The organism is Mycobacterium sp. JS623, from assembly GCF_000328565.1.
GTDB lineage: Bacteria > Actinomycetota > Actinomycetes > Mycobacteriales > Mycobacteriaceae > Mycobacterium.
This window is the reverse complement of the sequence record NC_019966.1, coordinates 516,211-628,496: the sequence shown is the minus strand read 5'-3', so window position 1 is coordinate 628,496 and position 112,286 is coordinate 516,211. Positions and strand designations below refer to the sequence as shown.

At 65.9% G+C, this 112,286-nt stretch carries 120 protein-coding genes and 4 pseudogenes (2 of these 124 only partly in view); 41 read left to right on the top strand and 83 right to left on the bottom strand.

Annotated elements, in window-relative coordinates:
• From MYCSM_RS02930 to MYCSM_RS35135, 5 genes are all read left to right on the top strand, one after another.
• A protein-coding gene (locus tag MYCSM_RS02930; protein WP_015304640.1) for an NAD(P)-dependent oxidoreductase crosses the window boundary here: on the top strand, positions 1-537 show its 3' portion. It extends 378 nt beyond the left edge of the window; only the last 537 of its 915 coding nucleotides appear in the window; its start codon lies beyond the left edge, outside the window; the stop codon is at positions 535-537.
• Positions 534-1,274: a VIT1/CCC1 transporter family protein gene (locus tag MYCSM_RS02925; protein ID WP_015304639.1), complete on the top strand. Its 741-nt coding sequence runs from the start codon at positions 534-536 to the stop codon at positions 1,272-1,274. Before MYCSM_RS02930 ends, MYCSM_RS02925 begins: the two co-directional genes overlap by 4 nt.
• 63 nt (positions 1,275-1,337) lie before the next feature.
• Positions 1,338-2,879 (top strand): GAF domain-containing sensor histidine kinase, encoded by a 1,542-nt coding sequence (locus MYCSM_RS02920; protein ID WP_015304638.1) that lies wholly within the window; start codon positions 1,338-1,340, stop codon positions 2,877-2,879.
• Between the two features lie 165 nt (positions 2,880-3,044).
• A complete protein-coding gene (locus MYCSM_RS02915; protein ID WP_015304637.1) occupies positions 3,045-3,338 on the top strand; it encodes a hypothetical protein in 294 nt (97 codons plus the stop codon).
• A gap of 350 nt (positions 3,339-3,688) precedes the next feature.
• Complete coding sequence (locus MYCSM_RS35135; protein ID WP_015304635.1) at positions 3,689-6,274, top strand: GAF domain-containing protein; 2,586 nt, start codon at positions 3,689-3,691, stop codon at positions 6,272-6,274.
• A gap of 290 nt (positions 6,275-6,564) precedes the next feature.
• Here MYCSM_RS35135 and MYCSM_RS02905 read toward each other — a convergent pair whose 3' ends face one another.
• The 9 genes and pseudogenes from MYCSM_RS02905 to MYCSM_RS02865 all read right to left on the bottom strand — a co-directional run bounded on the left by MYCSM_RS02905 (position 6,565) and on the right by MYCSM_RS02865 (position 12,245).
• Positions 6,565-6,858, bottom strand: a complete 294-nt coding sequence (locus MYCSM_RS02905) for a hypothetical protein (RefSeq protein WP_015304634.1) — start codon at positions 6,856-6,858, stop codon at positions 6,565-6,567.
• 229 nt (positions 6,859-7,087) lie between these two features.
• Positions 7,088-7,294, bottom strand: coding sequence for a hypothetical protein (locus MYCSM_RS02900; protein ID WP_015304633.1), 207 nt, complete (start codon positions 7,292-7,294; stop codon positions 7,088-7,090).
• Positions 7,291-8,028 carry a COG4280 domain-containing protein gene (locus MYCSM_RS02895; RefSeq protein ID WP_015304632.1) on the bottom strand — a complete coding sequence of 246 codons (738 nt, stop codon included), beginning with the start codon at positions 8,026-8,028 and terminating at the stop codon, positions 7,291-7,293. The genes MYCSM_RS02900 and MYCSM_RS02895 overlap by 4 nt, the downstream gene beginning before the upstream one ends.
• Positions 8,029-8,224: 196 nt before the next feature.
• Positions 8,225-8,863 (bottom strand): HD domain-containing protein, encoded by a 639-nt coding sequence (locus MYCSM_RS02890; protein WP_015304631.1) that lies wholly within the window; start codon positions 8,861-8,863, stop codon positions 8,225-8,227.
• Positions 8,864-8,919: 56 nt separating this feature from the next.
• Positions 8,920-9,333: pseudogene (locus tag MYCSM_RS02885) on the bottom strand (catalase); the annotation flags it as partial.
• 172 nt (positions 9,334-9,505) lie between these two features.
• Positions 9,506-10,078, bottom strand: coding sequence for a glycosyltransferase (locus MYCSM_RS02880; RefSeq protein ID WP_083906229.1), 573 nt, complete (start codon positions 10,076-10,078; stop codon positions 9,506-9,508).
• The gene (locus MYCSM_RS02875) at positions 10,075-10,755 is read right to left on the bottom strand and encodes an MIP/aquaporin family protein (RefSeq protein WP_232425710.1); all 681 of its coding nucleotides are present in this window, start codon (positions 10,753-10,755) and stop codon (positions 10,075-10,077) included. Before MYCSM_RS02875 ends, MYCSM_RS02880 begins: the two co-directional genes overlap by 4 nt.
• 132 nt (positions 10,756-10,887) lie before the next feature.
• Positions 10,888-11,922: an aminotransferase class V-fold PLP-dependent enzyme gene (locus MYCSM_RS02870; protein ID WP_015304627.1), complete on the bottom strand. Its 1,035-nt coding sequence runs from the start codon at positions 11,920-11,922 to the stop codon at positions 10,888-10,890.
• Positions 11,919-12,245 carry a DUF4229 domain-containing protein gene (locus MYCSM_RS02865; RefSeq protein ID WP_015304626.1) on the bottom strand — a complete coding sequence of 109 codons (327 nt, stop codon included), beginning with the start codon at positions 12,243-12,245 and terminating at the stop codon, positions 11,919-11,921. Before MYCSM_RS02865 ends, MYCSM_RS02870 begins: the two co-directional genes overlap by 4 nt.
• A 47-nt stretch (positions 12,246-12,292) precedes the next feature.
• Between MYCSM_RS02865 and MYCSM_RS37685 the strand changes: the two genes are divergently transcribed.
• The gene (locus tag MYCSM_RS37685) at positions 12,293-12,457 is read left to right on the top strand and encodes a hypothetical protein (RefSeq protein WP_015304625.1); all 165 of its coding nucleotides are present in this window, start codon (positions 12,293-12,295) and stop codon (positions 12,455-12,457) included.
• A gap of 1 nt (position 12,458) precedes the next feature.
• Here the strand turns inward: MYCSM_RS37685 and MYCSM_RS02860 are convergent, their stop codons facing one another.
• The 8 genes from MYCSM_RS02860 to MYCSM_RS02825 all read right to left on the bottom strand — a co-directional run bounded on the left by MYCSM_RS02860 (position 12,459) and on the right by MYCSM_RS02825 (position 20,074).
• Positions 12,459-13,553: a MinD/ParA family ATP-binding protein gene (locus MYCSM_RS02860; protein WP_015304624.1), complete on the bottom strand. Its 1,095-nt coding sequence runs from the start codon at positions 13,551-13,553 to the stop codon at positions 12,459-12,461.
• 18 nt (positions 13,554-13,571) lie between these two features.
• Positions 13,572-14,549, bottom strand: a complete 978-nt coding sequence (ccsB, locus tag MYCSM_RS02855) for a c-type cytochrome biogenesis protein CcsB (protein WP_015304623.1) — start codon at positions 14,547-14,549, stop codon at positions 13,572-13,574.
• Between the two features lie 209 nt (positions 14,550-14,758).
• Complete coding sequence (gene resB / locus MYCSM_RS02850; protein WP_198345044.1) at positions 14,759-16,309, bottom strand: cytochrome c biogenesis protein ResB; 1,551 nt, start codon at positions 16,307-16,309, stop codon at positions 14,759-14,761.
• A gap of 17 nt (positions 16,310-16,326) precedes the next feature.
• The gene (locus MYCSM_RS02845) at positions 16,327-17,097 is read right to left on the bottom strand and encodes a cytochrome c biogenesis CcdA family protein (protein ID WP_015304621.1); all 771 of its coding nucleotides are present in this window, start codon (positions 17,095-17,097) and stop codon (positions 16,327-16,329) included.
• Positions 17,094-17,690 carry a TlpA disulfide reductase family protein gene (locus tag MYCSM_RS02840; RefSeq protein ID WP_015304620.1) on the bottom strand — a complete coding sequence of 199 codons (597 nt, stop codon included), beginning with the start codon at positions 17,688-17,690 and terminating at the stop codon, positions 17,094-17,096. The genes MYCSM_RS02845 and MYCSM_RS02840 overlap by 4 nt, the downstream gene beginning before the upstream one ends.
• A complete protein-coding gene (locus MYCSM_RS02835; RefSeq protein ID WP_015304619.1) occupies positions 17,687-18,322 on the bottom strand; it encodes a histidine phosphatase family protein in 636 nt (211 codons plus the stop codon). Before MYCSM_RS02835 ends, MYCSM_RS02840 begins: the two co-directional genes overlap by 4 nt.
• Complete coding sequence (gene hemL / locus MYCSM_RS02830; protein WP_015304618.1) at positions 18,319-19,635, bottom strand: glutamate-1-semialdehyde 2,1-aminomutase; 1,317 nt, start codon at positions 19,633-19,635, stop codon at positions 18,319-18,321. Before hemL ends, MYCSM_RS02835 begins: the two co-directional genes overlap by 4 nt.
• Before the next feature lie 52 nt (positions 19,636-19,687).
• Entirely contained in the window at positions 19,688-20,074 is a 387-nt protein-coding gene (locus tag MYCSM_RS02825; RefSeq protein ID WP_015304617.1) for a nitroreductase/quinone reductase family protein, read from the bottom strand.
• A 23-nt stretch (positions 20,075-20,097) separates the two neighbouring features.
• Here MYCSM_RS02825 and MYCSM_RS35130 point away from each other — a divergent pair.
• Positions 20,098-20,211: pseudogene (locus MYCSM_RS35130) on the top strand (nitroreductase family deazaflavin-dependent oxidoreductase); the annotation flags it as partial.
• 89 nt (positions 20,212-20,300) lie between these two features.
• Here the strand turns inward: MYCSM_RS35130 and MYCSM_RS02815 are convergent.
• On the bottom strand, positions 20,301-21,671 hold the full coding sequence (locus MYCSM_RS02815; RefSeq protein ID WP_015304616.1) for a cytochrome P450: 1,371 nt from the start codon (positions 21,669-21,671) through the stop codon (positions 20,301-20,303).
• Positions 21,668-22,174, bottom strand: coding sequence for a pyridoxamine 5'-phosphate oxidase family protein (locus MYCSM_RS02810; protein WP_015304615.1), 507 nt, complete (start codon positions 22,172-22,174; stop codon positions 21,668-21,670). Before MYCSM_RS02810 ends, MYCSM_RS02815 begins: the two co-directional genes overlap by 4 nt.
• On the opposite strand from MYCSM_RS02810, the gene MYCSM_RS02805 reads away from it, so the two are divergent.
• A complete protein-coding gene (locus MYCSM_RS02805) occupies positions 22,173-22,517 on the top strand; it encodes a DUF3024 domain-containing protein (RefSeq protein ID WP_015304614.1) in 345 nt (114 codons plus the stop codon). The genes MYCSM_RS02810 and MYCSM_RS02805 overlap by 2 nt on opposite strands.
• Before the next feature lie 8 nt (positions 22,518-22,525).
• Here MYCSM_RS02805 and MYCSM_RS02800 read toward each other — a convergent pair whose 3' ends face one another.
• The 12 genes from MYCSM_RS02800 to MYCSM_RS02745 all read right to left on the bottom strand — a co-directional run bounded on the left by MYCSM_RS02800 (position 22,526) and on the right by MYCSM_RS02745 (position 31,399).
• Positions 22,526-22,882 (bottom strand): hypothetical protein, encoded by a 357-nt coding sequence (locus MYCSM_RS02800; protein WP_015304613.1) that lies wholly within the window; start codon positions 22,880-22,882, stop codon positions 22,526-22,528.
• Between the two features lie 45 nt (positions 22,883-22,927).
• Positions 22,928-23,524, bottom strand: coding sequence for a TetR/AcrR family transcriptional regulator (locus tag MYCSM_RS02795; RefSeq protein WP_015304612.1), 597 nt, complete (start codon positions 23,522-23,524; stop codon positions 22,928-22,930).
• Positions 23,511-24,371: an oxygenase MpaB family protein gene (locus MYCSM_RS02790; RefSeq protein ID WP_015304611.1), complete on the bottom strand. Its 861-nt coding sequence runs from the start codon at positions 24,369-24,371 to the stop codon at positions 23,511-23,513. Before MYCSM_RS02790 ends, MYCSM_RS02795 begins: the two co-directional genes overlap by 14 nt.
• Positions 24,372-24,516: 145 nt before the next feature.
• Complete coding sequence (locus MYCSM_RS02785; protein ID WP_015304610.1) at positions 24,517-24,741, bottom strand: hypothetical protein; 225 nt, start codon at positions 24,739-24,741, stop codon at positions 24,517-24,519.
• Entirely contained in the window at positions 24,738-25,229 is a 492-nt protein-coding gene (locus MYCSM_RS02780; protein WP_015304609.1) for a hypothetical protein, read from the bottom strand. The genes MYCSM_RS02785 and MYCSM_RS02780 overlap by 4 nt, the downstream gene beginning before the upstream one ends.
• Complete coding sequence (locus MYCSM_RS02775) at positions 25,226-25,600, bottom strand: hypothetical protein (protein ID WP_015304608.1); 375 nt, start codon at positions 25,598-25,600, stop codon at positions 25,226-25,228. Before MYCSM_RS02775 ends, MYCSM_RS02780 begins: the two co-directional genes overlap by 4 nt.
• Positions 25,601-25,620: 20 nt before the next feature.
• The gene (locus MYCSM_RS02770; RefSeq protein ID WP_015304607.1) at positions 25,621-26,040 is read right to left on the bottom strand and encodes a hypothetical protein; all 420 of its coding nucleotides are present in this window, start codon (positions 26,038-26,040) and stop codon (positions 25,621-25,623) included.
• Positions 26,041-26,065: 25 nt separating this feature from the next.
• On the bottom strand, positions 26,066-27,046 hold the full coding sequence (gene hemB / locus MYCSM_RS02765) for a porphobilinogen synthase (protein WP_015304606.1): 981 nt from the start codon (positions 27,044-27,046) through the stop codon (positions 26,066-26,068).
• Positions 27,046-28,743, bottom strand: a complete 1,698-nt coding sequence (locus tag MYCSM_RS02760; RefSeq protein ID WP_015304605.1) for a uroporphyrinogen-III synthase — start codon at positions 28,741-28,743, stop codon at positions 27,046-27,048. Before MYCSM_RS02760 ends, hemB begins: the two co-directional genes overlap by 1 nt.
• Entirely contained in the window at positions 28,740-29,705 is a 966-nt protein-coding gene (gene hemC / locus MYCSM_RS02755) for a hydroxymethylbilane synthase (RefSeq protein WP_041313042.1), read from the bottom strand. Before hemC ends, MYCSM_RS02760 begins: the two co-directional genes overlap by 4 nt.
• Positions 29,706-29,732: 27 nt before the next feature.
• On the bottom strand, positions 29,733-31,076 hold the full coding sequence (locus tag MYCSM_RS02750; protein WP_015304603.1) for a glutamyl-tRNA reductase: 1,344 nt from the start codon (positions 31,074-31,076) through the stop codon (positions 29,733-29,735).
• Between the two features lie 65 nt (positions 31,077-31,141).
• Positions 31,142-31,399: a glutaredoxin family protein gene (locus tag MYCSM_RS02745; protein ID WP_015304602.1), complete on the bottom strand. Its 258-nt coding sequence runs from the start codon at positions 31,397-31,399 to the stop codon at positions 31,142-31,144.
• A 38-nt stretch (positions 31,400-31,437) separates the two neighbouring features.
• Here MYCSM_RS02745 and MYCSM_RS02740 point away from each other — a divergent pair, with 38 nt between their 5' ends.
• Positions 31,438-32,334, top strand: a complete 897-nt coding sequence (locus MYCSM_RS02740; RefSeq protein WP_015304601.1) for an HAD family hydrolase — start codon at positions 31,438-31,440, stop codon at positions 32,332-32,334.
• A gap of 57 nt (positions 32,335-32,391) precedes the next feature.
• Entirely contained in the window at positions 32,392-32,931 is a 540-nt protein-coding gene (locus MYCSM_RS02735; protein ID WP_015304600.1) for an FAS1-like dehydratase domain-containing protein, read from the top strand.
• Positions 32,932-32,948: 17 nt separating this feature from the next.
• Here MYCSM_RS02735 and MYCSM_RS02730 read toward each other — a convergent pair whose 3' ends face one another.
• From MYCSM_RS02730 to MYCSM_RS02695, 9 genes are all read right to left on the bottom strand, one after another.
• Positions 32,949-34,043, bottom strand: a complete 1,095-nt coding sequence (locus MYCSM_RS02730) for a lysophospholipid acyltransferase family protein (RefSeq protein ID WP_232425769.1) — start codon at positions 34,041-34,043, stop codon at positions 32,949-32,951.
• 13 nt (positions 34,044-34,056) lie between these two features.
• Complete coding sequence (locus MYCSM_RS02725; protein ID WP_015304598.1) at positions 34,057-35,145, bottom strand: SDR family oxidoreductase; 1,089 nt, start codon at positions 35,143-35,145, stop codon at positions 34,057-34,059.
• Between the two features lie 29 nt (positions 35,146-35,174).
• Positions 35,175-35,276 carry a 30S ribosomal protein bS22 gene (locus tag MYCSM_RS35675; protein ID WP_003402602.1) on the bottom strand — a complete coding sequence of 34 codons (102 nt, stop codon included), beginning with the start codon at positions 35,274-35,276 and terminating at the stop codon, positions 35,175-35,177.
• Between the two features lie 113 nt (positions 35,277-35,389).
• Positions 35,390-35,653, bottom strand: a complete 264-nt coding sequence (locus tag MYCSM_RS02720; protein WP_015304597.1) for a helix-turn-helix domain-containing protein — start codon at positions 35,651-35,653, stop codon at positions 35,390-35,392.
• A 138-nt stretch (positions 35,654-35,791) separates the two neighbouring features.
• Entirely contained in the window at positions 35,792-36,664 is an 873-nt protein-coding gene (gene proC / locus MYCSM_RS02715; RefSeq protein WP_085976594.1) for a pyrroline-5-carboxylate reductase, read from the bottom strand.
• Between the two features lie 54 nt (positions 36,665-36,718).
• Positions 36,719-37,543, bottom strand: a complete 825-nt coding sequence (locus MYCSM_RS02710) for a thioesterase family protein (protein ID WP_015304595.1) — start codon at positions 37,541-37,543, stop codon at positions 36,719-36,721.
• A 30-nt stretch (positions 37,544-37,573) separates the two neighbouring features.
• Positions 37,574-38,419, bottom strand: coding sequence for a sugar phosphate isomerase/epimerase family protein (locus tag MYCSM_RS02705; RefSeq protein ID WP_015304594.1), 846 nt, complete (start codon positions 38,417-38,419; stop codon positions 37,574-37,576).
• A gap of 15 nt (positions 38,420-38,434) precedes the next feature.
• Positions 38,435-39,448 (bottom strand): hypothetical protein, encoded by a 1,014-nt coding sequence (locus MYCSM_RS02700; RefSeq protein WP_015304593.1) that lies wholly within the window; start codon positions 39,446-39,448, stop codon positions 38,435-38,437.
• Between the two features lie 63 nt (positions 39,449-39,511).
• Complete coding sequence (locus MYCSM_RS02695; protein ID WP_015304592.1) at positions 39,512-40,477, bottom strand: Ppx/GppA phosphatase family protein; 966 nt, start codon at positions 40,475-40,477, stop codon at positions 39,512-39,514.
• A gap of 12 nt (positions 40,478-40,489) precedes the next feature.
• Between MYCSM_RS02695 and MYCSM_RS02690 the strand changes: the two genes are divergently transcribed.
• Together MYCSM_RS02690 and MYCSM_RS02685 are read left to right on the top strand one after the other, a co-directional pair.
• Positions 40,490-41,287: a hypothetical protein gene (locus tag MYCSM_RS02690; protein WP_015304591.1), complete on the top strand. Its 798-nt coding sequence runs from the start codon at positions 40,490-40,492 to the stop codon at positions 41,285-41,287.
• A complete protein-coding gene (locus MYCSM_RS02685; RefSeq protein WP_015304590.1) occupies positions 41,284-41,610 on the top strand; it encodes a YciI family protein in 327 nt (108 codons plus the stop codon). Before MYCSM_RS02690 ends, MYCSM_RS02685 begins: the two co-directional genes overlap by 4 nt.
• On the opposite strand, the gene MYCSM_RS02680 is transcribed toward MYCSM_RS02685, so the two are convergent.
• From MYCSM_RS02680 to MYCSM_RS02650, 7 genes are all read right to left on the bottom strand, one after another.
• On the bottom strand, positions 41,548-42,840 hold the full coding sequence (locus MYCSM_RS02680; RefSeq protein WP_015304589.1) for a glycosyltransferase 87 family protein: 1,293 nt from the start codon (positions 42,838-42,840) through the stop codon (positions 41,548-41,550). The genes MYCSM_RS02685 and MYCSM_RS02680 overlap by 63 nt on opposite strands.
• A 159-nt stretch (positions 42,841-42,999) precedes the next feature.
• On the bottom strand, positions 43,000-43,686 hold the full coding sequence (regX, locus tag MYCSM_RS02675; protein WP_015304588.1) for a two-component sensory transduction protein RegX: 687 nt from the start codon (positions 43,684-43,686) through the stop codon (positions 43,000-43,002).
• Between the two features lie 8 nt (positions 43,687-43,694).
• Positions 43,695-44,873 carry a sensor histidine kinase gene (locus MYCSM_RS02670; protein ID WP_015304587.1) on the bottom strand — a complete coding sequence of 393 codons (1,179 nt, stop codon included), beginning with the start codon at positions 44,871-44,873 and terminating at the stop codon, positions 43,695-43,697.
• Between the two features lie 129 nt (positions 44,874-45,002).
• Positions 45,003-45,746: a phosphoglyceromutase gene (locus tag MYCSM_RS02665; RefSeq protein WP_015304586.1), complete on the bottom strand. Its 744-nt coding sequence runs from the start codon at positions 45,744-45,746 to the stop codon at positions 45,003-45,005.
• Positions 45,747-45,759: 13 nt separating this feature from the next.
• Complete coding sequence (locus MYCSM_RS02660) at positions 45,760-46,278, bottom strand: YbjN domain-containing protein (protein ID WP_015304585.1); 519 nt, start codon at positions 46,276-46,278, stop codon at positions 45,760-45,762.
• The gene (mshA, locus tag MYCSM_RS02655; RefSeq protein ID WP_015304584.1) at positions 46,275-47,609 is read right to left on the bottom strand and encodes a D-inositol-3-phosphate glycosyltransferase; all 1,335 of its coding nucleotides are present in this window, start codon (positions 47,607-47,609) and stop codon (positions 46,275-46,277) included. The genes MYCSM_RS02660 and mshA overlap by 4 nt, the downstream gene beginning before the upstream one ends.
• A 102-nt stretch (positions 47,610-47,711) precedes the next feature.
• Positions 47,712-49,016, bottom strand: coding sequence for an ROK family protein (locus MYCSM_RS02650; protein WP_015304583.1), 1,305 nt, complete (start codon positions 49,014-49,016; stop codon positions 47,712-47,714).
• 159 nt (positions 49,017-49,175) lie between these two features.
• Between MYCSM_RS02650 and MYCSM_RS02645 the strand changes: the two genes are divergently transcribed.
• Positions 49,176-49,934 (top strand): SDR family oxidoreductase, encoded by a 759-nt coding sequence (locus tag MYCSM_RS02645; RefSeq protein WP_015304582.1) that lies wholly within the window; start codon positions 49,176-49,178, stop codon positions 49,932-49,934.
• 59 nt (positions 49,935-49,993) lie between these two features.
• On the opposite strand, the gene MYCSM_RS02640 is transcribed toward MYCSM_RS02645, so the two are convergent.
• Both MYCSM_RS02640 and MYCSM_RS02635 read right to left on the bottom strand, forming a co-directional pair.
• On the bottom strand, positions 49,994-51,283 hold the full coding sequence (locus MYCSM_RS02640) for a L,D-transpeptidase (protein ID WP_015304581.1): 1,290 nt from the start codon (positions 51,281-51,283) through the stop codon (positions 49,994-49,996).
• 15 nt (positions 51,284-51,298) lie between these two features.
• Positions 51,299-52,345, bottom strand: a complete 1,047-nt coding sequence (locus MYCSM_RS02635) for a UDP-N-acetylmuramate dehydrogenase (RefSeq protein WP_015304580.1) — start codon at positions 52,343-52,345, stop codon at positions 51,299-51,301.
• Between the two features lie 26 nt (positions 52,346-52,371).
• On the opposite strand from MYCSM_RS02635, the gene MYCSM_RS02630 reads away from it, so the two are divergent.
• The 5 genes from MYCSM_RS02630 to MYCSM_RS02610 are packed head-to-tail and all read left to right on the top strand — an operon-like array spanning position 52,372 to position 56,007.
• Positions 52,372-52,881 carry a DUF2505 domain-containing protein gene (locus tag MYCSM_RS02630; RefSeq protein WP_015304579.1) on the top strand — a complete coding sequence of 170 codons (510 nt, stop codon included), beginning with the start codon at positions 52,372-52,374 and terminating at the stop codon, positions 52,879-52,881.
• A gap of 22 nt (positions 52,882-52,903) precedes the next feature.
• Positions 52,904-53,419, top strand: coding sequence for a DUF2505 domain-containing protein (locus MYCSM_RS02625; protein WP_051073693.1), 516 nt, complete (start codon positions 52,904-52,906; stop codon positions 53,417-53,419).
• Positions 53,394-54,290 (top strand): SAM-dependent methyltransferase, encoded by an 897-nt coding sequence (locus MYCSM_RS02620; RefSeq protein ID WP_083906226.1) that lies wholly within the window; start codon positions 53,394-53,396, stop codon positions 54,288-54,290. The genes MYCSM_RS02625 and MYCSM_RS02620 overlap by 26 nt, the downstream gene beginning before the upstream one ends.
• Positions 54,291-54,295: 5 nt before the next feature.
• Entirely contained in the window at positions 54,296-55,120 is an 825-nt protein-coding gene (locus tag MYCSM_RS02615; protein ID WP_015304576.1) for a carbon-nitrogen hydrolase family protein, read from the top strand.
• Positions 55,117-56,007, top strand: a complete 891-nt coding sequence (locus MYCSM_RS02610) for an LmeA family phospholipid-binding protein (RefSeq protein ID WP_015304575.1) — start codon at positions 55,117-55,119, stop codon at positions 56,005-56,007. Before MYCSM_RS02615 ends, MYCSM_RS02610 begins: the two co-directional genes overlap by 4 nt.
• Here MYCSM_RS02610 and deoC read toward each other — a convergent pair.
• The 6 genes from deoC to MYCSM_RS02580 all read right to left on the bottom strand — a co-directional run bounded on the left by deoC (position 56,004) and on the right by MYCSM_RS02580 (position 60,005).
• The gene (gene deoC, locus MYCSM_RS02605) at positions 56,004-56,681 is read right to left on the bottom strand and encodes a deoxyribose-phosphate aldolase (RefSeq protein WP_015304574.1); all 678 of its coding nucleotides are present in this window, start codon (positions 56,679-56,681) and stop codon (positions 56,004-56,006) included. The two genes, MYCSM_RS02610 and deoC, sit on opposite strands and share 4 nt — an antisense overlap.
• Entirely contained in the window at positions 56,682-57,119 is a 438-nt protein-coding gene (locus MYCSM_RS02600; protein ID WP_015304573.1) for a DUF2599 domain-containing protein, read from the bottom strand.
• A gap of 2 nt (positions 57,120-57,121) precedes the next feature.
• Positions 57,122-57,403 carry a DUF2516 family protein gene (locus tag MYCSM_RS02595; RefSeq protein ID WP_015304572.1) on the bottom strand — a complete coding sequence of 94 codons (282 nt, stop codon included), beginning with the start codon at positions 57,401-57,403 and terminating at the stop codon, positions 57,122-57,124.
• Between the two features lie 71 nt (positions 57,404-57,474).
• A complete protein-coding gene (locus MYCSM_RS02590; protein WP_015304571.1) occupies positions 57,475-58,092 on the bottom strand; it encodes a hypothetical protein in 618 nt (205 codons plus the stop codon).
• A 13-nt stretch (positions 58,093-58,105) separates the two neighbouring features.
• Positions 58,106-58,564: a helix-turn-helix domain-containing protein gene (locus MYCSM_RS02585; protein WP_015304570.1), complete on the bottom strand. Its 459-nt coding sequence runs from the start codon at positions 58,562-58,564 to the stop codon at positions 58,106-58,108.
• A gap of 109 nt (positions 58,565-58,673) precedes the next feature.
• Complete coding sequence (locus MYCSM_RS02580) at positions 58,674-60,005, bottom strand: DUF445 domain-containing protein (protein WP_015304569.1); 1,332 nt, start codon at positions 60,003-60,005, stop codon at positions 58,674-58,676.
• A 102-nt stretch (positions 60,006-60,107) separates the two neighbouring features.
• Between MYCSM_RS02580 and MYCSM_RS02575 the strand changes: the two genes are divergently transcribed.
• The 3 genes from MYCSM_RS02575 (at position 60,108) to MYCSM_RS02565 (ending at position 62,622) form a co-directional block, all read left to right on the top strand.
• On the top strand, positions 60,108-60,818 hold the full coding sequence (locus tag MYCSM_RS02575; protein ID WP_015304568.1) for a TetR/AcrR family transcriptional regulator: 711 nt from the start codon (positions 60,108-60,110) through the stop codon (positions 60,816-60,818).
• The gene (locus MYCSM_RS02570; RefSeq protein WP_015304567.1) at positions 60,811-61,680 is read left to right on the top strand and encodes a polyphosphate kinase 2 family protein; all 870 of its coding nucleotides are present in this window, start codon (positions 60,811-60,813) and stop codon (positions 61,678-61,680) included. The genes MYCSM_RS02575 and MYCSM_RS02570 overlap by 8 nt, the downstream gene beginning before the upstream one ends.
• 96 nt (positions 61,681-61,776) lie before the next feature.
• Positions 61,777-62,622: an endonuclease domain-containing protein gene (locus MYCSM_RS02565; RefSeq protein WP_015304566.1), complete on the top strand. Its 846-nt coding sequence runs from the start codon at positions 61,777-61,779 to the stop codon at positions 62,620-62,622.
• Here MYCSM_RS02565 and MYCSM_RS02560 read toward each other — a convergent pair.
• From MYCSM_RS02560 to MYCSM_RS02550, 3 genes are all read right to left on the bottom strand, one after another.
• Positions 62,610-63,470 carry a 3-hydroxybutyryl-CoA dehydrogenase gene (locus MYCSM_RS02560; RefSeq protein WP_015304565.1) on the bottom strand — a complete coding sequence of 287 codons (861 nt, stop codon included), beginning with the start codon at positions 63,468-63,470 and terminating at the stop codon, positions 62,610-62,612. The genes MYCSM_RS02565 and MYCSM_RS02560 overlap by 13 nt on opposite strands.
• A gap of 188 nt (positions 63,471-63,658) precedes the next feature.
• Positions 63,659-64,945: an isocitrate lyase gene (aceA, locus tag MYCSM_RS02555; protein WP_015304564.1), complete on the bottom strand. Its 1,287-nt coding sequence runs from the start codon at positions 64,943-64,945 to the stop codon at positions 63,659-63,661.
• Between the two features lie 263 nt (positions 64,946-65,208).
• On the bottom strand, positions 65,209-66,027 hold the full coding sequence (locus MYCSM_RS02550) for an acyl-[acyl-carrier-protein] thioesterase (RefSeq protein WP_015304563.1): 819 nt from the start codon (positions 66,025-66,027) through the stop codon (positions 65,209-65,211).
• Between the two features lie 106 nt (positions 66,028-66,133).
• Between MYCSM_RS02550 and ramB the strand changes: the two genes are divergently transcribed.
• The 3 genes from ramB to MYCSM_RS02535 all read left to right on the top strand — a co-directional run bounded on the left by ramB (position 66,134) and on the right by MYCSM_RS02535 (position 68,511).
• Positions 66,134-67,561 carry an acetate metabolism transcriptional regulator RamB gene (gene ramB, locus MYCSM_RS02545; RefSeq protein ID WP_015304562.1) on the top strand — a complete coding sequence of 476 codons (1,428 nt, stop codon included), beginning with the start codon at positions 66,134-66,136 and terminating at the stop codon, positions 67,559-67,561.
• Positions 67,558-68,139, top strand: coding sequence for a carboxymuconolactone decarboxylase family protein (locus MYCSM_RS02540; protein ID WP_015304561.1), 582 nt, complete (start codon positions 67,558-67,560; stop codon positions 68,137-68,139). The genes ramB and MYCSM_RS02540 overlap by 4 nt, the downstream gene beginning before the upstream one ends.
• Positions 68,140-68,211: 72 nt before the next feature.
• Positions 68,212-68,511, top strand: coding sequence for a DUF4193 domain-containing protein (locus tag MYCSM_RS02535; protein WP_015304560.1), 300 nt, complete (start codon positions 68,212-68,214; stop codon positions 68,509-68,511).
• Between the two features lie 33 nt (positions 68,512-68,544).
• Here the strand turns inward: MYCSM_RS02535 and MYCSM_RS02530 are convergent, their stop codons facing one another.
• From MYCSM_RS02530 to MYCSM_RS02510, 5 genes are all read right to left on the bottom strand, one after another.
• Positions 68,545-68,895 (bottom strand): hypothetical protein, encoded by a 351-nt coding sequence (locus MYCSM_RS02530; RefSeq protein WP_015304559.1) that lies wholly within the window; start codon positions 68,893-68,895, stop codon positions 68,545-68,547.
• Between the two features lie 208 nt (positions 68,896-69,103).
• The gene (locus MYCSM_RS02525) at positions 69,104-69,394 is read right to left on the bottom strand and encodes a hypothetical protein (RefSeq protein ID WP_015304558.1); all 291 of its coding nucleotides are present in this window, start codon (positions 69,392-69,394) and stop codon (positions 69,104-69,106) included.
• A gap of 2 nt (positions 69,395-69,396) precedes the next feature.
• Positions 69,397-70,791: a dihydrolipoyl dehydrogenase gene (lpdA, locus tag MYCSM_RS02520; RefSeq protein WP_015304557.1), complete on the bottom strand. Its 1,395-nt coding sequence runs from the start codon at positions 70,789-70,791 to the stop codon at positions 69,397-69,399.
• A gap of 10 nt (positions 70,792-70,801) precedes the next feature.
• Positions 70,802-71,320, bottom strand: coding sequence for a hypothetical protein (locus MYCSM_RS02515; protein WP_015304556.1), 519 nt, complete (start codon positions 71,318-71,320; stop codon positions 70,802-70,804).
• Positions 71,313-71,591, bottom strand: a complete 279-nt coding sequence (locus MYCSM_RS02510) for a putative holin (protein WP_041313033.1) — start codon at positions 71,589-71,591, stop codon at positions 71,313-71,315. Before MYCSM_RS02510 ends, MYCSM_RS02515 begins: the two co-directional genes overlap by 8 nt.
• Before the next feature lie 102 nt (positions 71,592-71,693).
• Here MYCSM_RS02510 and MYCSM_RS02505 point away from each other — a divergent pair, with 102 nt between their 5' ends.
• The 8 genes from MYCSM_RS02505 to MYCSM_RS02470 all read left to right on the top strand — a co-directional run bounded on the left by MYCSM_RS02505 (position 71,694) and on the right by MYCSM_RS02470 (position 81,371).
• Complete coding sequence (locus tag MYCSM_RS02505) at positions 71,694-72,581, top strand: AAA family ATPase (RefSeq protein WP_041313031.1); 888 nt, start codon at positions 71,694-71,696, stop codon at positions 72,579-72,581.
• A gap of 1 nt (position 72,582) precedes the next feature.
• Positions 72,583-73,674, top strand: coding sequence for a vWA domain-containing protein (locus MYCSM_RS02500; protein ID WP_015304553.1), 1,092 nt, complete (start codon positions 72,583-72,585; stop codon positions 73,672-73,674).
• A gap of 70 nt (positions 73,675-73,744) precedes the next feature.
• Positions 73,745-74,251 (top strand): (2Fe-2S)-binding protein, encoded by a 507-nt coding sequence (locus MYCSM_RS02495; RefSeq protein ID WP_015304552.1) that lies wholly within the window; start codon positions 73,745-73,747, stop codon positions 74,249-74,251.
• A complete protein-coding gene (locus tag MYCSM_RS02490) occupies positions 74,248-76,650 on the top strand; it encodes a xanthine dehydrogenase family protein molybdopterin-binding subunit (protein WP_015304551.1) in 2,403 nt (800 codons plus the stop codon). Before MYCSM_RS02495 ends, MYCSM_RS02490 begins: the two co-directional genes overlap by 4 nt.
• Before the next feature lie 76 nt (positions 76,651-76,726).
• Positions 76,727-77,581, top strand: a complete 855-nt coding sequence (locus MYCSM_RS02485) for an FAD binding domain-containing protein (protein ID WP_015304550.1) — start codon at positions 76,727-76,729, stop codon at positions 77,579-77,581.
• 2 nt (positions 77,582-77,583) lie between these two features.
• On the top strand, positions 77,584-78,234 hold the full coding sequence (locus MYCSM_RS02480) for an SRPBCC family protein (RefSeq protein ID WP_015304549.1): 651 nt from the start codon (positions 77,584-77,586) through the stop codon (positions 78,232-78,234).
• 23 nt (positions 78,235-78,257) lie between these two features.
• Positions 78,258-80,294, top strand: a complete 2,037-nt coding sequence (locus MYCSM_RS02475) for a prolyl oligopeptidase family serine peptidase (protein WP_015304548.1) — start codon at positions 78,258-78,260, stop codon at positions 80,292-80,294.
• 168 nt (positions 80,295-80,462) lie between these two features.
• Complete coding sequence (locus tag MYCSM_RS02470; protein ID WP_015304547.1) at positions 80,463-81,371, top strand: crotonase/enoyl-CoA hydratase family protein; 909 nt, start codon at positions 80,463-80,465, stop codon at positions 81,369-81,371.
• A gap of 3 nt (positions 81,372-81,374) precedes the next feature.
• Here MYCSM_RS02470 and MYCSM_RS02465 read toward each other — a convergent pair whose 3' ends face one another.
• From MYCSM_RS02465 to MYCSM_RS02440, 6 genes and pseudogenes are all read right to left on the bottom strand, one after another.
• Entirely contained in the window at positions 81,375-82,226 is an 852-nt protein-coding gene (locus MYCSM_RS02465) for a hypothetical protein (protein WP_015304546.1), read from the bottom strand.
• A gap of 31 nt (positions 82,227-82,257) precedes the next feature.
• Complete coding sequence (ppk2, locus tag MYCSM_RS02460) at positions 82,258-83,112, bottom strand: polyphosphate kinase 2 (protein WP_015304545.1); 855 nt, start codon at positions 83,110-83,112, stop codon at positions 82,258-82,260.
• 58 nt (positions 83,113-83,170) lie between these two features.
• A complete protein-coding gene (locus tag MYCSM_RS02455; protein ID WP_015304544.1) occupies positions 83,171-84,688 on the bottom strand; it encodes an aldehyde dehydrogenase family protein in 1,518 nt (505 codons plus the stop codon).
• Between the two features lie 53 nt (positions 84,689-84,741).
• Positions 84,742-85,194, bottom strand: a complete 453-nt coding sequence (locus MYCSM_RS02450; protein WP_232425709.1) for a phosphoesterase PA-phosphatase — start codon at positions 85,192-85,194, stop codon at positions 84,742-84,744.
• Between the two features lie 74 nt (positions 85,195-85,268).
• Positions 85,269-85,784, bottom strand: coding sequence for a mycothiol transferase (locus MYCSM_RS02445; protein ID WP_015304542.1), 516 nt, complete (start codon positions 85,782-85,784; stop codon positions 85,269-85,271).
• Positions 85,785-85,805: 21 nt separating this feature from the next.
• A pseudogene (locus tag MYCSM_RS02440) lies at positions 85,806-89,121 on the bottom strand (LuxR C-terminal-related transcriptional regulator).
• Positions 89,122-89,262: 141 nt separating this feature from the next.
• On the opposite strand from MYCSM_RS02440, the gene MYCSM_RS02435 reads away from it, so the two are divergent.
• A complete protein-coding gene (locus MYCSM_RS02435) occupies positions 89,263-90,354 on the top strand; it encodes a methyltransferase (protein WP_015304541.1) in 1,092 nt (363 codons plus the stop codon).
• Here the strand turns inward: MYCSM_RS02435 and MYCSM_RS02430 are convergent, their stop codons facing one another.
• Complete coding sequence (locus MYCSM_RS02430) at positions 90,355-90,744, bottom strand: VOC family protein (protein WP_015304540.1); 390 nt, start codon at positions 90,742-90,744, stop codon at positions 90,355-90,357. It abuts the gene before it with no gap.
• 78 nt (positions 90,745-90,822) lie between these two features.
• On the opposite strand from MYCSM_RS02430, the gene MYCSM_RS02425 reads away from it, so the two are divergent.
• Positions 90,823-92,586, top strand: coding sequence for an N-acyl-D-amino-acid deacylase family protein (locus MYCSM_RS02425; RefSeq protein ID WP_015304539.1), 1,764 nt, complete (start codon positions 90,823-90,825; stop codon positions 92,584-92,586).
• Here MYCSM_RS02425 and MYCSM_RS02420 read toward each other — a convergent pair.
• Positions 92,583-93,383, bottom strand: coding sequence for an alkaline phosphatase family protein (locus MYCSM_RS02420; RefSeq protein WP_041311219.1), 801 nt, complete (start codon positions 93,381-93,383; stop codon positions 92,583-92,585). The genes MYCSM_RS02425 and MYCSM_RS02420 overlap by 4 nt on opposite strands.
• 67 nt (positions 93,384-93,450) lie before the next feature.
• Here MYCSM_RS02420 and MYCSM_RS02415 point away from each other — a divergent pair, with 67 nt between their 5' ends.
• Both MYCSM_RS02415 and MYCSM_RS02410 read left to right on the top strand, forming a co-directional pair.
• Complete coding sequence (locus tag MYCSM_RS02415; RefSeq protein ID WP_015304537.1) at positions 93,451-93,831, top strand: hypothetical protein; 381 nt, start codon at positions 93,451-93,453, stop codon at positions 93,829-93,831.
• Positions 93,832-93,882: 51 nt separating this feature from the next.
• A complete protein-coding gene (locus tag MYCSM_RS02410; protein ID WP_232425708.1) occupies positions 93,883-94,680 on the top strand; it encodes a class I SAM-dependent methyltransferase in 798 nt (265 codons plus the stop codon).
• A gap of 129 nt (positions 94,681-94,809) precedes the next feature.
• On the opposite strand, the gene groL is transcribed toward MYCSM_RS02410, so the two are convergent.
• Together groL and MYCSM_RS02400 are read right to left on the bottom strand one after the other, a co-directional pair.
• On the bottom strand, positions 94,810-96,435 hold the full coding sequence (groL, locus tag MYCSM_RS02405) for a chaperonin GroEL (RefSeq protein WP_015304535.1): 1,626 nt from the start codon (positions 96,433-96,435) through the stop codon (positions 94,810-94,812).
• Between the two features lie 192 nt (positions 96,436-96,627).
• Positions 96,628-97,191, bottom strand: a complete 564-nt coding sequence (locus MYCSM_RS02400) for a TetR/AcrR family transcriptional regulator (RefSeq protein ID WP_015304534.1) — start codon at positions 97,189-97,191, stop codon at positions 96,628-96,630.
• Positions 97,192-97,286: 95 nt separating this feature from the next.
• Between MYCSM_RS02400 and MYCSM_RS02395 the strand changes: the two genes are divergently transcribed.
• Both MYCSM_RS02395 and MYCSM_RS02390 read left to right on the top strand, forming a co-directional pair.
• Positions 97,287-98,198, top strand: a complete 912-nt coding sequence (locus tag MYCSM_RS02395; protein ID WP_015304533.1) for an SDR family NAD(P)-dependent oxidoreductase — start codon at positions 97,287-97,289, stop codon at positions 98,196-98,198.
• A 50-nt stretch (positions 98,199-98,248) separates the two neighbouring features.
• The gene (locus MYCSM_RS02390) at positions 98,249-99,256 is read left to right on the top strand and encodes a VWA domain-containing protein (RefSeq protein WP_015304532.1); all 1,008 of its coding nucleotides are present in this window, start codon (positions 98,249-98,251) and stop codon (positions 99,254-99,256) included.
• On the opposite strand, the gene MYCSM_RS02385 is transcribed toward MYCSM_RS02390, so the two are convergent.
• The 4 genes from MYCSM_RS02385 to MYCSM_RS02370 form a co-directional block, all read right to left on the bottom strand.
• The gene (locus MYCSM_RS02385; RefSeq protein WP_015304531.1) at positions 99,253-100,260 is read right to left on the bottom strand and encodes a VWA domain-containing protein; all 1,008 of its coding nucleotides are present in this window, start codon (positions 100,258-100,260) and stop codon (positions 99,253-99,255) included. The two genes, MYCSM_RS02390 and MYCSM_RS02385, sit on opposite strands and share 4 nt — an antisense overlap.
• Positions 100,257-101,126, bottom strand: coding sequence for a cytochrome c oxidase assembly protein (locus tag MYCSM_RS02380; RefSeq protein ID WP_015304530.1), 870 nt, complete (start codon positions 101,124-101,126; stop codon positions 100,257-100,259). The genes MYCSM_RS02385 and MYCSM_RS02380 overlap by 4 nt, the downstream gene beginning before the upstream one ends.
• A 49-nt stretch (positions 101,127-101,175) precedes the next feature.
• Positions 101,176-102,075, bottom strand: a complete 900-nt coding sequence (locus tag MYCSM_RS02375; RefSeq protein ID WP_015304529.1) for an undecaprenyl-diphosphate phosphatase — start codon at positions 102,073-102,075, stop codon at positions 101,176-101,178.
• A gap of 61 nt (positions 102,076-102,136) precedes the next feature.
• On the bottom strand, positions 102,137-102,925 hold the full coding sequence (locus MYCSM_RS02370; RefSeq protein ID WP_041311215.1) for a polysaccharide deacetylase family protein: 789 nt from the start codon (positions 102,923-102,925) through the stop codon (positions 102,137-102,139).
• Positions 102,926-103,009: 84 nt separating this feature from the next.
• On the opposite strand from MYCSM_RS02370, the gene MYCSM_RS02365 reads away from it, so the two are divergent.
• A complete protein-coding gene (locus MYCSM_RS02365; RefSeq protein ID WP_015304527.1) occupies positions 103,010-103,507 on the top strand; it encodes a cupin domain-containing protein in 498 nt (165 codons plus the stop codon).
• Here MYCSM_RS02365 and MYCSM_RS02360 read toward each other — a convergent pair.
• Entirely contained in the window at positions 103,497-106,043 is a 2,547-nt protein-coding gene (locus MYCSM_RS02360; protein ID WP_041313028.1) for an excinuclease ABC subunit UvrA, read from the bottom strand. The genes MYCSM_RS02365 and MYCSM_RS02360 overlap by 11 nt on opposite strands.
• Positions 106,044-106,272: 229 nt before the next feature.
• Here MYCSM_RS02360 and MYCSM_RS02355 point away from each other — a divergent pair, with 229 nt between their 5' ends.
• A complete protein-coding gene (locus MYCSM_RS02355) occupies positions 106,273-107,964 on the top strand; it encodes a DEAD/DEAH box helicase (RefSeq protein ID WP_015304525.1) in 1,692 nt (563 codons plus the stop codon).
• Between the two features lie 255 nt (positions 107,965-108,219).
• Here the strand turns inward: MYCSM_RS02355 and MYCSM_RS02350 are convergent, their stop codons facing one another.
• On the bottom strand, positions 108,220-108,696 hold the full coding sequence (locus tag MYCSM_RS02350) for an SRPBCC family protein (protein ID WP_015304524.1): 477 nt from the start codon (positions 108,694-108,696) through the stop codon (positions 108,220-108,222).
• A gap of 68 nt (positions 108,697-108,764) precedes the next feature.
• Here MYCSM_RS02350 and MYCSM_RS02345 point away from each other — a divergent pair, with 68 nt between their 5' ends.
• Positions 108,765-109,478: a peptidase E gene (locus MYCSM_RS02345; RefSeq protein WP_015304523.1), complete on the top strand. Its 714-nt coding sequence runs from the start codon at positions 108,765-108,767 to the stop codon at positions 109,476-109,478.
• Between the two features lie 95 nt (positions 109,479-109,573).
• Here MYCSM_RS02345 and MYCSM_RS38005 read toward each other — a convergent pair.
• The 4 genes and pseudogenes from MYCSM_RS38005 to MYCSM_RS02330 all read right to left on the bottom strand — a co-directional run.
• A pseudogene (locus tag MYCSM_RS38005) lies at positions 109,574-109,699 on the bottom strand (hypothetical protein); the annotation flags it as partial.
• 39 nt (positions 109,700-109,738) lie between these two features.
• The gene (locus tag MYCSM_RS02340) at positions 109,739-110,554 is read right to left on the bottom strand and encodes an HAD-IIA family hydrolase (protein ID WP_015304522.1); all 816 of its coding nucleotides are present in this window, start codon (positions 110,552-110,554) and stop codon (positions 109,739-109,741) included.
• Positions 110,555-110,595: 41 nt separating this feature from the next.
• Positions 110,596-111,072, bottom strand: a complete 477-nt coding sequence (locus MYCSM_RS02335) for a VOC family protein (protein WP_015304521.1) — start codon at positions 111,070-111,072, stop codon at positions 110,596-110,598.
• A 169-nt stretch (positions 111,073-111,241) separates the two neighbouring features.
• Positions 111,242-112,286 carry the 3' portion of a PH domain-containing protein gene (locus MYCSM_RS02330; RefSeq protein ID WP_015304520.1) on the bottom strand. Its footprint extends 398 nt past the window's final position, so the window shows 1,045 of its 1,443 coding nt (coding positions 399-1,443); its start codon lies off the right edge, out of view — the gene reads right to left on this strand; it ends in the stop codon at positions 111,242-111,244.

Sequence of the window (112,286 nt, the reverse complement as noted above, 5' to 3'; positions counted from 1 at the left end):
AGCTCCGGCGCCGCGGAAAAGGGCGAGCTGATCATCCTCGCCTCCGGTGCAACAACAGTTCGAGCCCGAGTGCAGCCCCTCTTCGACGTGTTGGGGCGGCAAACGCTGTGGCTCGAGAGCACTGGTGACGGCAGTCGGCTCAAGCTCGCCCTCAACAACTGGTTGGCGGTGCTCGTCGAAGGGATGGTCGAAACCCTCACGCTCGGCGAAGCACTCGGCCTCGATCCGCACCTCGTGCTGGAGGCCATTGGCGACGGGCCGATGGCGTCGGATTACGCCCTTGCAAAGGGCGTCGCGATGGTACATGCCGAGTTCGCGCCCGGCTTCCCGTTGCGACATGCGACCAAGGATGCCGAGCTCGCACTGAGCGCCGCGCACCGGCACGGCGTGGAGCTGCCGCTGACCAGCGCGCTTCTACCACGCTGGCACCAGGCCCTCGCCGGCGATCACGGCGGCGACGACGTCGCCTCCGCCATCACCGCAGCAGCCACCACCGCGTCAACACCCGGCAGCCGCCTGTCGATCGCTGCGTCATGACGCTCTCTCGTGAAACTGAATTACGAAGTGAGACAACGCATCCCGCGACTGATCCGCATGCCTCGCACATCACCAACCGGCTGAACTGGCTACGTGCCGGGGTGCTCGGGGCCAACGACGGAATCGTCTCCACCGCAGGTCTTGTGGTGGGCGTAGCCGCGGCCACGACGAGCAGCTCGGTGATCTTCACTGCAGGATTGGCAGGCTTGGTCGCTGGCGGGGTCTCGATGGCGCTCGGCGAGTATGTCTCGGTGAGCACACAACGCGACACCCAACGGGCCCTTCTGGAAAAGGAACGTCAAGAGCTAGCCGAGATGCCCGAGGCGGAACTTGAAGAATTGGCAGGCCTTTACGCGGCGAAGGGGCTCAATGCGGAGACCGCGCGGATGGTGGCCACGGAGCTGACGGATCACGACGCCTTCGCCGCCCACATCGAGGTGGAACTCGGCATCGATCCTGACGAGCTGTCCAAACCCTGGCAGGCAGCGCTGTCGTCGGCCGTCGCCTTCACCTTGGGCGCCGTCGTCCCACTCATCGCGATTCTGCTCCCACCCGTCGGTGCCCGTGTCCCCGTGGCCTTCCTGTCGGTCTTGATCGCGCTCGTGTTGACGGGGACGGTGAGTGCCATCCTGGGCGGCGCCCGAAAGAGGCAGGCGGTCTTGCGGGTAGTACTTGGCGGAGCGCTCGCGATGTTCGTCACTTACGGCATCGGCCAGATGGTCGGAACGGCGATTTGATCCAAGCGTGTGGTAGAGGTGCGCGTGGTACACAGTTCTGATTTGTCGGCTGGCGAGCCACCGATGAGCCGCTGCCTGGTCGACCTGCTGGTGCGCCCCACGGCCCGACCACTTGCTGTCGGCATCGTGGTCGCCACGACCTTCATCCTTGCGGAGACAGTTCTGGCGTACCTGCTCGAGCGGATCTTTCCGGGGATGCCCTTTGGTGTTGTCTTCTTACTCGGAGTTCTGGTGGTTTCGGCCGGCTGGGGATTCAGGCTGGCGGTGTCGACGACGTTGGCGAGCGCGCTTGTCTACGCGTTCGTCCACCTCGACGCCGACGGGAGCGTCTTTCCCATCACGGCTGCGGACACGATAGCGATCGTCGTCTTCGTGCCCATCGCACTATTGGCCAATGTCCTTGCGGGCCAGGCCCGATTACGCGCGGCCGAAGCAAATCGGCGCCGTCGGGACGCCGAGGAAAGCCGAGACGCCATCCGCATGCTTGCCGATCAACAGGCTGCTTTGCGACGCATCGCGACTCTGGTCGCACGTGCAGTGCCGCCGTACGAGGTGTTCTCCGCGGTGGCTGAGGAGTTGGCCCGGTGCCTTGAAGTTACCCACGCAACTCTGGTCCGCTTTGAGGCCGACGGCGGGGCGGTTCTGCTCGCGAGCCACGACGACCGCGGTGTGCAGAAGAGGATTCCGGTCGGTAAGCGCTTTTCGTTCGACGGCGAAAGCGTTCCAGCGCTGGTATTCCGCACTGGCAGCGCCGCCCGGCGAGACAGCCACGAGCATACGCACTCTGCCGATGTCCAATACATCCACGAGCTCGGTTTGCGCTCAGGCGTCGGCGTACCGATCGTTGTGGACGGCCGGCTGTGGGGCGCGGCCAATGTCGGGTCGTCACGACCCGAGCCGCTACCCGCAGACACCGAGGCACGCGTCGGGGACTTCGCGGATTTGGTCGCGACCGCGATTGCCAACGCCGACGCCCGCACAGAGCTGACCGCTTCACGCGCCAGAATCGTCGCGGCGTCTGACGCCGCCCGGCGCCGATTCGAACGTGACTTGCACGATGGTGCACAACAGCGGCTCGTGTCCTTGGGTCTGCAACTGCGTACGGTTGAGGCGTCGTTGCCGTCCGAATCGCTCACATTGAGGGCGCAGGTCTCTGAGATGGTCCTGGGGCTGAGCGGTGTCTCACAGGATCTCCAAGAGATATCGCGCGGTATTCATCCGGCAATCCTGTCGAGGGGCGGACTGGGCCCAGCGCTCAAGACGCTGGCCCGCCGCTCTGCCGTCCCGGTGGAGCTTGACCTCGGCATCGACCGGCGCTTGCCCGAGTCTGTCGAAGTGGCAGCTTATTACGTTGTCGCCGAAGGGCTTACGAACGCCGCAAAGTATGCACAGGCCTCTGAGGTAACAGTCGACGTCCAGGCCGATGGTGCGAACTTGCGCGTGTCGATTTCCGACGACGGAATCGGTGGTGCCGACTCGCACAAGGGGTCCGGACTCATCGGGTTGATCGACCGAGTCGAGGCGCTTGGGGGACAGCTGCGGATCTCGAGCGTCGTCGGGACCGGCACGTCGCTGCTGGCGACGATCCCGTTCGATGGTTCCTGACCGTCATACGTTGCGACGGTGGCTGATTCCGGGTAGCGGGAGCGCGTCGATGGATGCAAGCGGTGACGACAAAACCCTGCACGAGCGCGACTCTGGAAGTGCAAGAGACAGATTCGCCGGTTTACCGATGACAGCTAGGCCGACCATCACACGAGAGAGTAGATAATGCGAATGAAACTGACCCACATCACACCGGTACTGGCGGCGGGCGCTGCTGCGGTGGCTATCGCCGCGGCACCAACTGCCGCGGCCGCGCCGGCGGCGGCACAGGTGGGCGCCCCGTCCACAGCGGTGACGAGCAGCGAGATAGTCCCCGCCGGCTTCCACGGTGGCGGCTTCCACGGTGGTGGCGGCGGCTTCCACGGCGGCGGCTTCCGTGGCGGTGACGGTGGTTTCCACGGCAATCACTACGGCTGGGGCTGGCACCCGTGGGGATGGCCGTGGGGCCAGCCCCGGTAGCGATCAAAGACGATGGCGGAAGCGGTGTTTGACATCGCTTCCGCCATCGGGTCCGGTGTTCATCTCAAAGATCCTTGTCGCGCATGTACGCCCACAATTCGCACCGGCGCTGAGCCCACTCCACGGTCCAGCCTGTGAGCGCTGCGCAGGTAAGCGCGATCGTCATTGTCATCGTGATCCCTATCACTAGGCGGTTGTTGTCAATAGTCGCGCGGTAGCAAACGAATGTCGTCACAGCTGACCTCCAGATGAGGCCCCTGCCAGCTGGAGTCTGTGCCTTCCAACCAGTGGGAAATGAGGAAGGCTCCCGCTGTCTGCGTAGGCATCACGAAGCGCGCGTCTGCACGGCTATGCTGAGTTTGCGCGACGGGTTGAAGTCCGCCGAAGAGCGATGTGAGTTCCTGGTGACGCCGAAGCAGTCACGGCAACCTGGCCCGGTATGGCCGACGGGCCGCGTTTTTGCGGGCACCGGCTCCGACGCCGGATTTGGCCCGCGCAGCACGCGCCTGCGTGTGCTCGCGCTGTTGACCCGCACCAAAGCTCCGGCCCTTGTGCTGGGCGTCGGGGTGGCCGCGCTGTTCCTCGTGGTCGAGACCCTTGTCGTGTGTTCCCTCAATGTGGTTACTGGTACGACCGGCCGCTTCGGCACGCTCTTCCTGCTGGGCGTTCTGGTGGTTTCGATGGTGTGGGGATTCGGCTTGTCGATGACGATGTCGATCGCCAGCGCCATCGCCTTTGCTTACTTCCGCAATTGGCCGACCACCCAGTTCGCCCCGTTCAATCCCGAAAACTTGGTGGTGGTGGGTGTCTTCCTTGTGCTGGCGTTGGTCGCCAACGCACTCGCGGGGCTGGCTCGGGTGGGCGAGAGGTTCTTCGACCTGTCACCAGACCTGCTGTGCATCATGGACCCGGAAAGGGTCATCCGGGTCAACCCAGCCTTCAAGCAGACACTCGGCTATTCACTCGACGAGTTAGCCGGACGGCCCATCCTCGATTTGGTCGTTGCCGAAGATCGAGATGGCGTGCGTGCGTTGCTCGAACAGCTGCCAGGAAGCGCCGAGCCCGCGCGCTCCGAGAATCGCGTGATCTGCAGGGACGGTACGCAGCGTTGGCTCGAGTGGAGCGTCGTGTGGCATCGGGGCCTCTTCTACGCCGTTGGCCGCGACGTGACCGAACGCCGCCGCCAGCAAGATGAATTGCACGAAGCTCAGTGGGCGGCCGAGTCAAGCCGCGACAGGCTAAAGGAGCTCGCTGAACAGCAGGCCGGGTTGCGGCGGGTGGCAACCCTGGTCGCACGCGGGGCGAGCCCGTCGGACCTATTCGCGGCTGTGGCCGACGAGATGGCGGAGTCCCTGCATGCGCATAACGCATCCATCAACCGCTTCGAAGGCGACGAAGTCGTCGTCCTCGCCCTCTCCCACCTTGAGCCCGAGGTCAAGAAAAGGCTGGTTACCAGCAACCGCCATCTGTTGGAAGGCGACAACATCGCAACGAGGGTGTTGCATACCCGCCGCCCCGCACGATTGGACGACTCCGAGTTACAAAGCGCTCCGGGCTCTATCGCCGCACGCCTTCGTGAGATGGGCCTCCGTTGCACGGTGGCGGTACCGATCGTCGTCGACGGACATGTGTGGGGAATGGCGGCGGTCGGCTCGTCGGCACCGGAACCGTTGCCGGCGGACACCGAGGCGCGCATCAGCGACTTCGCCGACCTTGTCGCAACGTCAATCGCCAACGCCGCAACACGCGTCGATCTGCAGGTGAGCCGCGACGAGCTGGGTGTGCTCGCCGATCAGCAGGCCGCATTGCGACGGGTCGCGACACTGGTAGCGCGTGGGGTCAACCCCTCTGAGGTGTTCTGCACGGTCGCCGAAGAAATGGCGCGATGCGTGCATGTGGGCCACGCGACGGTTTCTCGGTACGACGCGGATGATGCATTCGTCCCTCTCGCCATCTATCACGGGGACAGGTTGCAGCAGCTGCCCGACGGCCTACGCCTTTCGTTGGATGGCGACAACGTCGCAACGAGGGTGTTCCAGACAAGCCACGCGGCCCGAATGGATAGTCACGACAATGCTGCGGGTACGCATGCCGCTCGCATACGTGAGCTCGGCATCCGGTCGGCGGTGGGAGTCCCGATCACTGTCGACGGCCGCGTGTGGGGCGCAGCCATCGTTGGCTCGCAGCGGTCCGAGCCCATGCCGTCGGACACCGAGGCACGCGTTGGCGACTTCGCCGACCTTGTCGCCACCGCGATCGCCAACGCCGCCACCCGCGCCGAACTCATCGCCTCACGTGCCCGCATCGTCGCGGCCGCAGACGACGCCCGCCGCCGCCTGGAACGCGACCTACACGACGGTGCCCAGCAACGGCTGGTCTCGCTCGGACTGCAAACGCGCCGCGCAGAAGCGTCGGTGCCGCCGCAACTCGATGGCCTCAAAAGCCAACTATCGCGCGTTGTTTCGGGTTTGACGGACATCGCAACAGACCTGCAAGAGATCTCACGCGGAATCCATCCCGCGATCCTCTCCAAGGGCGGACTGGGTCCCGCGCTCAAGACATTGGCCCGCCGGTGCCCACTCGCCGTTTCCCTCGACCTCAAGATCGACAGACACTTGCCTGACTCGGTCGAAGTCGGCGCTTACTACATCGTGGCCGAGGCGTTGACCAACACGGCCAAGCATTCCCACGCTTCCCAGGTGGAAGTCTGCGCAGAATCCTCCGATGACACCCTCTACCTGTCGATTCGCGACGACGGAATCGGGGGCGCCGAGTTTGCCAAGGGGTCAGGACTTATCGGGCTCAAAGACCGAGCGGAGGCCCTCGGCGGACGGATGCGGATTGAGAGCCCAGCCGGAAATGGGACGTCGCTTCAAATCACGATGCCCCTCGACAGTTCGTTTGGCGGACGGGACAAGACGTCTCAGAACGGCTGATCCATGCCGCGAAAACAGGGCACCGCGGGATCGGCACCGACATCGGTTGGCACGAGTGGATCCGGTCCAGTCTCGAAGGGCGTCGGGGCGGGCTGCGCAGAAGCGCTCTCGCCGCTGCGAATCGGGCCAATGTTATTGCGGGATAGTGAGTTTCGTCTCGGCCACCACGGAGTACGCGCGTTGGCCGCGGTGTCGATGCGCCCAGCCAATGAGTGAATTGGGCGGCACAGGCTCAAAGCCGGGGAGCCCGCGCCGGCGAGGGGGCACCGGCGCGGGCCCGTCTGTGACCGTTACCGGTGCCCGCCTCCACCGTGGTAGCCGCCGTGATAACCGCCGTAGTAGCCCCCGTAGAACGGGTAGTCGCCGTAGTAGGGATATATCGGACCGAGCGGGGAGTCGTCGATCTGAGCATTGCCGGGCGACTGGCACTGGCTGCCTGAGTTCAACTCGAGGCAGCTCTCCTGAGCCTGCGCAGGATTGGCCGCGGCCGTTGGTGCGGCGAGGGCCGCCGGTGCGGTCGCAATCGCTGCTGTCGCAGCCCCGGCCGCCAACAGCGGTGTGAGGTACTTCAATCTGATTTGCATTCTGAACACTTTCTCGAGGAGTCCTTATCTGGACTTATTCCAGAATTGCTCTGCGGCAACCTTTTGTCGTCACCGGCAACACCCGTCCTCGCTTACCGGCTAGCTGGAAATGGCACCTACCGCTGGCAGGTAGCGGAGCAATCCGGCCCAACAGTGAACGCACAGGTTGTCGGCCGCATAGTCGCGGCGTTGTCAGCAGACCGGTGGTCGCGATGGCCACCTCGTAGCCCTAACCGCGGGAGCGGGCCGCCCTGCGGACGCTGGCGGCGAGCAGCATCACTACCGCGACGGGGGTGACCCACCAAGCGTTCACCCCGGCCAGGCAAAGCGCGTAGGTGGCGGAGAGGGCGAGTATGACGCCGACGGCGACGGTCCAATCGTCGCCAACGAAGAAGGCGTACCAGAATCGGGCGAAGCCCTTCAAACGGGCGATCACGACGATGCCTTCGATCGATCGCGAAGAGCGGCGACCAGCAGCAGGGCGACGCAGCCGTACAGCAGGACGAGCACCAAAATTGCGACGTCGGATCCCGGCCAGCTGACTCCGGCACCTTCGGCGCCCCAAAAGGTGCCGAAGGCGCACAACATGACGCCGACCACGAACTTCATCGTGTTCTCCGGGACACGGGACAGGGGCGCGCGTACGACGATGCCCACCCCTGCCACGACCAGAATGGCGATTAGTGCCGCGACCGCCGCGACGGGTACGTCGTGGGCGTTGGCGCCGAACGTCACAGCGATGAACACGACCTCCAGGCCCTCGAGGACCACACTTTTGAACACGACCGTGAAGCCATACCAGTCCGACACCAGGCCGCGTCCCCCGGCCGATGCGGATTGCGCTGCCGCAAGTTCCTCACGGAAGACGGCGTCTTCGTCGTGCAGCGCCTTGTGACCACTCGCACGCAGCACGGCCTTTCGAAGCCACTGCAGCCCAAAGATCAGCAGGACGCCGCCGACGAACAGACGTATCCCACTTAGCGGCACTGCCGAGACGGCCGGACCCAGCGCGGCGACGAGGCAGGCAAGAAGTAGCAATCCCGCCACGACGCCGGTGAGCGCAGAACGCCACTCCCTGGCCGTACCGATGGCCAGGACAACGGTGGTCGCCTCAACCGCCTCAACCGCACACGCGAGAAACACCGTGAGAAACAGGGCAGCGCTGTTCACGTGCCGACACCCTTTCGGTCCGAGGCATGGACCATCGGACTACATCTTCGTGCCGCCGCACGACCCGATCGCGAAGAGAATCCCGACACCGACGACGCTGGGGTGATCGTGACCGCTCGCAGCACACAATAGGCGATAGTGCTGAATCTTCCTGCGTTGTACGCGCTGTCGGATCAACCCACGTGGTGTTCCGGCGTCATTCTGGCCAGGCCGATTGCGTGATGATGCGGCAGAAGTCCTCTCGCTGGAATTCCGGATCAAAGTGCGCCAGGACGTCGTCGTTCATGGTGCCGAATGTCGTACCCGGCCGATCCCTCATGCCGTCGTAGAACGCGCGCTGAATCCGGTTCTTGAAGTCTGGGCGCGGATGGGCAGCGATGACGGCCGCGAGTTGCTCGTCTGTGATCTCAAAGATTTGCTGGCCGAGTACGTCGGTCTCCACGCCAAGGGTGACGAGGTGGACCTCCGGTTCGAGGTGCTCGGGGATTCCCGGAGTGGTGTGGAGCGCGATCGACAACCAGACTTTCCGGGCCTCGGCCGGGCTGTATCCGTGATCCAGCAGAAACTGCTCGGCGATATCGGCGCCGTCGACTTCGAATCGCTGATGCGCGGTGCGGTATTTCGGCGTCAGGCCAAGGTCATGGAACATGGCACCGACGTAGCTGAGTTCGGGGTCGGGCGAACGCCTGCGGCGGCGTGACTTGAGCATGCCCCACAGGTACACCCGCCGCGAGTGATGGAACAGCAGATCGTCATCAGCATCAAGGACCAGTTCGGTAGCGGCCTTGACGACCACGGTGTCGGGGATGGTAACCCCAGCGATCGATTCCGTCATCGCTGCGCTCCTCCTACGACCGATCCTGCGCGGACACCTTTTTCGACACGCTCGCCGCGCAGGAAGAACACCGGGGTGTCGTTGCCGACGATGTCGTAATTGCCTTCGGTGGTGTAGAACTTCAACGCGAAACCGCGCGGGTCGCGCCAGGTATCTGGGCTGCCACGCTCACCTGCCACGGTGGAAAACCGGATCACCGTCTCGGTGGTCGTGCCGGGCTGGAACACCGCCGCCTTCGTGAACGCGCTGACGTCGTGAGTCACCTCGAACCGGCCGAAGGCACCCGAGCCCTTCGCGTGCGGCTGGCGTTCGGGCACCCGTTCGCGGTTGAACTGCGCCAGCTGCTCGATCAGATAGTGGTCGTGCCGCAGGATCGGCCCGTCGGGTCCGATGGTCAGCGAGTGTTCGTCGCTCTCGATCGGAATGCCTGCGTCGGTCGTCGTCGGCGGCGTGGGTTGCGTGTCGGTCATGATCTTCCTTCGGCAGTAGTGAATTAAGTTGGCAGGTTTGTCAATTGGTGCCGTGTGCCGCGTACTCGTCGTCCAAATCCGGAACGGTGATCAGATTGCGGTCGAGAATTTCAGCGCCCCAGAGGATGAGGCGGGCAATGATGCTATGCATATCGGTTCCTTTCGTCGGCCCCTACACGGCCATCCGCTGCAGGTGATACTTTCGAGCGACTGTCCTTGCCCGACAACCCATTCCATGGCGCAACGACGGAGTCGTCAGCAGACGGAGCAGCGCCGCCGCCATCCCGGACACATCCCCCGGCCGGTAGATCAGTCCCGCACTGGCCGGTACCACCAATCGCACGGTTGTTGGGTCGGCCTGCGCAACCACCGGCCGGCCGGCGCCCAGCACATCCAGCAGGGTGGTGTGCTCCGCAGTGTGGTTCGGTACCACGACATCTGCGGCGGCGATCAGGTACGGCCAACGGTCCTCAGTGAGATCTCTGATCACATGCACACTCGTTCCAACGCCTTGCGCGAGACTTCGTCGCACGACGATGGTGCGGTATTCGCCGGCGCCGAGGAGTACAAGCTGTGCCCGACAACGCGACCGCACGGTGGCGAAGGCGGCCGCCAGTTGCTCGGCGTCCGCTTGGTCGTCGAACGGACCTGTAGCGAGGATGGTCGGAAGGCCCGCGAGGCCCACCAGCGAACGGGCGGCCATGGGGTTGAGCGCCGCGGCCGGTGGGACCATCGAAATGGTCACTTGTCGTCGGGGTTCAGGGCGAGAAATGAGACTCCCGCGGCTATTCCAGCAAGCACCTGGGCCACCAGGTATATCCACAGTGTCGGCCACGCGAACATGCCCATCACTGCCGCCCCGAGCGTGACCGCCGGGTTGAACGCGCCGCCCGAGATCGCCCCGACCGCGATTGCGCCTGCCACGACGGTGAATCCGATCGCAAGGCCGTAGAACGAGTTGTCGCGGTGGTCCTTGCTGGTGGCCACATTGAGCACGACGTAGCACAAGGCGAACGTGAACAACAGCTCCACCACGAATGCGGCCAGCAGGGTGCGGCCTGTCAGCGTCGTCGCCGCTGCGGTCGCCATCCGTGTCGGGTCGACCACCGTGCGCACCAACACCGCTGCAAGCAGCCCGGCACCGAACTGCACGATCCAGTACCCAACCGCGTCACGCAGACCAATCCGGCGCCGAATCAACACCGCCATCGTCACGGCTGGGTTGTAGTGCCCACCGGAGAGGTGCCCGCCGGCGTAGATCATCACCATCAGGACGGCCCCGATTCCCAGCGGCGCCAACGGGCTGCCGCTGCCCACGGCGGCGCCCACAGTGAAGACCAGGAAGAACGTTCCGATCGCCTCGACCGCGTACTTGACGCCGACCCGAGGCCCGCTCACGACGTCCATTTCTGCGCTGCTCATCTGAGCCGGTGTTTGTGCTGTGACCATGGTCCATAGACTCGTGGCCCCATGCTCCGATGTCGTCAACGCTGTCGCCCAACCAGCCCCCTGGGCAGCCTTACCCCCGGCCTACCTGCTAGCTGCTATTGCCCGTCAACCCAGCGCGTCAAGCAGGCGGTCCAGATCGTCCTCGATGTTGTAGAGATGGAAGCCGACGCGGACGGCCCCCGCGCGCACCGACGCGCGAATACCGGCAGCGCGCAGCTTGTCGGCCGCATCGGCGATCGGGATCGACACTATGGCCGAATCCTGTTGGGGCAGATCGAGTTCCATGCGCGCCCGGTTGGCCAAGCCGACGGTGTGCGCCTCAATCGCGGCGCGGTCCAGAGATGCAAGCCACGGCAGCGTCAGACCTGCACCGAGCGCGCTGAACCAGCCGGGCGAGGCATCGAAACGGCGCGCACTGTCGGCCAACCGCAGCGGCAACCCGTAGATCGACTGCCACGGGTCTACCCCCGCGTACCAGTTCGCCGCATGCGGCGTCATGATCTGAGCGATCCTGTCGCTCAACGACATCCACGCGGTTCCGCGCGGCGCCAGCAGCCACTTGTACACCCCGGCCGCCGTCACATCGGCCCAGCCGACATCGACCTGTTTCCAGCCAAGCGCCTGGGTGATGTCGATGACGGTCAGCGTGTCGCTGCCCGCCACCGTCCGCCGCAACGCGTCGGTGTCGAGCACAGCGCCGTCCGCCGACTGCACCAGGCTGGCCGCCACGACGTCGAAACCCGCCGCGTCCGACACCAACTGTTCGGGCGTCAACTCAGTGACAGTCACGCCCCTGTCGGCTTGTGCGGCGAACGGGAACGTGGTGCTGGTGAATTCGCCGGCCACGGTGGCCACCCGGCTGCGGTCGGGAACGGCCGCCGCCACCAGACCGAGCACGGCGGAAACGTTGCCGCCCATGGCCACCAAGTCAACTGGCACACCGGTCAAAGCGGCGTAGGCGGCGCGTCCAGCACGAACCGGTTCGTCGAACGACGACGCCTCCATCGTCCCGGCTTGCCAGGCCGCGATGCATTCCCGCAACGCATCGATGAGGAAACCCGGCGGCAAGCCATAGGTCGGCGAGTTGAGAAACCCGTCGGCACCGGTGAATTCGGCACCGAACGCTTCGCGCGCCGTCATTCGGCGGTCGGCTGGTCGTCGCTTGCGGACTCCTCGCCCCGCAGCCTGGCCTGCAATTGCGCTCGATCTTTGCGGCGCCGTTCGTCGAAAACGGCGATGCTTGCGGTGGCGCGACGCCGCAGCGGGGCGAAGATCCAGATGCCGAGCGGAAGCGCGATTACCAACGCGAACAGCAGCGCGACGACGAGCGGAAAATCGCGCACGCCGAGCAGATGTCCGGCACCGAAGATCACCGCGGTCAAGACGACGACGAGCAGCAGCCGGGCCAGGACGTAGAGCACCACGTCCACCACGAGGCCGGATCGGGACGGTCGGTCAGACACGGCCCGAGCCTACCGACGGCGCGTATATTCACACCAAGGAGGTTTTTGTGGCGTTTTTGCTCCTAATACTCGTCTTGGCCGGTTTGATCTACGCCGGCTGGCGGCTGACGCGGATGACAGCGGCGGCTCGCCCGAAGACGCGCGTGATCGGCCCGGACGACGATCCGGATTTCCTGCGGCGGCTCGGTCACGGGGACAACAACCCCCGCTGACCTAACCCGGTCGGGTGTCCGGGCGCGTTGCGCCCGAGAAGCCCGTGGCGACGACGGCCGCCAATTCGATCAACGCCTCCCGCGTCTGCGGCTTCAACCGGTCGAGGCTGATCTCCGCGCCCTCCTCCAGATGCGGATCGAACGGCACCTGAAGCACGGCACGGCACCGGCGCGAGAAATGATCGACCACCTTCTTGATGTCGACCTTGCCCGAGCGCGGCCGCACCGCGTTGATGACCGCGATCGAGTTGCGCACCATGTCCTGGTGGCCGTGCGCGTCCAGCCAGTCCAGCGTTGCCGACGCGCTGCGGGCGCCGTCGACGGATCCTGAACTGATCACGATGAGCACGTCGGCCTTGTCCAACACCGCCGACATCGCCGAGTGCAGCATGCCGGTGCCGCAGTCGGTGAGCACCAGGCTGTAGAACCGCTCGAGCACCTCGAGCGTGCGGGTGTAGTCGTCGGAGCTGAACGCCTCGGATACCGCGGGATCTTGGTCTGACGCGAGCACCTCCAGCCGGCTCGGACCCTGCGAGGTGTACGCGCGCACGTCGCTGTAGGCCTCGATGCCCTCGGCGTCGCGCAGCAGGTGGCGCACCGTGGCCGGGGTTTCCAGCGGGACCTTCTGGCTCAGCGTGCCGCGGTCGGGATTGGCGTCGACGGCAACGACGCGGTCACCACGGATGGATGCGAACGTCGCACCGAGCGTCGCGGTGATCGTGGTCTTGCCGACCCCGCCCTTCAACGACAGCAGCGCAATCCGGTAGCAGCCACGCAGCGGCCGCTGCACCTGGGCGACCAGGCCGTTGCGGCGGTTGACCTTAGGGCTTTCCCCGACGTTGACCAGCTTGAACGTGCCGAAGTACAGCCATTTGCGCCAGCCCTCCGACGGCGCCCGCTTGGGTTGACCGAGGAGCGCGACGGTCGACAGGTCGAAGTACGGCGTCGGCTCATCCTGCTGTGACACCAGCGGGCGCGAGGCGTATCCCAGCGGCAATCCGTTCGGTGGCGTCGGCGCGCTCCATTCGGCAGGCACTGCCTCCGCCGGATCGCTGAACCGCTGCTGGTCGCGAAAACCCGCCTGCTGGTCAGACAACGCCTCCCCCTCTCGGTATCAACCGACCCCAGCGTACGAATGCAGCCCGACGGTCACCAGGTTGATGAAGAACAGGTTGAACACCATCGCGACGAAGCCGACGACGTTGATCCAGGCCGCCTTCTTGTCGCGCCAGCCCGCCGTCGACCGGGCGTGCAGGTATGCCGCGTAGACGACCCACGCGATGAACGACACCGTCTCCTTGGGATCCCAGCCCCAGTACCGGCCCCAGGCCTCTTCGGCCCAGATCGCGCCGAAGATCACCCCGAACCCGAACACCGGAAACGCGAAAATGGTTGTGCGGTAAGCGATCCGGTCCAGCGTCTGCGCATCGGGCAGCCGCTGCACGAACGCGTTCTCTGGGAAGTACATCTTGAGCAGGAACAGAATGCTGGCCACGCCGGCGACCAGGAACACCCCGGAACCGAGGCTGACCACCGACACGTGGATCGGCAGCCAATACGACTGCAGGGCCGGCATCACGGGTGCGGCGTTGGTGTACAGCCAGCGACCAGACACGGTCAGCAGGATCAGTACCGGCACCAGCACGAACACCCACAGCGCGCGGTACTGCGGCCTGCGCAGCACGATCGCGGCGGCGATCAGACCCGAGAAGCACGTCAGGTTGATGAACTCGTACATGTTGCCCCACGGCACTCGCGCCGTGGCGAGGCCGCGCAGCACGATGCAGACAAACAACAGCCCGATGCCGACATAGACCAGCGCGAGGCCCGACTTGCCGGCGCGTTCGTCGAGCGGGCGCTTCTGCTCATCGGCCACGACACCAGGAATGGCACTGTCTGCGCCGACGGTGGCGCTCACGCCGGATGTCGCCGCCGCGGCTCCGACGAGCTCGCGGGCTTCGGTCTTGCGGCCGCGGCTGTAGGCCAGCTCGACGGCGAGCAGCAGCAGCGCGGCCACCAGCACCACGACCGACGAGGTGAAGGCCCAGTCGGAGTAGCGCGCCAGCCCGATGTCGACGTGTTCGGTGTTCATGCCTCGACTCCCGCTCGCTCCGGTCCTCGCTTCGCTGCGATCCTCACTCGCGCTCGCCTTCGGGTGTTCATGCCTCGACTCCCGCTCGCTCCGGTCCTCGCTTCGCTGCGATCCTCACTCGCGCTCGCCTTCGCGTGTTCATGCCTCGACTCCCGCTCGCTCCGGTCCTCGCTTCGCTGCGATCCTCACTCGCGCTCGCCTTCGGGTGTTCATAAGCGCTGTGCCTCAACTTTCCGCTGGACGTCGCCGTCGAGTAGACGCTGCGTCAACCGCTCGAACTCGTCGCCCCACCCGGAGTTGTCGGTGCGCGCCAAGCCGCCCAGCTCGACGCTTACCGTACCCGGGCCGCACGGTGTGAGCCGAACCCAGACCCGACGGCGCCGTATCACCAGCGACACCAGCAGACCGGCCATCATCGTCAGCGCGAACACCAGCACCCAGATCTGGGCGGGATCGTGGGAGACCTGCACATTGACGAACGGCACCGCACCGTCGAACCGGACGACAGAGCCGTCGTCGAGCCGGGTCTGCTGACCGGCTTTGAGGTTGACTCGGGCCTTCTTCGCCAACCGATTCTGCGCGATGAGCTTCGGGTCGAGCGAAAACAACGACTGCGGCGTGCCCGTGTCCAGTCCGGTGTCGCCCTTGTAGATGTCGATCGCGACGGCGGGGTCGTTCAGCGCAGGGAAGCTCGATGACAGCAGGGTGCCGTCGAGCTGTTCGGTGGGTGCGAACAGGCCCTGGATCGCGATCTGGTTTTTGCGCCGCTGGTCGGGATTGGGATAGCTGCCGCCCGGCGGATCGAAGCGCATCGCCCCCGACGACAGCATCGTGATCTGGCTTTCCGGCCGGAACTGCAGCGTCTGCGTGCGGGTCTGCCCATCGGGGAACGTGACGGTGAATGTCGGGGCATAGCCGTGCCCCTGCAGGTACACCCGGTCCCCGCCAACACGCAGCGGCTCATTGACTTTCAGATGATACGGCCGCCAGGTGTCGGAGTTGAGATCGGCGCCGGCCTGGTAATCGATGTTGGCGGCAAAGCTCACGGCCTGACCGCTCGGCAGATAGTGCGCCTGGAAGTCGTTGACCTTCAAGCAGATTGGGTACAACGAGGTCCCGTCGACAGTGTTGCCCGCGCGGAACGAATCGAATGCCGCGGGCGACGCCGAACAGAAGCCGGGGCCCTTGTCGGCGACGACGATGACGTTGCCCTCGTAGCCGAATAGCTTTCCGGCCGCCACGGCGACGAGCAGGCCGAGCAGTGAGAAGTGGAAGACGATGTTGCCGAACTCACGCAAATAGCCTTTCTCCGCGGAGATTTCGGTTGTTTCGCCTTCCGTGCGTACGGTGCGGCGCCAGCCCTTGAGGTGACCGGCGATGGTCCCGGTCAACTGCTGCGGATCGCCGGCGACCTCCGCGGTGTGGTGCTTGGGGAGCCGGCTCAGGTTGCGGGGCGCGGCGACGGGGGTGGCGCGCAGGCTGCGGGCGTGTTCGACGAGCCGCGGCGTCAGGCAGCCCACCAGCGAGATGAACAGCAGCACATAGATCGCGGTGAACCAGAAGCTGGAGAACACCTGGAAGGCTTGCAGCCGGTCCAGCCACGGCCCGATGGTCGGATGCTCGGCGATGTATTGCTCGACCTTGAACTCGTTGAGGCTGCGCTGTGGCAGCAGGGCGCCTGGGATGGCGCCCAGCGCCAACAGGAAGAGGAGCACCAGCGCGGTGCCCATCGACGTCAGGGTCCGCCAAGTGTTGCGCATCAGCGCGAGCAGCCGTCTCATATCGGCAACGTCACGTCGCTGACGAACGCGTCGCGCACCCAGGACACGAAGTCGTTCCACAGTCCGGTCACCAGCGCCGTGCCGACGAGGATCAGCAGCACGCCGCCAAAGATCTGGATCGCGCGGGTGTGCCGCCGCAGCCAGCCAAGGCCCTGCACGGCACGAGCGGAGCCAAAGGCCAACAACACGAACGGGATTCCCAGTCCGAGGCAGTACGCGATGACCAGTGCGACACCGCGGGCCACGCTCGCGCCGTCTGTCGCCGACGCCACCGCGATCACCCCGGTCAAGGTGGGGCCGAGACACGGCGTCCAGCCAAGCCCGAACACCGCGCCGAGCAGCGGCGCACCACCGAGCGTCGAGACCTGCTTGGGTGTGAACCGGGCGTCGCGCTGCAGCAGCGGGACAAACCCGACAAACACCAGGCCCATGACGATCGTGAGCACGCCGCCGATGCGTTGCAGCAGAAGCTGATTGGTGATCAACGTGGTCGTCATCCCGAGGACGGCAACGGTGCCGAGCAGGAACACGGCGGTGAAACCCGCGACGAACAACAGGGCCGCGCCTGTGACCCGCAGCCGCGCGGTCCGGACCGTCCCACTCCCCGGTTCCTCCTCCACCCCGACGACGGCCGCCAGGTAGGACAGATAGCCCGGTACCAGCGGCACCACACACGGCGAGGCGAACGAAACGAACCCGGCGAGGACGCTGATGCCCGCCGCGAGCAGCACCGGTCCTGCGGCGGCGATCTCGGTGAACCCGGTCATGTCTTCGACTCCGGTTCGGCCGCAAGCCTTTCCACCACAGGTTGGAGGTCCTCTGCGAGCAACTCGCGAAGGAAGACCGCAGCGACCCGGTGCTCACGGTCGAGCACGACAGTCGACGGGATGACGGTGGCCGGGTATTTACCGCCGAATGCGATCATGGTGCGCATCGGCGGGTCGTAGATCGACGGGAACGTGACCTTGCGGTCGACGATGAAATCCTTTGCCGCGTCGCGATTGTTGTCGCGGACGTCGATGCCGAGGAATGCGACGCCCTTGGCATGAGTGGCGTCGTACACCTTCTGCAGCTGCGTGATCTCAGTGCGGCAGGGCCCACACCACTGGCCCCATACATTGACTACGACGACCTTGCCCGCGAAGTCGTCAAGCGAAACCGTCTTGGCGGGATCCATCAGCTCGGATCCGGCCAACTTGCCTGGGCGGCCACGGCTTTCGGGTGGGTCGTAGAGGATGTCGGTCTTGCCGCCGGGTGCAACAAACTCGAACGTGCCGCCCTGCGCCACCGCGTCGTCACCGGTCGAGCAGCCAGCGAGCGCGACGATCGCCGCGCTTGCCAGGACCGCCAGCCACTTCACCGCCCGGCCAGCTCCGAATATCCCCAGCCGACGTAGGAGTCGCCGTGGAAGTAGAAGGAGGTCACCGACGCGAGGTTGCATAGGCGCCGAGTCGGGAAGTGATGCAACGCCTTCCCCGTCATCGCCCGGCGCAGTGTTTCGACGGGCAGCTGATGGCTGACGCATAGGGCCTCATGGCCCGCCGCTTTCGTCCGGGCTCGGTGCAGTGCTGCCGTCATCCGAGCCGCGATCTCAGCGTAGGGCTCACCCCAGGACGGGGTGCGCGGGTCGCGCAGGTGCCGCCAATTGAGAGGGTTGCGAAGGGCGCCATCTCCGGGGGACACCTTCTTGCCCTGGAAGACGTTCGCCGACTCGATCAGATCCTCGTCGGTGTTGATCGGCAGACCGAGTCGGGTTGCCAACGGCTCGGCCGTCTCCTGTGCACGCTCTAGCGGCGAGGCGACGACGTAGACGATGTCGCGCTGCGCCAGCCAGTCGGCGACCGCCTGCGCCTGCGCCCGCCCGCGCTCCGACAGGTGGTAGTCGGGCAGGCGGCCGTAGAGGATCTTGTCGGGGTTGTACACCTCGCCGTGCCGCATCACGTGCACGACAGTCTTCACGGCCTCACTGGCCTCGGGAGCCTTCTCTGTCATGCGGGTTTCGTCGCTTCCGCGGCAGCGCGAGCGGCGCCCGGCAGGGCTTCGGCGATGTGTTCAAACGCCTTGTCATCCAGAACGGTTGACACGAACCAGGTTTCGAACGCGCTCGGGGGCGGGTAAACGCCTGCGTCGAGCAGCGCGTGGAAGAACGCCGGGAAGCGCCAGGTTTCAGTGGCGCGCGCGGCCGCGAAGTCGTGGACGGGCGCGTCGCCGAAGAAGACGCTGAGCATGTTCCCCGCCCGCTGAATCTGATGTGCGACACCGGCTTCGGTCAGCGCATCACCCATCAGTGCGGCCAGCCGATCGGCATTGGTGTTCAACGCGCCGTAGGCAGCATCGTCGGCAGCGCGCAAAGTGGCGAGTCCCGCGGCCATCGCGACGGGATTACCGGACAGCGTGCCTGCCTGGTATACGGGCCCCAGTGGTGCGAGACGCTCCATCACCTCGGCGCGGCCACCGAACGCGGCGGCGGGCAGCCCGCCGCTCATCACCTTGCCGAACGTGAACAGGTCGGCGTCGACGGGATCGACGCCGTACCAACCGGATCGGCTGACGCGAAAGCCCGTCATCACTTCGTCGGAGATCAGCAGCGCACCATGCTCGGCGGTGATGCGGCGCAGCTCTGCGTTGAACCCCGGCAGTGGCGGAACCGTGCCCATGTTGCCGGGGCTGGCCTCGGTGATGATGCAGGCGATCTCGTCACCGAACCGGCCGAACGCGTCCTCCACTGCGGGAATGTTGTTGTAGGGCAACACAATCGTGTCAGCGGTGGCGGCGCCGGTCACTCCCGGTGATGACGGCAGGCCGAGCGTTGCGACACCCGATCCGGCGTCGGCAAGCAGCGCGTCGCTGTGGCCGTGATAGCACCCGGAGAACTTGATGATCTTGGCGCGGCCGGTGTAGCCGCGAGCCAGCCGGATCGCGCTCATGGTGGCCTCGGTACCGGAGTTGACCATGCGCAGCCGCTGCACTGGCGCGACGCGACCGATGATCTCGCCTGCGAGTTCGGTCTCCGATGGCGTGGGCGCCCCGAAGGATAGGCCATCGGCTGCGACGCGCTGGACCGCCTCGACGACGGCGGGGTGGGCGTGGCCGAGAATCATCGGGCCCCATGAGCACACCAGGTCGACATAGCGGTTGTCGTCGGCGTCGGTCAGCCAGTACCCGGAAGCAGACGTGATGAACCGCGGGGTGCCGCCGACCGAAGAAAAGGCTCTGACCGGCGAGTTCACCCCGCCGGGGATGACGGCACACGCGTCGGCGAAAAGCGCAGCAGAGGCCGCCGTCGACAACGAAGTGCGGTGCATGACCACTAGTGTTCCAGCCCGGCCAAGCTGGTCAACTACAGGGTGTAGTGGCTCAGCCCTTCGGGGTGACGACGAACACAGGGTGGTCGGCCTCGCGCGGCAACTGCTTGAAGTAGCCGTCGACTGCGCGGCCGGCCTTGTGACGGTAGGCCGCGAGGATCGGTTGGCGGTCCTGTTCGGGAATCTCCCGCGCGACGTATGCGGTCGGGCCGATCGTCACGTTCGGGTCGGCGCGGACGTTCTTGACCCACTCGGATTCGCCGCGAGTGGAGACCAGATACTTGGCGCCCGCGACATCGACCGTGATCACGGGAACCTCTTGCCGTTGCTTGCTACGGCGCCGGGTCACGGTCAGCTTCTCGGTATTGCTCACCCCGGTGGCGATCGCGATCTTGTTGAACACCGCGCGGGTGAACCATCCAGGCTTGAGGTAGGCCATGACTTACGAGTGTGATGGTCGGCGTGCAACTACCGCAATGGCCGGCGCGGTTCAACCGGTACGTCACCAACCCGATCCAGCGGGTGTGGGCGGGATGGGCGCCGACCATGGGCATCCTCGAACACATCGGCCGAACGTAGGGCAAGCCCTACCGAACGCCGTTGACCGTCTTCCCCACTCTGTTCGGCCTGCTGCCGTTCCAGCAGGCGGTGCTGGTCAAGCGCGTCTAGACCCGCGGGCTGACGCGCGCCCAGATCGGTCCGTCGGCGACGGTGGTGAACGGCACCTCGCAGCGGAATTCCTTGTCCACAGAGCGGATCTCCAACGCGCGGACAATCGTCGCCATCGCAAGCGTGGTCTCCAGCCTCGCGAAGTGCTCGCCGATGCACGGCCGTCCCCCGCCGAGGAACGGCAGAAACTCCCACCGGTTGCGGGCCTTCACGTTCTCCGGGCTGAACCGGTCGGGGTCGAAGGCCATCGGGTCGGGCCAGATAGCCGGATCATGGTGCAGGCCATAGATTCCGACCGCAATCAGGCTGCCTGCCTCCACCCGATAACCATCCACCGCGATGTCGCGCGTCGCCAACCTGCCGACGCCTGCGGCGGGCGGGCACAGTCGTAACGACTCGTTCAGCACTTGCGCGGTATATCCGAGCCGGGGCACATCGTCAGGTGTCAGCTCCCTATCGCCGACCTCGGCGGCCTCGGCTGCGACACGCGCCTGGATCTCAGGGTGGTGCCCGAGAATCCACAGCGAGTAGGTCAGCGCCGTAGCAGTGGTGTCGTGGCCGGCCAGCATGAAGATCAGCAGGTCGTTGGAGATGTCCTCATCGGAAAGGTGCTGACCGGTCTCCGGATCGGTGGCCGCGATCAGCGCTTGCACGAGCGGCGCGTCACGCATGGGATCCTCGCGGCATGCGTGCACCATCTCGTCGGTGATTGCGCGCATCGCCCTGACGGCAGCGCGGGCCTTGCGGCGCGCGGGCGTCGGCAGCCACCGCGGTGCGTGTACAGGTCGCAACGCGCGGTCGGCCGTGTAGGAGGACGCGACATGCATGCACCGGGCGATCGTCTCCGCCCGCTCGTTGAGATCGATGCCGAGAACCGAACGCCCCAGTGATTGCATGGCGACCTTGCGGCATTCGATGTCGAGGTCCACCTCGCCACCGTCGGGCCAGCGGTCGACGAATTGCTGTGCAGCCCTTGACATGTGGCCGCCGAAGTTTCGGACATTGTGTTTGGTGAATACTGGCTGTAATGCGCGCTTGCGCGGACGCCACTGCAGGTTGGGAAGGACGAACAGGCTGTCGCCGGCCATGTTCTGGACTTCCTCGTGAATGATGCACCGCTCGGAAGACGCGTCGGTGCGGCTTAATACGTCGCGCATCGCGTTTGGCGACATCACCGCGACGATTGGCGGAAACAGCCATTTCGGTCCAAACGCGATGCGGGTGATGGGACCACCTGCGTCGCGAATTACTTCCTGCCCGGTGTCGAGCCTTCGCACCAGCTTTACCAACTTCCGCAGCGGCAGCGGGTTCCTCGGCGTCAACGGCAAGGAGCTGACGTCGATCGCTTCGCTGGTTGTCGGATTCACTTCGCGGTCCAGGTGAGGGTTTCGCCTTCACCGCTAATCATCGCCGTGCCGGGCATGACCCGCAGCCGATACGGGCTCAATCGCAGCACTGCGAATTGATCGGATGTCGGGCCGTCCGCCCACATCGGGATGATGGAGGGGTCATAGCCGACGGGCGAGGGGCCCTTCGCGAATCTGTTCCAGACTGCCGCACGGGTCTCGTCGTCGTGATACCACTCCACCAGGCAATCGGCGCTGCAGGTGTCATGGTTCGTGGTCCAGTAACTGACCGCCATTTCCGGGTGAGCGGCGAGATGCGCCTTCTTCACCGGGCTGGGCACCGTGGCGATCCAGCCGAACAAATCGGTGCCGTCCCACTCCCAAAACGGATGCAGAATGCGAGTGCGGGGCCGACTGTTTTCGTCGACGGTCGCGACCGACGCCCACACGATCGAATGCGCCATCTCGATGAACGCCGGGGCAATTCGCTCAAGCGGTGTCACAAGCCAATAGCCTAGGCACATGCCGCTGCCTGCTGAGGATGTTCGCCTCGCGGAGCAGTTTGTCAGCGATCTGAACTCCGGTATGCCACCGCACGCTGCACGCCAGTTGCGCTATCGCTTGGATACCGAGCGCAATGCGTTGACCGTGGTCGAGTCTCGCGCCGTCGACCCCGAGCAACCAGGCGGGCCGTGGTTCGACGTATTCGTTGCGCGTCTGCGGTTCACCCGGTCGCGTGGCTGGGAGCTGTATTGGCCCGACCGCGACTCAAACTTTCACGTGTACGAAGCAGTCGAGCCGACGCAGGACGTCACGCTGCTCCTAGCAGAAATCCACAACGATCCGACTGGAATCTTCTTCGGCTGATCGCAGCCTCACGACTCCTGGAGCTTGCGGAATTCCTCGGTCTTGCGGTACTCCACATTGCCCTCTTCGGCGGTGGTTTCGACCTTGCCCTTGTCCTCGTCGTCGACCCAGTCGGTGACGGCGGTTCCGGAGACCGTGCCGCCGCTGCCGGGCAGGGTGGTGGTCTGAAGGTCGTCGTTGTAGGCCTTGGCGATCTTCTTGGCCTCTTCCTTGTGCTCGTCGGTGACCTCGGGCTTCTCCGTCATCTTCGGTTCTTCGGAGTTTTCGGTTGACTCAGCCTGTCGCCGTTGTTCGCGGACGTCGGGCGCCCCACTCTGTTGCTGCTGTTCGGACTCGCCGGTGCGTTGCTGTTGTTCGGTACCCATGCTGTAGGGGCTGCCCGATGGTCCGAGTTACGAAACGCAGAACAGCTAACCAGCCGGGACAGCCCGCAACGCAACGGGCAAGCTCGGCAAGAAGTGCTGCGTGGCGAAGGCGCGGACGTCGTCGGCCGTCTCCAGTGGTTGCGCGCTGGGCAGCAGCAGCACCATCGCGGCGTATCGCAGGATGGTGTCCGCCAGCTCGAGCACTGCCTGCTCTCCGATCCGCTCGGCGAAGCCGGTCGGAAAGATCACCCGCAACGCCTCGGCCATCCGTTCGATTGCCGCGCCGTAATGCTGACCGGCCATCTCGAGAACCAGGCCGGGCTCATCAGTCATCATCCGATCGAGCACCCGGTGCCTGCGAAATTTCAGTATCGATAGAGTGAAGGCTTCGACGTAGTAGTTCGACTGCGGCCCAGCCTGTTTCAATTCGGCGGCGATGTCGGCGAACAACCGGACGTTCTCACGTTCGATGACCGCCGCGACGAGCTCGTCCTTATTGGCGAACCGCCGGTAGATGGTGGTCCGGCTGATCCGCGCCCGCCGCGCGACGTCATCGAGGGCGACCTTGCGAAAGCCATGCCGTTCGAACTCGACGACGGCGGCGTCGAGGATGGCTTCTAGCGTCGGGTCAGCCCCTGGCATAGCCCTTTAACGCATAACCGTTGTAGCGCAGCCGCATTGGCAGATGGTCCCACACCCAATTCACAGGGTGAGAGCGCCATAGCGCGGCGAAGCGTTGATAGCGACGCTCCTGGCGTTCGCTCCACGGCAGGCCGAGAAGATCGCGTGCCCGGGGCGGCAGGCCGCCCGTCGTCAGGAACGCGGCCATCGGGTCGAACACGACCGCGATGACGCGCCACACGACTGGCGACACTCCCTTCGGGCACGGGAAACCCTTCGTCACGTAGCCGACGCCGTATTTCGCCGTCGGATGCGCAACCATGACCTCATTAATCATCCGGTCCCAATACTGTTGGAAATCAGCGTAATTGGCCGGCATGGGCCGATCGCTGACGCCGTAGCGGCGATACCACGTCTTGGATTCGAGGTAGATCTGTTCCTTCTCGGCTTGCGTCAGTCGTTTGACAAACGTGTCGGCGAAGTAGAGCACCTGTTCGACGAAGGTGGCGTGCGCCCAAAAGTAGGTGTCGGGGTCGAGCGCGTGGTAGCGAACGCCGTCCGTGCCAGGCATATCGCCCTTCACGTGGTGGTGGAAGTCGCGGACTTGCGTGCCTGCGTTGTCGTCGTCAGAGCCGTAGACGGTGTTGAAGATCGGCGGAATGGTGCGCTTGAGGCGCTCCGCGGTGTCGGCGAAGAACATCGAATGGTCGAGCACGCCTTGGCCCAGTTCGGCGAGCATGTTTTGCAGTACTGCAGGCCGCGGCCCGATGAGATACATCCGGTTGTCGCCGAAGTAGCGCCAGACCAGTGATTTCGGCCCCAGCGGTAGCGCGTCTGTGGCTGTGGGCTGCTCCGCAAGCTCCGTCATGTAGAACAGTGTTACAGATTTCGAACTTTGTACCAACCACCTGTGGCGAGGCCCACAGTTGGAGTTACGCCACGGCGAGCGACCCCATCTGTACGTCGATGTACGGCGTGTCGGTGTGCAGACACGGTCGCTCGCGGGAGATGGGTCAGCGGCGACGCAGGCCGGCGATGCCCAGCACGGCCAGCACGCCGGCAACCGTGGCCAGCAGCAACGACAACCCCAGCAGCGGCGGGCTGTAGACCACCGACGTCGTATGGGGTTCGCCCTCGAGCACCGGCCCCACCACGACCGTCGAACTCGCGGCCAACCAGCTCACCACGCATCCGATGGCAGCGGCGACCGCCACCAGCAGTTCGATTCGGGCCCTCATGACGCCGGTTCCGGCGGGATGCGCTCCTCGACGAGATGCGTCAGCGCCGAACGCAGCATCTGGTGCTTACGCGCCCAGGCTTGGGCAGTGCGATCGTTGGTCAGCCGCAGCCCGATGCCCGTGCGGCCGCGTGGCACACCAGTGAGCTCGCCAAGCGCCCGCGACGACATCCATTTCGGCTCGTCAGGCCCCGTCGGTTCCGGATAGATCCGCACGATGTCGTCGATGCGGAGGCGTTCGGTGCCCTGGCGCAGGTAATCGGGCGTCAACTCCACCGACGTGTGGATACGCGCGGCCTTCACCTGAATCCAGAGAAACCCAGACACCAGCGCGAAGAAGACGCTGGGCACCAGCAGCTGAATACCGTAGCCGGCCGAAAGTTGAATCAGCGCCATGGCGATACCCGCGCCGGGACCTGCCGATAACCACCACCAGCTGGCGCCCTGTTCGTAAAACAGCACCTCGGGGCCGGCGCCGCTTTCCGTCACTGCGGCTCCTGTTCCGGCACCGTTGCGCTCGGTCGGGTGATCAGCACGGTTCCCGCGACCAACGGGAACACTGCGAGCAGCGTGATGCCGTTGGCTAGCTGGAACAGCGCCGCGAGCGCGATCAGCACGACGACGGCTAGCGCCAGCGCAAGGGCGGCCCGACGAAAACGTGTGTCGCCCCCGCGGCTGCGGCCCGCCAGAAACGCCAGCGCACCGCCCGCGAGCGCAAAGATGACGCCCGCTCCGCGAAAGACGACGGGAACGTTCAGAGAAGCGGCGATCAGGCCACCGAGCAGGAGCAGGAAAGACGCGGCTACCCAGCACCAAAATGCGGCGGTGACGACACGCGGTCGCGACTGAGGGGCTGTCATTTCCCGGTCAGCCTAGCGGCTCACCTAGTAAAGAACGCGTGGGCGTCCTTGCGATGCAGCAGGAACACACCACCCACGATCAGCACCGACCCGACGATCGCGGCGACCGCATAGGTGACGGCTGCGGCGGCGGGCCGGTCCACACTGAACAGGCTGGTGCCCATGTAGACCACCGACGCGATGCCGCCGCCCGTCAACAACGTGCGAGCCCACCGGTAGCCGTGCCTCATCAATATCAGGAACGTCACCACCACCGCCGCCAACACGATGACGAACAGGACCGAGACTGCGTACACGATCATCGGCGGATGACTCTCGGCCACCACCAGATCGATGATGTAACCGATCACCATCAACGGCAGCGCCGCCACCCACAACCAGAATCCGGTATCGACGTCCACCGGCCTGCCCGGCTGGGTCGTCTTCTGCGGCTGGGTCATATGTCGCCGGCCCTGCGGCTCCGTGTCACGCCAGCCAGCCGGCCACGTCGGCCGCCCAATACGTCAGCACGATGTCAGCGCCCGCGCGCCGAATGCTGGTCAACGTCTCGAGGGCCACCGTCTGCAGATCGATCCAGCCGTTCGCGGCGGCTGCGCTGATCATCGAGTACTCGCCCGAGACCTGATAGGCCGCGACCGGCACCGGCGAGGCGTCCGCGGCGGCGCGCACGACGTCGAGGTAGCTCATCGCAGGCTTGACCAGGATGATGTCGGCACCCTCGGCGATGTCCAGCTCGATCTCGTGGACGGCCTCGCGGGCATTGCCCGGGTCCTCCTGATAGGTGCGACGGTCGCCGCTCAGGCTGGACGCCACAGCCTCGCGGAACGGGCCGTAGAACCCCGACGCGAACTTGGCTGCGTAGGCCAGGATCACCGTGTCGGTGTGGCCCGCGGCATCAAGACCGTCGCGGATCGCCTCGACCTGTCCGTCCATCATCCCGCTGGGGCCGACGACCTGCGCGCCCGATTCTGCTTGTGCGACAGCCAATTCCACATATCTGACGTTCGTGGCGTCATTGTCGACGCGGCCCGCGGCGTCCAGCACCCCGCAGTGGCCGTGGTCGGTGAACTCGTCAAGGCAGGTGTCGGCCATCAGCACGGTGTCCTCGCCGAGGTCTTTGGCCAGATCGCGCAGCGCGACGTTGAGGATGCCGTCCTCCGCAATCCCTGCCGAGCCGGTGGCGTCCTTGTCCTCATCGCGGGGGACGCCGAACAGCATCAGCCCGCCGACACCTGCAGCGACCGCATCTGCGGCGGCGCGGCGCAGCGAGTCACGGGTGTGCTGAACGACGCCCGGCATGGACGCAATGTCGCGCGGCTCGTCGATGCCGTCGGCGACGAACATCGGCAACACCAAATGCCTTGGCTCAACCGAGGTTTCCGCCACCAGGCGGCGCAGCGCGGGGGTTGACCGCAGTCTCCGAGGACGGTGACGCGGAAAACTCATCAGCGCCTGCGGCTCTTCTTGCGCGGTGGCGGCAGCGCGCCTTCGGCACGTAGCCGGGCGGCGTGCTCGGCCAGCGCGTCGACCAGCGGGCCGATGGCGGCGACTTCTGGCTGTACATCGACGCGCAGACCGAATTCCGCTGCTGTTTCAGCAGTTTTCGGGCCGATGCACGCGACGATGGTGCGCGCATGCGGCTTGCCGGCGATACCCACCAGGTTGCGTACCGTCGAGCTCGACGTGAAGCAAACCGCGTCGAATCCACCGGTCTTGATCATCTCGCGGGTCGACGCGGGCGGCGGCGCCGCACGCACCGTGCGATAGGCCGTGACGTCCTCGATCTCCCACCCACGCTCGCGAAGCCCTTCGGCCAGCGTCTCGGTGGCGATGTCCGCACGCGGCAACAGCACCCGGTTCACCGGATCGAAAACGTCGTCGTAGGGCGGGAATTCGTCAAGCAGGCCCAGCGAGGATTGCTCGCCCGACGGCACCAGCTCCGGGTTGATACCGAAGGCCCGCACCCGGTCGGCGGTGGCCTGGCCGACGCACGCGATCTTCACACCCGAGAACGCGCGGGCGTCAAGGCCGAACTCGTTGAACTTCTCCCACACCGCACGCACCGCGTTGGTGGAGGTGAACACCACCCACTGGAACCGGCCATCGACAAGGCCCTTGACCGCACGCTCCATCTGCGCGGGGCTACGCGGCGGTTCGACCGCGATGGTCGGCACCTCGACAGGCAATGCGCCGTGGCCGACCAGCTTTTCGCTCATCTCGCCGGCCTGATCCTTGGTGCGCGGCACCAGCACGGTCCAGCCGTACAGGGCGCGGCTCTCCCACCAGTTGAGCTTCGCGCGGTTGGCGACGGTCTTGCCGATTGTCACCACCAGCGGGCCGGCCAATGGACCGGCAGGCTCGCTGCCCGCAGGCTTATCAAGCACAGCCTTGTCGAGCAGGCCAGCGAGAGTCGTTTCGACCGAACGTTGTTGGCACGTCGTGCCATTCGCGGTCACGACGGTTGGCGTGGTGTCGATCAGCCCGTGCTCGATCAGTGTGCGCGCCGCGTCCGGCAGATGAGATGCGGTCGCGTGCAGGATCAGTGGGCCAGGCGCGGCGGCCAGCGCCGCCCAGTCCACGTCACCGCGGACGTCGGCCACCGTGTGCGCCGATCCCAGCGGCAGCCCCGCATACGTCGGCACCGCGGTGGTGTCGGGTAGCCCCGGGACGATCTCGAAATCCAAATGCGTCTTGGCCAGCGCGGTGACCTCGGTGATCACCGCATCCACCGACAGCGGGTCGCCCGCGACCAACCGGACCACGTCGACACCCGTACGTGCCTCGGTGGCCAGCGTCTTCGCGACCTCGGCAGGATCGCCCAGCGCGGGCCGGATGTCGGGACCGCCCGGAATGGCCGAGGCCAGCGGAGCCGCATTGGCGGCGGCGGCATGGTCTGAGTCCTTATCCCCGGTGTCGGCGGCTTTCGGCGCCTCAGCAGGCTCAGGTCCCGACGGCGGCGGCAGCTCGGAACCCGCAAGGGCGAGCACCGCTTCTGGCACGTCGGGATCGGTGAAAATAAGCGCGGCATTGGCGAGGACCGTTCGCGCCCGCGTCGTCAGCAGGCCGGGGTCACCCGGCCCGGAGCCGACGAAGGTGATGCGGCCGGGCTTTGTCTTACGCCCTCTGCCCGAGTGCCCAGTCATCTCTCTCTCCCAGCATCGGCCAACAGATCGCGCGCCCCCAGCTCGAACAATTCCGCGGCCACCGAGAGCCCAAGCTCTGATGCCCGATCGGGTGTCCCGATGCCGGACGCACGGATCACGTCGGATCCGTCCAGCGTCGCCACGCAGCCGCGCAGCGACAGCTCTTCGAAGACACGGCCGTCCTCATCGATGGACTCGACCACCTCGGCGATCGCCCCCACCGGTGCGGAACAACCCGCCTCCAGTTCGGCGAGCAGGACTCGTTCAGCGGTGACCGCGGCGCGTGTGTCGGCGTCATCCAACTCCGCCAGCAGCGCAACGAGCTCGGTGTCGTCTGCGCGGCACTCGACCGCGAGCGCACCTTGAGCCGGCGCTGGCAACATCTGCACCGGCTCGAGAGTCTCGGTGACATCTGCGAGTCGCCCGATGCGGGCCAGTCCCGCCCGTGCGACCACGATGCCGTCGAGATCACCATTGCTAACCCTGTTCAACCTGGTATCAAGGTTGCCTCGTAGGGGGCGGATTTCCAAACCGAGACCCAGTGCTCTAAGCTGCGCGGCCCGCCGCGGGCTCGACGTGCCGATCACCGACCCCACCGGCAACTCTCCGAGCACCATCCCGTCGCGGGCCACCAGGGCGTCTCTGGCGTCCTCGCGTGGGGGTATCGCGGCGATGACGAACCGAGGGTCGGGTGCGGTCGGCAAATCCTTGTACGAGTGCACGGCCATGTCCACCTGACGCTCGGCGATGGCGTCGCGCAGGGCCGCGGTGAACACGCCGATGCCGATGTCGGCAATCGGCCCAGTCGACCGGTCGCCCTCGGTGGAGATGATGACCAGCTCGGCGGCGTGCCCGTTGGCCGCAACGGCGTCCTTGATGACGCCGGCCTGCGTCTTCGCCAACAGGCTGCCCCGGGTGCCTATCCGGATTACTTCGCGGCTTTCCGGCGGGCAGGAGCGCAGCGACCGGGGGGATTGATCAGTCAAGCGCTACTCAGTCTTGTCGAGATCTCTTGTGACCAAAGGCAATTCGGGTCCCGCGACGGCGTCGACGGCCTGCTGGTCGAGTTCGAACAACTCGCGCAGCGCCTCGGCGTAGCTGTCGCCACCCGGTGCGCTGGCCAACTGTTTGACCCGCACCGTGGGCGCGTGCAACAGCTTGTCGACGACGCGGCGGACGGTCTTGGCGACCTCATCGCGATGCGCGGCGTCAAGCCCGGGCAGCCGGTTGTCCAGTCGCAGCAACTCGGCTTCGACCACGTCGGCCGCTCGCTGTCGCAGGGCCGTCACGGTCGGCGTCACCTCGGCCATCCGCTGTCCGGCCAGGTAACTGGCAACCTCGGCGGCGACGATCGCACGGGCCGCGTCGGCGTCAGAGGCCGCGGCGCGGGCCGACGGATCGCGCTGGATGCGGTCCATGTCGATGACGAAGACGCCGGGCAGGCCCGCGACGGCGGGATCGACGTTGCGCGGCATCCCGAGATCGCAGATCACCAATTGTTTGGGCTCCGGCACGTGCGCCAGACCGCGGTGCACGTCGGCGAGCGACACCACAGGGCGCACGGCGCCGGTGCAGGTGACGACGACGTCGGCATCGGTGAGGACCGGGGTCAAGTGGTCAAACGGGAACGCGTCGGCGATCACGCCGAGCTCGCGAATCTTGTCGGCCAGCCGCTTCGCGCGAGGCAACGTCCTGTTCACGACGTGGATGCGTTCCACGCCCGCGCGGGCCAGATGCTTGGCCGCCAGCGCGCCCATCGAACCGGCGCCGACGACGACCGCCGCGCGGCCTGCCAGGCCGTCGAGTTTGGTTTCGGCCATGCCGAGGGCCACCGACACCACCGAGGCGCCCGCCGCGTCGATGCCGGTCTCCGAATGCACCCGCTTGCCAACCGACAGCGCGCGCTGCGACAGCTCGTGCAGCGTGCGGCCGACGGTGTGGTTGGCCTCGGCGGACGAATAGGCGCGGCGCACCTGCCCGAGCACCTGCGCTTCGCCGATCACTGCCGAGTCCAGGCCGCTGGCCACGGCGAACAGATGCTCGACGGCCGCTTCCGCGTACCGCACATAGGCGTATTTCGTCAGGTCGTTCAGCGACATGCCGGAATGTTGGGAGAGCACCGAGCCGATCACCGAAAGGCCGCCGTGGAACGCCTCGACGACGGCGTACACCTCGACGCGGTTGCAGGTGGACAACACCATCGCCTCGGTCACGAGGTTGGACTGCAGCACCTGCTCGACGATTTTGGCTTGGTCGCCTTCGTCAGTGCTCAATTGCTCCAGCACCGACACCGGCGCGGAGCGGTGCGAAACCCCGAAAAGCAATACGCTCACGGCTTCATCACCACGTCATCCAAGGTAATGGTTGACCAGCTGGGATACCAAATTTGCCCAGGTCTTTATCGGTTCCCCAGATCCGCTCGCAGACGCGGCTCGTCGACCTCCCAGTAACTGTGCTCGGCGCCGTCCAGAAGCACGACGGGCAGCCGGTCACCGAACTCGGCACGCAGCGCCGAATGCCCTGCCGCGGCGGCCGCGTCGACGTCGGTGATGCGCAATCCGAAGCCCAACTCGTCGGCCAATCGCCGCAGTTGCGTCGCCGCCCCAGCGCAGATCGTGCACCCCTCACGTGTGAGCAATTCCACCTGCCGGTTCACCCCGCAAGTATGGCTAGCCGCTGGCCTACTGTTAATCCGTGTCCGAAAGCGGGGGTGCCGACGTCGCGGCCGTCGAACAGCAGCTTGCCGGTGAGGCGAGCGCCGAGGCCGCCGTCACCGATCTCGTGGTCGAAGCCGCCACCACGCCGCCTCCGCCGCCGCCGGACCTGACCGCGGCGGCGTTCTTCGACGTCGACAACACCCTTGTGCACGGCTCGTCGCTGGTGCATTTCGCCCGCGGCCTGGCCGCCCGCAAGTACTTCACGTACAGCGATATGGGCCGATTCATCTACGCGCAGGCCAAGTTTCAGCTTCTCGGCCGGGAGAACAGCGACGACGTGGCCGCAGGCAAGACCAAGGCGCTCTCGTTCATCGAGGGCCGCTCGACGGCCGAGCTGGTGGCGCTCGGTGAGGAGATCTACGACGAGATCATCGCCGACAAGATCTGGCCGGGCACCCGCGCGCTGGCCCAGATGCATCTCGACGCGGGCCAGCAGGTGTGGCTCGTCACCGCGACCCCCTACGAGCTGGCCGACACGATCGCCAGGCGGCTGGGGCTGACCGGTGCGCTTGGCACCGTCGCCGAATCGGTCGACGGGGTGTTCACGGGGCGGCTGGTTGGCGACATCCTGCACGGCAGCGGCAAGGCGCATGCCGTGCGGTCGCTGGCCATCCGGGAGGGGCTCAACCTCAAGCGCTGCACCGCCTACTCCGACAGTTTCAACGACGTGCCGATGTTGTCCCTGGTCGGTACGGCCGTCGCGATCAACCCCGACGCCGATCTGCGTGATCTGGCCCGCGAGCGGGGCTGGGAGATCCGCGATTTCCGCACCGCCCGAAAGGCTGCCAGGATCGGGGTCCCGTCCGCGCTGGCACTCGGCGCGGTCGGGGGCGCATTAGCAGCGATCGTCTCACGGCGGCAAGAAGGCAGCTGAACGGCCGCTGATAGGCTCGCGCCGCTAACACAGCCAGAAACGGAAGACCGAGCCAGCATGGGCATCGCTGACAACATCATCGGAACTCACTACCGCTACCCCGACTACTTCGAGGTGGACCGGGAGAAGATTCGCGAGTTCGCGCGCGCCGTGAAGGACGACCATCCCGCGCACTACAGCGAGGAGGCCGCCAAGGAGTGCGGCTATGACGCGTTGATCGCGTCGGTGACGTTCCTGGCCGTTGCGGGCCGCCAGGTGCAGCAGGAGATCTTCAACCAGTTCGACGTGCCGATCAACATGGAGCGGGTGCTACACCGCGACCAGAAAATCGTCTTCCACCGCCCGATCCTGGCCGGCGACAAACTGTTCTTCGACTCCTACCTTGATTCGGTGACCGAGTCGCACGGTGCGGTGCTCACCGAGATCCGCGGCGAGGTGACCGACGCCGATGGCAAGCCGGTGCTGACGAGCGTCGTCACCGTGATGGGCGAGGCCGCCTCGGACACCGAGGCCGACGAAATCAGCGAGCAGATCGCCGCTGCCCGCGACGCCGCGATCGCGAAAATGATTGCTGGGCAAAGCTCTACAAAGAGCTGACCCCACCGCAGCGGCGTTCAGCCGAGGAACATGTTGCGGCGGTTTGCCAGTAGCTGGTACAGCGTCTGCTGGATGGTCTCGCGGACCTGGTCGGTCAGCTCGAATGTGATCATCGGATCCTCGGCGGCCGACTCGTCGTAGTCGGTGGTGTCGATCGGCTCGCCGAACTGGATGTGCCACTTGGACGGCAGCGGCACCATGCCGACCGGTCCTGCCAGCGGGAACAGCGGGGTGACCGGGAAATACGGCAGGCCGAACAGCCGGGCCAGCAGCTTCACATCCGCGATCATCGGGTAGATCTCCTCGGACCCGACAATCGAGCACGGCACAATGGGCGCCTTGGTCCGCAGCGCCGCCCCGACGAAGCCGCCCCGGCCGAACCGCTGCAGCTTGTAGCGATCCTTGAAATGCTTGCCAAGGCCCTTGTAGCCCTCGGGGAAGACAGCGGTCAACTCACCGGCGGCCAAGAGTCGGTGCGCGTCGGCCGTGCACGCCATGGTGTGGCCGGCCTTGCGCGCGGCCTGCCCCAGCATCGGCATGTCGAACACCATGTCGGCGGCGAGCAGGCGCAGGTCGCGGTGCGTGGGGTGCTTGTCGTGCACCGCCACCGCCGTCATCAGCCCGTCGAACGGCAATACGCCTGCGTGGTTGGCGACCACGAGCGCCGCACCGGTGCGCGGCAGGTTTTCAATCCCGCTGACTTCAACCCGGAACCACGAGTTGAAAAGCACACGCAGCAAAGGCAAAAAGATTGCGTCATTGAGGTGCTGGTCGAACCCGAACTCGTCGACGATATAGTCGCCCATCATCCGCTTGCGGATGAATTCGGCGATCGAGGCGATCCGCTTGGCGAGCTCCGACGGCGTCTCTTCGACCGCCGAGGTGCCTGAGACGGCGCCGCGCCGCTGGTCGATTTCGCGAACGACCGCGGCGATCTGCTCGGCGGAAGCGCGTCCGCCCGAGTCTGTCAGCAAGGAGGGATGTCGGCGCGACCCTTCAGCGCGCGCGGCAGAAGCGCGGCGCGCAGCCGACGATCGGCTCGAATTGGAATGCAGCGGAATGACTTTGGCTTTGGACTCGCCCGCCACGTGATTACCTTCTCCCCACCCGATTCAAAGATGTTGCCTAGCGTCCCCAGCGTTGCGCCGCCGACACGGCGCGACTCTCCATTGAGCGTACCCATCGTGGGTCGATGATCGGAGTCAATCCGCGGCCCCGGACGTAATCGTCAAAGGCTTCCGCAGTTGTCCACTTCGGGCTGTAGCCTAGGTCGTTTCGCATACGCGTCGTGTCCATCACCCGGCCATAGCTCAAGTAGTCAAGCTGCTCTCGATCTAGTTCAGTGTAGCGAGTTGCGCGCCTCAGCGAATCCACCGCCCACAACGCAGAGCGCGGAACCGGCAGTGGAACCCGACCCGAGCGGCGGATGGCCTGACTCATCATGATGATGCCCGCGGCGCCGATGTTGAACGTGCCGGCCTTTCCTGCCATCGTCGCGCGCTCCAGCGCGCCGAGCGCGTCCTGTTCGTGCAGCAGCTGCAGACGGGCGTCGTGACCGATCACCGTCGGCACCACGGGCCCGGCCAGATACCGCGACAGCGCGGTGTCCATGGCAGGACCGATCATGTTGGCCAGCCGCAGGATGCTGACGGCGATATCGGGACGGCGCCGGCCCAAGCCGCGGGCGTAGCCCTCGATGTCGATGCTGTCGCGGGCGAACCCCTCGCCCGGTGGCCTGCGCCGGCTGCTGCTCTCGGTGAACAGCACGGGGTCGCGCGCACTCGAGCCGTACACCTCCGACGTCGACTTGAGCACGACGCGTCGCACCGACGGCGCCTTCTGGCAGGCCGCGAACAGCTGTATCGCGCCCATCACGTTGAGTTCCTTGAGCGTCGCCCGGCCACCCGAACGCGGAGCGTAGGACGCCGCCGCGGCGTGCACGACGGTATCGACGTCGCCGTTGCGGATGACCTTGGCGATGAAGGGGTTACGAATGTCGGCGCGGACGAACTCGGCGCGGCCCATCCGGCGCAGCAGATCCTTGCTCGGCGCGATCGCGTCGACGGCGATGACGTGGTTGATCAACGGATTCTGCGCCAGTCGAGCAGTCAGATAGCCGCCGAGAAATCGGCACGCACCCGTGACCAGGACGATCTTTGGATACCCAACGGTGTCCCGCGAATCCGCGCCGCTCGATCCGCCCCCAGAATCCATTCGGTCAGCCTAGCGGCCGCGCGCGAAAGCTACTTGCCGAGTTTTCTGCGCTGCACCCGGGTGCGACGAAGCAGCTTGCGATGCTTCTTCTTCGACATGCGCTTACGCCGCTTCTTGATGACTGAACCCATGAACCCAGAAGTCTCCGTACCTATGCTTTTAAAGCCTCTTGACCCGCACACCTTACCGAAGTGGCATAGGTAAACGAAAAACGCGTCAGCCCACCGAGCTCATCAGCCGGCGATCAGCCAGCGTCGAAGTACGAGCTCTCCAACATGTCGTGGACAGCTTTCGCGTGCACCCGGAACGAGCGGCCGACGCGGACGGCGGGCAATTCGCCGTTGTGCACCAACCGGTACACGGTCATCTTGCTGACCCGCATGAGGCTCGCCACCTCGGCGACAGTGAGAAATTGAGCTCGTGGCGGCTGACCGTCGGTCGGGCCGGCGTCACGCGCCGACTTCCCACTAGCCGAATCCCGCGCCGATGGCCCGTTCATAGACGTCATCGCAACCCAATCCATCAGGCACGGGCAGTCCAGCGGCTTCCCCACCGCTGGCTCCAACCCGTGCTTACCACTGGGAGAATAGCGTGGCGGATGGGGTTACTGCGACGGGTGTGGGCTAATCAGTTCGAAATTGATTAATTACTCAGATGTAATTCCGAGCTGCTCAGAGCGCCTTTTTGCGGCTTCGACGGCCTCGCCGACGGCCGCCCGCAAACCGCCCCGCTCGAGTTCGCGCAGCCCAGCGGCCGTGGTGCCGCCGGGCGAGGTAACAGTGGCCCGCAATTGCGCCGCGGTGGTGTCCATCGCCGTGCCCATCGCGGCGTCGCCGGCGGGCTGAGCCTCATCGAGGCGCTCCAGCAACATCGCAGCCGAGCCGGCCATCGTTTGCACGACCAGATCGGTCGCCACGGAGCGCGTCAGCCCCGCCGCAACGCCCGCGTCGACGAGCGCCTCGACCATCAGGAAGAAGTACGCCGGCCCCGAACCCGACACCGCGGTGACCGCGTCGAGCTGTGACTCGGGCACCGTCAGCACGCCGCCGACCGCATCGAAGATCGACGACACCTCCTTGAGCTGCTCAGCCGTGGCGAAGCGACCGCGCGCCAGTGCGCTGACTCCGCCGCCGACGACGACGGGCGCATTGGGCATCACCCGGATGACCGGCGATCCGGCGGGCAGCTTGTTTTCGTAGAACTCGGTCGTCACACCCGCGACGACTGACACGAAAACCTGTTCGGCCGTATCACTTTCGGCCTTCGCGGCGGCATCGGCGATCTCGCCGACGACCGCGCCCACATCCGCGGGCTTGACCGCGACAACGACATAGGCGGCGGTATCGACCGCGTCAGCGACCGTAGTCACCAACACCGAATACCTATCGGACAGGTATTTCGCGCGCTCGGGAAACTTCTCGGCGACCACCAAGTCTTTGACCTGCCGTCCGGCGCGCAGCAGCCCGGATAGCAGTGCCTCGCCAATGCTTCCACCGCCGACGATCGCGATTCTGGCCATGCGCGCAAGCATTGCAGACGCGCGCGGCCCGATGTCATCCGACGCCTGCGGCCGCTACTGCGCGGGTGGGACCATCGCGAGCTGACGGCTCTGCACGACGATGTGGCCCTCGCAGTCCACGACAATGTGGTCTTCGTCGAACCAGTCCTGGCCGATCTGCACCGTCGTGCACAACACCCGCAGCCAGCCGTCGGCGGGCAGCGCGCGCAGATACGCCGTGAGCTGAACAGTCGGCGCCCAGCCCGTTCTGTTCACCCCGAACGTCACCGGCGCCGACACGTCACCACACAGCAGCGCGAAAAGTACATCGGGCGCAACGCCTTTCGGGCGCACCCAGTATTCAATGATCGGTGGTCCGCCGTCGGTGCGCGGGGTGAACGTCGTCAGCGACGGGCGGATGTCGCAGCCGTGCGCCAGATGCACCACGTCCTCCATCGGGTGGCCCGGCCCGATTGGTTCCAGACCGGGCGGCGGCTCCGGCTGCATCAGCGGAATGACGGGGTTGACCGACAACAGTGGTGGCACATGGTGTTCCGGGTCGCCGAGTGTCACCGCGGCCCGAACGGCAGTGCGATGACCCTGGTTCAGCTCGACATCGATCAGGCTGACGCGACGCCCCCGCTTACGCACGGTCGTGACGACCCGCATTGGGCCCGGGTCGGGCGCCCACAGGAAGTTGCCCGACACCGCGATCGGCTGCACTGCGTTTCGCTGCTGTCCCGTGGAATGCTCCTGCATCGCCGCGTTCGCGCACAGCGCCAGCATCGCGCCGCCGTGCACCTTCGGGCCGATGGTCCAGTGCTCGTTGAGGTCGCCGTCGTAGGTGCCGTCCCCGGCCGGGGTGAGCGCCATGGCGTCAGTGAACAGGGTCGAAGTCATACCGAGATTCCTACTTGAACGTTGGCGGCGTCAGCGAAGCAGGTTCTTGCGGGCGAACTCCAGCGATTCCCTCAGCAGCGCTTCACGTTCGGTGGCCGTGCGTGCGCCCGATGTGGTCACCTCGAGGATCACATGCCCGGAAAAGTCGCTGGCGGCCAGCATCTCGCAGACCTCCACAGTCGGCTGGCTGCCGCGGCCCGGCACCAGGTGCTCGTCGGTGGATGCCCCACTGCCGTCGCACAGATGCAGATGCACGAGGCCCTCGCCCATCCGGCGGACCATATCGAGCGCGTCGGTCCCTGCGGTCGCAGTGTGTGACAAGTCGAGCGTGTAGTGGGCGTGGTTGCCGTCCAGCGGGTCATAAGAGGGCGCGAACGCCGAGATGCCCGGCCCCGGCTTGCCGCCGCGCTTACGCATCCGCTCGATAGACGTCTGGCCCGCACCGAAGAACCTGTCGGCACGGAAAGGAAACATGTTCTCCACGGCCACCATCACGTCGCTGGACGCCTCGAGCTCGGCGACCTGATCGGAGAAGCCTTCGGCGTAGCGGCGTTGCCATCGAAACGGCGGGTGCACGACCACGGTCTGCGCGCCGAGCTGTTCGGCCGCTCGCACGCTGCGCTCCAGCTTCGGGATCGGGTTCGCCCCCCACACCCGCTGCGAGATCAGCAGGCACGGCGCGTGCACCGACAGCACCGGCATGTCATAGCGGGCGGAGATGGCGGCAACCGCTTCTACGTCTTGGCTAACCGTTTCCGCCCACACCATCAGCTCGACGCCGTCATAGCCGAGCTTGGCCGCGTATTCGAAGGCGGCCTCGGTCCTCAGGGGATAGACCGAGGCGGTCGAGAGACCAACCTTGATGGCGGGGCGCACAGTGAGGGTCGGCGCCTAGCCCGACTGCAACAGTGCCAACGGTCCCAGCGTGACCAGAGCCCCCACTGCCACCGCGATCAACGTGCTTCCGATGTCCTCGGTCTTGCGCACCACCCGCACACCCACCACCAAGCCGAGGATCACCAGCACCGACAGCACGAGGGCGACGATGTTGTTCCACTTCCACAGCTGGTCGAAGGCGATGAACAGGCCGGCGCCGAAGGCGACAGCGATGATGCACTGGCCGACGACCCACGCGCCGCGCAGGAACGACGACATCCCCCCAGATGACACAGAGGTCTCGGTGTCCTCATCGGCCTCGAGGTCGATGTCCTCGGGGCGGGGGCGTGATCCGCGTGCCAAGTCATCGGCGACCGTCTGGCCGCCGAACAGCGGGCCCGCCGAGGACCGTAAGTACGACGGCAGCTTGTCCGGCTCCTCTTCGCCGGTGAACGCGGCCTCGGTGTCCTCGTCCTCGATCTCCGGCTCGTCGGCCAGCACCAGGTCTTCTTCGTCCTCCTCGACCGGATCCGGACTCATCTGCTCTGCGCCGCTGCCGACGACACCGAAACGCCGCTGACCGGGGGTGTACTGGGGCCGGCGCGGCGGCGGGGCGAAGAAGTCGTCCAGGTCGGCGTCGGTATCGCGCTGCTCGACGTGGGCCGAGTAGTCGGCGACCGCGTCGGCGTAATCGTCGTCGACGTCTTCGGCCAGGTACTTGTCCTGGGTCGAGTCGGCTTCTGCTTCTTCGGCTTCGACGTCGTCGACGTGGCTGCCGACACCGTTGGTCGAAACCGGCTCGTCGGTCACTGCGGGGATGGTCCGCGTGGTCTCGTTTTCGTCGGTGACATGCCCCGACACGATCGGGATTTCACCCGTGAGCTCCGCGACCGTGACGGCGTCGCTGTCGCCACGACGACGCCGGCGCCTGCCGCCCGCGGGCGGGGCACCGATCGTGCCGTTCTTCGCCAGCAACTCCGCAACCGAGATCGGTCGCGTGTTGCCGTGGCTGTCTTCTGGTCCTGTCATCGTGTGTTGCCTTTGGGCCTAGCTAGTGTTTCATGTCGGCGCCGGTGCGCCTCGTCCGCTCGGTCACCGTTCCCGTACAGACGTCTCCACCAAGGCTGTTCCATCGGCTTCGCTGTCGAGTTTCCGCAGAATCAGCCCTTCTCGCAACGCCCATGGGCAGATATCTACGCTATCGATATCTAGAGCCTTCATGCTCGCCTCAGCTACCAAAGCGCCGGCCACGATTTGTGGCGCGCGCTCGGCGCTCACTCCTTCCAACTCCGCACGGTCAGCCGCGGTCATCCTAGAGATGAAAGCTATGAGCTGTCTGAGGCCGCTAGTGGTGAGCGTTCGTTTCACCCGCGGGCCGGCACCCGAGGGTGCCGCACCGGTCAGCCGGGCCAGCGAGCGGAAGGTCTTCGAAGTGGCCACCGCCAGGTCGGGATTCCCGGCCTTGAGTACCTCGGCGGCGGAGTCGGCGACCTCGGTGGCCAGCCAGTCCCTCAACATCGCGACGCGGCGGCGGCCCGGTGGATCGTCGGGCAGCCACTCGCGGGTGAGCCTGCCGGCGCCCAGCGGCAGCGACAGCGCCACCTCGGGCTCCTCGTCGACACCGTTGGACAGCTCCAGCGAACCGCCGCCGATGTCGATGTTGATGATGCGTCCCGCGCTCCAGCCGTACCAGCGGCGCACCGCCAGGAACGTCAGCCTGGACTCGTCTCGCCCGCTGAGCACCTGCAGCGCCACGCCCGTCTCGCCAAGCACCCGCGCAAGCACGTCCTCGGAGTTCCTGGCATCGCGCACCGCGGAGGTGGCGAACGCCATCAGCTCGGCGCAACCGGAGCTGGCAGCGATCTTGGCGAACTCGTCGATGGTGCTGATGAGTTTGTCCGCACCCTTGCGGGTCAGCTTGCCCGAACCGTCGATCGCCTCGGCGAGCCGCAGCGACGCCTTGGTGGAACTCATCGGTGTCGGATGCCCGCCGCGGCGCGCGTCCACCACCAGGAGATGAACGGTGTTGCTGCCGACATCCAGCACGCCTAATCGCACCCATCCAACCTAATGGAGCTACCGTTTACTTTTGTGAGCGCATCGCATCCAGGTGAGGTGGAATTGGACTTCGCCCGTGAGTGGGTGGAGTTCTATGACCCGGACAACCCCGAACATCTGATCGCCGCCGACATGACATGGCTGCTGTCGAGGTGGACATGTGTGTTCGGCACGCCGGCGTGTAAGGGCACGGTGGAGGGCAGGCCCGACGACGGTTGTTGCTCGCACGGGGCGTTCCTTTCCGACAAGGACGACCGCGCGCGGCTGGATGATGCCGTCAAGCAGCTGACCGATGAGGATTGGCAGTTTCGCGACAAGGGGCTCGGCAAGAAGGGCTACCTGGAGTGGGACGAATACGACGACAAACCCAACCTTCGCACGCGAAAGTACAAGGGCGCCTGCATCTTTCTGAACAGGCCTGGTTTTCCGGCGGGTATCGGCTGTGCGCTGCACAGCAAGGCGCTCAAGCTGGGCGTCGAGCCGTTGACGATGAAGCCTGACGTGTGCTGGCAGCTGCCGATCCGCCGCACCCAGGACTGGGTGGAGCGCCCCGACGGCACCGAGGTGCTGCGAACCGTGATCACCGAGTACGACCGCCGCGGCTGGGGCGAGGGTGGCGCGGACTTGCACTGGTACTGCACGGGTGACCCGAACGCACACGTCGGCGCCAAGCAGGTGTGGGAGTCGTACGGCCCCGAGCTGACCGAACTGCTCGGCGAGAAGGCGTACGCCGAGCTGGCCGCAATGTGCAAGCGGCGCAGCGGGTTAGGGCTGATCGCCGTGCACCCAGCGACCCGCCTCGCCGAATGACCGAAGACGCCGGCTCTTCGCGCGAAGGGTCATCGCTGTTCCTGTTCCGGCTCATTCCGCCGCGCGCCGACTTCGCCCAGACGATGACCGACGACGAGCGCAAGACGATGGCCGATCATCTGACCTACTTCGAACAGCTGATGGCCGACGGCAAGGTGCTGGTCTACGGTCCGGTCGCCGATCCTGAAGGCATGTGGGGCATGGCAGTGATGCGCGTCGCCGACCGCGCCGAGGTGCTCGAGATCGGCGAGCGTGATCCCTCAGTGTTGGCCGGCCTCAACACCTTCGAGGTGTTCGAGATCATGGGCGGGCGAACGCTCTAGCTCCGCGTCACCACCGAAGCGTCGCAGCCAGACCACCGAACCGAGCAAGGCCGCGGCGAATACCAAAACATAAGCGTCAGGCAAGATTTCGGGCCACACGCCGCCCAGCCGCAGGGACAGAATGCCCGCCTGCGGGCTGTCACCGGCCGTGAATACGATCCATCCGCCGAGCAGTGCGCACAGCAGCCACATCGACACCGCCGCCGCCTTGCTGCCTGCGACGTACCCGCGGTACCCGAGATGAACGACCAACGGCGCGAACCACACCCAGTGGTGACTCCAGCTGAACGGTGAAGCGGCCGCACTGGCCAGCCCGACGATGGCAAGCGCCAACACGGCCTGGCCCCTTCGATAGGCCATCGCGGCGATCAGCACGGCGATGGCCGCGACGACGAATGAGGCGACGGTGGCCACCGTCGGCGAAGCGTGCAGCCGCAGCAGCAGGCCGCGGACGCTGGTGTTCGCGAGCGGATCGTGCGAGATGCGGTTGACGTCATCGAATCGGCCGTGCAGCCAATATGTTGTGGAATCGGTTGGCGCGACGGCGAATCCGAGCCCCACCGTGGCGGCGAACGTCGCCCCCGCCACCAGCGCCGCCCGGAACCGTCGGGTCGCCAACAGGTAGATGATGAACAGCGCGGGCGTGAGCTTGAGGCCCGCGGCCAACCCGATGCCGATGCCCGACCACTTGCTGCGCCCCAGTACGTCAACCACCACAAGCACCAGCAGGACGACGTTGATCTGCCCCAACTCGGCCGTCAGCCGCAGCGGCTCGAGCCATGCGGTCACACCGACAAGCAACGCGGTGAGGCTGACGAGGGCAACGCCGGCGCGCATACCCATCGACGTCAGCATCCGCACGACTGCGTACGTCAGCGCGGCCACCATGCCGAACAGCCACAGCCATTGCACGGTTGCGCTGTCGAGCAGTGCCAGCGGCGTCGCGCAGATCGCGGCGAATGGAGGGTAGATGAACAGCAACTCGGTGTGATTGCCGGTCAAACCCGTCGAGTACAGGTCGAGCCCCGCCACGAGGTGCTCCGCGGCGAAGCGGTACACCATCAGGTCGATCTGCATCCGCAGCGTCGGCCAGTGCACGTACGCCGCGATGTACATGACCAGCGCTATTGCCGCGATCGCCGGGCCACCACGACGCACCCAGGGGGTAATGGTGTTGGTGTTGGTGTTGGTGTTGGTGTTGGTGTTGTTTTGTGTGGTCTCAGTAGTCACTAGTCGTCGTCCGCTGTGTCGGCCCATTGTTACGAGGGGCCCACAGTAGACGAGTTAGTTGTGAACGCCTCTCAGGGACCATCTCCCGCCGAGTGTGGGGTTGTGTCACGCTTTCGTGGGTGAAAGCGTGCGGGTAACCCACGTTCGGCCAGAAGAAGCTCAGCCCTCGAGCTTGTAGCCGAGGCCGCGCACCGTCACCAGGTGCACCGGGTTCGCCGGGTCCGCCTCGATCTTGGACCGCAGCCGCTTGACGTGAACGTCGAGCGTCTTGGTGTCGCCCACATAGTCGGCACCCCAGACTCGATCGATCAGCTGGCCGCGGGTGAGCACTCGACCGCTGTTGCGCATCAGGTACTCGAGCAGGTCGAATTCCTTGAGCGGCAACGTAATTGCTTCACCACTGACAGACACGACGTGGCGCTCGACGTCCATCCGCACCGGGCCGGCCTCCAGCACGCCGTCGCCCATGGCAGAGTCATCGGTGTCGTTGCCCCGGCGCAACACCGCCCGGATCCGCGCAATCAGCTCACGCGCGGAATAAGGCTTGGTGACGTAGTCGTCGGCGCCGAGTTCAAGTCCGACGACCTTGTCGATCTCGCTGTCGCGCGCCGTCACCATGATGACGGGAACGCTTGAGCGCGAACGCAATTGCTTGCATACGTCGGTACCGCTCATACCGGGCAGCATCAGGTCCAGCAGCACGATGTCGGCTCCGGCACGCTCGAATTCCGCCAGGGCCGACGGACCGTCAGCCACCACGGTGGCCTCAAAGCCCTCCTTACGAAGGAGAAAGGCCAGGGGATCGGCCAAGGACTCCTCGTCCTCCACGATCAACACGCTGGTCATTGGTCTGGCTAGTCCTCTCGCTCGTCCGATGCATCTTCATGATCGGGGTAGGCCGGAATCGACAAGGTGAATGTCGATCCGGTTCCCGGCTGACTCCACAGCCGGATGGATCCGTTGTGATTGGCGGCGACGTGCTTGACGATCGCCAAGCCCAGTCCCGTGCCGCCGGTGGCGCGTGAGCGTGCCTTGTCGACGCGGAAGAACCGCTCGAACACCCGCTCCTGGTCCTCACGCGCGATACCGATGCCACGGTCGGTGACCGCGATTTCGATGTTGTCGCCGCGCCGGCGTCGGCTGATCGACACCGGAGAACCGTTGGACGAGTAGGCAATTGCGTTCGACACCAGATTCGCGATCGCGGTCACCAGCAGCGGTTGATCGCCGTAGACCCGATAGCCGGTCGGGGCGTCGGTGGTGACGGCGATGTCGGCATTGTCCGCGGCCACCTTGTAGCGCGACAGCGCCTCGGCCACCACATGGTCGACATCGACGGCCTCCAGATCAGGCAGCCGCTCGCCACCTTGCAGCCTGGACAAATCGATCAGCTCGCCGACCATGTTCGCCAGCCGGTTCGATTCGGTGAGCATCTTCTCGGCGAATCGGCGGACAGTATCGGGGTCTTCGGCCGACGCCAGTAGGGCCTCTGCGAGCACGCCCATCGCGCCGACCGGCGTCTTGAGCTCGTGGCTGACGTTGGCAACAAAATCCCTGCGCGTCGCTTCCATGCGGGCGTGCTCGGACTGGTCGTCGACGTAGACGACCGCGAATCGGCGATCCTGATCGGTCAGCAACTGCACGTGCCCACGCACCGACAGGCCGGACCGGCCTGGGTTCGCGCGCTTACGCGGCGACAGGTCGACCTCACCGTCTTCTCCGGTCGCCAGCGTGCGCTCCGCTGCCAGCCAGGCGCGGTCGTCGAGCAGCCGGTCACGGACCAGCCCGAGTTCCCGGGCCCGGTCGTTGGTGTAGACGACGTCACGGTAGGTATCGACCACGACGATCCCCACCGGCGAACCCGAGACGATGTGCTCGAGCATCTGCGAAACGGTGATGCCGGACTGCTCGGTCGCGCGCCGTCGCCGGTTTTCCAGGATGCGCGGGGTAACGCCTACCCCCAACCCGACACCGATTACCAGTGCGAGCAGCGCCACGGCCCCCACAAGGAGGAGCGCCGATACCACACTCACGCGAAAATCGTACGCATCGGGTGAACGTCATCCCAGCAGCGTGCGGCCAAAACGGGACATGTCACATGCCCAATCGCAGGTGTTCGGTAGCCGTTTACCCAGAGTTTGCCGTACGGCACCGGCTGAAGCCTACTTGGCGCCCTGCGCGGCAACCGCTGCCGCACCCGCGGCCGCCGCCTCGGGGTCCAGATACTCCCCGCCGATGATTGTCGGCCGCAGGTCGCCGTCGAGGTCGTAGCGGAGCGGGATTCCGGTGGGGATGTTGAGCCCGACGACGTCCTCGTCAGACATGCCGTCAAGGTACTTCACGAGTGCCCGCAACGAGTTGCCGTGGGCCGCGATCAGCACCGTCTTGCCGGCCCGCAAGTCGGGCACGATCGTGCTCTCGTAGTACGGCACAAACCGCTCGACGACGTCTTTGAGGCATTCGGTCAGCGGGCCGCCGTTGATGTCGGCGTAGCGCGGATCGGTGTCCTGGCTGTACTTGCTGCCCGGTTCGATCGGCGGCGGCGGCGTGTCATAGCTGCGCCGCCACGCCATGAACTGCTCGTCGCCGTACTTTGCCTTGGTCTCGGCCTTGTCCAGGCCCTGCAGCGCGCCGTAGTGGCGCTCGTTGAGCCGCCAGTCGCGGTGCACCGGGATCCAATGCCGGTCGGCGGCGTCCAGCGCGAGGTTGGCGGTGTTGATCGCGCGACGCAGTAGCGAGGTGTAGAGCACGTCGGGCTGACGGTCCAGCGCCTTGATCAGTTCGCCGGCGCGGACCGCTTCGGCCCTGCCCTTCTCGGTGAGGTCGACGTCGACCCAGCCGGTGAACAGGTTCTTCTGGTTCCAGTCACTCTCGCCGTGGCGGAGCAGGATCAGCGTGGCTGCCATGACGCCGATCTTCTCACGCCCGTTCGTCGTCGTCCTCGTCGATCAGGTGCGCGAACGCCTGCAGGTTCTTCAGCGACTCCCCGCGCGATACCCGCCACTCCCACTCTTTTTGGATCGACGACCGAAAACCCAACTCCAGCAACGTATTGAAGTCCGAGTCGACGGCCTCGAGTACCTGCCCCAGGATGCGATCGACCTCGTCGGGGCTGACCGATTCCAGCGACATCCGGCCGACCAGATAGATGTCGCCGACGTTGTCGAGCGTGTAGGCCACGCCGTAGAGCCTGCGATTGCGCTTGAGCAGGAACCGGTAAACCCCCTCGTGGTTTTCGTCGGGCTTGCGGCAGACGAAGGCCTCGACGCGCACGGAATGTTCGCCGATGGACAGGATGGTGTTGGTCTTCAGCCGACGCTCGCCGGGCAACTCGACGATGATGCCCGGCAGGCCGCCGTGAGCACCCTTGTGAGGGGTGCAGACCAGGCCGTGCTCCTTGCAGGTGTCCTCGATGACCTGCTGAACATCGGGGGTCAAGCCCGCACACCCCGCCTCATCGAGAACCGACGGCCGTTGCGCCGCGCCGCGACGTCCGGCACCCGATGCCGGGCGCGATAGTCGGCGATGGCGTGGCCATAGCTGGCCAGCAGCGAGTCGACGGTGTGCGCCCACGAGAACGTCGCGGCATGTTCGACGGCCGCACTGCTCATGGTCTCGGGGCCGCGCTTGAACAAGGCATCGATCGCCTGGGCCCAGTCGTCGACATCGTGGCCGTCGACGAGCGAGCCGGTGACCCCGCCGCGCACGGCGACCGGCAGTCCACCGACAGCAGCGGCCACCACCGGTGTGCCGCAGGCCTGTGCCTCGATGGCGACCAGTCCGAAGGACTCCGAGTAGCTCGGCACGCCGACGAGGTCGGCGGCCCGGAACACCTCGACGAGCTGATCGCGCGACTGCGGCGGCAGGAACGTGACGCGGTCGGCGATACCCAGTTCGTCGGCCAGCCGAACCAGCCCGTCCGGCGCGGCCAGCCCGCTGCCCGACGGCCCGCCGGCCACCAGAACCCGCACGCCCGGAAGCTTGGCCGCGGCGCGCAACAGCACGTCGGGCGCCTTGAGCGGTTGGATACGGCCGACGAACGCCAGCACCTGCTCGTCGGAGTCGAGCCCCAGCGCGGAGCGGGCGGCGCGCTTGTCGCCGGGGGTGAACATCTCGAGGTCGACGCCGGGGTGCACCACATCGATGCGGGCCGGATCGGCGTGATGCAGCGAAACCAGTTGCGCCGCTTCATGTTCAGTGTTGACGATCAACCGGTCCGCCTCGTCGACCACCTGCTGCTCGCCGACCGCCCGCAGCGGTGGTTCCGGCGAGTCCCCATCGGCCAGCGCGGCGTTCTTCACCGCGGCCAGCGTGTGCGCGGTGTGCACGAGCGGCACCGCCCACCGGTCGCGGGCCAGCCAGCCGACCTGTCCGGACAGCCAGTAGTGCGAATGCACGATGTCGTAGTAGCCAGGCTCATGGGTGGCTTCTGCGCGCAGCACGCCCGCGGTGAACGCGCACAGCTGGGTCGGCAGGTCGTACTTGTCGAGGCCCTCGAAGGGTCCGGCGACGACGTTGCGCACCAGCACACCGGGCGCCACCTTGACGACGGGCTGATCGGCCGACGACGTCGCGCGGGTGAAGATCTCCACCTCGACGCCGCGGCGCGCCATCTGCAGCGCGCTCTGCAGCACGTAGACGTTCATACCGCCCGCATCGCCCGTACCGGGCTGAGCCAGCGGGGAGGTGTGCACCGAGAGCACAGCGACGCGGCGTGGAACCGGAAGACCGGCGGCGTTCGAACCCTGCAGATCTGTTGCTAGGCGCACACAGTCATGTCTACACCGCGGCGCTGGCGCGAACTTCTTCAGGTTTAGCGGGTGGATTACCAACGCTACGCGTGAGTGATCAACCCGCTAAGCGGCAAATCGCTATGCAGACGCTTCCGGGCGACGGCTCTGGACGCGGCGCATGGCACCGATCGGATCCGCGTAGAGCCCACCGAGCGACACCACGCCTGCGCCCGCTTCCTGCACCCGGTTTCCGAACGCGGTGACCCGGATGTCGCGGGCGGGCAGCACCGACCGCTCGGCGTAGGCCGCCTCGACGAGGTTCATGCCCTCGGGGTACTCGGTGAACGCCTGGCCGCCGACCACCAGGTCGTCGGGGTTGAGCATGTCGCGCAGCAGCGCGACGGCCTGGCCGAGCACGCGGGCCCGCTCGGCGAGCAGCGCCTGAGCCTGCTGGTTGCCCTGCCGGGCCGCCTTCATCACAGCCGTCACCGTCGACGCCGGCCCCTCGGCCGGGATGATGCGTGCTTTGCGGGCGGCGGTCAGCACGGCCTCGTCACTCACCGTGGACTCCAGTTGGCCGCTGCCGCCAAGCAGTTCCGACTGAACCGGCAGCGCGGCGATGGTGCCGGGGCCGCTGGTCGGTGAATGCACGCGCCCGCCGATCGACAGCGCGTAGCCGACGGTCTCGCGGGCATAGACGTACAGGCTGGTGGTCGACGGGGTGGGCTGGCGACGCACGCCAAGCAGCAGTTCGGCGCCCGCCATCGCGTCAACGTGGGAGGCCACCGATACCGGAAGGCCGAGCGTCTCGGCGAGCACCGGCCCGACCGGCGCATCGGACCACCCCAGTCGCGGGTGGTCCAGGTAGCCGGTCGCGCTGTCAACGACGCCACCGGCGGCCACGCCAACCCACAGCGGGCGCCTGCGGTGCCAGCGGCTCAGGTAGCGGCGGGCACTGCCTGCCAGCGACGCCAGCGCCGCGGCCTGCGCACCACGCGGAGTCGGCGTCTCGACCGCATCCAGCGTGCGCCCGAACAGGTCGGTGGCCACGATGCTGGTCGTCCGCGCGCCGACGTGGATGCCGAGCGTCAGGAACGGCTCGTGGTTGACCTCGACGGGCACGCGGGGCCTGCCGATGGCGCCCGAGACGGCGAGGTCGGCCCGCTCGCGCAGGATGCCCGCATCCAGCAGCGCGGTCACCTGCCGGTTCACCGTCGCGATGGACAACTGCGTGACTTGGGCGATCACGTCGCGGGCGATCGGGCCGCGCAGCCGCGCCGCGCTGAACACCGAGGCCGCCGCCGCGTCGGCCAGCTTCAGCGACGGCGCAACGACGCGGTGCCGCGCCTGGGGATAGCTCGCTGGCGCAAGCGCCCGGTTACTGCGGACACCCTTGTTCGAGGTCGCCGGCTGACGGAGGGCGGTAGTGGAGGAAGTACGCACGGGTCTGTCCTTTGTTGAAGTCGGCTGGTGGGTCCTGGCCACACCTGCGACTCAACTCAGACAGTTATCCGGGGGTCGGTCAGGCGTGACTGATCACGCGGCGACAACAACAGCTCCGGTACACACGGTGAACTTAGCACGCCAACTAAAGTTGGGCAGATGACGACATCTTCAGCCTCCCAGCGGGTCGCGGTGGTCACCGGAGCCAGTGCGGGCATCGGCGAAGCGACCGCGAGAACACTTGCGGCACAAGGCTTTCACGTCGTTTGCGTGGCCCGCCGGGAGGGCCCCACCAAGGCGCTCGCTGACCAGATCGGCGGTTCCGCGATTGTGGCGGACGTCACAAGAGATGAGGACGTCACGGCGCTGGCCGGTGACCTGGACCGGGTCGACGTGCTCGTCAACAACGCCGGGGGCGCTCGGGGGCTGGAGCCTGTGATGGAAGCCGACCTCGACCACTGGCGCTGGATGTGGGAATCGAACGTGATCGGCACGCTGCGCGTGACCAAGGCGCTGCTGCCGAAGCTGATCGATTCGGGCGACGGTTTGATCGTCACGGTCACCTCGATCGCAGCGGTCGAGATTTACGACGGTGGCTCGGGGTACACGTCGGCGAAGCACGCGCAGGGCGTTCTGCACCGCACGCTGCGCAGCGAGCTACTCGGGAAACCGGTGCGGCTCACCGAAGTTGCACCCGGAATGGTGAAAACGGACTTCTCGTTGCGCCGGTTCGCAGGCGATGAGGAGCGCGCCGCGAAGGTCTACGACGGAGTCACGCCGCTGGTGGCCGAGGACATCGCCGAAGTGATCGGATTCGTCGCCAGCCGCCCGTCACACGTCGATCTGGATCTGATTGTGGTCAGGCCGCGCGATCAGGTCAGCGGTGCGAGTGGGTCCCGCTTCAATCGGCGGACGTAGCGGAAACAACATGCCAGGACACATCTGACCGCTGCCGCCACGCAGGGTCGCGCAGCTGCTTAACCGCCAGGTCGGCCGTTGACCGGCTGAGGCGCGTCCGACGGCGTGGCAGGCGCGGTGCTCGGGATCTCCGACGGTCTGCCCTGCGGCGACAGCGCCGACATCGCCACCCATTCGTCCCACGACACTGCCCAGTCCCACAGATCGCCGTCGGCGTAGGACAGCTCGATCGACGTGCCGGAGACCTCGACGGGGTCGCCGTAGATCGCGCTGTTGAAGTACTCCTGAGAGTTCTCCAGGTTCAGGTTGATGCACCCATTGGTGACGTTCGTATTGCCCTGTGCGCCAATGCTGTTCGGGTTGCAGTGGATGAACTCGCCGTTGTTGGAGATTCGCACGGCGAATCGCTCATGCACGTTGCTGTACCCGGCCGCGGGGTTGCTCATGTAGAAGTCTTCGTACTTCTCGGTGACGACGTGGATGCCGCTGCGGGTGATGTTGCGCGGCAGGTCGGCCTCGCCGTAGCTGCACGGGAAGTCCATGATCACCGCGCCTGAGCCGTCGAGCACCTGGATGCGGTGCGAGGAGGCCTCGGCCTTGACCACCTGCCGACGGCCGATCTCGAAGTTCAGCGAGATGTCTTGCGCGCCGAACGCGCCGTCACCGAACGGAACGCCGTAAAGCTTCGCTACGACGCTGACCTTCGTGCCCGCCGGGTAGTAATCCCTGGTGCGGTAATGCACCCGTGAACCGCCCACCTCGTCCGGCAGCCAGGCCCAGCTGCCCTCGACCGGCGGCTCGGTGGTGACCTTCAGTGCCTTCTCGACGGACGCCTTATCGGAGATCGACGCGTCGAACTGGATGATGACCGGCGCGGCGACACCGACGGTCTGGCCGTCGGCGAGCTGGAAGGCACCGTTGACCTGCTTGGTCGGCTTGATGGTGGTGAAGTTGCCCTGCACCGGAACGGCCTTGCCGTCGTGGCCGACCACAGAGCCGGCCCAGGAGTAGGACGCGCCGTAGCCGAGCGGTTCGGTGGTGGTAAAGCTGGTGCGGTCGCGGTTGAGCGCGCCCGCGACGACCTTGCCGTCGGCGTTGGTCAGCGTGACCTTCTGGAACCAGCCGTCCTTCACGTCGACGCGTACGGGGGCGACGGGCACCACGTCAGTGGACTTGTTGGCGGGCTGATAGCTGATCGACGGCGCGGCCGGCGCGGACGGCGCCTCGGCCGACGGTTTGCCGACTCTGCTGCCGCAAGCGGCGAGTGCGCCCGGCACGACGAGCCCGACCGCGAGGGCGGTCAGGGCCTTCCGCCGACTGACCGACGGCACGGGATTGGCTGGGCTCACGTGGAACCAGGGTACCTAGAGAGCGGCCTCAACCAGAATCGGCTCGGGTGTGAGATCGATCCCGAATGCCTTTCTGACACCGTCGCGCACCGCCCTGGCCAGCGCAATTACGTCGGCGGCAGTGGCGTTGCCCCGGTTCGTCACAGCGAGCGCATGCTTGGTCGACAACCGCGCGGGGGCGTCCTCGCCGGGGTAACCCTTGCCGAATCCGGCCCGCTCGACCAGCCAGCCTGCCGCCAGCTTGACCCCATCGGGGGCTGGATAGTTCGGCACCGGCCCGTCGACGCTGTCGTTCAGCCGATCGAACTCAGCGGCCGACACGACGGGATTGGTGAAGAACGACCCGACGCTCCAGGTGTCGTGGTCGGCGTCGTCGAGCACCATGCCCTTGCCGGCACGCAGCGACAGCACCGCCTCGCGCACTCGTCCGGGATCAGCAGTGGATCCCGGCTCGGCGTCGAGTGCGGCGGCCAGTTCGCCGTAGCGGATCGGGGCGCTGCGACCGTCGGAGTCCAACTCGAATTCGACCTCGAGTACGACCGCGTCCTGGGAATGCTTGAGAATGCTTGTGCGGTAACCGAATTGGAGAACATCCGGCGTCACCCAGTGATCCTCGCCGGTACGGCGGTCGAGCAGCCGGAGGCGGCGGATAGTGTCGGCGACTTCGGCGCCGTACGCGCCGACGTTCTGCACCGGCGTCGCGCCCGCCGATCCGGGGATGCCCGACAGGCATTCCAGCCCGCCGAGCCCGTGCGCCAGCGAGGTGACCACCACGTCGTCCCACACCGCGCCGGCCTCCGCGCGCACGACGTTGTCCTCGACCGTGATCTCGGTGTTCGCCAGCAGCACGACGGTCAGATCGGCGAGGTCATCGGCCAGCACCACATTCGACCCGCCCGCGAGCACCAGAACGTCATCGAGTGCCCGCAGCGCGGCGACGATCTGCTCCGTCGTTGCGCACGTGATCAACCGGCGCGCAACACCTCCGATGCGCAGCGTGGTCAGCGGCGCCAGCGGTACATCGTCGGCGACGACGGCACCCCCCAGTTCCAGACCGGTCACGGGCGGTAACGGTAGCGTGGCCAGCTATGCCGCGTTCATTCGACATGGCGACCGAATACGGTGCCAGCGTCGAACAGGTTCACCAGGCATTCAGTGATGAACAGTATTGGCTATCGCGATTGGCCGATTCGGGCGCCGACGATTACTCGCTGGATTCGTTGACCGTCGACGGAAACGGCATCGACGTCGTCACGACACAACGGCTACGCGCCGACCGACTGCCCGCGGTCGTGACGCAGTTCCACCGCGGCGATCTGGCCCTTGTCCGCGAAGAGAACTGGTCGCCGATCAGCGATGGTCGGGCGACCGCGACCATTCAGCTCGCGATCATCGGGGCGCCTGCGACGCTGAGCGGTTCGGCCGTACTCGCCCCGGCAAAATCCGGCGACAGTTCGCGGCTGGATTTCACTGCCACCGTTCAAGTCAACGTTCCGCTCGTCGGCGGCAAGATCGAGAATTTCATCGGCAGTCAGCTGATGGACCTTCTCATCCAAGAACAGCGCTTCACCACGGTGTGGATCACCGAGAACGCGTAACCCGTAAGTAAAATTATGTTCCATGTCGCGTCGCATGGACTACACCATCGAATTCGACGCACCGGCGGAGAAGATCTACCAAGACTTCACCAGCCGGGAATACTGGCAAACCCTGATGGAGGCCTACCGCTTCCTGACGCCGCAGTCGGAGATCAAGACCTTCTCGACCACTGAGCGCGGCCCCGACATCGTCTTCGTGCAGGACCTGCCGCGGATGTACCTGCCGCCGATCGCGCGGACCGTTGTGCCGATCGACATGATCATCACCCGCAAGCAGCATTTCGATCGCTATGACCACGACAAGAATCGGGCCCAGGGCGCCTACTCGGCATCGATTCCCCACGGCCCCGGCAGCTTTGACGGTCAGTACTTCCTCACCGAGACCGACGCCGGCAGCAAGCTGCGGCTGGTCAGCGTCTGCAAGGTCTACATCCCGTTCGTCGGTGGCGCGCTGGAGGATCTGATTTTGCACCACATCAAACAGCTCTTCGACGCCGAGGAGGCGTTCACCGCTGACTGGATTTCCAAGCACCACTAGGGGCGCGTCGAATGTCGCCGGCCGAGCGGGTCCGGTCGGGGCCATCACGCGCGGCACCACCGGTCACAACCGGCTGCGCCGCAGCGACCGCTGGCTCGTGCACTCACGACGGGTGCGCGCCGCGCTGCAGGCGGCGGCCGATCCGCTGGTGATCGACCTCGGCTACGGTGCGCTGCCCGTGACGACGCTGGAGTTGGCCGCGCGGCTACGGGTGGTACGCGCCGACGTCCGCGTCGTCGGCCTCGAGATCCATCCCGAGCGTGTCGTATCGGCGGCGCGCGCCGCCGAAAACAGCACTGTCGAATTCGGGCTCGGCGGCTTCGAATTGGCCGGACACGCACCGGTTTTGGTGCGCGCGTTCAACGTGCTGCGCCAGTACCCGGTGGAAGCCGTGCCCGGGGCGTGGGCGACGATGCAGGCACGGTTGGCGCCGGGCGGGCTGATCGTCGACGGCACCTGCGACGAGTTGGGCCGTCGCTGCTGCTGGGTGCTGCTCGACGCGGAGGGGCCGATCAGCCTGACGTTGGCATGCGATCCGTTCGCGATCGAGCGGCCGTCGGATCTGGCCGAGCGACTACCGAAGGTGCTGATCCACCACAACCTGGCAGGCCAACCCATCCACAGCCTGCTGACGGCTGCGGATCACGCGTGGGCCAGCGTCGCGGGTCACGGGGTGTTCGGCCCGCGGGTGCGCTGGCGCGCGATGCTGGACCTGCTGCGCGACGAGGGCTTCCCGGTCGAACCGCCGCGGCGCAGGATGCGCGACGGCGTTCTCTCAGTGCCGTGGTCAAATGTTGCGCCCGTCGGCGCTCCGAAGTCGAATGTCGCGCCCGTCGGCGCTCCGGGGTCGAATGTCCCGCCCGTAGGCTGAGCAGCATGCGGATTGCCCTCGCGCAGATCCAGGCCGGTGCTGAACCCACCGCCAACCTCGGCCTTGTCGAGGACTACACCCGTCGCGCCGCCGACGCGGGCGCCCGCCTCGTGCTGTTCCCCGAGGCAACCATGTGCCGGTTCGGCGTGCCGCTGGCCCCGATCGCCGAACCGCTACACGGGTCGTGGGCATCAGCCGTCCGCGCCATCGCTGAACGCGCGGGCGTCGTCGTCGTGACAGGCATGTTCGTCCCTGCCGAGGAAGACAGAACCGGCCGGGTGACCAACACGCTGCTCGCGACGGGTCCGGGCGTCGATACGCATTACGACAAGATCCATTTGTACGACGCGTTCGGTTTCGCCGAGTCCGACACTGTCGCGCCGGGCCGGGAGCCGGTGATGATCACCGTCGACGGCGTGAATGTCGGACTGACCCTGTGCTACGACGTCCGCTTCCCCGAGCTGTACGTCGAATTGGCCTCGCGCGGAGCGCAACTCATCACGGTGCACGCGTCGTGGGGCACGGGTCCTGGAAAGCTCGAGCAGTGGCAGCTGCTGGCGCGGGCCCGCGCGATCGATACGACGGGCCTCGTCGCCGCTGTCGACCAGGCGTATCCCGGTGATGAACTCGCCGCAGCGGGCCCGGTCGGCGTCGGTGGCAGCCTTGTCGCGTCGGCGACCGGCGAGGTGCTGGCATCGGCTGGGGCCGACCCGCAGTTGCTCGTGACCGATCTCGACCTCGATGCGGCGCAGAAGACCCGCGAGACGATCGCGGTATTGCGCAACCGGACAGAGTTCACCCGTCTCGGTAAGGCAGAATCCCTCAGGTGACCGATCCTTGGGCTCGCCCGGCCAACCAGGTCCCGCCCGTCCCACCGCGGCCGCCCCAGTTCCCGCCGGGGGCATCTGCGGGCCAGCCCGCCCAGCCGGCCGCGCCGCAGGCCCCACCCCCGCAGAAGGACTCGTCGCTGCTGGGCAAGGCCAAGGACCTGTTCCGTGACCCCCTGTCGATCGTCCTTGCCGTGGTCATCGTCGTCGCGCTGGTGGCGGCCGGCCTGCTCGCAGGCGAGCTCTACGCCCGCAGCCGTGCCGACGACGTGATCGCCGCAGCCGCACAGTGCGTGGTGCAGGACAGCGCCTCGGTGTCGTTCGACGCGCTTCCTCCGTTCCTCTGGCAGCACATGACCGGTCACTACACGAACATTCACTTCGAGACCGCGGGCAATCAGATCCGTCAGGCCAAGGGCATGAAGGTCAACGTGGCCATCAAAGACGTCCGGCTCGGAGACACCGCTAATTCCGGCGGGACGATCGGCTCGTTGGTGGCCAACGTCACGTGGTCGACGCAGGGCATCAAGGACACCATCCAGAACGCCATCCCGCTCGTCGGCTCCTTCGTCACCGGCGTGACCACCAACCCGTCGGCGGGCACCGTCGAGTTGCAGGGCGCACTTGGCAGCATCACCACCAAGCCGACGGTCGCCAACGACGGAATCTCGTTGCCGGTAACGGAATTGACCGGCCTGGGCTTCACACTCCCGCGCGAGACAGTGCAGCCGGCGCTGGACGCCTTCACCGACCAGTTCACCAAGGGCTACCCGCTCGGCATCCACGCAACCGCAGTGCAGGTGACCGAAACCGGTGTGGTGGCACAGTTTTCGACGCAAAACGCATCGATGCCGAAGGGCAACCAGGACCCCTGCTTCGCGGGTCTTTAAGCCAGCCCGTCGAGCACAACGCGGGTACCCGATAGTCCGAGCCGGGTCGCGCCCGCGTTCAGCATCGCAACGGCGTCGTCAGCCGTGCGGATGCCACCGCTGGCCTTGACGCCAAGACGGTCACCGACGGTCTTCGCCATCAGCTCGACCGCGCGCACCGAGGCGCCGCCGCTGGGGTGAAAACCGGTGGAGGTCTTCACGAAATCGGCGCCGGCATCCTCGGCAATCTTGCACACGTCGACCAGTCGCTGCTCGCCGCCCAATGCGATCAGCGCAGCCGACTCCACGATCACCTTCAACACCGTGTCAGACGGCATCGCGGCGAAAACCGTTGCGATATCAGATCGCACCGCGTCGAAGTCGCCCTCGAGCGCAGATCCGACATCGATCACCATGTCGATCTCGCTCGCGCCAGCCGCAACGGCAAGCTTGGCCTCCTCGGCCTTGATCGCCGAAAGATGTTTGCCTGAAGGGAATCCCACCACCGACGCGATCACATATTCGCCCGTTCGAAACGATTTGGCCGTCGCCACCATGGTCGGTGACACGCACACCGCGAACACCCCGAGCTCTTCGGCTTCCTGCAGCAGCGCAACGACATCGGCCTCCGTCGCCTCGGGCTTCAACAGCGTGTGGTCGACGAGCGCGGCAACGCTCGATCGGCTATAGCGCATCTAGAACGGTTCTTCGGTGCCGCCGGGGTTACAGCCGGCCGCGACCATCTGCTGGTCGGAGACCAGATTTCGCCACGGCTCCAGGTTCCAGCTGACCTTGCCGGGCTCGGCGAACTCGGCGAAATGCCAGTGGCACAGGAACTGCGCTTTCATGCCGGGCATATCGGCGTCGGGCGACAGCGTGAGCACCTCGGCCCACGCCTCGTCGGCCTGCGGATCGGTGCCTGGCTGCAGCGACGCCTGCCGCGCGGCCTCCGTCGGGTACACGCGCAGGCTGGACAGGTCGGCCCACTTCGCCCACTGGACGTGATCGACGTACGGCGGGCCGGGCACCGGGTCGGCTTCCGCGGGCGGAGCCAGCGCGACAAGCGAAGCAACGGGCGCGAGGACTAGAGGCAGGGTGGCGGCCGCCGCTGCGGCCGCGAGACGAAGACGCACGGCTAGCGGGACTTGCCCTGGATTTCCAGGATCTTGGGCCGGACGTCGACGAGGTAGACGCCGGCGGCGACGGCCGCGATCGCCACGCCAGTGATGCCGAGGACGAGTGCCAGCAGCACTCCGACGCCGAGGATCACCAGCCAGACCGGCTTGGTCAGCTTTTCGGCGGCGGTGTAGGCGTCGGGCCGCTGCAATGCGGCGTGAACGAACGCATAAACCGTCGTCACCAACACCGCTATCTGCAAAACAGCGAGGACGTAACCCACTAGGCCTTGAAGCTCCACATAGCCAGCCTAAGCGGGTTACGTCCCCGGGTCGACTCTGAGTCGCCGCTACCGGCGACACGAGCCCCTATTTACTTCTGGGTGACCTTCTTGGCCGCAGCCTTCTTGGCCGGAGCCTTCTTGGCGGGAGCCTTCTTGGCCGGGGCCTTGGCCGGGGCCTTCTTGGCCGGAGCCTTCTTAGCCGGCAGCTCGACACCGACCAGCTTGGCAGCGCGCTCGCCGACCGCGCGGGTTTGCGACGCCACGTTGCCGAGGGCCTCCTGGGTCAGCTCAACGGCCTGGTCGCTGTAGCGTTCGACGCGCCCGCGGCCCTCTTCCAGCGCCGGCACGTTGCGCAGCCGCTCAAGCGCGGCCTCGCCACGCTCGACGAGGGTGTTGTAGCGGGTCTGAGCCGCCTCTGCGTAGCTCTCGGCAACCTTGCGCAGCTCGTCGGACGTCAGCCGCTCACGCAGCTCGCCGAACTGGGTCGGCAGGTCCTCCTGCAGCTTGGTCAGCCGGGCACGGCTCTCCTCGACGCGCGCCTGGGTGTCTGTGCGAGCCTCGCCGGCACGCTCACGCAAGGTGGCGACGATCTCGTTGACCCGCTCGAGCGCGAGGTCGGCGGCGCCGACCGCAGCGAGCAGCGGGGCCTTCAAGTCGTCAACGGTGGGCTGGTTCTTGGCAGTCTTCGCAGGCTTCTTCGTAGCCATGTTGTGGTTCCTTTCACTGACTTTCGTTGAACTGTTGAATTTCTAGAGCTTTGGGTAGGTCTGCAGTCGCTTCAGTCGTCGGCTCCTCACTGACGGCTTCGTTCTGTTGGCAAAACGACGTGTAGATGTCGAGCAGCACCTGCTTCTGCCGCTCGGTGATCGCCGTGTCGGTGATGATGGCGTCGCGGACCTCACTCGTCTCGCTGGGCTCGAGAATCCCGGCCCGCACGTAGAGCACTTCCGCAGACACGCGCAGCGCTTTGGCGATCTGCTGCAGCACGTCGGCCGAGGGTTTCCGCAATCCCCGCTCGATCTGGCTGAGATAGGGATTGCTGACGCCGGCCTTCTCGGCCAACTGCCGCACGGATACCTGCGCTGCCTCGCGTTGCGTACGGATGAAGCTGCCAATGTCCTGCGCCGCGGTCTGGGCGGCGTTGGACACGACGGCGGCAAGATTTTCATCCTGCGGCATAGCGTGGCCCCCTCGGTATTGCGTCGGTATCGATGTTGGGTTGACAACAGTGCGACGCGATTAACCGTACGACGGGGTGCTAACTTTTGCAAGCACTAGTTAGCGCAGGTCAGAAAAGTAGCTGGGCTATCGAATAGATGATCAGTCCGGCCAGCGACCCCACCACCGTGCCATTGATCCGGATGAATTGCAGGTCACGGCCCACGTGCAGCTCGATACGCCTGCTGGCCTCGTCGGCGTCCCACCGCTCGATGGTCTCGGTGATGATCGCTGTGATCTCCACCCCATATTCGGAAACCAGGTGTTGAGCTGCACGGATGATCCAGTTGTCGACCTTGTCGCGCAGGTCGGCGTCGTCTCGGAGCGACTCGCCGATATGCACGACAGAGTCGGCGATCCGGGTCCGCAACGCCGACGACGGATCGTCGACCGACTCGAGAATGATGCGCTTGGCCGCGGCCCACGCCGTCTCGGCGGCCCTGGCCACCTCGTCGCGCGCCATCAGCTGTTCCTTGACATTCTCGGCGCGCTGAATCGTCGCGTCGTCGTGCTGCAGATCGTCGGCGAATTCGAACAGGAACCGCGTGGCCGACCTTCGCAGTTCATGGTCCGGGTTGCGTCGCACCTTGTCGGTGAAGTCCATCAGCTCGCGGTGGATGCGGTCGCCGACCAGATGGTCGACCCAGCGCGGCGACCAGGTCGGCGAATCGCGCTCGACCACCCGCTCGATGATGTCGCCGGCGTTCAACGACCACTGGAACGCCCGATCGGCGAGCAGCTGCAGCAGCGCCTCTTGGCGGCGCTCGGCCAGAAGGGTGGCCAGCACGCGGCCGATCGGCGGGCCCCACTGCGGTTCCGCGACGCGCTTGACGATCATCCGATCCAGCACGTGCTGCACATCCTCGTCGCGCAGCATCTCCACGAGAACCCTTAGCACCGTTGATGTTTCGGCCGCGACGCGCTGGGCGTGCGACGGCTCCGACAGCCACTTACCCAGTCGGCCCGCGACCTGCGCATCGCGCAGCTTGGCCTCGATCACCTGGGGCGACATGAAGTTCTCCCGAACGAACGCACCGAGGCCCTCGCCGAGTTGATCTTTTTTGCGCTTGATGATCGCGGTGTGTGGGATCGGGATGCCCAGCGGATGCTTGAACAGAGCCGTGACCGCGAACCAGTCGGCGAGCGCGCCGACCATGCCGGCCTCGGCGGCGGCCCGGACATAGCCGACCCAGGACGCTGCGCCGTTGGACTGGGCCCAGGTGCAGACCAAGAAAATCACGGTGGCGCCGACCAGGAAGCTCAGTGCGACGAGCTTCATCCGCCGCAGCCCGCGGCGGCGTTCGGCGTCGGCGACGCTGTCGGCTCCCGCTAACGACTCGGCGAAACTGGCCCGTGTCGCCGGTGCAACGGGCCGCCTGCCGACGTCCGGTCTGTGTGCCACACCTCCATCATCCGCTACCTGCGCGCCGGGCCCGTCGTGCCAGCCCCCGAAACAAGATCGGCCGTACTATCAAGGGGGACTACGGAATGGATCACGGGGATAGTGGCACAGCAGACCTCTCCGGTGGCGGTCAAGACCGATGGACGCAAACGTCGCTGGCACAAGCACAAGGTGGAGCGCCGCAATGAGCTGGTAGACGGCACCCTCGAGGCCATCCGTCGACGCGGCAGCAACGTCAGTATGGACGAAATCGCCGCCGAAATCGGGGTCTCCAAGACGGTGCTGTACCGCTATTTCGTCGACAAGAACGACTTGACGACGGCCGTCATGATGCGGTTCGCCCAGACCACTTTGATCCCGAACATGACAGCCGCGCTGACGTCGAACCTCGACGGCTTCGACCTGACCCGCGAGATCATTCGCGTCTACGTCGAAACAGTGGCCTCCGAGCCGGAGCCGTACCAGTTCGTGATGGCCAACAACTCAGCGTCCAAGAGCAAGGCCGTCGCGGCATCCGAGTCGATCATCGCGCGCATGCTCGCGGTGATGCTGCGCCGCCGCATGGTGGAGGTTGGCATGGACACCGGCGGGGTCGAGTCGTGGGCGTATCACACCGTCGGCGGGGTCCAACTGGCCACGCACTCGTGGATGAACGACCGGCGGATCAGCGCCGATGATCTGATCGACTATCTGACGATGCTGTCGTGGAACGCGCTTTGCGGCATCGTCGAAGTGGGCGGGTCGCTGGAGAAGTTCCGCGAAGGACCACACCCGTCGCCGGGATTGCCGCCACAATTACTGGCTGATGACTAAGCCCGGAGATCTGCCCGAACCCTGGACCCACGAGCCGCACAAGCATCTGGCGTATCGCCAGGGCAACAAGGTCGCGGACATCGACACCAGCGCCACCCCCGGATTCAAGGGGAAGAAGGCCGATGCGGCCGACCTGCAGCCTGACCGAAACAAGCGCTTCGCAGAGTTGCAGGAGATGCTGTTCGCCAGAAGCAAGGGCGGCGACGACCAGCGGTCGCTGTTGTTGGTGCTGCAGGGGATGGACACCGCCGGTAAGGGCGGCGTCGTCAAACACGTTGTGGGAGCAGCTAATCCGCAAGGTATCCGCTACCACGCGTTCGGGAAGCCGACCGACGAGGAACTCAAGCATCACTATCTGTGGCGGATCCGGCGTGCACTACCGCCCCCCGGCCATATCGGCGTGTTCGACCGCTCTCATTACGAAGATGTGCTGATCGTTCGGGTGCACAACCTGGTGCCGCCGGAGGTCTGGGGCAACCGCTACGAGGAGATCAACCGGTTCGAGCGCAAGCTTGTCGCCGCGGGGACGACGATCATCAAGGTGGCGATGTTCGTCTCACTCGATGAGCAGAAGGCCCGGCTGGCAGCGCGACTCAACCGACCCGACAAGTATTGGAAGTACAACCCGAGTGACCTCGACGAGCGACGTCTGTGGCCGGCATATCAGGAGGCTTATCAGGCGATGCTCGAGCGCACGTCAACCGATGTGGCGCCGTGGCATGTGGTGCCGTGCGATCGCAAGTGGTACAGCCGACTGGCGATACTGGAGCTATTGATCGAGGCGCTCGAAGGGCTCGACTTGTCTTGGCCGGCACCCGATTTCGATGTCGAGGCGGAGAAGAAGCGACTAGCCAAGGCTTAGGAGTCGAGCGTCGGATACATGACGGATTCCGGCTGATTTACGTCATATTCCCGACGCTCGGGAACGCGGTGAGCGCCTGCGTCGTCCAACCGTGTTGTGGACGACATCCTCGTGGGTAGTGAAGCACTTGCGTCGGGGCAAGTTACTCGTCATATGCTGCGCACCAAGTACATCAAGCTCCACTACAACGTCTATGTACGAGCTGGCCTCAAGCCAGACGCGGTCGTCAGAGCCAGAGCAGCGTGGCTGTGGTCTCGCCGAACTGCGACTGTCGTCGGCCACTCAGCTGCGGCGTTACATGGCACCCTGTGGCTACCTGATGACGCGCCGGCGGAACTCGCGCATTCCAACCAGCCGTCACCACCTGGCATCGTCATTCACCGCGGACTCATCGCAGACGACGAGATGTGCCTGAGGCAAAGCATCGACTGCACCACACCCGCCAGAACGGCCTACGACATCGGCCGACGGGTGGAAGGCGACACCGCAATAATTCGAATCGACGCGCTACTCAACGCCACCCGTTGCACCGTGGCCGAGGTCAACCGGATTGCCACCCGATATCCAGGCGCGCGTGGCCTTCGCCAGCTCCGCGAGACGCTGGATCTTGCCGACGGTGGAGCCGAATCCCCCCAGGAAACTCGATTGCGTCTGCTCCTTGTGCGCGACGGACTTCCACGACCTGTCACACAAATCCTCGTGCCAAATCCGAGAGGGCGACCCCGCCGCGTCGATATGGGCTGGCCCGAATGGAAGGTCGGCGTCGAATACGACGGCGAACAGCATTGGACGAACCCCGACATCTACGCCGAGGACATTGAGCGGCTGGAATTCCTTGCCACACAAGGTTGGATCATTATTCGCGTCAGCTCACGACAAATGCGTTACCGCCGACAAGAAATACTGACACGTGTCCGACGAGCGCTCGCTCAGTACTTGTAGAAGCCTTGGCCCGACTTCTTACCGAGCTGCCCCGCTTCCACCATCCGCAGCAGCAGCGGCGGCGGCGCGTAATGCGGATCCTTGAGCTCTTCGTACATCGAGTCCGCGATCAGCTTCATGGTGTCGAGGCCGATGAGATCCGAAAGTCGCAGCGGCCCCATCGGATGCGACAGCCCCGCGACGATTGCCTTGTCGATGTCATCGACGGTCGCCACACCCGACTCGACCATGCGAATAGCCGACAGCAAGTACGGCACCAGCAGCGCGTTGACCACAAAGCCCGACCGGTCGCTGCAGCGCACCACCTGCTTACCAAGCACATCACTCGCGAACTTCTCCGTGCGCGTGATCGCCGCATCGGAGGTGACGAGCGTGTTGATCAGCTCGACGAGCGGCAGCACCGGCACTGGGTTGAAGAAGTGCAAGCCGAGCACGCGGACCGGATTCTTTGTCGCCGCAGCGATTTTCATGATCGGGATGCTCGACGTGTTCGACGCCAGCACCGCATCCGGATCGGCGATGATCTCGTCGAGCTCGGCGAAGATCTTGCCTTTGACGGTCTCATCCTCGATCACCGCTTCGATGACGAGCTGGCGATCCGCGAGATCCTTGAGCTCGGTGGTGAATTTCAGCTTGGCCAACGCCTGATCGCGTTCGCGTTCGGTGATCTTGCCCGTGCTGACGCCGCGCTCAAGCGATTTGGTGATGCGCGCCTTGCCTGCTGCTGTCAGCTCCTCGGTGGGCTCGAACACCAGCACGTCCACACCGGCCCGCGCCGATACCTCGGCGATGCCGCCACCCATCTGTCCAGCGCCGATGACGCCTACTCGTTCAATTGCGTCGCTCACTTCGAAACTCCCTTACGCAGCAACAGGCCCCGCCCAACATGGCGGGCGGGGCCTGTGCTGTCAACCTCTAGTGCTCGGTGGCTACTGCCTTCGGTTCCACTTCCTCAACGCGGGCTACGCCCGCTTGATCGTCAGTGGCTACTGCCTTCGGTTCCACTTCCTCAACGCGGGCTACGCCCGCTTGATCGTCAGTGGAACTGGCCCTCTTCGGTCGAACCGCTCAGCGCGGTCGTCGACGAGTTCGGGTCCACGGTGGTGGCGATCCGGTCGAAGTAGCCTGCGCCGACCTCGCGCTGGTGCTTCGTCGCGGTGTAACCCCGCTCCTCGGCGTCGAATTCGCGCTCCTGCAGCTCGACGTAGGCGCTCATCTGGTTGCGGGCGTAGCCGTAGGCCAGATCGAACATCGAGTAGTTCAGGGCGTGGAAGCCGGCCAGCGTGATGAACTGGAACTTGAAGCCCATCGCGCCGAGCTCCTTCTGGAACTTCGCGATCGTCGCGTCATCCAGGTGCTTGCGCCAGTTGAACGACGGCGAGCAGTTGTAGGCCAGCATCTGGTCCGGGAATTCGCTCTTGACGCCCTCGGCGAACTTCGCGGCCAGCTCGAGGTCCGGCGTGCCGGTCTCCATCCAGATCAGATCGGAGTAGGGCGCGTAGGCCTTAGCGCGGGCGATGCACGGCTCGAGGCCGTTGCGCACCCGGTAGAAGCCCTCAGCGGTGCGCTCACCGGTGATGAACGGACGGTCGCGCTCGTCGACATCGGAGGTGATCAGCGTGGCGGCCTCGGCGTCGGTGCGGGCGATGACGAGGGTCGGCGCGTCGGCGACGTCGGCGGCGAGGCGGGCCGAGGTCAGCGTGCGGATGTGCTGCTGGGTCGGGATCAGCACCTTGCCACCGAGGTGACCGCACTTCTTCTCCGACGCCAGCTGATCCTCCCAGTGCGACCCCGCGACGCCTGCAGCGATCATGGCCTTCTGCAGCTCGTAGACGTTGAGCGCACCGCCGAAGCCGGCCTCACCGTCGGCGACGATCGGGGCCAGCCAGTTCTCGACGGAGGTGTCGCCCTCGACCTTCGCAATCTGGTCGGCGCGCATCAGCGCATTGTTGATGCGGCGGACCACCTGCGGCACCGAGTTGGCCGGGTAGAGGCTCTGGTCCGGGTAGGTGTGGCCGGACAGGTTCGCGTCACCGGCGACCTGCCAACCCGACAGATAGATGGCCTTCAGGCCGGCACGGACCTGCTGAACGGCCATGTTGCCGGTCAGCGCGCCGAGCGAGTTGACGAACTCCATGTCGTGCAGCTGGTTCCACAGCACCTCGGCGCCGCGGCGAGCCAGGGTGGCCTCCTCGACGACGGAACCCTGGAGGGCCACCACATCGGCGGGGGTGTAGGTGCGGGTGATGCCCTTCCACCGCGGATTGGTGTCCCAGTCCTTCTGGATCTCTTCGGCGGACTTTGGCTGGCCAACGGTCGACATTGGTGCTCCTTTTGTTGCAAGTCGCTGGATCCGTTTCACGCCACATGCTTGCTAACGGTCCAGCCCGTTCACTTGAGTGCTAAGTCGAGGATGCACCAAGCCATACCCGCAGGTCCAGCCGTTTCACTTGCCAACTTTCGCCAATACGAGGCATTAGCTTGCTAATTTTGCGAATGCGGGCCCTTGCTTAACCGGTTCAGTAGCTACTGGCCGGTAACGCAATCTTCGCTGGTCAGTACGCTCGTACTGTTAACGGAATGTGCTCAGAGCTCAAATATTGCAGCGACTGCTTTTGTCTCGTCGCCGACCGCGTATGTGAGCGTTCTAACAGTGCGATCCGCGAGTTCCGCGCCGAACCGCTCGGTCGATCCGGGGGGATGCACGTGCGAAATGATCTCCAACTTCTCGCCGAGCGCGACCGCGGCATCGTGCTCGATGGTCACCCGGATCGGCTTGTGCAGAAGCTCCGGCGTATTGAAGAGGTAGTCCTCGATGACGCTCCAGTACACGGAGTTGTTCATGTGGTCGAAGATGTCGATATCGCTGACGCGAACCGGGTACTCGCGGATCTGCGCGGCGTCCTCGCGACTGCCGGCCTTCAGGTAAGGCTTCCACCGGAGTCGATCCACCGTGGTGGTGCGCTGTAGGCCTTCGATGAAGTCGTCGGAAATGCGCGCCGGACCCTGGGTCTCACGGTTGATGTTGATCCAGAACGCCTCTGATTCAATGAGGCCTCCACTGCGCTTGCCGTCGATGCGCACCCGCATTTCGCACCACCGGTTGGAGGTGCCCGAACACCAGCGCCGCATCCGCAGCATGTCCTGGAACTCGATCGGCCTGATCATGTCGATCATCGTGCGGCGCACGATCCACAGCGGATGGGTCTCCTCAAAGCCCATTTCTCGCAACTGATCCGAGCCAATGTCCTGGATGTGACGGGTGGCGGCGTCGAACCGCAGCCTGCCCTCGCGATCGATGTCGGCCACCCGCAGCGGCCACTGCCGATCGAACACATCCGGGTGCGGATCGGGCACAGGCATCATCACCTTCGCCAAACCGGTGCTACCTGCGATTTCCGCCATGTCTGGTTCTCCCCTGCTCACTCTTCAATCGGCCCCGATCCTGCCATAGCCGCCAATCTGCCAACAATGCGAAGCAAGTCTTCGCAGCGTTGTTAGGGTGATTGACGTGGCGAAAACGTTTGTCGGGTCGCGGGTGCGACAACTGCGCAGCGAACGCGGGTTCAGCCAGGCCGCACTCGCGCAGATGCTGGACATTTCGCCGAGCTACCTCAACCAGATCGAGCACGACGTCCGCCCGCTGACGGTGGCGGTACTGCTGCGCATCACCGAGGTGTTCGGTGTCGATGCGACGTTCTTCGCCTCGCAGGACGACACCCGTCTCGTCGCGGAACTGCGCGAGGTCACCATGGACCGCGACCTCGACATCGACGTCGATCTCGCGGAGGTCGCCGACATGGTCGGCTCACATCCGGCGTTGGCCCGCGCGATGGTGAACCTGCACCGCCGCTACCGGCTGACCACCACGCAGCTGGCCGCCGCAACCGAGGACCGATACTCCGACGGCAGCGGCTCCAGCTCAGGATCTGGCGCGATCACGATGCCGCACGAGGAAGTCCGCGACTACTTCTATCAACGACAGAATTATCTGCACGAGCTCGACACCGCGGCCGAGGACCTCACGATCCGGATGCGGATGCACCGCGCCGAGCTCGCCCGCGAACTCGCCGACCGGCTGACCAGAGTGCACGGGGTGCACATCATCCGCCGCATCGACCTCGGCGACACGGTGCTGCACCGTTTCGACCCGGCGACCAAGACCCTGGAGATCAGCGGCCACCTGTCGTCGGGGCAGACGGTATTCAAGATGGCAGCCGAGCTGGCCTACCTGGAGTTCGGCGACCTGATCGACAAGTTGGTGGAAGAGGGCAAGTTCACCAGCGAGGAGTCGACGACGCTGGCCCGGCTCGGGTTGGCCAACTATTTCGCCGCGGCGACGGTGCTGCCTTACGGCCAATTCCACGACGTTGCGGAGAACTTCCGCTACGACATCGAACGGCTCTCGGCCTTCTACTCCGTGTCCTACGAGACCATCGCGCACCGGCTGTCCACGCTCCAGCGCCCCTCGATGCGCGGGGTACCGCTGTCGTTCATTCGCGTCGACCGCGCTGGCAACATGTCGAAACGCCAGTCCGCCACCGGGTTTCACTTCTCCTCCTCGGGCGGCACGTGTCCGCTGTGGAACGTCTACGAGACATTCGCCAATCCCGGCAAGATCCTGGTGCAGATCGCGCAGATGCCCGACGGGCGCAGCTACATGTGGGTGGCGCGCACGGTGGAGCGCCGTGCCTCGCGCTATGGTCAGCCAGGTAAGACGTTCGCGATCGGCCTGGGCTGCGAACTCCGGCACGCACACCGGCTGGTCTATTCGGAGGGACTGGACTTGTCGGCTGACAACGCAACCCCGATCGGCGCCGGCTGCCGGGTCTGCGAGCGCGACAACTGCCCGCAGCGGGCGTTCCCCGCGCTGGGCCGCGCGCTCGACCTGAACGAGCATCGCAGCACGGTGTCCCCGTATCTGGTGCAGCAGTCATGAGCGCGTCCCCAGGAGGTAGGAGCGAAGCGACTGGGGGGATCAACCCCGCGCGCATCCCGCCGGGTGGCTTCAGGGAACTCGGGCCGGTCAACTGGGCGATCGCCAAGCTCGGCGCCCGCGGCATCCGCGCACCGAAGTTCCATCTGTTCAACGTGCTCGGCCAGCACAGGCTGCTGTTTCTAGCGTGGCTGCCGTTCTCGGGTTACCTGCTGTACGCCGGCAAGCTGTCCCGCAAGGACACTGAACTTGTGATCCTTCGGGTGGGCCACCTGCGCGACTGCGAGTACGAGCTGCAGCAGCATCGCCGACTGGCCAAAAGCCGCGGCGTCGGCAGCGAGCTGCAAGCCAGGATCTTCGAGGGCCCCGACGCCGAGGGCCTCAGTGAACGGGAGCGCGTGCTGATCACCGCGACCGACGAGTTCGTCATCACCCGCTCGATGTCGCCGGAGACCTGGGCTGCGCTGTCGAGCATCCTGAGCCGCCCGCAACTGATCGAATTCTGCACCCTGGCAGGGCAATACGACGCGCTGGCGGCCACAATGGCCACGTTGAAAATTCCGCTCGACTTTCCCGACTGAGTTGGGGAACAATCCGCTTCCTGGCTGCGTTTGGCGGTTTACAGAAGACTTGATCAGGAAGGGGCTTGTCGCATGGCCACTGATTACGACGCTCCCCGCGTCACTACTGAATCCGACGCCGACGAGTCGCTGGAGGTGTTGACCAGCCGACGCAAGAACGACGCGTCGACAGCGGTCATCGACGTCGACGACGGCGACGCGGTCGATTCGTTTGATCTGCCCGACGCCGACCTCACAGGTGAGGAACTCAGTGTTCGCGTTGTCCCAAAGCAGGCCGATGAGTTCGTCTGCTCCAGCTGCTTCCTGGTGCAACACTCCAGCCGGTTGGCGCTACGCAAGGACGGTCAGCAGATCTGCACCGAGTGCGTGTGATCTTGAGGTCGCACAGCGAATGGACGCCCGGCGCTAAAGGCCCGACGGGGTCTGCGGCCACAGCGGCTCAGGCGCAGGCGGTGCGCCGAACGCCTCTCCGTCGGGTGCGGAAGGAATGACGGGCGCAGGCGCTGAGTCAAATGCCGGCGGCGCGTCAATCGGCGCAGGCGCGTCCATTGGCGCAGGCGCGTCGGGCGGCGGCGCGACGTCAGGGGCCTGGCAGGACAGAACTGGCTGCGGCGTCATGGACAGCATGAAGGGATCGCAGTTGTCGTCGGCGCCTGCGCTGGCAGCCAGCCCCAGTGCGCACCCTGCCAAGACAGCACCGACAAACGAGGTGTTGATCGCTGCGCTGATCAGTTTCGCGTGTCGCGGTTGAGTCATTTGTTCTGCGTCCTTCTGTGTCGGTTGATCCGGTCAGCGTAGTGGCATCAGGACCCGCGGGCGACTTATCCGGAAAAGCTGACGCGCCGCGTCGTCGGAGTCAGCCGTAAAGAAGCCGGCCTGCAACCGCTCACCGACAATCTCCGAGCCGCGCGAGAACCCTTGTCTTGGAAGATCTTCGAAGGGGCTCGCATCGAGATGTGCCCGACTATAGGTAGGTAACCCCGAGCACGGTCAGCGACAGCAACACCGGGGCCACCGGTAGCGCACACAGAAACGCCGCCCAGATCTCGGACTTTCGTTTGTAAGACCGCCAGCCGAGACACGCGGCGACGGCGCCGGCGACGAACGACACCGCGGCGACGACCAGCACCCAGGTGCTGACCGATTGCGTCGCGATCGCAACGGAAATGCCGGCCAGCCACAAGATGTGGCCGACCACCAATCCGCCGATGCCGGCGACCCAGATCGCTCTCGCTGGGCTGACCGTCTGAACCACGTTCAGAAATTGATCATGTGGCCGATGAGCCCGTGGAAGCACTCCTGCAGCGCCTCGGACATCGTCGGATGGGTGTGCACGTTGCGGGCCAGCTCGGTGGCAGTCAGGTCCCACTTCTGCGCCAGCGTCAGCTCGGGCAGCAGCTCGGACACGTCGTGTCCGATCAGGTGCCCGCCGATCAGCTCGCCGTACTTACCATCGGCGATCAGCTTCACAAAACCGCTCGGGTCGCCAACACCGTGCGCCTTGGCGTTCGCGGTAAACGGGAACTTGGCCACCTTCACGTCGTAGCCATCGGCGCGGGCCTGCTCCTCGGTCAGCCCGAAGCTGGCCACCTGCGGTTGGCAGAACGTGGCGCGCGGCAGCATCCGGTAGTCACCGAGTGGCAAAGTCTCTGCGCCGCCGATGGTTTCGGCCGCCACCACACCTTGGGCCTCGGCCACGTGCGCGAGCTGCAGCAGCCCGGTGACATCGCCGATGGCGTAGATGTGGCCCACGTTGGTGCGCATGTAGTCGTCGATGCCGATGGCCTTGCGATCGGTGATCTGCACGCCGGCCTTGTCCAACCCGTAGCCCTCGATGTTGGGGGCGAAGCCGATGGCCTGCAGCACCTTCTCGGTCTTGATCTCGTCGCTGCGGCCGTCCTTGCTGACGGTGACGACGACCTCGGAGCCGGAATCCTTGATGGACTCGACCTTGGTGCCCGTCAGCACCTTGACGCCGAGCTTCTTGAACTGCTTCTCGATCTCCTTCGACACCTCGGCGTCCTCGTTGGGCAGCGCGCGCGGCAGGAACTCGACGATCGTCACGTCGACGCCGTAGTTCTTCAGCACGTAACCGAACTCCATGCCGATCGCACCAGCGCCCGCGATGACGATCGAGGAGGGCAGCTCGCGCGACATGATCAGTTCTTCGTAGGTGACCACGTTGTCCGACAGTGACGTGCCCGGCACCAACCGCGTGCTGCTGCCGGTCGCGATGATGATGTTGTCGAACGTCACCGTCTCGGTGCCGCCCTCGTTGAGCTTGACCGACAACGTGTGTGGATCGGTGAACGTGCCGTAGCCGTTAATCTCGGTGATCTTGTTCTTCTTCATCAAGAAGTGCACACCGGCGACGCGGCCATCGGCGACCTTGCGGCTGCGGTCGAACGCCACCCCGTAGTCGAACGTCGCCTCGCCGCTGATGCCGAACTGCTTGGCTTCCCTGGTGAAGATGTGGGCCAGTTCAGCGTTGCGCAGCAGCGCCTTGGACGGGATGCAGCCGACGTTGAGGCATACCCCACCCCAATACTTCGGTTCGACGACTGCGGTGTTCAGGCCGAGCTGTGCGGCGCGAATGGCCGCGACGTATCCGCCGGGGCCTGCTCCGAGAACGACGACGTCATAGTGAGTCACCCGGCCAACCTTAGTAGGGAATCAACCCCACCAAACATCGGCTTACGTGTTGGCAGAAATAGGTGCCGTGCAGCACCGCCGCAGCACCGAGAGCCGCCAGCGGCGCCGACATCAACGCGATCGCCAGCGCCGACACCAGTGGTTTTTCGGCCACCATCGCCGCGAGCAGGCCACCGACCGTGCAGCCGATCACGAACAGCAGCACCACAAACACCGGCGGGGTCTTGTCGAGTGAGCCGAACCACCAGTCGTAGAGGGCAAGCCCGCAGGCCGCCCCGGCGATCCACACTCCCGCCACCACGAGCACGAACGTCCACCGCTTGAGGTAGTGATAGGTGCCCGCCACGACCTCGGGATGGACCACCGGAGGCAACGGTCCCGTCTGCGTCTCTGTGCCGTTTACGGGGTCGCGTTCGGCCGCCAACGGCTGCATCGGATCGGGCGAAGCTGGAAACTCTCCGGTGAAGATCGGCGCGTAGGGCTGTGTCGGCTCGTCGGGCAGCGTTTCTTGTTCGGTCGAGCTAGACACCGTGAACCACCTGAATCACGACGAGCACGCCGAACCATCCCGGCGCAATGGCAAGGATGAATGCGCCAAGCGCGGTAATCCATCGTCGCCCCGAGAACAGGATCAGCAGCAGGCCGATCACGCTGGGCACGGCGATCACGAGCGCGATCACGACGTCGGGCCGCATCGTGGCCTTGATCTGCAGCGTCGCTGCGATTCCGGCGATCTGTCCGACAGCGACACCCAGCAGCATTGCGCTGGCCAGCAGCCACGCGCGCGGTAGGGCTATCACGCTCCCGACGATAACGTCGCTTATGGGGCCCACGCTGTGCGCCACGCGAGGTCACGGCCGAAGTTGCGCAGCTGTGATCAAGCGCTGACCTACGCTCGCGGAGTGAGCGTTTCCACGCCGAATGCCGCATCGCCGACGGAGTTGGCTCAGGCGCTCGAGGCCACCGGCTACCTCGCCGACGAAGGGGTCGCGACGGCGGCGTACCTGGCGTTGCGCATGGGCCGCCCGTTGTTCTGCGAAGGCGAGCCCGGCACGGGGAAGACGTCGCTGGCCGCGGCACTGGCGGAGGCGTTGAGCCTGCCGCTTATCCGGCTGCAGTGCCACGAGGGCATCGACGCCGCGCAGGCGCTCTACGACTGGGATTTCCCCCGGCAGCTGCTGCATCTGCGGACGCTGGAAGCGGCAGGGCACCTCGAGGCGGAATCGGCCGAACGCTCGCTGTACACCGAGCGGTTCTTGCTCGCGCGTCCGCTACTGCGAGCGCTGACCGAAGCGCCCTGCGTGCTGCTCGTCGACGAAATCGACCGTGCCGACGACGAATTCGAGGCATTCCTGCTCGAGGTGCTCGACGAAAACGCCGTCACCATCCCTGAACTCGGTGAGGTGCGTGCCGCTACGCCACCGCTGGTGGTGCTCACCTCCAACCGGACCCGTGATGTGCACGACGCCCTGAAGCGGCGCTGCCTGTATCACTGGCTCGAACACCCCGACCTTGCGCGCGAAATCGCCATCCTTCGCAGCCGCATCCCCGGCATCGCAGAGGCGCTCGCCGAACAGGTGGCGCGGGCAGTGCACACCTTGCGGGGAATGGAATTGGTCAAGCCGCCCGGGGTCGCCGAATCGCTTGACTGGGCAAGGGCCCTGCGCGAACTCGATCGCGACGTGCTCGATGCGCAGACCGCCGCGGCGACGCTCGGTGCGGTCGTCAAGTACCACGAGGACCTGGAGCGGGTCGCTAGGGCCGGACTGGACCGACTGCTGGCGGGGTGAGATGCCGGAGCTGGTCGGAGTCGCAGGTTTCGCGCACGCGCTCGCCGTCGCGGGGCTACCGATCGTGGCCGACGCCGTCGACACCTACACGAGGGCGCTGCGCGAGGTCGATCTCGCCGACCCGGGGCAGGTGTACTGGGCGGGGCGCGCAACTCTTTGCCGCAGTCCCGACGACATCCCCCGCTACGACCTGGTGTTCGAGAACTGGTTCGGCGGAACGGTGCCGATCCGCACAAAACAGCGCGGGCCGGAACCGCGTCGCCCACGCATCGCCGCATTGGAGGTCACCGGCGCCGCCGAAAGCGACGGGCAGGCGCCGCAACTGCGCGTCGCCGCGGCCGACACCGAAATCCTGCGGCACCGCGACATCGCCGAGCTGTCCGCTCCTGAACGCGCACACCTCGCCGAGCTCATTGCTGCGCTGAAGCCACGCCCAGCGACTCGGCCTGCATTGCGGATGCGGCCGTCCCGCAGGGGGCCCATCGACCCGCGACGCACGCTGCGACACATGCTCGCCGCGGGTGGCGAACCGGTGCGGCCACGCCATCACCGCAAGGCCACCCGGCCACGCCGCATTGTGCTGCTGCTCGACGTGTCCGGTTCGATGAGCCCCTACGCCGACGCGCTGCTGCGCTTTGCGCACGTCGTCGCACGCAAAAACCCTGCCACCGAGGTGTTTTCGTTGGGCACCCGGATGACCAGGCTGTCGCGGGCGCTGCGGGCGCGTGATCCCGAACTGGCACTGGCCGCGGCAGGCCGCGCGGTGCCCGACTGGGCCGGTGGCACCCGACTTGGCGAGACGATGCGCGCGTTCCTCGACCGCTGGGGCCGACGCGGCCTCGCCCGCGGTGCAGTCGTGGTGGTCTTCTCGGACGGCTGGGAACGCGGGGATCCGATCCTGCTGGCCGAACAGATGGCGGCACTGCGGCGGTTAGCCCACGCGGTGCTGTGGGTCAACCCGCACGCGGGCGTCGACGGCTATCTGCCGGTGCAGTCCGGGATCGCGGCCGCGCTGCCGTTCATCGATCGGTTGCTGGCCGGGCACAGCCTAGCGACGCTGCAACAGTTGCTCGACGAGATCCGCACCGCCTGATTCAGGCTGGCGCGTAACCGGTTTCGTCATTTCGGGCGCTCCGGCGCGTCAGCCAGAGCAGAGTAGGCCTATGCGCATCTCTGTCACCGTCGATGGCACGACGTATACCGACGACGTGGAGCCGAGGCTTCTGCTCGTGCACTACCTTCGCGAACGGCTCGGCAAGGTCGGGACCGTGATCGGCTGCGACACCAGCAACTGCGGCGCGTGCACCGTTCACCTCAACGGGTACAGCGTCAAGTCCTGCTCGGTGCTCGCTGTGCAGGCCGACGGCGGCGACGTCACGACCATCGAGGGGTTGTCCCGAGACGGCACCCTGCACCCTGTGCAGGAAGCGTTCCGCGACAACCACGCGCTGCAGTGTGGGTTCTGCACCCCCGGCATGATCATGCAGACCATCGATCTGCTTGCCGAGGACCCGCACCCGGACGAGCACACGATAAGGCACGGACTGGAAGGCAACCTGTGCCGCTGTACCGGCTACCAGAACATCGTGAGCGCGGTCCAAGACGCCGCGCAGCGACTCGAAGCGAAAACCGTTGCACCCAAGACTGATTCGGCGGAGGCCGTGCGATGACAGCCACGGCCGAACCCGAAATCGGCAAGGCGCGGGTTCGTAAGGAAGACGAGCATCTGATCACCGGCCGGACCCGCTGGACCGACAACATCGTGTTGCCTGGCATGCAGCACCTGGCCATTCTGCGCAGCCCCCTCGCGCATGCGCGCATCACCGGTATCGACGTCAGCGCCGCACGCAACATGTCCGGCGTCGTCGCGGTCTACACCGGCGCCGACCTCGCGGCCGAGCAGGGCAGCCTGCCGAACGCGTGGCAGATCACCGAGGACATGAAGGCCCCAGCCGCGCCGTCGCTCGCCGTGGACACCGTGAACTTCGCGGGCGAAGCGGTGGCCGTCGTCGTGGCCCGCACCGCCTACGAGGCGCAGGACGCACTCGAGGGGATCGACGTCGACTACGACGACCTGCCCGTCGTGCTCGACCTGGCGTCCGCGGCCGCGGACGAGGAGGTGGTGTATCCCGAGCTCGGTACCAACGTCAGCGCGGTGTGGACATTCGACTCGGCCGAGGCAGGCACGGGCGGCGACGTCGAAGCGGCCATCCGCGACGGCGAAGTGGTGCTACAGCGGACCTTCCGCCAACAGCGGCTCATTCCGGCGTTCATGGAGCCGCGGTCGGTGGTGGTCGACCCGACCGGCCCGCAGCTCACGGTGTGGTCGGCCACACAGATACCCCACATCCTTCGGCTCATGTTGGCGATGACGCTGGAGATCCCTGAGCACAAGGTGCGCGTGATCGCCCCCGATGTCGGCGGCGGATTCGGCGGCAAGCTTCAGGTGACGCCGGAGGAAGTCATCGCGTTGCTCGTCGCGCGACGCCTCGGCAAGCCCGTCAAGTACACCGAGTCCCGCAGTGAATCGATGCTCGCCGCGCACCACGGTCGCGACCAGATCCAGAAGCTGACGCTCGCGGCGCGCCGCGACGGCACCGTCACAGGGCTGAAGGTGGAACTGCTCGCGGACATGGGCGCCTACCTACGCCTGGTCACCTCCGGCATCCCGATCCTCGGCGCGTTCATGTTCAACGGCATCTACAAGTTCGGTGCCTATCACTTCACCTGTACCAACGTCTTCACCAACAAGGTGCCCACCGACGCCTACCGCGGGGCAGGCCGGCCCGAGGCCACCTTCGCGATCGAACGGATGATGGACGAGCTCGCCGCGGAGCTGGGCCGTGACCCTCTCGAGCTGCGCGCGCAGAACTGGATAACTCACGACGAGTTTCCGTTCGACACCGTCGCGGGACTGACCTACGACTCCGGCAACTACGAGGCCGCCACCGCGCAGGCCCGAGAGTTGTTCGACTACACCGCATTACGGCGCGAACAAGCCGAGCGCCGGGAGCGCAGAGACCCGGTGCAACTCGGCATCGGCGTCTCGACGTTCACCGAGATGTGCGGCCTGGCGCCGTCGCGGGTGCTCGGTTCGCTGTCGTACGGGGCGGGCGGCTGGGAGCACGCGGCGATCCGGATGCTGCCCACCGGCAAGGTCGAGGTGGTCACCGGCTCGTCGCCGCACGGCCAGGGTCACGAGACGGCGTGGAGTCAGATCGTCGCCGACCAACTCGGCGTGCCGTTCGAGGACGTCGAGGTCATCCACGGTGATACGCAAAGCTCGCCGCGCGGGCTTGACACCTATGGGTCGCGATCACTGGCGGTCGGCGCGGTCGCGGTGGTCAGGGCCGCGGAAAAGGTGATCGCCAAGGCCAAACCGATCGCGGCCCACATGATGGAGTGTGCGGAGGATGACCTCGAATTCACCGAGGGTCGCTTCCGCGTTACGGGTACAGAGCAGGCGGTCACCCTCGCCGATGTCGCCCTCGCGGTCTTTGCCGCACATGATCTGCCCGACGGTCTGGAACCGAACCTGGATTCCGAGGCCACCTACGACCCCGAAAACTTCTCGTTCCCGCATGGCACGCACCTGTGCGCGACCGAAGTCGACACCGAAACCGGCCAGGTGCAGATCCGTTCCTATGTCTGCGTCGACGACATCGGCCACGTGGTCAATCCGTTGATCGTCGATGGGCAGGTGCACGGCGGTCTCGCGCAGGGCATCGCGCAGGCGCTCTATGAAGAGGCGGTGCACGACGAGTCGGGCACGCTGATCAACGCGTCGTTCTCGGAGTACCTGGTGCCCTCAGCGGTGGATCTGCCGAAGTTCGTCACCGGACGCACCGAAACGCCTGCGACTACGAATCCGCTCGGCGTCAAGGGTGTCGGCGAAGCGGGCACGATCGCGTCCACCCCCGCGGTGGTCAACGCGGTGGTTGACGCGGTGCGCCATCTCGGGGTCAGTGACATCGAAATGCCGTGCAGCCCAATGAGAGTGTGGCGAGCGATCCACGGAGCCGGAAGGCCGGCGACATCTGACCAGGGAGCCGGAAGGCCGGCGACATGATCCACGGAGCCGGAAGGCCGGCGACATCTGACCACGGAGCCGGAAGGCCGGCGACATCTGACCAGGGAGGTGCCCGATGATCCCGTCGAACTTCGACTACGTAGCGCCGAGCACGGTGGACGAGGCCGTGGCCGCGCTGGCCAACGCCGGTGAGGACGCCAAGGTGATCGCCGGCGGGCAGAGCCTGATGCCGGTTCTTCGGCTGCGACTCGCGGCGCCGACCGTGCTCGTCGACCTCAACCGAATCGATGAGCTTCGCGGTGTGCGCGATGATGGCGACGCACTGGTCATCGGTGCGATGACGACTTACTACGGCCTGCTGGGCAATCCGCTGATCAGCAAGCACGCGCTCCTGCTTGCCGACGCCACCCACACCGTCGCGGATCCACAGATTCGGCATCGCGGCACGCTCGGTGGAAACCTGGCGCATGCCGATCCAGCAGGCGACCTTGCCGCACCAACGCTGGCGCTCGACGCCACACTGACCGTCGCGGGACCGTCGGGCCGACGCAGCATCCCGGTCGCGGATTTCTTCGTCGACTACTTCACCACAGCGCTGGCACCCGACGAAATCCTCACGGAGATAAGGGTTCCCAAACACACTGACTGGGCGGCGCACTACGAGAAAATGCACCGTGTGGCGCAGGCGTGGTCGATCGTGGCGGTGGCCGCGACCGTCGAGGTGGACGGCGGGGTCATCCGGCAGGCCCGCATAGCGCTGACCAACATGATGTCGGTGCCGGTGCGCGCCCGCGGCGTCGAGGACGCGCTGGTTGGTCAGCAGGCGACCCCGGAGGCCATCCGGGTGGCAGCCGAGCACGCCGTCGAGGGCATCGACCCCCTGTCCGACGGCAACGCCGACGCCGACTATCGCAGCCACCTCGCGAAGGTGCTGACGCGGCGCGCGGTTTCGACGGCGATCGGCGCCTGACGATGCAGATGGAACATCAACTGTCCGTGCCTGCGCCCATCGACGTGGTGTGGCCCGCCTTGCTGGATCCGCAGCGGGTCGCACCGTGCGTGCCCGGCGCGACGCTGACCGGCGTCGAGGGTGATTCGTTCACCGGCACGGTGAAAGTCAAGGTTGGCCCGATCACGTTGCTGTACAAGGGAACCGGGACGTTCACCGAAACCGACGAGCAGGCCCGGCGCGCCGTGCTGAAGGCATCCGCGAAGGACACCCGCGGCAATGGCACTGTTTCCGCCACCGTGACCCTCACGCTGACCCCCGACGGCGGCCGCACCTCAGGCGTCGTCGTGACCGATCTGTCGATCACCGGCAAGCCCGCTCAGTTCGGCCGCGGCATGATCGCGGACGTCGGCGGCAAGATCATCGAGCAGTTCTCCGCGTGCCTTTCCGAGAAGCTCGCCGTCGACCCCGCGGTCACAGAGCCCGCGGCTTCAGAGGCGGCGGCTTCGGAGACTGCAGAGGCTAGGGAACCGGTGGAGGCCGAGCCGCTCGATCTCGTCCACTACGCCAGGCGCTCGGCATTGAAGCGGGTCGGGCCGCTGCTGGGGGTGGCGATGCTGGTGCTGATCATCGGCGCTTGGGTACGACGCGTACGGTCGCGGTCGCGCGATTGAGCCGGACCGGCAGGATGTAGCGCGTGGAGGACGATGAGCGCTTGCGCGAAGACCGGACTGACTATGACGACCCGTATCTGTGGCTCGAGGACATCACCGGCGACGACCAGCTGGACTGGGTGCGCAAGCACAACGAGCCGACGCTCGCGGAGCTGGGCGGCGACCGGTTCGAGCAGATGCGGATCGAGGCGCTGGAGATCCTCGACACCGACGCCCGGATTCCGTACGTCCGCCGCCGCGGCGAGTATCTGTACAACTTCTGGCGCGACGCGCAGAACCCGCGCGGATTGTGGCGACGCACCACGCTGGACAGTTACCGGACCGAGCAACCGCAATGGGACGTCATCCTCGACATCGACGCATTGGCCGAAGCCGACGACGAAAACTGGGTCTGGGCGGGCGCCGACGTCATCGAACCCGACTACACCCTTGCGCTGATCGAACTTTCGCGTGGCGGCGCCGACGCCACCGTCGTGCGCGAGTTCGACATGGAGAAGCGCGAATTCGTCACCGACGGCTTCCAGTTGCCGGAGGCCAAGTCGGCCTTGTCGTGGGAGGACCACGACACGGTGTTGGTGGGCACCGACTTCGGCCCGGGGTCACTGACCGAGTCCGGCTACCCACGAATCGTCAAGCGGTGGCGACGCGGTCAGCCGCTGGAGGCGGCGCAGACCCTGTTCTCGGGTGATCCGGCGGACGTCAGCGCGGGCGGCGGATGGGACAGGACACCGGGATTCGAGCGGCTCTGGATCACCAGGCACATCGACTTCTTCAACTTCGAACGCTATGAGCTACGCGGCGACGAGCTGATCCGGATCGACGTGCCAACCGACTCGAACATCTCGTTGCACCGCGAGTGGCTGCTGATCCGGCCGCGCAACGACTGGGCGGTGGGCACGACGATCTACCCGGCGGGTTGCCTGCTGGCCGCGAATTACGACGAATTCATCGCGGGCACAGCAGAATTGACCGTGGTCTACGAGCCGGATGAGCACTCCACGTTGGAGAGCTTCGCGTGGATGAAGGAGCACCTAGTGCTCGTCAGCCTCGTCGACGTGGCCAGCCGGGTGGAGCTCGTGACCACCGGTTCGTGGCGGCGGGTACCGATCGAAGGCATCCCGCCCAACACCCACACCGTGGTCGTCGACGTCGACGACTACGGCGATGAAATGTTCTTGGACTCCAGCGGTTTCACCATGCCGTCCCGGCTACTGTGGGGTCGCGCCGGCAGCGAGATGGCGGAGATCAAGAGCGCGCCCGCGTTCTTCGACGCGTCGGACATCGAGGTCACGCAGAACTTCGTCGCGTCCGCCGACGGCACGATGATCCCGTACTTCGTGGTCGGGCATCGCAGCTCGACGGGGCCGAGCAAGACCCTGCTCGGCGGTTACGGCGGGTTCGAAAGCTCCAGCGTGCCCGGATACGTCGGAGTGCTTGGCCGGCTGTGGCTTTCGCGGGGCGGGACGTATGTGCTGGCCAACATCCGGGGTGGCGGTGAGTACGGGCCGCGCTGGCATACCCAGGCGATGCGCGAGGGTCGGCATCTGGTCGACGAGGACTTCGCCGCTGTGGCAGCGGATCTGGTTCGGCGTGGCATCACCACCGTCGAGCAGCTGGGCGCACAGGGCGGAAGCAACGGCGGCCTGCTGATGGGCATCATGTTGACCAAGTACCCGGAGCTGTTCGGCGCACTGGTGTGCAGTGTGCCATTGCTCGACATGCGACGGTTTCATCTGCTGCTGGCCGGAGCGTCGTGGGTCGCGGAGTATGGCGACCCGGATGACCCCGACGATTGGGAGTTCATCTCCAAATACTCGCCGTACCAAAACATTTCGACCGATCGTCGCTACCCGCCGGTGTTGATCACCACCTCCACGCGCGACGACCGGGTACATCCAGGCCATGCCCGCAAGATGACCGCCGCTTTGGAGGCCGCGGGCCAACCGGTGCAGTATTACGAGAACATCGAGGGCGGCCACGCGGGTGCGGCCGACAACGCGCAGACCGCGTTTCGGGCCGCGTTGATCTATGAATTCCTGCTTCGCAGGCTGGGCGAGTAAGAGTCCTGCGTCGAAATTGCAGTTATCGCGCTAAGTACTCGATCTTCTTCGCGGTAACTGCAACCTCGGCAAGCGGCCACGCTGTCAGCCCGCGGCGCGACGATGCGCACGCCTGGCGCGCCGCCGTCGAGCCGCCAAGGGCGGCTGAGACCGTGCCAGACTGCAGCTATGCCGACGACGTCATCCCAGTTCGAGACGCTGCTCTACAAAACCGACGGTCCCGTCGCGACGATCACGCTGAACAGGCCTGACCACCTGAACACGATCGTCCCGCCGATGCCCGACGAGATCGAGAAGGCCATCGGGCTGGCCGAACGCGACCCCGCAATCAAGGTCATCGTGTTGCGCGGGGCAGGCCGTGCGTTCTCCGGTGGCTATGACTTCGGCGGCGGCTTCCACCACTGGGCCGACGCAATGAACACCGACGGCCGCTGGGACCCCGGCAAGGACTTCGCGATGGTCAGCGCCCGCGAGACCGGCCCGACGCAAAAGTTCATGGCGATCTGGCGGGCCTCGAAACCTGTCATCGCCCAGGTGCATGGCTGGTGCGTCGGAGGCGCCAGCGATTACGCGCTGTGTGCCGACATCGTCATCGCCAGCGATGACGCTGTGATCGGCACGCCCTATGCCCGCATGTGGGGCGCCTACCTGACCGGCATGTGGCTGTATCGGCTGTCGCTGGCAAAGGTGAAATGGCATTCGCTCACCGGTGAGCCGCTGACCGGAAAGGAAGCTGCCGCAATAGAACTCATCAATGAGTCTGTGCCCTTCGAAAACCTCGAAGCCCGGGTAGCCGAAGTCGCTGCCAAACTCGCGAACATCCCGCTGTCGCAACTGCAGGCCCAAAAGCTCATCGTCAACCAGGCCTACGAAAACATGGGGCTGGCCTCCACCCAGACGCTCGGCGGCATCCTCGACGGGTTGATGCGCAACACCCCCGACGCGCTGCAGTTCATCGACACCGCGTCGAATCAGGGTGTGCGCGCCGCGATCGAACGCCGTGACGGACCGTGGGGTGACTACAGCCAGGCGCCGCCGGAGCGCAGGCCCGACCCGAATAACGTCATCGAGCCCTGAGATCTAGTCCCGTCGGCGCACCCCACTGAGCATCGACACCAGCACGCCGAACACCACCAGCGCGCCGCCCGCCGCCAGGGTCAGGTTCAGCCACTCATGCATGCTGTCCCCGGCGTGGTTGACCATCGCGTCGGCCACTTGTCGGATATCACCGGTCGTGCGATCCAAGGCGCGATCGACGGAGCGCCGGGCCACCTCAATTCCTGCCCAGCCGGCCGCGCCCACTAGCAAGGCCGAAACCCCCAGTGCCGCAAGCGCTTTCCCGCGTGACCTGGCGGCCGCCAACGTCAGCAGCGCGAACACACCCGTCAACACCGACGCGCCGATGCTGACCCACGGTCCCCATGTCGAGAGCCGGCGCAGCTGCCCCGGTTGCATACCCGAGGTGTCGCGCACCGTGATCGGCACCATCAGCGTGGCTGGCACGTCGAGGTTGAGATTGCCCAACGTCTGTTTCAGCGACGGGTCCGACAGCATGGGCGCGACGTCGATCAGCCAACGGTCGTCGGTGCCTTCTTGGCGCCGGATCTCGTCGGTGAACATCCAGGTGTGCACGATCCGGTTGGCCTGCGCGAACTGTCCAGGGAATCCGGCGTTCTGGGTGTAGGCCGTCGTCACTCCCCGCACCAGATCGGGGTTCAGCTGGTAGCCCTCGTTGCTGCCGAGCCGCACGATCTGTGTGGTGAGTTCGGAGGCCATCGCCTGCTGCAGTTTCGGATCCTTGGCCGCCGACGATGCGAATGCCGCATAGCCGTTGGCGTCGACGACGTTCTTCTGCGCCCACATGGCGGGCAGCGCAGCGACCAACGCGACCGTCGTGACGAGCCACAGCAACACGGTCGCCACGAACCGCACGCGTTCTCCTTCCTGGCAGGACGCGGAGGTCTCAGTCGGTCAGGGCACGCCCCACGATGAGGGGATCCGGCCTGCCGACCACCTCGTGGTCCTTGTTGTCGTAGTCGAACTTACTCAACACGTAGCGCATGGCGTTGACCCGAGCACGCTTCTTGTCGTTGCTCTTGACCACCATCCACGGCGCGATTTCGGTGTCCGTCCAGGCGAACATGTCTTCCTTGGCCGCGGTGTAGGAGTCCCATTTGTCCAGCGACGCGAGGTCCGTCGGCGACAGCTTCCACTGCCGCACCGGGTCGACCTGGCGGATGGTGAACCGGGTGCGCTGCTCGGACGGCGACACCGAGAACCACAGCTTGGTCAGGCTGATGCCGTCATTGACCAGCATCTGCTCGAACAGCGGGACCTGCCGGATGAACTCCGCGTGCTGCTTGGGTGTGCAGAACCCCATCACCCGCTCGACGCCGGCCCGGTTGTACCAGGACCGGTCGAACATCACCATCTCGCCGTGGGCGGGCAGATGGTGAACGTAGCGCTGGAAGTACCACTGCGTGCGTTCCCGCTCGGTCGGCTTCTCCAGGGCGACGACGCGAGCGCCGCGCGGGTTGAGGTGCTCCATGAACCGCTTGATGGTGCCGCCCTTGCCTGCGGCGTCGCGACCCTCGAACACGATGACATGCCGGTGACCGTTGGCCTGGCTCCACTTCTGCAGCTTCAACAGTTCGATCTGCAGCAGCCGCTTCTGCTCCTCGTACTCGTCGCGCGACATGCGTTCGTCGTACGGATAGTTCTCCCGCCAGGTGTCGACGGGAATGCCGTTGCCGTCGAGCAGGATCGGGTCGTCATCGTCGTCGTCGTGCACGCGGTAGCCGTGTGAATCCAGAGTCACCGGCTGAAAATATCGACGTGGGCAGACGCAGAGGTGACGCGCCGGTGAACGGGTGGTGCTACTTGGCGGCGCGGCGAGGGGTGATCAGCGCCAGCTTCGTCATCAGCTTGTTCATCCGCTTCAGCGCCTTCTGCGAATTGTTGTAGTAGTTGCCGCCGGCACCGACGTTGGTGCGCGGCGCGACCACCGCCTCTTGGCGACAGAACTTGCGCAGCCCCTCGGCGCCGCCGAATCGCGCCCCGATTCCCGACGTCTTCCAGCCGCCCATCGGCGCCGTGGTGCACATCAGGTTCGAGATCACGTCGTTGACGTTCACGGCACCGCAATCAAGTTGCACCGCAACGGCTTTGGCACGATCAATATCACGGGAGAACACCGAAGCGCTCAGGCCGTAGGGGCTGTCGTTCGCCAGCCGGATCGCCTCCTCGACACTGGACACCTTCATGATCGGCAGCGTCGGGCCGAAGGTTTCTTCGCCCATGCACTCCATCGAATGGTCGACGTCGACCAGCACCGTCGGCGGGTAGAAACTGCCGGGACCGGCCGGGCGCCTGCCACCGGTGAGGGCTCTGGCTCCGGCGGCAAGCGCGGCGCTGACATGGCGCTCGGTCACCGCGACCTGGCTCTCGTCGATCTGTGCGCCGAAGTCGAAACCCTCGCCCGCCCCCATCTTCAGGTTCTTCACGTCGCGCACTACTGCGTCGACGAACTTGTCGTAGACGGACTCCAGCACGTACACCCGCTCCACCGACACACACGTCTGCCCCGCATTGAAGAACGCGCCCCACACCGCGGCGTGTGCGGCCAGGTCGACGTCGGCGTCGTCCAGCACGATCATTGGGTCCTTGCCGCCGAGTTCCAGGCTGACGGGAGTGAGCCGGCGCGCGGCCCGCTCCATGACCTTCGCACCGGTCGCGCTCGAACCGGTGAACTGGATGTAGTCGGAGTTGTCGACGACCGCCTCGACTGCTTCGCGCGCACCCTGAACGATCGCCATGACCTCAGGTGCGCCGGAGTCCAGCCAGCCACGCAGCAGCAGTTCGGCCGTCAGCGGCGTGCGTTCCGACGGCTTGAGAAGGACGGCGCACCCGGCGGCGAGCGCCGCGATCGCGTCCATCAGCAGGTTGGCGACGGGGTAGTTCCACGGCGCGATGATGCCGACCACTGGCCGCGGCCGATAGTGCACCTCGACCTTCTTGATCGACAGGAACGGCAGCGCCGCCGGACGGCGCTCGGGCGCAAGCGCCTTCTCCATCGTCTTGATGTAGTAGGCGGCGATCATGATCAGCAGCGGCACCTCTTGGGCGGCGTCGGTGGCCGACTTGCCGGTCTCCTTGATCAGCAACGACTCGATTTCGTCGCGGTGCTTGCCCAGCCACACCGCGTAGCGGGCCAGCACCTTGGCACGCCCCTTCGGACCGCGCGCCTCCCACTGCTTCTGGGCCTCGCGCAGGCCCGCCGCGATGCGAGGCACGTCGGCGGGATCGGTCCAGCGCACCTTGCCTGCCACCGCGCCGGTCGCAGGATTGCGGATGGTGCTGGTGTCGGGCACATCAACTTCTGGAGTCGCCGTCATGGCCTCATGGTAACTACCGGCTGTGACGCAGATCGCACCGGGGTTGACACGTGTCAAGTCCGGTGGGCTGCGTGTCGCAATACGAGGGCCGCCACACCTACGACCGATACCCCGAGCAGCAGCCCGCCAACGGTGTCGGTGAAGTAATGGAACGACACCCCCACGCCCAACATGCCCAGCATGCAGTACGTGACCGCAATCAACACCACCCACAACGCGGCGCCTGCCGCCAACACGACCATCCCCATCACCACGACGAGCGTCGCGGTGTGACCGCTCGGGTACGCCAAGCCTGATTGCCGTTCACGGCCGAAAAGGGGCTTCAGCAACCGGGCGAGGCCCATCGCGAGAACCGGACACAAGGCCGTCGCTACCGCCAATCGATACCGCCCCCGGTACACCGCAACGGCGAGCGTGACAACCACCACCGATGCCAGGATCCACGGGCTGACGAGAAACGTCAGAAAACGAACGTGGCTTCCATGTCGATGGAACCAGTCGTCCATCGGGGTAGAGCCGCGCCCCACCGCCAAGCCGAGCGCCACCATCGCGACGAGCGCGACGGGTGGCCACAGCCGAATCAGGTGATGCCCCGCACGTATGCGGCCTGTCCGAGGTGCTGGGCAGAGTCATCGATGATGCTGACCAGTCGCACGCTGGCTGTTACAGGCGGATTCCAGTTCTCGTCGACGACGCGGCTCAGCTCCTCGGCGGTCACCGAAGCAATGTATTCCAGCGTCACCTTGTGCACCGCGTGGTAGTAGCCGGCCAGCAGGTCGGCCGATGCGCGCACCTTGCCGACCTCCTCAGGGGTGTGGCCATAGCCGTGCGCATCGCGAGGGAGGTCGAGGCCGAACCGGTCGACCCAGCCGTCGCGCGTCCACACCTGCTCGGTGCCTGCGATGTGGCAGAGCTGCGCGTCATGCTGGCGGGCGCTGTGCCAGATCAGCCAGGCGATGCTGTTGGCTGTGCCGGTCGGCCGGAAGAAGGCGGCCTCGTCGGTCAACCCGTCGGTGAGGTCCTCGACGTGCTCGATGAGCCGGGTGAATGAGTCGCGCAGTAGCTCCCGCACCGCTGCCAGATCGGAGTCAGCCATGCCATGACGCTAGCCTGTGCGTCAGCCGTGTCGCGCGGCCTCTTGTGCGAGTTGCACCCGCGAGTTGACGCCCAGCTTGTTGTAGACATGGGTGAGATGGCTTTGTACGGTGCGCGGCGAAACGAAAAGCCGTTTCGCTATCTCCTTATTGGCCAGCCCTTCACCGACAAGACGCACCACGTCACGTTCGGTGGGCGTCAATGCATCCCAGCCACTGGCCGGCCGCTTCCGTTCACCGTGACCGCGGCGAGCATAGGCGATGGCCTCGACAGTCGACATTGCCGCGCCTTGCGCCCACGTGGCGTCAAAGTCGCTGTGGCCCAATGCTTCACGAACCGCGTCGACGCTGCTGGCATATCCGTGCTCGTGGACCTTGAACCTGACCGCGCCGGTTTCGTTACGGACCGCGTCGGCAGCACCGTAGAGCCGCGCCGCTTCACAGTGGCTGCCGCCATCACAGGCGAGTCCGGCAAGGCATTCCAGGGCGTCCGCGGTGATCAGGTGTGCGTCCGTCGCGGCTGCCGCGGCCAGTGCATCACGGGCGTCACGCTCTGCATATTCCCGGTCACCGTCGTCGGCGACCACCCGGGCACGAGACGCCAGCGCCACCGCAGTGTGGCAGCCGACTGACACGGACACGGCGTCGTCGGCCCATCGGCGCGCCGCGACGATGTCACCGTCTGCCAGCGCCACATCGACTATCGGATTGATGGCCACCATCCTGAGCCCACCGATTGCGCGGAATTGCTCGGCGGCGCAGGTGCCGGCCGTCAGCGCGGCCGCGACATCGCCCGCCGCAAGTTGTGCCGCAGCCAACGGCGCGTTGCAGAGGGCCTCCCACAGACCGCCGAGTTCCGATGTGGCCGTCAATGCGGCGCGCGCCGCCGCTTGCGCGGCTTCCGGTTCTCCCATCCACGCCAGGGTGTGGCCCCGGTGGGCCTGGCAGGCGGCCACCATGGTCAAGCTGTGATTCGCGTCGCCCTCTGCCAGCAGCTGATTGAAGAGTGCGATCGCTGTCGCCAGTTCGCCTCGCATGAACCGTGCCGTGGCCAGCCCCCAGAAGCGGCACATCCACGAGACCAGCCGGTCGCCGATTTCGTCGGCCAGCTCACGTCCCTCTTCTCCGAACTTGAGTGCGGCGCGCAGATCGCCGTCATGTATCGCGACATAGGCCTGCCACCACAGGATCTGGCTCAATTGCCAGTTGTCGTCACATTCGCGGGCCAGTCCCTCCGCCTCGTCGAGGTAGGGATGAGCAACCTCGGCTTGAAAAGCGCCGGTGCTACCGCACGCGACGAGGGACCGGATCAAAAGGCCGATGTCATCAACCTCCCGGGCGATCGCCAGCGCCCGCTCGGGCATTTCCATCCCTTCAGGGGCGCCCACTGCCGCGGTGATGATCGCCTGGTCGGCAAGCGCTCGCGCGTACATCGCCGGTGTCACGTCTGCAGGCGGCTGAGATGGGTCAGAGAGCACCGTGTTGATCCACGACAGGGCTTCCTGAGCGCGCCCGCTGCACATCCACAGCCGCTGCAGACTGCACGCCAGGCGCAACGCCCCCTCGTCGTCGCCGACGTTGCAGCTCCACGTGAATACGGCTCGCATATTGTCGATTTCGATGTCCGCCTGCTCGACGTACCGTTGGCGTTCGGGGCTTGGCTGGTCGACGAGATCCGCCAGACGTGCGTAGTGGTCTCGGTGCCGGACGCGCACCGTATCGGATTCGCCGGAGTCGCCGAGATTTTCCAGCGCGTACTGGCGAACCGTCTCGAGCAACCGGTATCGCGTTGCACCGCTGGTGTTTTCGGCGATCACGAGCGACTTGTCGACCAGCAGCGTGAGCTCGTCGAGCACTTGGTGGGCCTGCACGTAATCGTCGGCGGCTACCGCCTCGGCGGCGTCGAGGTGAAAGCCGCCGCGAAACACCGCCAACCGGCGGAAGACAATGCGTTCGACGTCGGTGAGCAGCGCGTGCGACCAATCCACCGAGGCGCGCAGCGTCTGTTGGCGTCGGACCGCGCCGCGCGCGCCACCGGTCAGGATGCGGAACCGGTCATGCAGGCCGGCGAGGATGTCGGTGACCGACAGCGCCCGCACTCGCGCCGCGGCCAGCTCTATCGCCAGCGGCATGCCGTCAAGGCGCCGACAGATCTCCGTCACGGTGGCGGCGTTGTCGTCGGTGATCGCGAATTCCGGCCTGACCAGGCGAGCGCGGTCGGTGAACAGCTCAACCGCCTCGTCGGTGATCGACAGCGACGACACGCGCCAGATCGCTTCCCCGGCCATCCCGATCGCCTCACGGCTGGTCGCCAGCACCGTCACGGCCGGGCAGGCTGCGAGCATGGCGGCGACCAGTTCGGCCGTCGCATCCAGGAGATGCTCGCAGTTGTCCAGGATCAGCAGCATCGGCCGGTCGGCGATGAAGCGCAGCAGAGAGTCGGTCGCGGAGCGTCCGGGCACATCGGGCAGGCCGAGTGCGCGGGCCGCCGTCATCGGCAAGAGGTCGGGTTCGGTGATCGGCGCGAGGTCGACGTAGTGTGCGCCGTCGCGGAATTCGCCGGCTATCTGGCTGGCGACCTGTACCGCGAGGCGGGTCTTGCCCGAACCGCCCGCGCCGGTCAGGGTGACCAGTCGATTCTCGGCGACGAGGCGGGAAAGCTCCGCTATTTGCGCCGTGCGACCGACGAAGCTCGTCAACTGGTGTGGCAGTCCCTCCGACAATGCGGCATGAACTCGCAGGGGTGGAAACTGGTTGTTCAGGTCGGGATGGCACAGCTGGATGACCCGCTCGGGGCGGCGAAGACCCCGCAGCTGGTGGCTGCCCAGCGGAAGCAGCCATGCGCCGGCCGGCAGATGGTCGGCGACGATCCCCTCCGTTGCGCCGGACAGCACCGTCTGGCCGCCGTGTCCCAAGTCGCGGATGCGTGCGGTCCTGTTGATGGTCGTGCCGATGTAGTTGTTCTCGTCGCGCAACTGGACCTCGCCGGTGTGCAGACCGATGCGCAGCCGGATCGGCGCCAGCGGTGCCATGAAGGTCGAGGGCGCATGCCACCGCGTCACTGCCACGGTTGAACGCGACAACGAGATTGTCGCCTTCACCCTGCTCAACCGGACGCACCCCGCCATGCGCGGCAATGATTTGGGCCAGTGTGTGATCGAGGCGCGCGACGGCTTTGGCCATTTCCTGGGGCTGTGTTTCCCACAGCGCAGTGGATCCCTCGATATCAGCGAGTAGGAGCGTCACCGTTCCGGTCGGTAGCTCGCTCACGCCCAAGTCACTTCCATCCACCGGCGGCGTGTCCGCGCGTGGGTCGATCTCGCTCATGTTAGCCAGCATCGACGGTCGTCAGCGCCACAACATCAGCGAAACCGCGCACATTTTGCGTGCCGTCGCCGATTCGTTGCGCCTTCTGGCCGATGATGGTGCGCCGTCCGCGCCGCATCCTCGACTCGACACAAAGACGAGAGAGGTAGGCCCATGAAAGTCCGGTCGATAGCACCGCCAGTGGCGTTGATAAACGCAGTGCAACGCGGCCGCCATCACCTGTTGCGGCTGCATCAGTCACTTGTTCCCGCGCAGGTCGCGATGGCCGAGCTCATCATCGGCGCCAATACGGCCCACGCCATGTCCGTTGCGGCCGACCTGCGCATCGCGGATGCACTTGCCGACGGGCCTCTCGGGCTGCACGAGTTGGCGGACAGGGTCGGCGCCAATCCGGACGCGCTGGGCCGGTTGCTTCGCGTGCTGATCAGCCGGGGTGTCTTCCGCCGTCGCCGCGACGGGCGCTACGACCTGACGGCGCTTGCCCGCACCCTGCGGTGGGAGGCGCCGGACTCAATGGCGGACTTCGCCCGCTTCGAAGGCTCGCCGGAGCACCGCGAGCATTGGAGCCACTGCCTGGATGCAATCCGTACCGGTGAGGCAGTCGTTCCCACGTTGCGTGGCATGGAGGCTTTCGACTGGCTCGAGACACAGGGTGAACTCAATCGCGTGTTCAACGCGGCCATGACGAACATCTCCGAGTTGGCTGCGGGAGCGGTGTCTTCCGCTTACGACTTCGCCGGCTATCACACCATCGTGGATGTCGCCGGCGGGCACGGGCGGCTACTGGCAGGCATCCTGTCAGCGACTCCAACCGCGACGGGCGTCCTCTTCGACCTGCCGCATGTGGTTGCGGGCGCCGGCCCGCTGTTGCGCGATCACGGTGTCGCAGAGCGCGTGCGAATCGCCGAAGGTTCGTTCTTCGACGCGGTTCCCGACGGCGGGGACCTCTATGTGCTGAAGAACATCATCCACGACTGGCCCGACGACGAGGCCCGCCAGATTCTCAAAACGGTGCGCGCGGCGACCCGGACAGGGACGGCCGTCGCACTGATCGAGTGCGTGATACCGCCGCACGATCGAGACTTTCTCGCCAAAACGATGGATCTGGAGATGCTCATCTACAACGCGGGCCGGGAACGCACCGCCGACGAGTATCGAAATCTGCTGCAGCAGTCAGGTTTTCAGATGACTCGTGTGGTGCCGACACGCTCGCCCCTCAGCATTGTAGAGGCGAAGGCCGCCTGATCAGACCCCGCTCTGTGCGCCGTGGAAGACGGCTTCGACGTTGTTGCCGTCCGGGTCGCGGACGAACGCGCCGAAGTAACCGGGGTGGTACTGGGGCCACAGCCGGGGCGCGTGCAGAGATTCGGCACCCGTTTCGAGAGCGGCGTCATAAAAGGCCTTGACCGCGTCGGTGTCTGCGGCCTGGAACGCGACGTGGTTTTCGCGGTTGGGCCCCGACGCGTCGCCGGCGCTCATGTCGGCGATCCAGAAGTCGGGCTTGCCGTCCTTGCCGTATCCGATGGCGACCTGGAAGTCCATCTGCCGGGTGTAGCCCAACACGCCGAGGACCTTGTCGTAGAACGCCTTCGCTTTGTCCCAGTCCGCGCAGTTGATTCCGATGTGGTCAATCACGGGCTCATCCTGGCACGTGGCGCCGACAGCGATGAACGCTCGCGTGAAGAGCAGAAGCAAAAGTCGTACATTCAGCTAATGGCGTACGACTCCGGAGCCGCGCCGGCGGCGACATATGACCTGATCATTCGTCACGGCACCATCGTCGACGGACTCGGCGGCCGGCCGTACGTCGGCGACGTCGCGGTCTCGGACGGGGTGATCGCCGCCGTCGGCGTGGTGGACGGCACCGGGACACGCGAGATCGACGCGACAGGCCTGCTCGTCACCCCCGGCTTCATCGATCTGCACACGCACTACGACGGACAGGCCATCTGGTCGGACCGGATGACACCGTCGTCGGCGCACGGCGTCACCACCGCGGTGATGGGCAACTGCGGCGTCGGCTTTGCGCCGTGCCGGTCCGATGACCACGAGGTGCTCGTCGATGTGATGGCGGGTGTGGAGGACATCCCCGGTGTCGTGATGGTCGACGGCCTGCCATGGGACTGGGAGACGTTCCCGCAGTATTTGGACGCGCTGGACTCGCGGCAACGTGACATCGACGTCGCCGCGTACCTACCGCATTCGCCCCTGCGGGTGTATGTGATGGGCCAGCGCGGTGCGGACCGCGAGCCCGCGACGCCCGAAGACCTGGACCGGATGAAGGCGTTGGCGCGCGAAGCCATTGAGGTCGGCGCGCTCGGGTTCGCGTCGTCGCGGTTCTCGTTCCACAAGACCGCGAGCGGCGAGCTGATCCCGACGTACAACGCTGCGCAGGCCGAGATCGACGCGATCGCATCCGGTGTCGCCGAAGGCGGCGGCGGGCTCATCCAATTCGTGCCCGACATCGCCGCCGGCGGTTATGCCAATGTGCTGCAACAGGTTTTCGAGGCCGCGCAGGACAACGGGTTGCCTGTGACGTTCACGCTGGCGACTGGCAACTCGGGCGATCCGATCTGGCCGGACGCGATCACGCTGATCGAGAAGTACAACTCGGTCGGCAATCCGGATACCACGATCACGGCCCAAATGTTCCCGCGCCCAATCGGTTTGGTGATCGGGCTGGAGCTGACAGGAAATCCGTTCGTGTTCTACCCCAGCTATCAGGAGATCGCGAATCTGCCGCTGGCCGAACGCGTCGCCGAGATGCGCAAGCCCGAGGTGCGGGCTCGCATCCTTGCCGACAAGCCTGCCGATGGCGGGCATCCGCTGCTCTACCTGGCACAGGCCTGGAATTGGATCTTCCCGTTGACCGAGAATCCCGACTACGAGCCGGATCCGTCGACGTCCATTGCCGCGCGGGCGCAGGCACGCGGCGTCAGCCCCATGGAGGAGGCGTACGACCGACTACTCGACGATGACGGCCACGCCATGCTGCTGGTGGCGATGGCGAACTTCGAGAACAACTCCCTTGACACCGTCGGCGAATTGATCCGCCGCGACGACGTCGTGCTCGGCCTCGGCGACGGCGGTGCGCACTACGGAATGATTTGCGATGCAAGCTATCCGACGTTCCTGCTGGCGCACTGGGCCCGCGACCGGCAGAAGGGTCGGCTAGATGTGCCCGACGCGGTTCGCATGATGACGTCGGTGCCTGCCCGGGTCGCAGGGCTGGCCGATCGCGGCCGAATTGCCGTGGGCTACAAGGCCGATCTGAATGTCATCGACCATGCGGCGCTGCGGCTACACAAACCGATCATCACCCACGACCTGCCCGCCGGAGGACGTCGCCTGGACCAGACTGCCGACGGCTATGTCGCGACCGTCGTCGCCGGCGAAGTGATCGCGGAGAACGGCGTGCCGACGGCCGCACGTCCCGGCCGCCTGGTGCGCGGCCGCCAACCGGCACCGGTCGCCTAAGCCCAGATATCGCCGATGGCAGGCGCGTTAGCGGCGAGGCCCGTCTTGGGTATCCCGTACATCTCCTCAACGGTGGACAGCACGTTGTAGTGGCTGATCGGCTCGGGGTAGATACCGGGCCGGACGTGCGCTCCGTAGATCACTGTCGGGATCTGATTGTTGGCTCCGTTATCGTCCTCGTCCCAGGTGACGATCAGCAGGCTGTTGTTGGTGACAGCCCAATTCGCGTAGCGGGTCAGGTTGTTCGCGAGCCACGTGTCGGCCTGGGCAATCGTGCCGTCGTGCATGTCGTTGTCGAGATTTGGGATGACGAACGAAACCGTGGGCAGGCTCGCGTAGTCGGTGCGTGCGTTGAACGCACCGAACGGCACCGACGTCTCGGGCGGCACGTTGGTGAAGTTGGCCCACGGCGCGTGCTTTCTGGCGTACTTGCCCGCGGCGCACACAGGCGATCCCACTGCAGGGAGGTCTTCGGAGAAGCCCGTGAACGAGTAGCCGGCCGCGATCAGTTCGGCGCCGAGATTCGGCGCGTGCCCCGCGTTGACCGGACAGGCATCGGAGGTCAGCCCAAAGGTGCTCCCCGAGAACAATGCAAGATAGTTGGGCTCGCTCGGATGCGTCTCCGCGTACGACTGCGTCATCAGTGCGCCGTTGGCGGCCAACTGATTCATGAACGGCGCGGACTTGTTGCCGAGCACGTTGGCGCTGGAGTGGTTCTCCTCGACGACGATCACAATGTGCGCAGGAGCGGGAATGGCTTGCGCGACCGCCTCGGGAGCATGCACAGCCACGACCATCGCGGCGGCGGCGGCTGCGCAATATTGCCAGCACCTCATGACCGCAGTGTAGGACTACTCTCAGCCCATGAGCGTCAAGGTGGACCTCGACCAGTTGGCCGACGCGCTGGCCGACTTCACGTTCGCGTACCTGATCACGGTCGGCGACGACTACCGCGCCCACACCGTTGCGGCCCAACCGATCCTCAGCGACGGCATTCTCGATGTCGGTGCCATCGGCAACACCACACGTAGGAACGTCGACCAACACAATGGCGTCACCCTCGTGTGGCCGCCGAGCCAGCCCGGCGGTTACACGCTGATCGTTGACGGTCTCGGCACGGCGGGCGAAACCCTGACGGTCACGCCCACGCGCGCAGTGCTGCACCGACCCGCCACAGCCGAGACGCCCGCGACGAACCCAGGCTGCCTGCACGACTGCGTCCCACTCGAAGGCAAATCGACGTAATCCTTGTCTTATTAGTTGATTTTCTTGTCCATTGGGTGCATGCTGGCAAGCATGATTGACACTCAATACTCCACCGGCTTGTCACGCCAAGGCATCGAACGTGCGCTCGTGGCTGCAGGTTTGGATCTCACCCAGCTGCAGCCCGCAGACCTTGCGCCGCTTGAGGATTTCCACACCATGGGCCGCATCGCCACGCACCAACTGGTGGACCTGCTGGACCTAACCCGTGACCACCGTGTGCTCGACGCCGGCAGCGGCGTCGGCGGTACGGCTCGTTTCATCGCAGCCGGCAGCGGCTGTCGGGTCACCGCAGTCGATCTGACCGACGAATACTGCGAAACGGCCCGCTGGCTCAACGGGCTCGTCGGACTGGACGACCGGATATCCGTTCGGCAGGCAGACGTCACCGCCCTGCCCTTCGCCGACACCACCTTCGACGTCGTCTTCAGCCAGCACGTGCAGATGAATGTGGCCGACAAAGGCCGGCTGTACGGCGAAGCGCGCCGGGTACTGGCCGACGGATGCCGACTTGCACTGTGGGACATCGTCTCTGGCGACACTGGCGAACTCAGCTACCCGTTACCGTGGGCTGATCAGCCAGCGCAAAGCCACCTTGTCAATGCCGACGCGTTGCGGACCGCCATCGAGTCGGCGGGGTTCACGATCGACCACTGGGCCGATCTGACCTCGGATGCGGCCGCGTTGATGCAGGCGCTATTGGCACTACCCACGAATCCCCTTGGGCTGCATGCATTCGTCGCCGACTTCGAGACCAAGGCCAAGAACCTGACGGCCGCGCTCGCAGACGGCCGACTGCGGACCATTCAGGGTGTGGCGCGTGCGACCTAGTCCTCGCCGAGCGTGGGCTTGTGTCACGCGCTGGCGCGAAAATGCGTGCGGGTAACCCACGTTCGCGCCGGGAAGGGTACGAAAAAGCCCGGGGTGCCGAAGCACACCCGGGCTTTTTCGTAAAGGGACTTAGAAGTCCATGCCGCCCATGCCGCCGGTCGGGTCGGCCGCACCAGCCGGAGCCTTCTCCGGCTTGTCGGCGACGACCGCCTCGGTGGTCAGGAACAGCGCCGCGATGGACGCCGCGTTCTGCAGCGCCGAACGCGTCACCTTGACCGGGTCAGCGACGCCGGCCTTCAGCAGGTCCTCGTACTCACCGGTGGCGGCGTTCAGGCCGGTGCCGGCAGCAGAGTTGCGGACCTTCTCGGCGACGACGCCGGGCTCCAGGCCGCCGTTGAAGGCGATCTGCTTGAGCGGGGCCTCGAGCGCCACGCGAACGATGTTCGCGCCGGTGGCCTCGTCACCGGTGAGGTTGAGCTCCTCCAGCGCAGGCGCGGACTGCAGCAGGGCCACGCCACCGCCGGCGACGATGCCCTCCTCGACTGCCGCCTTCGCGTTGCGAACGGCGTCCTCGATGCGGTGCTTGCGCTCCTTGAGCTCCACCTCGGTGGCGGCACCGGCCTTGATCACCGCAACACCGCCGGCCAGCTTGGCCAGGCGCTCCTGCAGCTTCTCGCGGTCGTAGTCGGAGTCGCTGTTCTCGATCTCGGAGCGGATCTGCGCAACGCGGCCAGCGATGGCCTCGCTGTCGCCGGCACCTTCGACGATCGTGGTCTCGTCCTTGGTGATGACGACCTTGCGCGCGCTGCCCAGCAGCGAGACATCGGCGTTCTCGAGCGAGAGGCCGACCTCTTCGCTGATGACCTGACCACCGGTGAGGATGGCCATGTCCTGCAGCATCGCCTTGCGGCGGTCACCGAAGCCCGGGGCCTTGACGGCGACGGACTTGAAGGTGCCACGGATCTTGTTGACGACGAGCGTGGACAGCGCCTCGCCCTCGACGTCCTCGGCGATGATCAGCAGCGGCTTGCCCGACTGGATGACCTTCTCCAGCAACGGAAGCAGGTCCTTGACCGTCGAGATCTTCGAGCTGACGAGCAGGATGTAGGGATCCTCGAGGACCGCTTCCTGACGCTCGGCGTCGGTCACGAAGTAACCCGAGATGTAGCCCTTGTCGAAGCGCATGCCCTCGGTCAGCTCGAGCTGCAGGCCGAAGGTGTTGGACTCCTCGACGGTGATGACACCCTCGTTGCCGACCTTGTCCATGGCCTCGGCGATCAGCTCACCGATCTGGACGTCGCCGGCCGAGATCGCGGCGGTGGCAGCGATCTGCTCCTTGGTCTCGACCTCCTTGGCCGACTTGAGCAGCGTCTCGGTGATCTTCTCGACGGCCTTCTCGATGCCGCGCTTGAGGCCGAGCGGGTTGGCGCCGGCCGCGACGTTGCGCAGGCCCTCGCGAACGAGTGCCTGAGCGAGCACGGTGGCGGTGGTGGTGCCGTCGCCGGCGACGTCGTCGGTCTTCTTGGCAACTTCCTTGACCAGCTCAGCGCCGATCTTCTCGTAGGGATCCTCCAGCTCGATCTCCTTGGCGATGGACACGCCATCGTTGGTGATCGTGGGAGCGCCCCACTTCTTCTCCAGGACGACGTTGCGACCCTTGGGGCCCAGCGTCACCTTTACCGCATCGGCGAGGCTGTTCAAGCCCCGCTCGAGGCCGCGACGGGCCTCTTCGTCATACGCAATTGTCTTAGCCATTGCGAAGTGTTTCCTCCGGATTGGGGATGCACGTCTTGTTGGTCGGGCGCAGTGCCCGCGACGGACGGCTGGGGATGTGCTCCGCGAGTGCGGCCCCGGCCTCACCGTCCCGACCTAGCACTCACCGGTCGCGAGTGCCAACTGCATTCTTAGCACTCGACCAGGGCGAGTGCAAGGTCACCTAGGCGGCGTTCACTTGCGGCGCAAGCCGTCGAGCACCACCTCGGTCAGCCGCTCGGCCGCCTCGGCGTTATACGTCTGGATCGCCTGCGCCCCGACCAGGAGGGCCTTCACGTCACGCACATCGAGATCGCGCCGGACCGTGCCCGCCTTCTGCCCTGCTCGCAGCAGGTCCCCGAGCAGCCCGAGGAACGCATCCTCGGCGTCGGGCACGGCGGCCTTGACGTCGACGCCGAGGCCGGCGAGTGCTTCGGCCAGGCCTCGATCCGTCGCCCCCCACTGCAGCACCATCGACCGAAGGAAAGCGAACAGCGCATCGCCGGGGTCCGCGGAAGCCAGCAGCGCACGGCCGTCGTCGACGATGCGGTTGATGCGGTCCTCGATCACCGCCCGATACAGATCCTCCTTGGTGGGGAAGTGCCGGTACACGGTTCCCGCCCCGACCCCGGCGCGACGAGCGATCTCATCGATCGGCACCCCAAGGCCCTCGGCGGCGAACGTCTCGTAGGCGACCTGCAGCACCCGCGCACGGTTGCGCGCCGCGTCGGCCCGTAACGGCCGGGCGGTTTCGGTCATCTCTCACCTCGGGAATAGATAAGCGGGGCGCGCGTTCCGTATAGTCGTCATCAAACGGAGCGTCCGCCCCGTTTACCGATTGTAGGAGATCCCTCATGGGCAAGTGGACAACTGCCGACATTCCCGACCAGACCGGCCGCACGGCCGTCGTCACCGGCGCCAACACCGGCCTCGGTTACGAGACCGCGACCGCGCTCGCCGCGAAGGGAGCACACGTCGTACTCGCCGTGCGCAACCTCGAGAAGGGCAAGGCCGCCGCCGACCTCATCGCTCGCGCGCAGTCCGGCGCCAGTGTGGCCATTCAGGAGCTCGACCTGACGTCGCTGGATTCCATTCGCGCGGCCGCCGACCAGCTGCGCGCCGACTACGACTCCATCGATCTGCTGATCAACAACGCGGGTGTGATGATGACGCCGAAGTCGACCACCAAAGATGGCTTCGAATTGCAGTTCGGCACAAATCATTTGGGCCACTTCGCGCTGACCAACCTGGTACTAGATCGCGTGCTGGCCGCCCCCGGCTCACGGGTCGTCACCGTCAGCAGCGTGGGCCATCGCTTCGCGCGCCGCGGCATCCGTTTCGACGATCTACAGTCGGAACGCAGCTACAGCCGCGTCGGCGCCTACGGCCAAGCCAAGCTGGCCAACCTGATGTTCACCTATGAACTCCAGCGCCGGCTGCAAGGCACCAACACCATCGCCGTCGCCGCACATCCCGGTGGCTCCAACACAGAGTTGGCCCGCAACCTGCCACCGGTGGTCGCGGTCGCCACCCGACTCCTCGAACCGTTGATGCAGGGCGCTGACATGGGTGCGCTGCCGACGCTGCGCGCGGCAACCGATCCCGGCGTGATCGGCGGGCAGTACTACGGCCCCGACGGATTCGGCGAGCAGCGAGGCTACCCGAAGGTCGTCGCGTCAAGCGCTGTCTCGCACGACGTGGCCGCGCAGCGCAGGCTGTGGGCGGTGTCCGAGGAACTGACGGCGGTGGTGTCGCCGGTCGGCTGAGCCGAGCTGGGCCACAGGCGATTCCCAGCAGCAGCGGCCACAGTGAAGCGGTGACTGCTCCTGGGCTGGGTCTGCTGTCGCTATCCGGGTTCGACGACCCGGGATGGCTGGTCGTGCTGATTGCTCCTGCGGCGCTCCTGGGGGTCTACGTGGCCGCCCAGGGGCGCCGCAGGCAGCGGATGCGGCGGTTCGCCGATCCGGCCGCCGCCTCGATCACGCCGAACCGTCCATCGCCCTGGCGGCACCTGCCGATTGCGCTGTTGCTGATCGCCCTCGTGCCGCTGACCGTGGCACTAGCCCAACCCACCCGAGATGTTCGTGTGCCGCGCGACCGCGCGGTGATCATGCTCGTCATCGACGTATCCCAATCGATGCTCGCCACCGACGTGACGCCGAACCGGCTCACCGCCGCCGAGCACGCTGCGCAGGATTTCGCGAAGCAAGTGACGCCGGGAGTGAACCTCGGCCTCATCGCATTCGCGGGCAGTCCCAACGTCCTGGTCGCCCCCAGCCCCGATCACCAGCTGACTGTCGCGGCCCTCGACAAGCTGAAGCCCGACGACAGGACCGCCACAGGCCAAGCGATTTTCTCTGCGCTGCAATCGATTCAGACCCTCAATGCGGTGCTGAAAGGACCCGATGACAAGCCTGCACCCGCGACCATCGTGCTGCTGTCCGACGGCAAAGAGAACACACCCGATAACCCCAACGCCCCGCAGGGCGCCTACACCGCCGCCCGCGCCGCAAGGCAACAGGGCGTCACCATTTCCACCATCGCGTTCGGGACGCCAACCGGCAGCGTCGAACTCAAGAACCAAACCATTCCCGTTCCGGTCGACGACGAGATGATGAAGGCGATCGCGAACCTCTCAGGCGGCCAAACATCTTCAGCTGCAACCATTGACGAGCTCAGCCGTAACTTTCACGCCGCCGAAGACCAACTGGGCTACCGGATTGAGCGGGGACCCGCCAGCGCGGGATGGCTACGGCTGGCCGTCATCCTCGCCACCGCCGGAGCAGTGCTCGGGCTGCTGATCAATCGCCGACTGCCCACCTAATCCGGCAGCCGCCTGTTGAGCATCGCCGCCGCTGCGAGCGCGACAATCAAGACCAACGCTCCCAACCGAATCCATGCTGCGCTGGCATCGCCGGCAATCGTCTCGAAGCCGATGTTGCGCTGCAGTGTCGAATACACGCTGTTGAGCGTGTCCAGGCTGTCGGCGTGGAATGCCTGCCCGCCCGAAATCTCACTGATCCGTTGCAATGTCGAGTCGTCGACGGGAACGGGGATTTCTTGATCGTTGAGCGTGACGGTGCCGTCGGGTGTGCCGAATGAGATCGTCGAGATTTCCACGCCCTGTTCCTTCGCGGCGTGCGCAGCGGTGAAGGCGCCGCGCGGAGCATCGGGCTCGCCGGGCACCGTTTCCTTCCCATCGGATTCAAGGACGATGCGCGCAGGCGGCGGACCGTCTCCGCCGCCAAGGACGGCGGTGGTTGCCGCGATCGCCTGCAGCGCGGTGAAGATTCCCTCGCCGGTCGCGGTGCGTTCGGCAGCCTTGAGCGTGTCGATGGCGGCCTTGACGGCATCACGGTCGGTGGTCGGCGCCATCAATAGTGTTGCATTACCCGCGAATTCGACCAAGCCCAGGTTGATTCCTGGGGTCAGCTCGTCGGCGAATCGCTTGCCCGCCTCCTTGGCTGCCGCCAGCCTGTTCGGCGCGACGTCCGTCGCCACCATTGACTCTGACACGTCGATGACGAGCATCACGACCGCACGGTTGCGCGGCACGCGAAGGTCATGTGTCGGGCCCGCCATCGCGGTCGTCAACAATGCCAGGGACGCGACGAGCAGCGCCGCGGGCAGGTGTCGCCAGCGGCGCCGGCGCGGCCGGACCACCGATTGCAGCAAGTCGAGATTGGCGAACCGCATCACCCGTCGCCGCCGTGCGCGTTGCGCCACGACGTAGGCCGCCGCCATCACCGCCACCGCGAGGAAGAACAGCAAAAACCAGGCGTTGGTGAACCCGGACACCGAAAGTGTGCCCAGCACAGGGATGGTCATCGGCGACCCATCCGATCGCGTAGTTGCGGATCGTGTTCCCACCACAGGCCCGACGGCGCCTCGGCCATCTCGAGTTCAGCGTCGACGGCCGTCGCCCGCTCGCGTTCATCGGCCGAGAAGAGACGCATCAGCACGATGATGAACGAGACGCCGAGCACATCACCGACGATCCACAGGATGCCTGCGCCGATCGATTGATCGACGCGCATGCTCGGCCCCCACTGTCTGCCCGCGTAGTAGTCGGCGGCGATCAGGGGCCCGAGCCACAACACGATGCCCAGTAACCCGTCGCCAATCGACTCGACGATGCTGATGACGAGTGAGATCAGCTGCGAATACCGGCGCGGCACCGGGTCAGCCTGCAGCCGGGCATAGAAGTAGCCAAAACCAATCAGCAGCAACAACAGTCGCGTCGCCGCCCCCACGATCCCGCTACGCAGAGCGGCGACGTACCACGGTGTGAGGTACAGCAGCCACGGCGTGGCAAGCATCGCCACCGACGTCGCCGTTGGATGAAAGAGGACGCGCGCCGCTGGCGTCGTGACTGCGCGGTTCATACGCAATGCCGTCACCGGCCTTCCCATCGCGAGGAAGAACGGAATGACGAACAGCAGCAGCAACACCTGCAGCGCCCGCACCCAGAACAGCGTGCCGGCGTACACGCCGATCACGCTCATGGTCGCCGCAGCCAACCAAACGACGCCGATGCCAAAACACCACGCGTGCTTGCGCGTCAACACCTCGCATCTTCGCCATGCCCGACCGTAGCCAACGCTCAACACGATGACCGCCAGGACAGCCCCGGTGTCCCACTGCCAGTGCGTGAGCGACACGGACCACGTCAGCGGCACATGCGCCGGATCCATGCACGCACTATGCGCCGTCGACCTGTAAGTGCCCTGTGCGTAGGAGACGTCAGCGCAGCAACCAGATCAGGCTGCCGACACCGGCGACGGTGCAATAGATCGCGAACGGCGTCAGCGTTCGGGTTTCGAAGTACCGGGTCAGGAACCGCACGGCCAGGTACGCGGCGACGAACGATGCGACGCTGCCAGCGAGCACCTGGCCGTGGATGCCCTCGCCCAGCGGACCGAACAGGTCGGGAACCTTCAGCACACCGGCCGCAAGGATCACCGGCGTGGCGAGCAGAAACGAAAACCGGGCCGCCTCTTCATGATTGAGGCCACGCCACAGCCCGGCCACCATCGTGATCCCCGATCGGCTGATACCGGGCAGCAGCGCCAGAATCTGCGCGCAGCCGATCAGCACGCCCTGCCCCATCGACAGTCGTGCAATGCGTTCGTCGGGCGGCGCCAGCGCGCTGTCTTCCGGGGTGCCACCCACCACCGCGGGTGCGCGGCGGCGCAACCGCTCCCCGGCATACAGCACGATGCCGTTGGCAGCCAGAAACGCCGCAGCCGGTATCGGACGGCCCAGCGTGGTCCGAAACAGGTGCTCGAGCGCAAGTCCGGCGATCCCGACGGGGATTGTCGCCAGCACGATCAGCCAAGCCAGGCGTTCTGCCGTCGTGCTCACCCGGCGATAGCGCACAGACGTGACGAAACCGCCGATGATCGCCACCCAGTCGCGCCAGAAAAACACCAGCAACGCCGCAGCGGTTGCCACGTGCAAGCCCACGATGAACGCGAGATACGGCGACTCCGGTGCGGACACGTCGAGGTCCTGTGCCCACCGCCCCCCGACCAGGGCAGGGACCAACACCGAATGCCCGAGGCTCGACACGGGAAACAACTCGGTGACGCCCTGAAACGCGCCCACCACAACGGCTTCGACATAACTGAGGTGACTGCTCATCCGCGATTGCCTACCACGGCTCTACGATTTTCAGCGACACGGCAGGAACCGTCCAGGTTCATTACTGGACCGTTTGGCCATCGAGTGAAACGAACTCCCAGCCAGCTGCGTGCATCGCGGTGATCGCGTCGCCGATCCCGGCGGCGGTGCCCGACTCCGGATGGTTCATGTGGGCCAGCACGATCGAGCCCGGCGCCGCGCCGACGACCGCCGATCGAACAGCCGCCGCGGACGCCTTCGCGCCATTGTCGCCGTTCACGGAGAAGCCGAGTGGCTGCTGGCCGAGCTCGCGCACGATCTCAACGGCGACGTCGTCGTAGTGGGCTGTGCCGGGCCGGAACCAGGTCGGCGCTCTCCCCGTCAGCGCGGTGATCTTGTCGTGATTGGTCCACACCTCTTGCACCACCTCATCGCTCGAGCGAGTCCCGGCGATGCCGTACGCGGATCGCCCGGTGACAGACAGCGGAACATGACGTGCGCCGTGATTGCCGATGTCGAACAACGGATTTGCGGCCAATTGTGCAGCGCGGCCGGGATTGGCGTCGATCCACTTCGCACAGAAGAACAACACGGCTGGAATACCGTTGCGCTGGAGCGTGTTCAGCAACGCCTCGTCGCATGCTCCTCTGCAGGCGTCGAAGGTCAGCGCAATTTGTTTCCCGTTGGGGGCGAACGTCGTGGCGACACCGGGCAACGCGATGCCCCATTGAGTTGGCATCCGGCCGCGGTTGAGCGTCGCGACCGCCGCAGGGTCTGGGTCGAGCGGCGCCGCGGCCGCTGATGGTGCGCCGAGGCCGACGGCCACTACCGAACCCGCAACGGTAGCCATGAACGCCCGCCGACTCAGCACGCGCGCAGGCTAGCGCTCGTAGCTGAACGCGAGCTGTCATCGGGATGTCGCGCGGTCGCCGACGCTCTGGCACGCTGGGATGCGATGTCTCTGATCGTGCCGCCCTATCCCCCGCCCCGGTACACCAAGGACCAGCCTGAGGTCAGCGCCCGGCTTCGGCGAGGCGACGAGGCGCCGGATCACGACTCGTTCGGCCTCGTGAAGTACCACTATCTGGCCAACCAACAGGCCACCGACGGCGACTATGGGCTCTACCGGGTGGAGATCGCACCGAAGGGCGGCGGACCGGGCCCGCACTTTCACCGTGCGATGTCCGAGGCGTTCTTCGTGTTGTCGGGCACCATCAAGCTGTACGACGGCACCGACTGGGTCGACGGGCAGCCGAACGACTTCCTCTACGTTCCGCCCGGCGGGATCCACGGTTTTCGCAATGAGGCCGACGAGCCGACGTCGATCTTGATGCTGTTTGCTCCCGGCGCGCCGCGAGAGCACTACTTCGAGGGCATGGCCAAGCTCGGCGAGATGTCCGACGACGAGCGTCGCGAATGGCTCATCGCCAACGACAACTTCTTCATCGAATAGCGGACGCCGCCAACCGCTTCGCCAGGTATGGCGCAGTGCGGCTCCGTTTCGCACGTGCAACCTTCGCCGGTGGTCCGGTGACCACGACCCGACCGCCGTCATTCCCCGCGCCAGGCCCCAGATCGATCACCCAGTCCGCGCCCGCGACCATCCGCATGTCATGTTCGGCCACCACGACGGTATTGCCTGCGTCGACCAGACGGTGCAGTTGTCGATCGAGTAGATCCACATCGGCGGGGTGCAGGCCGGTGGTCGGTTCGTCGAGGACGTAGAGGGTATGGCCGCGCCGAGGCCGCTGCAGTTCGGACGCCAGCTTGATCCGCTGGGCCTCGCCGCCCGACAGCTCGGTCGCGGGCTGCCCGAGACGCAGATATCCCAGCCCGACCTCCTGAAGTGTGGTGAGACTGCGAGCAGCAGGCACGACGTCGGCGAGGAACTCCGCGGCCTCGTCGACGGTCATCGCGAGCACGTCGGCGATCGTCCGATCCCGATACCGCACCTCCAGCGTCTGCTCGGAGTAGCGCGCGCCCTGACACGCCGGACATGTGGCGTATGTGCCAGGCAGAAACAGCAACTCCACCGAGACGAACCCCTCCCCCTGACAGGTTGGGCACCGCCCTTCGGCCACGTTGAACGAAAACCTGCCCGCGGTCCACCCGCGGCGACGCGCCTTCGGGGTCGCGGCGAATTCGCGGCGCACGGCGTCGAACAGGCCGGTGTAGGTCGCTAGCGTCGACCGCGGTGTGCGTCCGATTGGGCGCTGGTCGACCGACACCAGTCGGTTGATCTCCTCAACTCCCTCAGCCGTCACGCCGACGCTCGCGTCGTGGTCGAGATCGATTATCCCCGTGCCGGATTCGTCATCGTCGGATTCGGCCGACTCGGTTGCGCGGCCCGTTCCGAGGTGGTTGCTGACGACGTCGCCGAGAACCTTGACGACGAGCGTCGACTTTCCTGAGCCAGACACACCGGTGACCGCCGTGTACACCCCCAGCGGCAGGTCCACGTCGACGTCTTTCAGATTGTGAAAGTTGATGCCGCGCAACCGCAACCGCCCCGTCTGCGTGCGGGGATCACGAGATGGCGGCTCTGCCCCGTCGAACAGATACCGGCGCGTAATCGACTCCTCGACGCCTGCGAGATCCGGCACCGGTCCGCTGTAGAGTACGTCCCCGCCGAGTTCACCGGCCCCTGGTCCGACGTCGACGATCCAATCGGCACGACGGACGACGTCCATGTCATGCTCGACGACGAATAGCGAATTGCCCGCTCGCCGTAGGCGATCGAGCACATCGAGTAGTGGTTCGGCGTCGGCAGGGTGCAGACCTGCCGACGGCTCGTCAAGGACGTAGAGCACTCCGAAAAGGCCGGCTCGCAGCTGCGTGGCCAGCCGCAATCGCTGCAATTCGCCGGGTGACACCGTCGGCGTGCGGCGGCTGAGCGTGAGATACCCGAGACCGAGATCGATGAGTATCTGCAGGCGTGCAACCAGGTCAGCGGCGATCATGGTCGCCACTTCGGTCAGCTCACCGGATTGCGTGGACTCGTAGGCGGCGGCGGCGTCGGTTCGAGAAGCGGTGGGTCGCAAGGTATTCGCGAGGTCCGTCAACGGCATTGTCGCGTAATCTGCGATCGTACGCCCGGCGAATGTCACCTTCAGCGCCTCCGGCCGCAACCCGGAACCCTGGCACACAGGGCAGTCGACACTGTCGACGAACTGCAGCACGCGGCGACGCATCATCGCGCTATGCGAGTTCGCCAACGTGTGACGGACATGGCGCTCGGCGCTCGAGAACGTGCCGTTGTAGTAATAATCGGCCTGCACGGGATGCTGACCCGGATCGATCTCGACAGTCGGCTGTTCGTCGGTGAACAGAATCCAATCGCGTTGCCGCTTAGGAAGCTTCCGCCATGGCTTGTCGATGTCATATCCGAGAGTGATGAGGATGTCACGCAGATTTTGGCCCTGCCAGGCACCCGGCCAGGCTGCGACGGCGCCCTCTCGGATGGTCAGCGACGGATCCGGTACCAGCGTCTCTTCGGTCACCCGGTGGATGCGTCCCAGCCCGTGACATTCGGGGCACGCCCCGACCGCGGTGTTCGGGGAGAAGGCGTCGGAGTCCAGACGTTCCGTGGCGTCGCGCGGGTAGGTCCCGGCGCGGGAGAACAACATCCGCAGCAGGTTCGACAGGGTGGTGACGGTGCCGACGGTCGACCGTGAGGTGGCCGAACCCCGGCGCTGTTGCAGCGCGACAGCGGGCGGTAGCCCGGTGATGTCATCTACCTTTGGCGCGCCGGTTGGCAACAGCAGGCGTCGGGCATACGGAGCGACCGATTCGAAGTAGCGGCGCTGAGCCTCGGCATAAATGGTCCCGAAGGCGAGCGAAGACTTGCCGGAACCAGAGATCCCGGTGAATACGACCAGCGCGTCACGCGGCGCGACTACGTCGACTCCCCGTAGATTGTGGACCCGCGTCCCGTAAACGCGTACGCAAGGGTCGATGTCGTCAGTGCTTGGGTAGGACGTAGGAGTCATTGTGGCCAGATGGGTACCCATCTGGCCGCAGCGCAAGCATCATGTTTGCTGCTCGAGGAGCGGGCCACACAGCTAGGTCGCTTCCGCGCTTGTCCGGAGATTACCGTGAAGCCGCTTGTGGCCGACAATTGGTCTAGCGAATTGCCGACCTGCCGACACGTTCTCCAGTGGAGATGCGCGCGCGTAATCCCCTGCGCTAGGCTGCTGTCCGATCAGTGAGGAGCTTTGGGTGCCGGCTTTTGCAGCGCCCGACACCCAGGCTTTGCGGGGCTGGCAGCGTCGGGCATTGGTGCGGTATCTCGGCGCCAAGCCACGCGATTTCCTGGCCGTTGCCACCCCCGGCGCAGGCAAGACGGCGTTTGCCCTGCGCATCGCCGGGGAGCTGCTGGCCGACGGCACCGTCGAGCGAATCACGGTCGTCGTGCCCACCGAACACCTCAAGACGCAGTGGGCGCAGGCAGCCGCGAGGGTCGGCATTGCGCTGGATCCCAAGTTCTCGAATTCGTCGGCGCAGACGTCGTCGGAGTACCACGGCGTCGTCGTCACCTATGCCCAGGTGGCCAGCCACCCGACCCGGCACCGGGTGCGCACCGAGAACTACCGGACCCTTGTCATCTTCGACGAGATCCACCACGGCGGCGACGCGAAGAGTTGGGGCGACGCCATCCGCGAGGCCTACGCCGATGCGACGCGGCGGCTGGCGCTGACGGGTACGCCGTTCCGTAGCGACGACAGCCCGATCCCGTTCGTCACCTACGAGCCCGACGGCGACGGGCTGATGCGCTCGCAGGCCGACCACTCCTACGGGTATGCAGAGGCGTTGGCCGACGGTGTCGTGCGGCCTGTCGTGTTCCTGGCCTACTCGGGCGAGGCCCGGTGGCGCGACAGCGCGGGCGAGGAACACGCGGCACGGCTCGGCGAGCCGCTGACCGCCGAGCAGACGGCCCGCGCGTGGCGAACCGCTTTGAATCCTGCGGGTGAGTGGATGCCCGCGGTGATCGCCGCCGCGGACAAGCGGCTGCAGCAGAAGCGCCAACACGTCCCAGACGCCGGCGGCATGGTCATCGCGTCGGATCAGACCGCCGCGCGCGCCTACGCCGAATTGCTCACCAAAATCACCGGTGAGGCGCCGACGGTCGTGCTTTCCGACGACCCAGGGTCCTCGGACCGCATCAGCCAGTTCTCGGCTGGGACGAGCCGCTGGCTGGTCGCGGTGCGGATGGTCTCCGAAGGCGTCGACGTGCCACGGCTCGCCGTGGGTGTGTACGCGACGAGCGCGTCGACGCCGCTGTTCTTCGCGCAGGCGGTCGGACGCTTCGTCCGGACCCGCCAACCCGGTGAGACGGCGAGCATCTTCTTGCCGTCGGTACCCAATCTGCTGCTGCTGGCCAGCGAGATGGAAGCGCAGCGCAACCACGTGCTCGGCAAGCCGCATCGGGAGTCCGACGGCCTCGACGATGACCTGCTTGCGGACGCCGCGAAGCAGAAAGACGAGTCCAGCGATACGGATACCCGCTACGAGATGCTAGGTGCCGACGCCGAGCTTGATCAGGTGATCTTCGATGGCTCGTCGTTCGGTACCGCTACACCCGCGGGCAGTGAAGAGGAGGCCGACTACCTCGGTATCCCGGGCCTGCTCGACGCGGAACAGATGCGAGACCTGTTGCGGCGCAGGCAAGAAGAGCAACTCACCAAGAGAACGGCCAGCGGTGAGGTGCCGCGGCCGTCAACGCACGGGCAGTTGCGCGAGCTGCGTCGCGAGCTCAACACGCTGGTGTCGGTGGCCCACCACCGTACCGGCAAGCCGCACGGCTGGATCCATAAGGAGTTGCGTCGGATCTGCGGCGGTCCGCCGATCGCCGCGGCGACGACCGATCAGCTCAAGGCCCGCATCGAAGCGGTGCGCACACTGCAGGCCTAGAGGAGGCCCCGCTGAGGTCGGGTACGTCGACACCCTGATCCTGGAGAAATGAACCTACGTCGGGGAGGGCGCTGCCGCTGTGGATTTCGCCGGCGCCCCCATCGGGTGAGGCAGCGCCACACCGGCTGTGAATCCGCCGACGTCCGCGGGACCGTCGGTGTAGTGAGGTTCGGCCGAACCAGCTGACAAAGATGTCAAGCGCGCTCGCGTCGGGCGCAGTCGGATTCGTGACCGACTCGGGGATGTCTTGCGGCGTCACCGGGTTTGAGACAGGTGCGCCAAGTTCTTCAGTGACCTGGTGAGATGATCACGGGGGAACGGCGGGAACCCGATGTGGTCGCGTGTCTGCTGCGGCACCGCGGACCAGTCGTAGATCAACGTGACCGCCGTTTCGCCCGGCCCTACGGGCTCGAGGTCGTAGCGCCAGACCCAGCCACCGAATTCGAGGTGGGCGTCGTCGGGGCCCTGGCCAGGCTGCCAGGCGATGGCTCGGGGCGGGTCGAATGCCTCGATCCGGTTCGCCATTTCGTAATCCTTGTTCGGATGGTTGGGGTGGTACATGGCCATCCTGAAGACTTGACCTTCTTCGGTGATCGGCTTGCCGCCCAGCGACTCCCGCACCCAACCGGTGCCGTCGATCGCCTGATGGGTCGACGGGTCGGCCAGCACGTCGAAGACGTCTTGGGCCGGCGCCTGGATTGTGAGGGTGGCAGTCATGCGTTCTTCAGTCATGTGATTACAGACTCTCAGCTTCGAGATAAGTAATCGCGAAAACCGGCAATCCCGCATACGTTTTCCTCGTGCCAGCCGACGCCCCGACCATCCTTGCGACCAGCGGCGGCTTCCGGGAAGGCCAACGCACCCGTTGGGAGTTCAGCGAGCTGACCGAATATGCGATCGAGTTGGCCGGAGTTTCGGGACGGGCGCCGCGGCTGTGTTTCGTGGCGACCGCGGTCGGCGACAATCCCACCGTGCTGCACTGGCTCATCGACGCTGCACAGGCGCGGGGGTTCCACGCTTCGCATCTGACGCTGTTTCCGATGCCCAACGTCGATGACATCACCGCGCATCTGCTCGACCACGACGTGGTGTGGGTGTTCGGCGGCAGCGTCGCGGGTCTGCTGGCGATGTGGCGGCTGCACGGCGTCGACACCGCGATGCGAACCGCGTGGCAGGCCGGCGTGGTGCTCACCGGCATCTCCGCGGGATCGATCTGCTGGCACGTCGGCGGCACCACGGACTCATTCGGGCCTGAGCTTCGGCCCGTCACAGACGGGCTTGGGCTGGTGCCGTACTCGAACGGTGTGCACTACGACTCCGAACCGCAGCGCCGTCCGCTGTTTCAACGTCTGATCGCGGATGGCGCGCTGCCTGCCGGTTACGCCACTGACGACGGGGCCGGTATCCTCTACCGCGGCACCGACTTCGTCGAAGCCGTCAGCGAAAGAGACTGCGCCGCAGCATATTTCGTCGATGACGCCAAGGAGTCTCGACTCGAAACGCGTCGGCTTTAAAGCCCGAGCCAACTTAGTTGTTCTCGGCGACGATCTCGACGATGCGCCCATCAATCGCATTGCGCTGAGGAGTTTCCGCGGTGCGCGGCCGCGATGCGCGAGGGCCGCTTGACCGCGGTACGCAGCTGGTTGACCGTGGCCACCGCCGCCAACTGCGCGTAATGCTCATCAGATCCCTCGGCTGCCCGTGCGGCGATGACGCCGACCTGATCCAGCGACAGCGCGGCCGCCGACGAAAAACGGCCACCAACGCGTCGGCTCTAAAGCCCGAGCAACTCCGGCAGGTCGGCGACCGAATCGATCACGTGATTGGGTTGCATCGCGAATTCGTCTGCGGCCCAACGATCCAGCGTGTCCTGGCGGAACTTACCCGTGCGCACCAACACCCCGGTCATCCCGACCACCTGAGCGGCCAACACGTCGTTGTTGAGATCGTCGCCGATCATGTACATCTCGTCGGGGTCGACGCCGAGTCGGCTGGCGGCCGCGAGAAAACCCTCTGGCGCGGGCTTGCCGACCGCGGTGGCCTTGCGTCCGGACGTCTCCTCCATCCCGATCAGGTACATGCCGGTGTCGACGCGCAACCCGTCGGTGGTGGTCCACGCGGTGCTGCGGTGCATGGCGACCACCGGCACGCCTTGCGCCATCCAGTCGTACACCCACGACAGCGTCAGATGGCTGTACTCCGGCCCGGCCCCGCCAAGCAGCACTACATCGGGCGTCTCCGGGGCCGCCGGCCCGGTGAAGTCGCTCGAGTACGCGATGTCGATGCCGGGCATGTCCTCGGCGATCTGCCCGCTGTTGACCAGGAAGCACCGCGCGTCGGGATAGCGGTTGCGGACATACTGCGCGGTGAGTACCGCCGCGGTGATGACCTCGTCGGCGCGCACCGCCATGCCTGCCTCGGTGAGAAGTTCGGCGATCTGCACGCGCGTCCGGGTCGTGGTGTTGGTCAGGTATGAGCATGCAATCTGGTTGTCGGACAACGTCCGCAGGGTCTCGGCGGCGCCCGCGATCGGCTTCCACGACGTCACCAGGACGCCGTCGATGTCGAACAGCACACCACCGATTGCCATGGCCCGACAGTAAACGGCAAACGAATCAGCGCAACTCGGGGCTAGCCGAACTGCGCGAAGTACGGTCGGTGAGGCTTGCGCTTCTCGACCAGGATGAAGACCACACCCCACGGATCGGCGAACCACGTGGTGCGCACTCCTGCGATGTCGGCGATCCCGTCGACCAGGAAGCGAACTCCCCTGTCCTCCAACGTCTTCCGGGTCGCAGCGACGTCGTCGCAAATCAAGCCGATATGTGAGAGCCCAGGGTCGGCGAGGCCGGCGCGACCCGTCCCGCTGCCGTCGGCGCGCAGATACTCGATGACTTCGAGCACGCGGTCACCGCCGTCGCCGAAGCCCAGAATCGCGGCCTTCATCGCCGGATCGGCCAACAACTCGCCCATGTCGGCGCGAATCGCGTCGCCGTCCATCACATACGGCGGCGATAGCACCGTAAATCCCAGCATGTCGCGGTAATAGGCCACCGCGGCCTCGCAGTCGGGAACGCACACGCCGGTGTGTGCCAGGGCCGTGATCATGCGCTTGATTCTGGCAGGACCGCGCCGTGGCAGGGCTGTCCCGGGTGACCGGATCCGATGGAGCGTCGTGGACGGTACGCAGGCGCGCTGGTTTCCGTGGCGTCGGGCGCTGTCGCTTCGCACGAACTGTCCACGCAGATTCAGCGCGGCGAACTGGTCGCCGAACCTGTCAAGTCCTAGCCCAGGCGTTGTCGGCGACCCACGGCGATGCGCTCGCTGCGATCGTCCACGCCAACTCAGCAGGAACATCGATCACCCGATAGCTCTTCACCCCCGCCGCCGTGGCGGCGATCAACGTCGCGACGCCAGCGCGGCGCTGCAGCAGCGTTTGGCGCACCGTCCAGCCGATGATGCCCGCCGCGGCGATGCAGTCGCGTCGCCGATCCAGGCTGCCCGCCCGCGCCACCAACCAGTCGGCGTCCACCCGATGCCCCAGCGCCCGCGACCGGTCGAGCGCCAGCAACGCGCAGCACACCGTCACCACCGCCCACATCGGCCACAGCCAGACGGACGCCGGCAGCGCGACCATCGCGATCAGCAACACCGCAGGCAGCGCCAATGCTCGGGTCCAGCGTCTGCGCGTCGCCGCCGCGCCATGCGCGCGCAGCGGACCGTTGACCGCATCCGGCCTCGCGATCAGCCCCGACAGCACGTCCTCGGCCGTCGCTCGCGGGCAAGGCGGCAGCAGCAGCGACGCCTCGCCCGCCCGGCCGACGCCCGTCATCACAGCATCCAGCCGGGCGCCCCCGAACATCCGCACCAACAGCGGCTCACGCAAAGTGCCACCCCGCAACCGGCGCATATCGAAGGTCTGTTCGCGCAGCCTGAGCAGGCCATGCTCGAGGTGCAGCAGTTCGGCGTCTCGACGCAGCACCAAGTTTCCGTAGGTCATCAGCGACCGCAGCACCGACAACACCACCGAAGCAACGAGCACCACGACCGACGCCACGATCAGGCTCGCCGCGACCCCGAAGCGCTCCGCCGCCTCCACCCCGGACCGGGCCAGCCGCGAATTCTGCAGTGCCACACCGGCACCCGCCTGATACACCACCCCCACCGCAGCCGTGATCATCGCCAGCCCGGTGAAACTCAGCGGGCTGTAGCGCAGCCAGGACGGCTGCCAACGCGCCAACTCACCGCCCGGCGCATCCAGTTCGGTAGGCGCAAGCGAATCGGCCAGCAGTATGGCGCGCAGGCGTGGCACTTGTCCGGCC

What these genes read in the sequence shown, in the direction of transcription:
- MYCSM_RS02490 (WP_015304551.1), top strand. Translation starts at nt 74,248, where the DNA reads ATGACAGCCACGGCCGAACCCGAAATCGGCAAGGCGCGGGTTCGTAAG.
- hemB (WP_015304606.1), bottom strand. Translation starts at nt 27,046, where the DNA reads ATGAGTTTTCCGCGTCACCGTCCTCGGAGACTGCGGTCAACCCCCGCG.
- MYCSM_RS02785 (WP_015304610.1), bottom strand. Translation starts at nt 24,741, where the DNA reads ATGAGGGCCCGAATCGAACTGCTGGTGGCGGTCGCCGCTGCCATCGGA.
- MYCSM_RS02375 (WP_015304529.1), bottom strand. Translation starts at nt 102,075, where the DNA reads ATGAGCAGTCACCTCAGTTATGTCGAAGCCGTTGTGGTGGGCGCGTTT.
- MYCSM_RS02395 (WP_015304533.1), top strand. Translation starts at nt 97,287, where the DNA reads ATGGGCAAGTGGACAACTGCCGACATTCCCGACCAGACCGGCCGCACG.
- ccsB (WP_015304623.1), bottom strand. Translation starts at nt 14,549, where the DNA reads ATGAACACCGAACACGTCGACATCGGGCTGGCGCGCTACTCCGACTGG.
- MYCSM_RS02825 (WP_015304617.1), bottom strand. Translation starts at nt 20,074, where the DNA reads ATGGCCTACCTCAAGCCTGGATGGTTCACCCGCGCGGTGTTCAACAAG.
- MYCSM_RS02365 (WP_015304527.1), top strand. Translation starts at nt 103,010, where the DNA reads ATGTCTCTGATCGTGCCGCCCTATCCCCCGCCCCGGTACACCAAGGAC.
- MYCSM_RS35675 (WP_003402602.1), bottom strand. Translation starts at nt 35,276, where the DNA reads ATGGGTTCAGTCATCAAGAAGCGGCGTAAGCGCATGTCGAAGAAGAAG.
- MYCSM_RS02360 (WP_041313028.1), bottom strand. Translation starts at nt 106,043, where the DNA reads ATGACTCCTACGTCCTACCCAAGCACTGACGACATCGACCCTTGCGTA.
- MYCSM_RS02570 (WP_015304567.1), top strand. Translation starts at nt 60,811, where the DNA reads ATGACTAAGCCCGGAGATCTGCCCGAACCCTGGACCCACGAGCCGCAC.
- MYCSM_RS02835 (WP_015304619.1), bottom strand. Translation starts at nt 18,322, where the DNA reads ATGACAGAGAAGGCTCCCGAGGCCAGTGAGGCCGTGAAGACTGTCGTG.
- MYCSM_RS02760 (WP_015304605.1), bottom strand. Translation starts at nt 28,743, where the DNA reads ATGACTGGGCACTCGGGCAGAGGGCGTAAGACAAAGCCCGGCCGCATC.
- MYCSM_RS02795 (WP_015304612.1), bottom strand. Translation starts at nt 23,524, where the DNA reads ATGCCAGGGGCTGACCCGACGCTAGAAGCCATCCTCGACGCCGCCGTC.
- MYCSM_RS02410 (WP_232425708.1), top strand. Translation starts at nt 93,883, where the DNA reads ATGATTGACACTCAATACTCCACCGGCTTGTCACGCCAAGGCATCGAA.
- deoC (WP_015304574.1), bottom strand. Translation starts at nt 56,681, where the DNA reads ATGCGCTATAGCCGATCGAGCGTTGCCGCGCTCGTCGACCACACGCTG.
- MYCSM_RS02455 (WP_015304544.1), bottom strand. Translation starts at nt 84,688, where the DNA reads ATGACGGCGACTCCAGAAGTTGATGTGCCCGACACCAGCACCATCCGC.
- MYCSM_RS35135 (WP_015304635.1), top strand. Translation starts at nt 3,689, where the DNA reads ATGCTGAGTTTGCGCGACGGGTTGAAGTCCGCCGAAGAGCGATGTGAG.
- MYCSM_RS02890 (WP_015304631.1), bottom strand. Translation starts at nt 8,863, where the DNA reads ATGACGGAATCGATCGCTGGGGTTACCATCCCCGACACCGTGGTCGTC.
- MYCSM_RS02725 (WP_015304598.1), bottom strand. Translation starts at nt 35,145, where the DNA reads ATGGATTCTGGGGGCGGATCGAGCGGCGCGGATTCGCGGGACACCGTT.
- MYCSM_RS02480 (WP_015304549.1), top strand. Translation starts at nt 77,584, where the DNA reads ATGCAGATGGAACATCAACTGTCCGTGCCTGCGCCCATCGACGTGGTG.
- regX (WP_015304588.1), bottom strand. Translation starts at nt 43,686, where the DNA reads ATGACCAGCGTGTTGATCGTGGAGGACGAGGAGTCCTTGGCCGATCCC.
- MYCSM_RS02630 (WP_015304579.1), top strand. Translation starts at nt 52,372, where the DNA reads ATGCCGCGTTCATTCGACATGGCGACCGAATACGGTGCCAGCGTCGAA.
- groL (WP_015304535.1), bottom strand. Translation starts at nt 96,435, where the DNA reads ATGGCTAAGACAATTGCGTATGACGAAGAGGCCCGTCGCGGCCTCGAG.
- MYCSM_RS02335 (WP_015304521.1), bottom strand. Translation starts at nt 111,072, where the DNA reads ATGATCACGGCCCTGGCACACACCGGCGTGTGCGTTCCCGACTGCGAG.
- MYCSM_RS02415 (WP_015304537.1), top strand. Translation starts at nt 93,451, where the DNA reads ATGAGCGTCAAGGTGGACCTCGACCAGTTGGCCGACGCGCTGGCCGAC.
- MYCSM_RS02805 (WP_015304614.1), top strand. Translation starts at nt 22,173, where the DNA reads ATGCCGCTGCCTGCTGAGGATGTTCGCCTCGCGGAGCAGTTTGTCAGC.
- MYCSM_RS02720 (WP_015304597.1), bottom strand. Translation starts at nt 35,653, where the DNA reads ATGACGTCTATGAACGGGCCATCGGCGCGGGATTCGGCTAGTGGGAAG.
- MYCSM_RS02685 (WP_015304590.1), top strand. Translation starts at nt 41,284, where the DNA reads ATGACCGAAGACGCCGGCTCTTCGCGCGAAGGGTCATCGCTGTTCCTG.
- MYCSM_RS02435 (WP_015304541.1), top strand. Translation starts at nt 89,263, where the DNA reads ATGAAAGTCCGGTCGATAGCACCGCCAGTGGCGTTGATAAACGCAGTG.
- MYCSM_RS02450 (WP_232425709.1), bottom strand. Translation starts at nt 85,194, where the DNA reads ATGGACGACTGGTTCCATCGACATGGAAGCCACGTTCGTTTTCTGACG.
- MYCSM_RS02535 (WP_015304560.1), top strand. Translation starts at nt 68,212, where the DNA reads ATGGCCACTGATTACGACGCTCCCCGCGTCACTACTGAATCCGACGCC.
- MYCSM_RS02645 (WP_015304582.1), top strand. Translation starts at nt 49,176, where the DNA reads ATGACGACATCTTCAGCCTCCCAGCGGGTCGCGGTGGTCACCGGAGCC.
- MYCSM_RS02735 (WP_015304600.1), top strand. Translation starts at nt 32,392, where the DNA reads ATGGGCATCGCTGACAACATCATCGGAACTCACTACCGCTACCCCGAC.
- hemL (WP_015304618.1), bottom strand. Translation starts at nt 19,635, where the DNA reads ATGCACCGCACTTCGTTGTCGACGGCGGCCTCTGCTGCGCTTTTCGCC.
- MYCSM_RS02625 (WP_051073693.1), top strand. Translation starts at nt 52,904, where the DNA reads ATGTCGCGTCGCATGGACTACACCATCGAATTCGACGCACCGGCGGAG.
- MYCSM_RS02400 (WP_015304534.1), bottom strand. Translation starts at nt 97,191, where the DNA reads ATGACCGAAACCGCCCGGCCGTTACGGGCCGACGCGGCGCGCAACCGT.
- proC (WP_085976594.1), bottom strand. Translation starts at nt 36,664, where the DNA reads ATGGCCAGAATCGCGATCGTCGGCGGTGGAAGCATTGGCGAGGCACTG.
- MYCSM_RS02845 (WP_015304621.1), bottom strand. Translation starts at nt 17,097, where the DNA reads ATGACCGGGTTCACCGAGATCGCCGCCGCAGGACCGGTGCTGCTCGCG.
- MYCSM_RS02870 (WP_015304627.1), bottom strand. Translation starts at nt 11,922, where the DNA reads ATGACGGCGCGCGAAGCGTTCGGTGCCGAATTCACCGGTGCCGACGGG.
- MYCSM_RS02665 (WP_015304586.1), bottom strand. Translation starts at nt 45,746, where the DNA reads ATGGCAGCCACGCTGATCCTGCTCCGCCACGGCGAGAGTGACTGGAAC.
- MYCSM_RS02915 (WP_015304637.1), top strand. Translation starts at nt 3,045, where the DNA reads ATGCGAATGAAACTGACCCACATCACACCGGTACTGGCGGCGGGCGCT.
- MYCSM_RS02350 (WP_015304524.1), bottom strand. Translation starts at nt 108,696, where the DNA reads ATGACTGAAGAACGCATGACTGCCACCCTCACAATCCAGGCGCCGGCC.
- MYCSM_RS02690 (WP_015304591.1), top strand. Translation starts at nt 40,490, where the DNA reads ATGGAGCTACCGTTTACTTTTGTGAGCGCATCGCATCCAGGTGAGGTG.
- MYCSM_RS02445 (WP_015304542.1), bottom strand. Translation starts at nt 85,784, where the DNA reads ATGGCTGACTCCGATCTGGCAGCGGTGCGGGAGCTACTGCGCGACTCA.
- MYCSM_RS02875 (WP_232425710.1), bottom strand. Translation starts at nt 10,755, where the DNA reads ATGAGCAGCGCAGAAATGGACGTCGTGAGCGGGCCTCGGGTCGGCGTC.
- MYCSM_RS02340 (WP_015304522.1), bottom strand. Translation starts at nt 110,554, where the DNA reads ATGGCAATCGGTGGTGTGCTGTTCGACATCGACGGCGTCCTGGTGACG.
- MYCSM_RS02385 (WP_015304531.1), bottom strand. Translation starts at nt 100,260, where the DNA reads ATGACCATCCCTGTGCTGGGCACACTTTCGGTGTCCGGGTTCACCAAC.
- MYCSM_RS02920 (WP_015304638.1), top strand. Translation starts at nt 1,338, where the DNA reads ATGAGCCGCTGCCTGGTCGACCTGCTGGTGCGCCCCACGGCCCGACCA.
- MYCSM_RS02495 (WP_015304552.1), top strand. Translation starts at nt 73,745, where the DNA reads ATGCGCATCTCTGTCACCGTCGATGGCACGACGTATACCGACGACGTG.
- MYCSM_RS02485 (WP_015304550.1), top strand. Translation starts at nt 76,727, where the DNA reads ATGATCCCGTCGAACTTCGACTACGTAGCGCCGAGCACGGTGGACGAG.
- MYCSM_RS02770 (WP_015304607.1), bottom strand. Translation starts at nt 26,040, where the DNA reads ATGACCCAGCCGCAGAAGACGACCCAGCCGGGCAGGCCGGTGGACGTC.
- MYCSM_RS02790 (WP_015304611.1), bottom strand. Translation starts at nt 24,371, where the DNA reads ATGACGGAGCTTGCGGAGCAGCCCACAGCCACAGACGCGCTACCGCTG.
- MYCSM_RS02590 (WP_015304571.1), bottom strand. Translation starts at nt 58,092, where the DNA reads ATGGCTACGAAGAAGCCTGCGAAGACTGCCAAGAACCAGCCCACCGTT.
- MYCSM_RS02810 (WP_015304615.1), bottom strand. Translation starts at nt 22,174, where the DNA reads ATGTGCCTAGGCTATTGGCTTGTGACACCGCTTGAGCGAATTGCCCCG.
- MYCSM_RS02775 (WP_015304608.1), bottom strand. Translation starts at nt 25,600, where the DNA reads ATGACAGCCCCTCAGTCGCGACCGCGTGTCGTCACCGCCGCATTTTGG.
- MYCSM_RS02540 (WP_015304561.1), top strand. Translation starts at nt 67,558, where the DNA reads ATGAGCGCGTCCCCAGGAGGTAGGAGCGAAGCGACTGGGGGGATCAAC.
- MYCSM_RS02710 (WP_015304595.1), bottom strand. Translation starts at nt 37,543, where the DNA reads ATGACTTCGACCCTGTTCACTGACGCCATGGCGCTCACCCCGGCCGGG.
- MYCSM_RS02700 (WP_015304593.1), bottom strand. Translation starts at nt 39,448, where the DNA reads ATGACAGGACCAGAAGACAGCCACGGCAACACGCGACCGATCTCGGTT.
- MYCSM_RS02585 (WP_015304570.1), bottom strand. Translation starts at nt 58,564, where the DNA reads ATGCCGCAGGATGAAAATCTTGCCGCCGTCGTGTCCAACGCCGCCCAG.
- MYCSM_RS02905 (WP_015304634.1), bottom strand. Translation starts at nt 6,858, where the DNA reads ATGCAAATCAGATTGAAGTACCTCACACCGCTGTTGGCGGCCGGGGCT.
- MYCSM_RS02380 (WP_015304530.1), bottom strand. Translation starts at nt 101,126, where the DNA reads ATGGATCCGGCGCATGTGCCGCTGACGTGGTCCGTGTCGCTCACGCAC.
- MYCSM_RS02530 (WP_015304559.1), bottom strand. Translation starts at nt 68,895, where the DNA reads ATGACTCAACCGCGACACGCGAAACTGATCAGCGCAGCGATCAACACC.
- MYCSM_RS02800 (WP_015304613.1), bottom strand. Translation starts at nt 22,882, where the DNA reads ATGGGTACCGAACAACAGCAACGCACCGGCGAGTCCGAACAGCAGCAA.
- MYCSM_RS02470 (WP_015304547.1), top strand. Translation starts at nt 80,463, where the DNA reads ATGCCGACGACGTCATCCCAGTTCGAGACGCTGCTCTACAAAACCGAC.
- MYCSM_RS02425 (WP_015304539.1), top strand. Translation starts at nt 90,823, where the DNA reads ATGGCGTACGACTCCGGAGCCGCGCCGGCGGCGACATATGACCTGATC.
- resB (WP_198345044.1), bottom strand. Translation starts at nt 16,309, where the DNA reads ATGCGCAACACTTGGCGGACCCTGACGTCGATGGGCACCGCGCTGGTG.
- MYCSM_RS02615 (WP_015304576.1), top strand. Translation starts at nt 54,296, where the DNA reads ATGCGGATTGCCCTCGCGCAGATCCAGGCCGGTGCTGAACCCACCGCC.
- MYCSM_RS02420 (WP_041311219.1), bottom strand. Translation starts at nt 93,383, where the DNA reads ATGGTCGTGGCTGTGCATGCTCCCGAGGCGGTCGCGCAAGCCATTCCC.
- MYCSM_RS02500 (WP_015304553.1), top strand. Translation starts at nt 72,583, where the DNA reads ATGCCGGAGCTGGTCGGAGTCGCAGGTTTCGCGCACGCGCTCGCCGTC.
- MYCSM_RS02925 (WP_015304639.1), top strand. Translation starts at nt 534, where the DNA reads ATGACGCTCTCTCGTGAAACTGAATTACGAAGTGAGACAACGCATCCC.
- MYCSM_RS02550 (WP_015304563.1), bottom strand. Translation starts at nt 66,027, where the DNA reads ATGGCGGAAATCGCAGGTAGCACCGGTTTGGCGAAGGTGATGATGCCT.
- aceA (WP_015304564.1), bottom strand. Translation starts at nt 64,945, where the DNA reads ATGTCGACCGTTGGCCAGCCAAAGTCCGCCGAAGAGATCCAGAAGGAC.